Annotated in this window: 126 protein-coding genes, 1 tRNA gene and 1 other annotated feature (2 of these 128 cut by a window edge); of the genes, 85 read left to right on the top strand and 42 right to left on the bottom strand. The window is 38.2% G+C overall.

The features are described 5' to 3' along the window. Both fabF and EV282_RS11240 read left to right on the top strand, forming a co-directional pair. On the top strand, positions 1-1,198 hold the 3' portion of the coding sequence (gene fabF / locus EV282_RS11245) for a beta-ketoacyl-ACP synthase II (RefSeq protein WP_130295900.1). 41 nt of this gene lie to the left of the window's left edge; 1,198 of the gene's 1,239 nt are visible here — the last part of the coding sequence; its start codon lies beyond the left edge, outside the window; the stop codon is at positions 1,196-1,198. 137 nt (positions 1,199-1,335) lie between these two features. After that, complete coding sequence (locus EV282_RS11240; RefSeq protein ID WP_130295899.1) at positions 1,336-2,082, top strand: YjbA family protein; 747 nt, start codon at positions 1,336-1,338, stop codon at positions 2,080-2,082. Between the two features lie 270 nt (positions 2,083-2,352). Here the strand turns inward: EV282_RS11240 and trpS are convergent, their stop codons facing one another. Both trpS and EV282_RS11230 read right to left on the bottom strand, forming a co-directional pair. Continuing rightward, positions 2,353-3,342, bottom strand: a complete 990-nt coding sequence (gene trpS / locus EV282_RS11235) for a tryptophan--tRNA ligase (RefSeq protein ID WP_130295898.1) — start codon at positions 3,340-3,342, stop codon at positions 2,353-2,355. A gap of 58 nt (positions 3,343-3,400) precedes the next feature. After that, positions 3,401-3,647: a binding site (T-box leader), on the bottom strand. A gap of 27 nt (positions 3,648-3,674) precedes the next feature. Continuing rightward, positions 3,675-4,046, bottom strand: a complete 372-nt coding sequence (locus EV282_RS11230; RefSeq protein ID WP_130295897.1) for a DUF3899 domain-containing protein — start codon at positions 4,044-4,046, stop codon at positions 3,675-3,677. A gap of 429 nt (positions 4,047-4,475) precedes the next feature. On the opposite strand from EV282_RS11230, the gene EV282_RS11225 reads away from it, so the two are divergent. The 6 genes from EV282_RS11225 to EV282_RS11200 all read left to right on the top strand — a co-directional run bounded on the left by EV282_RS11225 (position 4,476) and on the right by EV282_RS11200 (position 11,365). Then, positions 4,476-6,155, top strand: coding sequence for a peptide ABC transporter substrate-binding protein (locus EV282_RS11225; protein WP_130295896.1), 1,680 nt, complete (start codon positions 4,476-4,478; stop codon positions 6,153-6,155). Positions 6,156-6,390: 235 nt separating this feature from the next. Then, on the top strand, positions 6,391-7,320 hold the full coding sequence (gene opp3b, locus EV282_RS11220) for an oligopeptide ABC transporter permease (protein ID WP_130295895.1): 930 nt from the start codon (positions 6,391-6,393) through the stop codon (positions 7,318-7,320). After that, positions 7,320-8,342, top strand: coding sequence for an oligopeptide ABC transporter permease (gene opp3C / locus EV282_RS11215; RefSeq protein WP_130295894.1), 1,023 nt, complete (start codon positions 7,320-7,322; stop codon positions 8,340-8,342). Before opp3b ends, opp3C begins: the two co-directional genes overlap by 1 nt. 21 nt (positions 8,343-8,363) lie before the next feature. Then, positions 8,364-9,383, top strand: coding sequence for an ABC transporter ATP-binding protein (locus EV282_RS11210; protein WP_130295893.1), 1,020 nt, complete (start codon positions 8,364-8,366; stop codon positions 9,381-9,383). Continuing rightward, positions 9,383-10,381 carry an ABC transporter ATP-binding protein gene (locus EV282_RS11205; protein ID WP_130295892.1) on the top strand — a complete coding sequence of 333 codons (999 nt, stop codon included), beginning with the start codon at positions 9,383-9,385 and terminating at the stop codon, positions 10,379-10,381. The genes EV282_RS11210 and EV282_RS11205 overlap by 1 nt, the downstream gene beginning before the upstream one ends. 132 nt (positions 10,382-10,513) lie before the next feature. Beyond that, positions 10,514-11,365, top strand: coding sequence for a DegV family protein (locus EV282_RS11200; RefSeq protein ID WP_130295891.1), 852 nt, complete (start codon positions 10,514-10,516; stop codon positions 11,363-11,365). 31 nt (positions 11,366-11,396) lie between these two features. On the opposite strand, the gene EV282_RS11195 is transcribed toward EV282_RS11200, so the two are convergent. From EV282_RS11195 to EV282_RS11185, 3 genes are all read right to left on the bottom strand, one after another. Then, positions 11,397-11,936, bottom strand: a complete 540-nt coding sequence (locus tag EV282_RS11195; RefSeq protein WP_130295890.1) for an HD domain-containing protein — start codon at positions 11,934-11,936, stop codon at positions 11,397-11,399. A 106-nt stretch (positions 11,937-12,042) separates the two neighbouring features. Next, complete coding sequence (locus EV282_RS11190) at positions 12,043-13,803, bottom strand: UbiD family decarboxylase (protein WP_130295889.1); 1,761 nt, start codon at positions 13,801-13,803, stop codon at positions 12,043-12,045. A gap of 94 nt (positions 13,804-13,897) precedes the next feature. Continuing rightward, on the bottom strand, positions 13,898-14,080 hold the full coding sequence (locus EV282_RS11185; protein WP_130295888.1) for a hypothetical protein: 183 nt from the start codon (positions 14,078-14,080) through the stop codon (positions 13,898-13,900). Positions 14,081-14,206: 126 nt separating this feature from the next. Here EV282_RS11185 and EV282_RS11180 point away from each other — a divergent pair, with 126 nt between their 5' ends. The 3 genes from EV282_RS11180 (at position 14,207) to spxA (ending at position 15,780) form a co-directional block, all read left to right on the top strand. Beyond that, positions 14,207-14,821, top strand: coding sequence for a GNAT family N-acetyltransferase (locus EV282_RS11180; RefSeq protein WP_130295887.1), 615 nt, complete (start codon positions 14,207-14,209; stop codon positions 14,819-14,821). A gap of 38 nt (positions 14,822-14,859) precedes the next feature. After that, positions 14,860-14,994 carry a hypothetical protein gene (locus EV282_RS20580; protein ID WP_264191081.1) on the top strand — a complete coding sequence of 45 codons (135 nt, stop codon included), beginning with the start codon at positions 14,860-14,862 and terminating at the stop codon, positions 14,992-14,994. Positions 14,995-15,381: 387 nt separating this feature from the next. Then, positions 15,382-15,780, top strand: a complete 399-nt coding sequence (spxA, locus tag EV282_RS11175) for a transcriptional regulator SpxA (RefSeq protein ID WP_066288819.1) — start codon at positions 15,382-15,384, stop codon at positions 15,778-15,780. A gap of 468 nt (positions 15,781-16,248) precedes the next feature. Here spxA and EV282_RS11170 read toward each other — a convergent pair whose 3' ends face one another. Continuing rightward, positions 16,249-16,914 carry a TerC family protein gene (locus EV282_RS11170; RefSeq protein ID WP_130295886.1) on the bottom strand — a complete coding sequence of 222 codons (666 nt, stop codon included), beginning with the start codon at positions 16,912-16,914 and terminating at the stop codon, positions 16,249-16,251. Between the two features lie 322 nt (positions 16,915-17,236). Here EV282_RS11170 and mecA point away from each other — a divergent pair, with 322 nt between their 5' ends. The 3 genes from mecA (at position 17,237) to pepF (ending at position 21,146) form a co-directional block, all read left to right on the top strand. Then, positions 17,237-17,908, top strand: a complete 672-nt coding sequence (gene mecA, locus EV282_RS11165; RefSeq protein ID WP_130295885.1) for an adaptor protein MecA — start codon at positions 17,237-17,239, stop codon at positions 17,906-17,908. A 165-nt stretch (positions 17,909-18,073) separates the two neighbouring features. Next, positions 18,074-19,252 carry a competence protein CoiA gene (locus EV282_RS11160; protein WP_242611917.1) on the top strand — a complete coding sequence of 393 codons (1,179 nt, stop codon included), beginning with the start codon at positions 18,074-18,076 and terminating at the stop codon, positions 19,250-19,252. 76 nt (positions 19,253-19,328) lie between these two features. After that, entirely contained in the window at positions 19,329-21,146 is a 1,818-nt protein-coding gene (pepF, locus tag EV282_RS11155; RefSeq protein ID WP_130295883.1) for an oligoendopeptidase F, read from the top strand. Positions 21,147-21,224: 78 nt separating this feature from the next. On the opposite strand, the gene EV282_RS20235 is transcribed toward pepF, so the two are convergent. The 5 genes from EV282_RS20235 to EV282_RS11135 all read right to left on the bottom strand — a co-directional run bounded on the left by EV282_RS20235 (position 21,225) and on the right by EV282_RS11135 (position 24,672). Further along, positions 21,225-21,401, bottom strand: coding sequence for a hypothetical protein (locus tag EV282_RS20235; RefSeq protein ID WP_165389426.1), 177 nt, complete (start codon positions 21,399-21,401; stop codon positions 21,225-21,227). A 94-nt stretch (positions 21,402-21,495) separates the two neighbouring features. Further along, positions 21,496-22,398, bottom strand: coding sequence for a ClpXP adapter SpxH family protein (locus EV282_RS11150; RefSeq protein WP_130295882.1), 903 nt, complete (start codon positions 22,396-22,398; stop codon positions 21,496-21,498). Next, on the bottom strand, positions 22,382-22,798 hold the full coding sequence (locus EV282_RS11145) for a globin (protein ID WP_130295881.1): 417 nt from the start codon (positions 22,796-22,798) through the stop codon (positions 22,382-22,384). The genes EV282_RS11150 and EV282_RS11145 overlap by 17 nt, the downstream gene beginning before the upstream one ends. Before the next feature lie 553 nt (positions 22,799-23,351). Then, positions 23,352-24,020 (bottom strand): lytic transglycosylase domain-containing protein, encoded by a 669-nt coding sequence (locus EV282_RS11140; protein ID WP_242611856.1) that lies wholly within the window; start codon positions 24,018-24,020, stop codon positions 23,352-23,354. Between the two features lie 70 nt (positions 24,021-24,090). Beyond that, positions 24,091-24,672: a CYTH domain-containing protein gene (locus EV282_RS11135; protein ID WP_130295880.1), complete on the bottom strand. Its 582-nt coding sequence runs from the start codon at positions 24,670-24,672 to the stop codon at positions 24,091-24,093. 123 nt (positions 24,673-24,795) lie between these two features. Between EV282_RS11135 and EV282_RS11130 the strand changes: the two genes are divergently transcribed. From EV282_RS11130 to EV282_RS11110, 5 genes are all read left to right on the top strand, one after another. Continuing rightward, entirely contained in the window at positions 24,796-25,197 is a 402-nt protein-coding gene (locus EV282_RS11130) for a hypothetical protein (protein ID WP_165389425.1), read from the top strand. Further along, entirely contained in the window at positions 25,194-25,841 is a 648-nt protein-coding gene (locus tag EV282_RS11125; protein ID WP_278043769.1) for a GTP pyrophosphokinase, read from the top strand. The genes EV282_RS11130 and EV282_RS11125 overlap by 4 nt, the downstream gene beginning before the upstream one ends. A gap of 14 nt (positions 25,842-25,855) precedes the next feature. Next, a complete protein-coding gene (locus tag EV282_RS11120) occupies positions 25,856-26,650 on the top strand; it encodes an NAD kinase (protein WP_130295878.1) in 795 nt (264 codons plus the stop codon). Between the two features lies 1 nt (position 26,651). Next, positions 26,652-27,557 (top strand): RluA family pseudouridine synthase, encoded by a 906-nt coding sequence (locus tag EV282_RS11115; protein ID WP_130296962.1) that lies wholly within the window; start codon positions 26,652-26,654, stop codon positions 27,555-27,557. 70 nt (positions 27,558-27,627) lie between these two features. Next, on the top strand, positions 27,628-28,410 hold the full coding sequence (locus EV282_RS11110; RefSeq protein ID WP_165389424.1) for a sulfotransferase family 2 domain-containing protein: 783 nt from the start codon (positions 27,628-27,630) through the stop codon (positions 28,408-28,410). 44 nt (positions 28,411-28,454) lie between these two features. On the opposite strand, the gene prpE is transcribed toward EV282_RS11110, so the two are convergent. Beyond that, on the bottom strand, positions 28,455-29,195 hold the full coding sequence (gene prpE / locus EV282_RS11105; RefSeq protein WP_130295876.1) for a bis(5'-nucleosyl)-tetraphosphatase PrpE: 741 nt from the start codon (positions 29,193-29,195) through the stop codon (positions 28,455-28,457). 65 nt (positions 29,196-29,260) lie between these two features. Continuing rightward, positions 29,261-30,418 carry an FtsW/RodA/SpoVE family cell cycle protein gene (locus EV282_RS11100; RefSeq protein ID WP_130295875.1) on the bottom strand — a complete coding sequence of 386 codons (1,158 nt, stop codon included), beginning with the start codon at positions 30,416-30,418 and terminating at the stop codon, positions 29,261-29,263. A gap of 152 nt (positions 30,419-30,570) precedes the next feature. Here EV282_RS11100 and EV282_RS11095 point away from each other — a divergent pair, with 152 nt between their 5' ends. The 3 genes from EV282_RS11095 to fabI all read left to right on the top strand — a co-directional run bounded on the left by EV282_RS11095 (position 30,571) and on the right by fabI (position 33,535). After that, positions 30,571-32,415, top strand: coding sequence for a monovalent cation:proton antiporter family protein (locus EV282_RS11095; RefSeq protein ID WP_130295874.1), 1,845 nt, complete (start codon positions 30,571-30,573; stop codon positions 32,413-32,415). 86 nt (positions 32,416-32,501) lie between these two features. Further along, a complete protein-coding gene (locus EV282_RS20230; protein WP_165389301.1) occupies positions 32,502-32,648 on the top strand; it encodes a hypothetical protein in 147 nt (48 codons plus the stop codon). A gap of 107 nt (positions 32,649-32,755) precedes the next feature. Further along, on the top strand, positions 32,756-33,535 hold the full coding sequence (gene fabI / locus EV282_RS11090; RefSeq protein ID WP_130295873.1) for an enoyl-ACP reductase FabI: 780 nt from the start codon (positions 32,756-32,758) through the stop codon (positions 33,533-33,535). Positions 33,536-33,651: 116 nt separating this feature from the next. Here the strand turns inward: fabI and EV282_RS11085 are convergent, their stop codons facing one another. Continuing rightward, the gene (locus tag EV282_RS11085; protein WP_130295872.1) at positions 33,652-33,945 is read right to left on the bottom strand and encodes a hypothetical protein; all 294 of its coding nucleotides are present in this window, start codon (positions 33,943-33,945) and stop codon (positions 33,652-33,654) included. Between the two features lie 332 nt (positions 33,946-34,277). Here EV282_RS11085 and EV282_RS11080 point away from each other — a divergent pair, with 332 nt between their 5' ends. From EV282_RS11080 to EV282_RS11070, 3 genes are read left to right on the top strand one after another with little or no spacing between them, the layout of a single operon-like run. After that, entirely contained in the window at positions 34,278-34,511 is a 234-nt protein-coding gene (locus EV282_RS11080) for a hypothetical protein (protein WP_130295871.1), read from the top strand. A gap of 56 nt (positions 34,512-34,567) precedes the next feature. Further along, positions 34,568-35,485: a glycosyltransferase gene (locus tag EV282_RS11075; RefSeq protein ID WP_130295870.1), complete on the top strand. Its 918-nt coding sequence runs from the start codon at positions 34,568-34,570 to the stop codon at positions 35,483-35,485. Between the two features lie 17 nt (positions 35,486-35,502). After that, on the top strand, positions 35,503-36,222 hold the full coding sequence (locus EV282_RS11070) for a glycosyltransferase family 2 protein (RefSeq protein ID WP_165389423.1): 720 nt from the start codon (positions 35,503-35,505) through the stop codon (positions 36,220-36,222). Between the two features lie 38 nt (positions 36,223-36,260). On the opposite strand, the gene EV282_RS11065 is transcribed toward EV282_RS11070, so the two are convergent. Continuing rightward, a complete protein-coding gene (locus EV282_RS11065) occupies positions 36,261-37,322 on the bottom strand; it encodes a glycosyltransferase family 4 protein (protein WP_130295868.1) in 1,062 nt (353 codons plus the stop codon). Between the two features lie 173 nt (positions 37,323-37,495). Here EV282_RS11065 and wecB point away from each other — a divergent pair, with 173 nt between their 5' ends. The 5 genes from wecB to EV282_RS11040 are packed head-to-tail and all read left to right on the top strand — an operon-like array spanning position 37,496 to position 41,712. Continuing rightward, positions 37,496-38,590 (top strand): non-hydrolyzing UDP-N-acetylglucosamine 2-epimerase, encoded by a 1,095-nt coding sequence (wecB, locus tag EV282_RS11060; RefSeq protein ID WP_130295867.1) that lies wholly within the window; start codon positions 37,496-37,498, stop codon positions 38,588-38,590. Next, a complete protein-coding gene (locus EV282_RS11055) occupies positions 38,580-39,566 on the top strand; it encodes a polysaccharide biosynthesis protein (RefSeq protein ID WP_264191083.1) in 987 nt (328 codons plus the stop codon). Before wecB ends, EV282_RS11055 begins: the two co-directional genes overlap by 11 nt. A 5-nt stretch (positions 39,567-39,571) precedes the next feature. Continuing rightward, on the top strand, positions 39,572-40,378 hold the full coding sequence (locus EV282_RS11050; RefSeq protein WP_319005289.1) for an SDR family oxidoreductase: 807 nt from the start codon (positions 39,572-39,574) through the stop codon (positions 40,376-40,378). After that, on the top strand, positions 40,375-41,244 hold the full coding sequence (locus EV282_RS11045) for an NAD-dependent epimerase/dehydratase family protein (RefSeq protein ID WP_130295864.1): 870 nt from the start codon (positions 40,375-40,377) through the stop codon (positions 41,242-41,244). Before EV282_RS11050 ends, EV282_RS11045 begins: the two co-directional genes overlap by 4 nt. 39 nt (positions 41,245-41,283) lie before the next feature. Then, positions 41,284-41,712 carry a hypothetical protein gene (locus EV282_RS11040; RefSeq protein ID WP_130295863.1) on the top strand — a complete coding sequence of 143 codons (429 nt, stop codon included), beginning with the start codon at positions 41,284-41,286 and terminating at the stop codon, positions 41,710-41,712. Between the two features lie 44 nt (positions 41,713-41,756). Here EV282_RS11040 and EV282_RS11035 read toward each other — a convergent pair whose 3' ends face one another. Continuing rightward, the gene (locus EV282_RS11035) at positions 41,757-43,082 is read right to left on the bottom strand and encodes a glycosyltransferase family 2 protein (protein WP_130295862.1); all 1,326 of its coding nucleotides are present in this window, start codon (positions 43,080-43,082) and stop codon (positions 41,757-41,759) included. Between the two features lie 221 nt (positions 43,083-43,303). Here EV282_RS11035 and sat point away from each other — a divergent pair, with 221 nt between their 5' ends. Beyond that, complete coding sequence (sat, locus tag EV282_RS11030; protein WP_130295861.1) at positions 43,304-44,431, top strand: sulfate adenylyltransferase; 1,128 nt, start codon at positions 43,304-43,306, stop codon at positions 44,429-44,431. A gap of 24 nt (positions 44,432-44,455) precedes the next feature. Continuing rightward, on the top strand, positions 44,456-45,061 hold the full coding sequence (gene cysC / locus EV282_RS11025) for an adenylyl-sulfate kinase (protein WP_130295860.1): 606 nt from the start codon (positions 44,456-44,458) through the stop codon (positions 45,059-45,061). A 41-nt stretch (positions 45,062-45,102) separates the two neighbouring features. On the opposite strand, the gene EV282_RS20225 is transcribed toward cysC, so the two are convergent. Both EV282_RS20225 and EV282_RS11020 read right to left on the bottom strand, forming a co-directional pair. Continuing rightward, a complete protein-coding gene (locus EV282_RS20225) occupies positions 45,103-45,252 on the bottom strand; it encodes a hypothetical protein (RefSeq protein WP_165389422.1) in 150 nt (49 codons plus the stop codon). Between the two features lie 70 nt (positions 45,253-45,322). Beyond that, entirely contained in the window at positions 45,323-46,276 is a 954-nt protein-coding gene (locus EV282_RS11020) for a hypothetical protein (RefSeq protein WP_130295859.1), read from the bottom strand. A gap of 120 nt (positions 46,277-46,396) precedes the next feature. Here EV282_RS11020 and EV282_RS11015 point away from each other — a divergent pair, with 120 nt between their 5' ends. From EV282_RS11015 to EV282_RS10995, 5 genes are all read left to right on the top strand, one after another. After that, positions 46,397-47,509, top strand: a complete 1,113-nt coding sequence (locus EV282_RS11015) for a hypothetical protein (protein ID WP_130295858.1) — start codon at positions 46,397-46,399, stop codon at positions 47,507-47,509. Between the two features lie 281 nt (positions 47,510-47,790). Further along, entirely contained in the window at positions 47,791-48,687 is an 897-nt protein-coding gene (locus tag EV282_RS11010) for a hypothetical protein (RefSeq protein ID WP_130295857.1), read from the top strand. 63 nt (positions 48,688-48,750) lie between these two features. Next, a complete protein-coding gene (locus tag EV282_RS11005; protein WP_130295856.1) occupies positions 48,751-48,996 on the top strand; it encodes a hypothetical protein in 246 nt (81 codons plus the stop codon). Positions 48,997-49,112: 116 nt separating this feature from the next. After that, the gene (locus EV282_RS11000) at positions 49,113-49,343 is read left to right on the top strand and encodes a hypothetical protein (protein WP_130295855.1); all 231 of its coding nucleotides are present in this window, start codon (positions 49,113-49,115) and stop codon (positions 49,341-49,343) included. Between the two features lie 311 nt (positions 49,344-49,654). Further along, a complete protein-coding gene (locus EV282_RS10995; RefSeq protein ID WP_165389421.1) occupies positions 49,655-50,572 on the top strand; it encodes an MBL fold metallo-hydrolase in 918 nt (305 codons plus the stop codon). Here the strand turns inward: EV282_RS10995 and EV282_RS10990 are convergent. The 4 genes from EV282_RS10990 to EV282_RS10975 form a co-directional block, all read right to left on the bottom strand. Next, positions 50,544-51,239 carry a DUF421 domain-containing protein gene (locus EV282_RS10990; RefSeq protein WP_130295853.1) on the bottom strand — a complete coding sequence of 232 codons (696 nt, stop codon included), beginning with the start codon at positions 51,237-51,239 and terminating at the stop codon, positions 50,544-50,546. The two genes, EV282_RS10995 and EV282_RS10990, sit on opposite strands and share 29 nt — an antisense overlap. Before the next feature lie 84 nt (positions 51,240-51,323). Beyond that, the gene (locus EV282_RS10985) at positions 51,324-51,764 is read right to left on the bottom strand and encodes a GNAT family N-acetyltransferase (protein WP_130295852.1); all 441 of its coding nucleotides are present in this window, start codon (positions 51,762-51,764) and stop codon (positions 51,324-51,326) included. Between the two features lie 5 nt (positions 51,765-51,769). Then, positions 51,770-52,285: a YjcG family protein gene (locus EV282_RS10980; RefSeq protein WP_130295851.1), complete on the bottom strand. Its 516-nt coding sequence runs from the start codon at positions 52,283-52,285 to the stop codon at positions 51,770-51,772. A 59-nt stretch (positions 52,286-52,344) separates the two neighbouring features. Continuing rightward, a complete protein-coding gene (locus EV282_RS10975; protein WP_130295850.1) occupies positions 52,345-53,076 on the bottom strand; it encodes an alpha/beta hydrolase in 732 nt (243 codons plus the stop codon). A gap of 139 nt (positions 53,077-53,215) precedes the next feature. Here EV282_RS10975 and EV282_RS10970 point away from each other — a divergent pair, with 139 nt between their 5' ends. From EV282_RS10970 to EV282_RS10930, 10 genes are all read left to right on the top strand, one after another. Then, the gene (locus EV282_RS10970; RefSeq protein ID WP_130295849.1) at positions 53,216-53,773 is read left to right on the top strand and encodes a phosphatidylglycerophosphatase A family protein; all 558 of its coding nucleotides are present in this window, start codon (positions 53,216-53,218) and stop codon (positions 53,771-53,773) included. 255 nt (positions 53,774-54,028) lie between these two features. Further along, positions 54,029-54,104: transfer RNA gene (locus EV282_RS10965), tRNA-Val, on the top strand. Positions 54,105-54,220: 116 nt separating this feature from the next. Beyond that, entirely contained in the window at positions 54,221-55,111 is an 891-nt protein-coding gene (locus EV282_RS10960; RefSeq protein WP_130295848.1) for a tyrosine-type recombinase/integrase, read from the top strand. Between the two features lie 61 nt (positions 55,112-55,172). Further along, positions 55,173-55,607, top strand: coding sequence for a hypothetical protein (locus EV282_RS10955; RefSeq protein WP_130295847.1), 435 nt, complete (start codon positions 55,173-55,175; stop codon positions 55,605-55,607). Further along, the gene (locus EV282_RS10950; RefSeq protein ID WP_130295846.1) at positions 55,608-56,417 is read left to right on the top strand and encodes a hypothetical protein; all 810 of its coding nucleotides are present in this window, start codon (positions 55,608-55,610) and stop codon (positions 56,415-56,417) included. A 213-nt stretch (positions 56,418-56,630) separates the two neighbouring features. Next, a complete protein-coding gene (locus EV282_RS10945; RefSeq protein ID WP_130295845.1) occupies positions 56,631-57,419 on the top strand; it encodes a hypothetical protein in 789 nt (262 codons plus the stop codon). A gap of 394 nt (positions 57,420-57,813) precedes the next feature. Then, positions 57,814-58,158 carry a hypothetical protein gene (locus EV282_RS10940; protein WP_130295844.1) on the top strand — a complete coding sequence of 115 codons (345 nt, stop codon included), beginning with the start codon at positions 57,814-57,816 and terminating at the stop codon, positions 58,156-58,158. Positions 58,159-59,010: 852 nt separating this feature from the next. Continuing rightward, a complete protein-coding gene (locus EV282_RS10935; protein WP_130295843.1) occupies positions 59,011-59,601 on the top strand; it encodes a recombinase family protein in 591 nt (196 codons plus the stop codon). A gap of 936 nt (positions 59,602-60,537) precedes the next feature. Then, entirely contained in the window at positions 60,538-60,678 is a 141-nt protein-coding gene (locus tag EV282_RS20220) for a hypothetical protein (RefSeq protein ID WP_165389420.1), read from the top strand. Positions 60,679-60,751: 73 nt separating this feature from the next. Further along, positions 60,752-61,048 carry a hypothetical protein gene (locus tag EV282_RS10930; protein WP_130295842.1) on the top strand — a complete coding sequence of 99 codons (297 nt, stop codon included), beginning with the start codon at positions 60,752-60,754 and terminating at the stop codon, positions 61,046-61,048. Positions 61,049-61,120: 72 nt separating this feature from the next. On the opposite strand, the gene EV282_RS10925 is transcribed toward EV282_RS10930, so the two are convergent. Both EV282_RS10925 and EV282_RS10920 read right to left on the bottom strand, forming a co-directional pair. Continuing rightward, complete coding sequence (locus EV282_RS10925; RefSeq protein WP_130295841.1) at positions 61,121-61,807, bottom strand: hypothetical protein; 687 nt, start codon at positions 61,805-61,807, stop codon at positions 61,121-61,123. Further along, on the bottom strand, positions 61,807-62,538 hold the full coding sequence (locus EV282_RS10920) for a hypothetical protein (protein ID WP_130295840.1): 732 nt from the start codon (positions 62,536-62,538) through the stop codon (positions 61,807-61,809). The genes EV282_RS10925 and EV282_RS10920 overlap by 1 nt, the downstream gene beginning before the upstream one ends. A gap of 147 nt (positions 62,539-62,685) precedes the next feature. Here EV282_RS10920 and EV282_RS10915 point away from each other — a divergent pair, with 147 nt between their 5' ends. Together EV282_RS10915 and EV282_RS10910 are read left to right on the top strand one after the other, a co-directional pair. Further along, entirely contained in the window at positions 62,686-63,294 is a 609-nt protein-coding gene (locus EV282_RS10915) for a hypothetical protein (RefSeq protein ID WP_165389419.1), read from the top strand. Positions 63,295-63,303: 9 nt separating this feature from the next. Then, on the top strand, positions 63,304-63,795 hold the full coding sequence (locus EV282_RS10910; RefSeq protein WP_130295838.1) for a hypothetical protein: 492 nt from the start codon (positions 63,304-63,306) through the stop codon (positions 63,793-63,795). 226 nt (positions 63,796-64,021) lie between these two features. Here the strand turns inward: EV282_RS10910 and EV282_RS10905 are convergent, their stop codons facing one another. Beyond that, a complete protein-coding gene (locus tag EV282_RS10905) occupies positions 64,022-65,515 on the bottom strand; it encodes an amidase family protein (protein ID WP_130295837.1) in 1,494 nt (497 codons plus the stop codon). A 220-nt stretch (positions 65,516-65,735) separates the two neighbouring features. Here EV282_RS10905 and EV282_RS10900 point away from each other — a divergent pair, with 220 nt between their 5' ends. The 3 genes from EV282_RS10900 (at position 65,736) to EV282_RS10890 (ending at position 68,010) form a co-directional block, all read left to right on the top strand. After that, positions 65,736-66,197: a CotD family spore coat protein gene (locus EV282_RS10900; RefSeq protein ID WP_242611855.1), complete on the top strand. Its 462-nt coding sequence runs from the start codon at positions 65,736-65,738 to the stop codon at positions 66,195-66,197. Between the two features lie 99 nt (positions 66,198-66,296). Next, entirely contained in the window at positions 66,297-67,043 is a 747-nt protein-coding gene (locus tag EV282_RS10895) for an SDR family NAD(P)-dependent oxidoreductase (RefSeq protein WP_130295836.1), read from the top strand. Positions 67,044-67,134: 91 nt separating this feature from the next. After that, a complete protein-coding gene (locus EV282_RS10890) occupies positions 67,135-68,010 on the top strand; it encodes a cation diffusion facilitator family transporter (protein WP_130295835.1) in 876 nt (291 codons plus the stop codon). 6 nt (positions 68,011-68,016) lie between these two features. Here EV282_RS10890 and EV282_RS10885 read toward each other — a convergent pair whose 3' ends face one another. Both EV282_RS10885 and EV282_RS10880 read right to left on the bottom strand, forming a co-directional pair. Next, positions 68,017-68,376: a VOC family protein gene (locus EV282_RS10885; RefSeq protein WP_130295834.1), complete on the bottom strand. Its 360-nt coding sequence runs from the start codon at positions 68,374-68,376 to the stop codon at positions 68,017-68,019. 5 nt (positions 68,377-68,381) lie between these two features. Further along, complete coding sequence (locus tag EV282_RS10880) at positions 68,382-69,113, bottom strand: sulfite exporter TauE/SafE family protein (protein WP_130295833.1); 732 nt, start codon at positions 69,111-69,113, stop codon at positions 68,382-68,384. Positions 69,114-69,234: 121 nt separating this feature from the next. Here EV282_RS10880 and EV282_RS10875 point away from each other — a divergent pair, with 121 nt between their 5' ends. The 5 genes from EV282_RS10875 (at position 69,235) to EV282_RS10855 (ending at position 74,017) form a co-directional block, all read left to right on the top strand. Further along, entirely contained in the window at positions 69,235-70,104 is an 870-nt protein-coding gene (locus EV282_RS10875) for a LysR family transcriptional regulator (RefSeq protein ID WP_130295832.1), read from the top strand. 69 nt (positions 70,105-70,173) lie between these two features. Next, positions 70,174-70,890 (top strand): 2,3,4,5-tetrahydropyridine-2,6-dicarboxylate N-acetyltransferase, encoded by a 717-nt coding sequence (gene dapD / locus EV282_RS10870; protein WP_130295831.1) that lies wholly within the window; start codon positions 70,174-70,176, stop codon positions 70,888-70,890. A 25-nt stretch (positions 70,891-70,915) separates the two neighbouring features. Beyond that, positions 70,916-72,040, top strand: coding sequence for an N-acetyldiaminopimelate deacetylase (locus EV282_RS10865; RefSeq protein WP_130295830.1), 1,125 nt, complete (start codon positions 70,916-70,918; stop codon positions 72,038-72,040). A 293-nt stretch (positions 72,041-72,333) separates the two neighbouring features. After that, positions 72,334-72,579, top strand: a complete 246-nt coding sequence (locus tag EV282_RS10860; RefSeq protein WP_130295829.1) for a YkuS family protein — start codon at positions 72,334-72,336, stop codon at positions 72,577-72,579. A 115-nt stretch (positions 72,580-72,694) separates the two neighbouring features. Further along, positions 72,695-74,017, top strand: coding sequence for a hemolysin family protein (locus tag EV282_RS10855; RefSeq protein ID WP_130295828.1), 1,323 nt, complete (start codon positions 72,695-72,697; stop codon positions 74,015-74,017). 6 nt (positions 74,018-74,023) lie between these two features. Here the strand turns inward: EV282_RS10855 and EV282_RS10850 are convergent, their stop codons facing one another. Continuing rightward, positions 74,024-74,227 carry a ChaB family protein gene (locus EV282_RS10850; RefSeq protein WP_130295827.1) on the bottom strand — a complete coding sequence of 68 codons (204 nt, stop codon included), beginning with the start codon at positions 74,225-74,227 and terminating at the stop codon, positions 74,024-74,026. 252 nt (positions 74,228-74,479) lie between these two features. Here EV282_RS10850 and EV282_RS10845 point away from each other — a divergent pair, with 252 nt between their 5' ends. Beyond that, a complete protein-coding gene (locus tag EV282_RS10845) occupies positions 74,480-75,028 on the top strand; it encodes a peroxiredoxin (protein ID WP_130295826.1) in 549 nt (182 codons plus the stop codon). Between the two features lie 195 nt (positions 75,029-75,223). Beyond that, positions 75,224-75,889 (top strand): potassium channel family protein, encoded by a 666-nt coding sequence (locus tag EV282_RS10840; RefSeq protein ID WP_130295825.1) that lies wholly within the window; start codon positions 75,224-75,226, stop codon positions 75,887-75,889. Between the two features lie 41 nt (positions 75,890-75,930). Here the strand turns inward: EV282_RS10840 and rnjA are convergent, their stop codons facing one another. Continuing rightward, positions 75,931-77,601 (bottom strand): ribonuclease J1, encoded by a 1,671-nt coding sequence (gene rnjA, locus EV282_RS10835; protein WP_130295824.1) that lies wholly within the window; start codon positions 77,599-77,601, stop codon positions 75,931-75,933. 3 nt (positions 77,602-77,604) lie between these two features. Further along, on the bottom strand, positions 77,605-77,814 hold the full coding sequence (locus tag EV282_RS10830) for a DNA-dependent RNA polymerase subunit epsilon (RefSeq protein ID WP_130295823.1): 210 nt from the start codon (positions 77,812-77,814) through the stop codon (positions 77,605-77,607). 522 nt (positions 77,815-78,336) lie between these two features. Here EV282_RS10830 and EV282_RS10825 point away from each other — a divergent pair. Both EV282_RS10825 and EV282_RS10820 read left to right on the top strand, forming a co-directional pair. Beyond that, positions 78,337-79,245 carry a DMT family transporter gene (locus EV282_RS10825; protein WP_130295822.1) on the top strand — a complete coding sequence of 303 codons (909 nt, stop codon included), beginning with the start codon at positions 78,337-78,339 and terminating at the stop codon, positions 79,243-79,245. A 95-nt stretch (positions 79,246-79,340) separates the two neighbouring features. Further along, positions 79,341-80,774, top strand: a complete 1,434-nt coding sequence (locus EV282_RS10820) for a carbon starvation CstA family protein (RefSeq protein WP_130295821.1) — start codon at positions 79,341-79,343, stop codon at positions 80,772-80,774. A gap of 274 nt (positions 80,775-81,048) precedes the next feature. Here the strand turns inward: EV282_RS10820 and def are convergent, their stop codons facing one another. Further along, positions 81,049-81,600 (bottom strand): peptide deformylase, encoded by a 552-nt coding sequence (gene def / locus EV282_RS10815; protein WP_130295820.1) that lies wholly within the window; start codon positions 81,598-81,600, stop codon positions 81,049-81,051. A 553-nt stretch (positions 81,601-82,153) separates the two neighbouring features. On the opposite strand from def, the gene pdhA reads away from it, so the two are divergent. The 5 genes from pdhA to EV282_RS10790 all read left to right on the top strand — a co-directional run bounded on the left by pdhA (position 82,154) and on the right by EV282_RS10790 (position 87,414). Beyond that, positions 82,154-83,236 carry a pyruvate dehydrogenase (acetyl-transferring) E1 component subunit alpha gene (gene pdhA, locus EV282_RS10810; protein WP_130295819.1) on the top strand — a complete coding sequence of 361 codons (1,083 nt, stop codon included), beginning with the start codon at positions 82,154-82,156 and terminating at the stop codon, positions 83,234-83,236. A 1-nt stretch (position 83,237) separates the two neighbouring features. Next, on the top strand, positions 83,238-84,215 hold the full coding sequence (locus EV282_RS10805; protein ID WP_077361570.1) for an alpha-ketoacid dehydrogenase subunit beta: 978 nt from the start codon (positions 83,238-83,240) through the stop codon (positions 84,213-84,215). Between the two features lie 104 nt (positions 84,216-84,319). Continuing rightward, a complete protein-coding gene (locus EV282_RS10800; protein WP_130295818.1) occupies positions 84,320-85,651 on the top strand; it encodes a dihydrolipoamide acetyltransferase family protein in 1,332 nt (443 codons plus the stop codon). 4 nt (positions 85,652-85,655) lie between these two features. Further along, entirely contained in the window at positions 85,656-87,068 is a 1,413-nt protein-coding gene (gene lpdA / locus EV282_RS10795; RefSeq protein ID WP_130295817.1) for a dihydrolipoyl dehydrogenase, read from the top strand. Between the two features lie 115 nt (positions 87,069-87,183). After that, on the top strand, positions 87,184-87,414 hold the full coding sequence (locus EV282_RS10790; RefSeq protein WP_130295816.1) for a hypothetical protein: 231 nt from the start codon (positions 87,184-87,186) through the stop codon (positions 87,412-87,414). Here EV282_RS10790 and EV282_RS10785 read toward each other — a convergent pair. Next, positions 87,409-88,902 (bottom strand): glycine betaine uptake BCCT transporter, encoded by a 1,494-nt coding sequence (locus EV282_RS10785; RefSeq protein WP_130295815.1) that lies wholly within the window; start codon positions 88,900-88,902, stop codon positions 87,409-87,411. The two genes, EV282_RS10790 and EV282_RS10785, sit on opposite strands and share 6 nt — an antisense overlap. Before the next feature lie 146 nt (positions 88,903-89,048). Beyond that, positions 89,049-89,489, bottom strand: coding sequence for a DUF1885 family protein (locus EV282_RS10780; protein WP_130295814.1), 441 nt, complete (start codon positions 89,487-89,489; stop codon positions 89,049-89,051). Between the two features lie 215 nt (positions 89,490-89,704). Here EV282_RS10780 and EV282_RS10775 point away from each other — a divergent pair, with 215 nt between their 5' ends. Together EV282_RS10775 and EV282_RS10770 are read left to right on the top strand one after the other, a co-directional pair. Then, positions 89,705-90,004: a DUF3055 domain-containing protein gene (locus tag EV282_RS10775; protein ID WP_130295813.1), complete on the top strand. Its 300-nt coding sequence runs from the start codon at positions 89,705-89,707 to the stop codon at positions 90,002-90,004. Positions 90,005-90,116: 112 nt separating this feature from the next. Then, a complete protein-coding gene (locus EV282_RS10770; protein ID WP_077361557.1) occupies positions 90,117-90,239 on the top strand; it encodes a GapA-binding peptide SR1P in 123 nt (40 codons plus the stop codon). 35 nt (positions 90,240-90,274) lie between these two features. Here the strand turns inward: EV282_RS10770 and EV282_RS10765 are convergent, their stop codons facing one another. After that, positions 90,275-91,750, bottom strand: a complete 1,476-nt coding sequence (locus tag EV282_RS10765; protein WP_130295812.1) for an aminotransferase class I/II-fold pyridoxal phosphate-dependent enzyme — start codon at positions 91,748-91,750, stop codon at positions 90,275-90,277. Positions 91,751-92,090: 340 nt separating this feature from the next. Between EV282_RS10765 and EV282_RS10760 the strand changes: the two genes are divergently transcribed. Next, entirely contained in the window at positions 92,091-93,053 is a 963-nt protein-coding gene (locus EV282_RS10760) for an NAD(P)H-dependent flavin oxidoreductase (protein WP_130295811.1), read from the top strand. Between the two features lie 102 nt (positions 93,054-93,155). Here the strand turns inward: EV282_RS10760 and EV282_RS10755 are convergent, their stop codons facing one another. Continuing rightward, positions 93,156-93,785, bottom strand: a complete 630-nt coding sequence (locus EV282_RS10755) for a YktB family protein (protein ID WP_130295810.1) — start codon at positions 93,783-93,785, stop codon at positions 93,156-93,158. 166 nt (positions 93,786-93,951) lie between these two features. Between EV282_RS10755 and EV282_RS10750 the strand changes: the two genes are divergently transcribed. Further along, a complete protein-coding gene (locus EV282_RS10750) occupies positions 93,952-94,140 on the top strand; it encodes a hypothetical protein (protein WP_066289027.1) in 189 nt (62 codons plus the stop codon). 110 nt (positions 94,141-94,250) lie between these two features. Beyond that, positions 94,251-95,045, top strand: coding sequence for an inositol monophosphatase family protein (locus tag EV282_RS10745; protein ID WP_130295809.1), 795 nt, complete (start codon positions 94,251-94,253; stop codon positions 95,043-95,045). A 156-nt stretch (positions 95,046-95,201) separates the two neighbouring features. On the opposite strand, the gene EV282_RS20215 is transcribed toward EV282_RS10745, so the two are convergent. Then, complete coding sequence (locus EV282_RS20215) at positions 95,202-95,372, bottom strand: DUF5325 family protein (RefSeq protein ID WP_165389418.1); 171 nt, start codon at positions 95,370-95,372, stop codon at positions 95,202-95,204. Between the two features lie 156 nt (positions 95,373-95,528). Here EV282_RS20215 and typA point away from each other — a divergent pair, with 156 nt between their 5' ends. From typA to EV282_RS10730, 3 genes are all read left to right on the top strand, one after another. Then, complete coding sequence (gene typA, locus EV282_RS10740; RefSeq protein ID WP_130295808.1) at positions 95,529-97,370, top strand: translational GTPase TypA; 1,842 nt, start codon at positions 95,529-95,531, stop codon at positions 97,368-97,370. A 79-nt stretch (positions 97,371-97,449) separates the two neighbouring features. Then, positions 97,450-97,728 carry a YlaH-like family protein gene (locus tag EV282_RS10735; RefSeq protein ID WP_226535081.1) on the top strand — a complete coding sequence of 93 codons (279 nt, stop codon included), beginning with the start codon at positions 97,450-97,452 and terminating at the stop codon, positions 97,726-97,728. Positions 97,729-97,743: 15 nt separating this feature from the next. Beyond that, positions 97,744-98,022: a hypothetical protein gene (locus tag EV282_RS10730; protein ID WP_130295807.1), complete on the top strand. Its 279-nt coding sequence runs from the start codon at positions 97,744-97,746 to the stop codon at positions 98,020-98,022. On the opposite strand, the gene EV282_RS10725 is transcribed toward EV282_RS10730, so the two are convergent. The 3 genes from EV282_RS10725 to EV282_RS10715 all read right to left on the bottom strand — a co-directional run bounded on the left by EV282_RS10725 (position 98,023) and on the right by EV282_RS10715 (position 99,628). Beyond that, positions 98,023-98,463: a hypothetical protein gene (locus EV282_RS10725; protein ID WP_130295806.1), complete on the bottom strand. Its 441-nt coding sequence runs from the start codon at positions 98,461-98,463 to the stop codon at positions 98,023-98,025. Beyond that, positions 98,453-98,653: a YlaI family protein gene (locus tag EV282_RS10720; RefSeq protein WP_130295805.1), complete on the bottom strand. Its 201-nt coding sequence runs from the start codon at positions 98,651-98,653 to the stop codon at positions 98,453-98,455. The genes EV282_RS10725 and EV282_RS10720 overlap by 11 nt, the downstream gene beginning before the upstream one ends. Before the next feature lie 342 nt (positions 98,654-98,995). Continuing rightward, positions 98,996-99,628, bottom strand: coding sequence for a YhcN/YlaJ family sporulation lipoprotein (locus EV282_RS10715; protein WP_242611854.1), 633 nt, complete (start codon positions 99,626-99,628; stop codon positions 98,996-98,998). Between the two features lie 138 nt (positions 99,629-99,766). On the opposite strand from EV282_RS10715, the gene EV282_RS10710 reads away from it, so the two are divergent. After that, positions 99,767-101,101: a PhoH family protein gene (locus EV282_RS10710; RefSeq protein WP_130295804.1), complete on the top strand. Its 1,335-nt coding sequence runs from the start codon at positions 99,767-99,769 to the stop codon at positions 101,099-101,101. Between the two features lie 52 nt (positions 101,102-101,153). On the opposite strand, the gene EV282_RS10705 is transcribed toward EV282_RS10710, so the two are convergent. Then, complete coding sequence (locus EV282_RS10705) at positions 101,154-101,657, bottom strand: peptidyl-prolyl cis-trans isomerase (protein ID WP_130295803.1); 504 nt, start codon at positions 101,655-101,657, stop codon at positions 101,154-101,156. Between the two features lie 142 nt (positions 101,658-101,799). Here EV282_RS10705 and EV282_RS10700 point away from each other — a divergent pair, with 142 nt between their 5' ends. From EV282_RS10700 to pyc, 3 genes are all read left to right on the top strand, one after another. Next, on the top strand, positions 101,800-102,069 hold the full coding sequence (locus tag EV282_RS10700) for a YlaN family protein (protein ID WP_413466112.1): 270 nt from the start codon (positions 101,800-101,802) through the stop codon (positions 102,067-102,069). Between the two features lie 199 nt (positions 102,070-102,268). Then, a complete protein-coding gene (ftsW, locus tag EV282_RS10695) occupies positions 102,269-103,429 on the top strand; it encodes a putative lipid II flippase FtsW (protein WP_130295802.1) in 1,161 nt (386 codons plus the stop codon). A 22-nt stretch (positions 103,430-103,451) separates the two neighbouring features. Next, positions 103,452-106,895 carry a pyruvate carboxylase gene (pyc, locus tag EV282_RS10690; protein WP_130295801.1) on the top strand — a complete coding sequence of 1,148 codons (3,444 nt, stop codon included), beginning with the start codon at positions 103,452-103,454 and terminating at the stop codon, positions 106,893-106,895. Between the two features lie 302 nt (positions 106,896-107,197). Here the strand turns inward: pyc and EV282_RS10685 are convergent, their stop codons facing one another. Further along, on the bottom strand, positions 107,198-108,082 hold the full coding sequence (locus EV282_RS10685) for a COX15/CtaA family protein (protein ID WP_242611853.1): 885 nt from the start codon (positions 108,080-108,082) through the stop codon (positions 107,198-107,200). 392 nt (positions 108,083-108,474) lie between these two features. On the opposite strand from EV282_RS10685, the gene cyoE reads away from it, so the two are divergent. The 7 genes from cyoE (at position 108,475) to EV282_RS10650 (ending at position 115,228) form a co-directional block, all read left to right on the top strand. After that, complete coding sequence (gene cyoE / locus EV282_RS10680) at positions 108,475-109,368, top strand: heme o synthase (protein WP_130296957.1); 894 nt, start codon at positions 108,475-108,477, stop codon at positions 109,366-109,368. Positions 109,369-109,542: 174 nt separating this feature from the next. Then, positions 109,543-110,562 (top strand): cytochrome c oxidase subunit II, encoded by a 1,020-nt coding sequence (gene coxB / locus EV282_RS10675; RefSeq protein ID WP_130295800.1) that lies wholly within the window; start codon positions 109,543-109,545, stop codon positions 110,560-110,562. A gap of 30 nt (positions 110,563-110,592) precedes the next feature. Beyond that, positions 110,593-112,437 carry a cytochrome c oxidase subunit I gene (ctaD, locus tag EV282_RS10670; protein WP_242611852.1) on the top strand — a complete coding sequence of 615 codons (1,845 nt, stop codon included), beginning with the start codon at positions 110,593-110,595 and terminating at the stop codon, positions 112,435-112,437. Further along, positions 112,437-113,057, top strand: a complete 621-nt coding sequence (locus tag EV282_RS10665) for a cytochrome c oxidase subunit 3 (protein WP_130295799.1) — start codon at positions 112,437-112,439, stop codon at positions 113,055-113,057. Before ctaD ends, EV282_RS10665 begins: the two co-directional genes overlap by 1 nt. 3 nt (positions 113,058-113,060) lie before the next feature. After that, positions 113,061-113,405: a cytochrome C oxidase subunit IV family protein gene (locus EV282_RS10660; RefSeq protein WP_130295798.1), complete on the top strand. Its 345-nt coding sequence runs from the start codon at positions 113,061-113,063 to the stop codon at positions 113,403-113,405. 134 nt (positions 113,406-113,539) lie between these two features. Further along, the gene (locus EV282_RS10655) at positions 113,540-114,409 is read left to right on the top strand and encodes a cytochrome c oxidase assembly protein (protein ID WP_130295797.1); all 870 of its coding nucleotides are present in this window, start codon (positions 113,540-113,542) and stop codon (positions 114,407-114,409) included. A gap of 96 nt (positions 114,410-114,505) precedes the next feature. After that, the gene (locus EV282_RS10650) at positions 114,506-115,228 is read left to right on the top strand and encodes a nucleotidyltransferase domain-containing protein (RefSeq protein ID WP_242611851.1); all 723 of its coding nucleotides are present in this window, start codon (positions 114,506-114,508) and stop codon (positions 115,226-115,228) included. Positions 115,229-115,263: 35 nt separating this feature from the next. Here the strand turns inward: EV282_RS10650 and EV282_RS10645 are convergent, their stop codons facing one another. Beyond that, a protein-coding gene (locus EV282_RS10645; RefSeq protein ID WP_077361520.1) for a YugN family protein crosses the window boundary here: on the bottom strand, positions 115,264-115,343 show its end. It continues 271 nt past the right edge of the window; only the last 80 of its 351 coding nucleotides appear in the window; its start codon lies off the right edge, out of view; the stop codon is at positions 115,264-115,266.

The raw sequence follows: 115,343 nt of genomic DNA, 5'->3' as shown, positions 1-115,343 counted from the left end.
TCCTCTTGGTAATAGTGTAGAAGAAACGTGGAAGAAGATTGTAGAAGGACAAAGCGGGGTAGGACCGCTAACAAGAAGAAACGCTGAAAAGTTTCCGGTAAAAGTTGCTGCAGAAGCTACTGACTTTGATCCAACTGAGTTTATGGATAAACGTGATGCTCGCAGAATGGACCGTTTTACACAATTTGCAGTAGCTGCATCATTGATGGCTGTTAAAGATGCAAACCTGGATATCACTGCAGACATCGCACCTCGCGTTGGCGTTTGGATTGGTTCAGGTATTGGCGGAATGGATACACATGAAGAACAGTTCAGGATTTTTGAAGAAAAAGGTGTTAGACGTGTTAGTCCTTTCTTTGTTCCAATGATGATACCTGATATGGCTTCAGGCCAGGTTTCAATAGCGATTGGTGCTCAAGGAATGAACTCTTGTACAGTTACAGCATGTGCTTCAGGTGCAAACTCTATCGGGGATGCATTCAAAGTCATTCAGCGCGGAGATGCTGATGTTATGGTAACTGGTGGAACAGAAGCACCTATTACAGATATGGCATTAGCAGGATTCTGTCAGGCAGGTGCTCTATCAACAAATCCAGATCCGAACACAGCTAGTCGTCCTTTCGATAAGAACCGCAGTGGTTTTATTATCGGAGAAGGTGCTGGCATTCTTATTCTTGAAGAATATGAATTTGCTAAAAAGCGCGGAGCTAAAATTTATGCCGAAATCGTTGGGTATGGAGCAACAGGTGATGCTTATCACATCACTCAGCCTGCTCCTGGCGGTGAAGGCGGTGCACGTGCAATGAAGCAGGCTGTTGAGGACAGCGGTCTTGCTTTAGAGGATATTTCTTATATTAACGCACATGGCACAAGTACTGATTTTAACGATAAATTTGAAACAGCAGCGATTAAAGCCGTCTTTAATGAGCAAGCATATAAGATTCCTGTAAGTTCAACTAAATCAATGACTGGACATCTGCTGGGTGCTGCTGGCGGTATCGAAGCTATTTTCTCTGTAAAAGCGATTCAAGAGAATATTCTGCCACCAACAATCAACTATGAAACACCTGATGAAGAATGCGATCTTGATTATGTACCAAACAAAGCAAGACAAGCTGAAGTGAAAGCAGTACTAAGCAATTCACTAGGTTTTGGCGGACATAATGCGTCACTTGTATTTAAAAAAATAGAAGAATAATGAATAAGAACCCCGTTTTCTTTAAGGAAACGGGGTTCAATATTTCAATTTGTGAATTGCCTTATTTTAGAATAAAAAGTACAACCTCTGACTATACTGATTTTAAATACAAATCGGCAAAAAAGTGAGGGGTACAAATGTTATACTTACGTGATGTTTGGGTCAACTGGTTTGAAGGAGAAGAGAATGGCTATAACGTTTGTGAGTTTCATGAATGGAGAAAAGATGACTATATTGAACTATTGGATCAAGTACCCATTATTAAGATTGAATCAACACTTTTTCATTACATCGAAAATGATTTAAACGATCTTCCAGATGCCTTATTAGAAGAAGTGCATCAAAAAGCGTATGTCAGAAAAAACAACCAGCGCGTACAGCTTGAACATTGCTTTATCATAACGGATGAGAAAAAATCGTTGATTGTAGATACAATGGGTTATAGAATACCAATTCGAAAGAGCAGACTCATTCCAAGGCAAGAACAGCTTGTTTTTGAAATGGCAGATCAGACCGAAACAAAAGTTTACACATTCAGCGCAAAGCAGATGAGCAAAGAGTATCATATTTTGTCACCGAACCCTGACAGCATGAGAGGCCTGACGAGAAAGGAAAGACAGTTAAAACAACTGCTCTTTATGGCCCTTGATCAATTGCATTCGACAAAAAATGTAGCTGAAATGAGGTATTGGTGTACAGAGTGGATGCCTGAACAATATGGAAAAATTCAAAGAATGGACTTTGACGAAGCATGGGATGCGCTTTATTGCGAATTAAAGAGCGGCTGGTCGAAGCAGCATTTAGATATGTGCGAAAGACTTGTTAAAGGACAGCCATACTTTGAAAAGATTTGGGAACTTGAAAATGGTACACACGTAAACTAAAAAAACCAGCGGATGATTGCTTCCGCTGGTTTTTTGTATTCGTTTTAGTTTTATAGAAGAAGAACGTCTCATTAGTCTGCTTGCTTTTTGAAGAAAAAGCTTTGTTACGGTACGTGTTCTTATATATATTACACGTTCGCGCAAAATACATGTACTTTCACGCATAGTATTGCAAGTTTCACGCAAGATAGTATGAGTTCCACGCTAAATCACACTGTGGCCACACAAAAACGAAGCAGTTTCACGCACAAGATAAAGCTTCAAGTAAACCTACACTCGTTTTCTGGCCAATCCCATAGCTCTTTCAGCCTTATTTAACGTTTTGTTAGCAACACGGTTTGCTTTTTCTGCACCTCTATCAAGGATAGCATCCAATTCATCTGATTCTAGATATCCTTTATAGCGTTCTTGAATTGGCTTTAATGTATTGATAATTGCTTCAGCCACACCTTGTTTGAAATCTCCATAACCTTTTCCCTCATACTTTTCGACCAATGACTTAATACTTTCTCCAGTTAGTTGAGAATAAATAGTCAGCAAGTTTGAGATACCTGGCTTCTTTTCTTTATCATAAGTTACAACTCCATCAGAATCTGTAGTTGCTCGCTTAATTTTCTTTAAGATAACAGATTCATCATCCAGCATAGAGATAAAAGAATTCTGGTTCGGATCTGATTTGCTCATCTTTTTCTCAGGATCAACGAGCGACATGATTCTAGCGCCTTCAGAAGCAATGCGCGGTTCTGGAATAACGAAGACTTCTCGATACTTCTTATTAAAACGCTCGGCAATATCACGTGTCAGTTCAATATGCTGCTTCTGGTCATCGCCAACTGGAACGATACTTGTGTTATATAAAAGAATATCAGCTGCCATCAGTGGGGGATAGGTTAATAAGCCAGCAGAAACAGCTTCTTTCCCAGAAGACTTATCTTTAAATTGTGTCATGCGCTCTAATTCACCGATGTAGGAAACGCATTGCATCATCCATCCCATTTTCGTGTGTGCAGGAACTTCTGATTGAATAAAAATCGTTGAAATCTCTGGATCAATTCCTGCTGCTAAATAAAGAGCAGCTAAATTTCGGCTGTTTCTCTTTAGCTCAACAGGATCTTGTGCTACGGTGATCGCATGCTGGTTAACTACGCAAAAATAACAATCATGTTCATGCTGAAGCTCAACAAAATGCCTCATAGCTCCAATGTAGTTGCCGATGGTTAAATTACCGCTCGGCTGTATGCCTGAAAAGATTACAGACATGATTCATCTCTCCTTTTTCTAATAAAATCAATATAAAAAGGCCCACTCGTCGCCTTATGCAAGGGACGAATGGACCGCGGTGCCACCCTTATAATTCTCACTAAAATGAAAATCACTCGAATACGTACAGGAAATACCGATACGCTGTCCATTTATATCGTGCGGACATCTACACGTCTGAGCCTACTAAAGGTTCGGTCAGAATGCTCCAAAGCCCATTCCATCATGATCCACTACCTGTTTTCACCAGCCACAGGCTCTCTGAGAGCTTCTCATCATGTACTCTTCTTCATCATCACATTAGTCATTTATTTTTTAGTAGTATACACAAATTACAATATATATGCAACGGCAATTGAAAGAAATGTTAAAAATAATCCGCTGTACAAAAAAGATTTCATATAAGAAACATTGACTCTTTCTGATAGGTGAAAGTTGGTTTTAAAAGATATTTCATCGTATTCGTCTGGTGTCCTCGTTAAAGCCTTCGCTACTTTTTTAAAACTATAAGAAAAAAAGTCGAAAAACCCGCCTTTTACTACATATAGAGCAATCCCGATCAATGCAATTGAAAGTGCAAAGTAAAAAAGAGTATTTACGTATTTTTCAAGGGTAAATGGTCCAGAAGATAAAAGAGCAATGATCAAAGCTATGATGACAGGGAATGCAGAAATAACAAGAATTCTTCTTATGTGTACGTTCATTGATTAGGCCTCCAAGTAGTAAAAATTACACCATATACATTTAAAAATGTACCACGAAATCAAAAATATACCGTCAGACTTTACTCCCATTGTAACAAATGAAATATAAAATTGACGAATTATAATTCAAAACAAGGGATTGTCTATCTGCACAGGAAATCGAGAATGTAATATTCATGCTAGTTTACATATAATTTTGGTAAAATTTGTAGAATAATCAGAAAATACTCGCTCACACATTATAGGTCTTTATACCTATTTTTTGTTAAGGAAAAGTAAATATCATGGGCTTTTTGTAAAACTCTTAAAAAAAATAATTCCACAATTGTTTGAAAACTTGTATAATCGAACTTGTAGATGAAATGTCTGATAATTCTTGAGACTTTCGTCTGCTAACAAATTAACAGGATAAAAAGGGGAGGTCGACTCATGAAGAAGTCAAAATGGTCATTGCTTCTTACGCTAGTTCTTGTTCTTAGCATGTTCTTAGCTGCTTGTAGTGGCGGAGACAAGAAAGAAACTAGCGACAAGAAAGGCGGCGACGAAGGTACAAAAACTGATAAGCCAGCTGAGCCGCAAGTACTTAACATCCTTGATGGAGAAGAAATTCCTTCAATGGACTCTTCACAAGCAACAGACTCTGTTTCATTCGAAGTAATGAACAACGTTATGGAAGGTTTATACCGTCTTGATAAAGACAACAAACCAACTCCAGGTGTTGCTGAAAAGCACGATCTAAGTGAAGATGGAACAGTTTATACTTTCCACCTAAATCCAAACGCTAAATGGAGCGATGGATCTAAAGTAACTGCTAATGATTTCGTATATGCTTGGAGAAAAGCATTACACCCAGATACTCTTTCTGAGTATGCTTACATTATGGGACCTGTAAAGAACGCTAACGCGATCCAAACTGATGGTGACCCATTATTCGGTAAAGTAGAAGAGCTAGGTGTTAAAGCAGTTGATGAATCAACTCTTGAAGTAACTCTTGAAGCTCCAGCTCCTTATTTCTTAGGACTAACTGGATTCGCAACTTTCTATCCGCAAAAAGAAGAGTTTGTTAAGCAACAAGGCGATAAGTACGCTTTAGAAGCTAACACTCTATTATACAACGGTCCTTTCGTACTTAACGAGTGGAAACACAACGAAGGATGGCAGTACAAGAAAAACGATAACTACTGGGATAAAGACAGCGTTAAGTTAGACGAAATTAACGTTAAAATCGTTAAAGACGTTGCTACAAGCGTAAACCTTTATGAAACTGGTCAAACAGATATCACTGGTCTAAGCATGGAATATGTTGACCAATACAAAGATCACGAAGATCTTTACACTCGTGGAGAAGCTACAGTATTCTTCTTACGTTTAAACCAAAAATCAGAAGCTCTTAAGAACGCTAACATCCGTAAAGCGATCGACATGGCTTATGACAAGCAATCTATGGTAGATGTACTTCTTAACAACGGATCTACTCCTGCTTACTACCTAGTACCAGGTGAGTTCACTCCAGGTCCAGACGGAGAAGACTTCCGTAAAACAAATGGCAACTTCGGTGGCTATGATTTAGAAAAAGCTAAAGAACTTTGGGCTGCTGGCCTTAAGGAAATCGGTAAAGAATCTGTAGAGCTTGAGCTATTGAACTACGATTCTGATGGCGCTAAGAAGATGGGTGAGTTCTTCAAGAACCAACTTGAAAAGAACCTTCCTGGAATCAAAGTTTCTATTAAAGCACAACCGTTTAAGCAAAAGCTTGAACTTGAATCTAAAGGTGAGTATGACTTCTCATATGCTGGTTGGGGTCCTGACTACCAAGATCCAATGACGTTCCTAGATATGTTCGTAACTGATGGAGCTCATAACCAAATGGCTTACTCAAACCCTGAGTATGACAAGTTAATCGAGGGTGCTAAGAAAGAAACAGATCAAGAGAAGCGTTGGGAAATGATGCTTGAAGCTGAGAAAGTTCTTTTCGAAGATCAAGCGATCTCTCCACTATACCAACGTGGTGTAACTGGCCTTCAAAAGCCATACGTAAAAGACTTAGCTCATCACTTATTCGGAGCTGATGTTTCTTACAAGTGGGCTTACATCGAAGGAAAGCAATAAGCTTTATTGAAAAATAGTAAATAGTTTTTCTCAGGAGAGTACATGTGTTCCTGACATGTACTCTCTTTTTTGCCTTGTAAACATGAATGGAATATATTGTGTGACGAAGAAAGAAATCAGAAAATGTCGAAAAAAAAATATTTTCTATTGATATAAAATATTTTGTCCCTTAAGATAGATATTACAGAAAGATTTCAGAACATTAAGTTTGAAACATTTGGGGGAGGTGTTTGTAATGTTGCGTTATATAACGAAGCGAGTGTTTGCGATGTTTTTAACACTGCTGATCATTGCAACGATTACATTCTTTTTAATGAAATTATTACCTGGTTCTCCTTTTAACAACCAAGAGAAGTTAACTGAGTCCCAGCGCTATGCACTTAATGAAAAATACGGGTTAAATGACCCGGTGCCTGTTCAATACATCAATTATCTAGGGAAATTGGCACAGGGTGATTTAGGATACACGTTCCAGTTTGATGGACGTACCGTTAATTCTATGATTGCTAACGGTATGGGCCCATCTGCAACAGTTGGGTTTGAAGCACTGCTGTTTGGAACATTGGTTGGCTTGATATTAGGGATCGCAGCAGCTTTAAAGCATAACTCGTTTATTGATTACGGAGCTATGGTCATGGCTGTATTTGGAATTGCAATACCGTCCTTCGTATTTGCAGGACTTTTGCAGTACTACGTAGGGGTTAAGCTTGGATGGCTGCCAGTAGCGTTCTGGAATGGTCCTGAGTATCACATCATGCCAGCATTCTCTCTATCCGTAGGAGTAATTGCTACTGTGGCACGTTTTATGCGTACAGAAATGCTTGAGATTTTAGGTACAGATTATATTCTTATGGCTCGATCTAAAGGGATCAGTAAACAAGCAGTTATTATTAAACACTGTGTACGAAACAGTATGATTCCGATTATTACGATCCTTGGACCCATGGCTATCGGCCTAATAACAGGTTCACTTGTAATCGAAAACATTTTCGCAATACCTGGTATTGGTGAACAGTTCGTAAAGAGTATCAACCTAAATGACTATCCAGTTATCATGGGTACTACTTTATTCTATAGTTTCTTAATTATCGTAATTATCTTAGTTGTCGATATCCTTTATGGAATCATTGATCCTCGTATTCGTGTTGCAGGAGGTAAATCATAATGAGTATGTCAGAAAGAAAACTAACACCTGATTTATTTCGCCCTGCAAATTTAGGTACAGGTAAAGGCGAAGAAATTACAAAACCAAGTTTAAGTTTTTGGCAGGATGCTTTTAGACGATTAAAAAAGAATAGAGCTGCTATGCTTGGACTTTTTGCAATCGTGTTCATTATCGTCTTTTCACTAATTGCACCATCGTTAAGTAAGTACGGCATGGACGATCAAGAGTTGATGCGTGCAAACTTACCTCCTAAAATTCCAGGATTAGAGAAGATTGGCTTCTTGGGAGTAGATGGAGTAGATATTCGTGGTGTAGATCAGTATGAAATGAAGAATGTGCCAACAGAAGATAAATTCTGGTTTGGTACTGATCCGCTTGGACGTGACCAATGGGTTCGTGTTTGGAAGGGTACACAGATTTCTCTTTATATCGCATTTTTAGCAGCAACCATTGATTTGATCGTAGGTGTTGCTTACGGTGGAGTTTCTGCCTTCTACGGCGGAAGAGTAGATGACGCGATGCAGCGTGTAGTAGAAATATTAGTAGGTATTCCGAATCTAGTTGTAATAATCTTGTTTATAATCATACTTGATCCTGGAATACTTTCAATCACACTAGCTCTCGTTATAACCGGTTGGATAGGAATGTCGCGTATCGTACGAGCGCAGATCCTATCATTAAAGAATCGTGAATTTGTTTTAGCATCGAAAACACTTGGCTCAACAAACGGCCGTTTAATTACAAAACACTTATTGCCAAACACACTTGGCGCAATCATTGTTACAAGTACGTTTACAATTCCAGGAGCTATTTTCTTCGAAGCATTCCTAAGTTTTATCGGTCTTGGTATTCAACCGCCGACTGCTTCACTAGGAGCTTTGATTGCAGACGGATTTAGATCGTTGCGTATCTACCCTCACTTAGCAATCTATCCTGCATCAATCATGTGTATCCTGATGATCAGCTTTAACTTGCTAGGGGACGGATTGCGAGATGCATTAGATCCGAAAATGAGAAAATAGTACAGGAAGGAGATTTTATAAATGGAAAAACTTTTAGAATTAGATAACCTTCATGTCTCCTTCCAGACGTATGGGGGAGAAGTTAAAGCAGTTCGAGGTGTAAGCCTTTCATTAGATAAAGGGGAATCACTTGCAATCGTTGGTGAATCCGGATCTGGTAAGTCTGTTACTTCAAAGGCAGTAATGAGATTATTGCCGAATAAAATTGGTTCGATTAAAGAAGGTGCTATTCGCTTCCAAGGTAAAGACCTTGCTAAAGCATCTGAGCGTGAGATGGAAAAAATTCGCGGTGCTGAAATCTCAATGATCTTCCAAGACCCGATGACATCTTTAAATCCAACGATGACAATCGGGAAGCAGATCATGGAAGGACTACGTAAGCACCAGAACATGAGCAAGAGCGAAGCAAAAGAGCGTTCGATCAATCTACTAAAATTAGTAGGTATTCCAAACCCTGAACTTCGTGTAGATGAATATCCTCACCAATTTTCAGGCGGAATGCGTCAGCGTGTAGTTATCGCGATTGCACTTGCATGTAATCCAAAAGTATTGATCGCAGATGAACCGACAACAGCACTTGATGTAACAATTCAAGCGCAGATCTTAGACTTGATGCGTGACCTTCAAGACAAGACTGGAACGGCAATCATCCTTATCACGCATGATTTAGGAGTAGTAGCAAACCTTGCTCAGCGTGTAGCTGTCATGTACGGTGGAATGATCGTTGAAACAGGTACGGTTGATGAGATCTTCTATAAACCGAAGCATCCATACACATGGGGACTATTAGCTTCCATGCCAAAATTAAACGCAGATTCAAAAGAATTATTAGCAATTCCAGGAACACCGCCTGACTTAATGAATCCTCCGAAAGGATGTCCGTTTGCTGCGCGTTGTCCATATGCGATGGAAGTATGTTTAGATCATATGCCTGAAGCGACTAACGTTTCTTCATCGCACAAAGCTGCTTGCTGGTTGTTAGATGAGCGAGCGCCAAAAGTTGAACCGCCTGAAGCGGCAGTAGTTGGAGGTGCTCGATAATGGCAGTTGTAGAGAGAGAAAAGTTACTTGAAGTTAAAAATCTTAAGAAGTATTTCCCAGCTGGAAAAAAGGGCGTTTTACAAGCAGTAGATGATGTATCTTTTGATATTTATAAAGGTGAAACACTTGGCCTTGTAGGAGAGTCTGGATGTGGTAAATCTACTACTGGACGTACTATTATCCGACTTTATGATGCAACTGATGGGGAAGTAATGTATGAAGGCGAAGACGTTCATGGAAGAAAATCCCGTTCAGAATTAAAGAAGTTCAATAGAAAGATGCAAATGATCTTCCAAGATCCATACGCATCGTTAAATCCTAGAATGACAGTTAAAGATATTATTGCTGAAGGTATCGATATCCACGGGTTGGCGAAAACAAAGAAGGATCGCGACAATCGTGTGTATGAACTTCTTGAAACAGTAGGATTGAACAAAGAACACGCTAACCGTTATCCGCATGAATTCTCAGGCGGTCAACGTCAGCGTATCGGAATCGCTCGTGCACTTGCAGTAGATCCAGACTTCATCATTGCCGATGAGCCTATCTCAGCACTTGACGTTTCCATTCAGGCACAGGTTGTAAATCTAATGATGGAACTACAAAAAGAACGCGGACTTACTTATCTATTCATTGCCCATGATCTATCTATGGTTAAACATATTTCTGATCGTGTAGGTGTAATGTATTTAGGTAATATCGTAGAACTTACAACAAGTGATGAGCTTTATGAAGAACCTCTTCATCCATATACACAAGCTCTTTTATCAGCGATTCCTGTTCCGGACCCTGAATTAGAAAGAAGCCGTGAACGAATCATCCTTGAAGGTGATGTTCCGAGCCCGATCAATCCTCCAAGCGGATGCCGTTTCCGTACACGCTGTCCACATGCTATGGATGTATGTGCAGCTGTTAAACCGAAATGGCAGGAAGCAAGAGAAGGACACTGGGTAGCTTGTCATCTATATGATGAAGAAGCTGTTAAACAAAATAATTAACACATTTAAAACGGTCTCCGTCATTTCAGGAGATCGTTTTTTATGTTAAACTAAATTGAGTGTGTAAAGCGTATACAAAATGATCATTACACATCCCTACTATTGATTGAGAAGCAGAAAAGGGGTAGATTCATGAAATTAAGTTTTATTGTTGATAGCGCTAGTGATTTAAAAATAGATGCTGAAATAACGGATATTCCATTAACGATCGTCCCTCTAAATGTACAGTTTGGAGAAGATCACTATTTGGATGGAGTCAATATAACAGAAGATGAGTTCTATAAAAGAATGTCTAGTGAACCGGAGCTGCCTAAAACTAGCCAGCCATCACCCCAATCATTCTTTGAGGCATTTCAAAAAGAATTGAACAAAGGAAATGCGGTCTTATATATTGGTATATCCTCTAATTTAAGCGGTACTGTTCAAAGCGCAACTATAGGCAAAAGTATGCTTACGGAAGAGGAACAGGAAAGAGTCACGATTATCGATTCTGGCATTGCTTCTGGCGGTGTACAGATCTTACTGAACGAAGCGATTGAAATGTCACAAAAGCAAGCTTCCTTAAATGAAATAGTTAGCCAGATTGAAAAAACCAAAGCGGGAATCAAAGCCTATGTATTGCTTGAAACTCTTGAGAACCTAAAAAAAGGCGGAAGAATTTCAGCTGTTCAAGGTGCTATTGCGGGCATGCTGAACATTAAACCAATGATCTCTATTATAGATGGGCTCGTTGAAACAATAGGAAAGTTCCGAGGCAGTAAAAAAGGGTTAACGAAAATGAAAGAGATCATTTTTGAGTGGAAATCGGAAAACCCTGAGAAAACACTTTATCTAATCCATAGCTTTTCTTCAACAGAAGAAGTAAAAAAAGAATTCGATGAACTGTTTGCACTAGATAGCTTCCCAAAAGTTATCTATACTAGGTTTGGAAGTACAATTGGAACGTATTCAAGTGAAAGAGCTATAGGTTTTGTAGCTTATTAATAGTAAAATGACAAAAACACTCTTTTCCTTCTTAGGAAACAGAGTGTTTTACTTTTTCTTCTTCATTATACTCATCTACCATTTCATCTAATTTTTTGATCATGGTTAATGCTTTTATGTCGCTGACTGTACGATAATGATGTGATCCACCTGGTTCTTCGTCTGCTTCATCAGCTAGAGCCACAACTTTCTGCAACGGATTTAAGTTTAATGAACCTGCCGGCAGATAAGAATCTGTGTGAAGTAAAATAGCCAAAGCAATCTCTTTTGCTTTTTTGCGGTCTTCTCCCAATGAGACTAAAATACGGTGTGCACGTTCGGCTCCTTTAATGGCATGAATATCATTTTCCTTATACATGTCATAGTCCCAGTGACCATTCTTGTACCATTTATAATGTCCGATATCATGAAGAAAAGCTGCCTTAGTTGCCATATCAGGGTCTACACCATGTTTTACTGCTAAACGATAAGCATGATAAGCGGTTGAAATGGCATGTACCATACCTGATCGTTTTACATATTTTTGTACGTGTGGGTGTTTATAGAGGTCCGTTAAAGTGATTTTTTTCATAAGCTAATTCTCCTTTCCCCAAAAATGTATATTGTTAAATACTTTACCACCCTTTGGACAATATATCAACTTCTAAAAAGCAAAAAGAAGCGTGAAAACGCTTCTTTTACTTAGGAAAATATTCATTCCATCTTTCAGTAACTTTTTGATCAATATCAGGACGAGTTTCAACAACATCCGGATAGAAGGGCTTCATTCTTGCATCAATGATAATCGTTCCTTCATACTTAATTCGGTTTCGGTCGATCTTACTCTTAGCATAGACATCATATGCCGGATCAAAACGTGTAAAGGTTGTCCATAAAAATTCTGCTTGAGTAGCTGCGATTGAAGCATCATCCACCAAAAAGACCAGCGGCCAATCCTTAAAGGAGTCTTGGCTGTTAGACAGCAGGTGTTCAGCAAAATCCGGAGCTTCATCAAAAGATGGTCCACTCACAGTTAACAAGCCGCCGCAGAAAACACCAATATCATTGATTCCTGATATCGTTCCGCCGTCATACGTTCTCTTTAATTCACGAACGGGTTCTCCAAGACCAGTCATGATGGCTTTTGAGCCTGTATTAAACTTTCGTCCTGTATAATCCAATGTATCCATGGAAGTATCATGAATAATTAGCAAATCTCGTTCAGGAAGGAATCTTTCCAGAACCCCTTCAGCTAATTCCGCGAAATTTTGAAGATTAACAGGTTTGTTCGTTACCATCAAAAACTTGGTTAACGTAAGCTGGCCCTCTCCCATAATTCGGAACGCATGTGCTAAGCCTTCTTTATAATAAGATTCACGAACGACTGCACCAGCTAATGCATGGAATCCAGTTTCTGCATACGTCCATAAATCACGGACGCCATTCATGACGACAGGGAATAAGGGACTCATCAACCGCTGCAGATATTCTCCGATATAATAGTCTTCTTGCTTTGGTTTTCCAACTACTGTAGCAGGATAGATCGCATCTTTTCGTTTCCACATCTTATCTACGTTGAAGACAGGAAAGTCATGCGCCCATGAGTAATATCCATAATGGTCTCCAAATGGCCCCTCAGGTTCACGAACATGAGGAGGAACCAGCCCGCCAAATGCAAATTCTGCTTCAGCGATTAACGGATGAGGATGACCATCAACATGAGCAAGACTTAGTTTTTCTCCCATCAACATAGATGAAAACATGAGTTCAGGCACTGCTTCTGGAAGAGGAGCGATCGCACTGATCATTAAAGAAGGTGGGCCTCCTAAGAATAACGTAACAGGCAATGCTTGATTTTTTTGTTCGGCTTCATAATGATGGAAACCGCCGCCTTTATGTATTTGCCAGTGAATTCCCGTCTTATTTCCTTCTTTGATTTCAATCCGGTACATTCCAAGGTTGTGTTCGTGTTTATCGGGATGTTCAGTATAGACGAGCGGCAAAGTAACAAAAGGGTTACTGTCAAGATGCCAACCAGTTAAAGCCGGAAGCTCCTTCATATTGACATTCGTCGTAAACGTTTCGAGAATAGGTGATTTATTCTTGCCGACTTTTTTTGTTCCTAAAGATAGAACGTCCTTGATCATACCTTTTTTCTTCCATAGAACAGAAGGGGAAGGAGGCATGAGTTCATCGATAGATGAGACAAGATCTTTAACTAATTGTTCAGGTTTGGGTCCAAAAGCCATATCTACTCGATTGATTGTTCCAAACAAATTTGTCACGACAGGTATGTTTTTACCCTTAACATTTGTAAAAAGCAAAGCTGGACCTTCTTCTGCAATGACACGTCTGTGAATTTCAGGGATCTCTAAATAGGGATCGACTTCTGCATGTATCTCAATAATTTCTTTTTCTTCTCTTAATTGACTAATAAAAGTTCTAAGGTTTCTATGCATTTGTACACCTCTATTATGTATGTTACCCTTGTATTATAAAGCAGTTCGGGTTAAAAATGTGAAAAAACAACCCGAAAGTCTGGGTTGTTTCCATTTAATTTCTTCTTTTTACTGGATTCCAGTTTTGCTGGAAAGACTTCGATTTATCCACAAAATGTGAAACTTTCTTACCACCGAACAATTTTACCGCGATGACTTGGGAAATCGTTCCCATCAATGCTGTAATACCAACCACACATAAAGCTAACAACGTTAAATCGGTAAAGAATGATAGCAAAGAGGATGCCTCCTTTTTTTACAACTCGTTCACCACGTATTTCTTTCTCTATTGTATCCCATGATAACAAAGGAAGAAAGAGGGAAAACTATATAATATAAAACTTAAGGAGCTGATGGGGAAACGATGAATTGGTATGAGAAGTTAAATCAATATTTTCCGATTGAAGAAATGAAATCAAAAGAACATATGGAACTTTTGCTGGATGAGAAGAGTGATATCTATCATAAAGATGAAGGTAAACATCACGTACTAATGTACGTTGAACTTCCAGACTTTGTTTTTATTGATTACTTATTTGTTTCTAAAGATGCTAGAGGTCAAGGACTCGGTCATAAGCTTATTGAGAAGTTGAAGGCAAAAGGCAAACCGATCATATTAGAAGTAGAGCCGGTTGACTATGAAGATACAGACACTGAGAAACGACTGCGCTTTTATACACGTGAAGGATTTGAACATGCCTCAAGTATCGGGTACAGAAGACGGTCATTAGCAACGAATGAAGTGAATGAAATGGAGATTTTATTCTGGTCACCTACAGAAGAATCTGAAGAAACTATTTATGAAAACATGAAAAAGACGTATAATGAAATACACACGTACAAAGATAATGAATTGTACGGAAAGTCTTATCAGCCAGCGAGTGAAGTGCTCACCTTGGATACAGAACCAGCGACTCCAAAGCCAGAAATGGTAAAAGATGAGTCTTCCGATACGCCAAGGGAAACCGCTTCCGAATAATGATTACTATTTTCCTTGTTAAAGGAGGAGCAGGCGTTATGAAACAAAAAGATAAGAAGAAAAAAACAAAGCGCGAATTATGGAAAGAGATGCTTAAGAAAAACCTAAAGAATCTTAAACCGAGTATTCCGCGTAAAGGTCCTGCATCACAAGTAAAGAAAACAATAGCTTAGGGCTGTCCCAAAAGTAAGTTATACTTACTTTTGGCAGCCCTAAATTTTTTTAAAACAAAAATAAAAAAATTGTCCAACACAACTATATTATCTTTTAAAAGTAGGCAGACTTCTTGGTTTTATATAATTTTAGTCAGCCTCTTTATTTTTTCATGTTTTGTGAAACTTATCTTCGGGTAATACGTCTATATATATGTAGAAAAATTATCGGAGAAGTTGTGTAAGACAAACTGTATATGTATTACATTTGTATGACAATTTCGTAAAAATGTACAAAAGTCTGTATAACCTCTACCGAAAATGTAAAATGTGTAGTATACTATGAATGATGATTTAATAACTTTTTTAAAGTACCTAAATCAGAGAGAGGGGAAGGAGAGTTCCAATATGGTCACACTATTTACTTCGCCGAGCTGTACATCATGCCGAAAAGCTAAAGCATGGTTAAAAGAAAATGAAATTCCTTATCAAGAAAGAAACATTTTTTCGGAACCTTTATCAATAGAAGAAGTTAAGCAAATCTTGAGAATGACAGAGGACGGTACTGACGAAATTATTTCTACTCGTTCAAAAACGTTCCAGGAACTTAACATTAATCTTGAATCCATGCCTTTACAAGATCTATATCAATTGATTGCAGATCACCCTGGATTATTGAGAAGACCCATTATCCTGGATGAAAAGCGTCTGCAAGTCGGCTATAACGAAGACGAAATTCGCCGTTTCTTGCCAAGAAGAGTTCGTACTTTTCAGCTTATGGAAGCACAGCGTCTTGTAAATGAATAAAAGAAAAACTTCCGCGTCCAAAAGTGCGGAAGTTTTTTATGTTTGATTACTAACTAATCATTATATGAATGTTGTTATTGTTTTTTTTATTTATCTTCATTGGAAGGTTGATTGGAGCGCAAGGTGTGAGACTCCTCGAAAATGGAAAATCACATTTTCTTCGTGCGATGTAAAGCTACCGAGGCCTTCCTTGTCCTACGGGACGAGCGTGCCAACTACATGAAAATTCTTCTCGCAAGGCATGCGACGAGGAATCTGAATTCGTTGAGAATAGCTTTTAGACGCAGGAGCACATGTGCTTCATCGAGACTCCTAATGGCGCAAAGCGGCAGGAGGCTCACCGCACTCCCCGTGGAAAGCGAACAACCTGGATTGGAAATCAACTACTATCAAAAGCATCAATGTATACGAAAACAACCAATCCATAAAAAGAATCCTGCCAGCATGTGTCGGCAGGATTCTTTTCCTTTACTTTGCTTTTCTCTTAATGGAATTCGTCAATATTCCTGCAAATAAGACACCGATGATCAAGAATACATATAATCCATATTCAAGCATAGTATTATCTGCGAAAACCGAATGAAGCATTTTTTCTTCGATGATCATACCTGCTGCAGTAAAAGCGAGTACGCCCGAACCAATATAAATTAAAACAGGAAATCGTTCCATGAAGTGCAATATTATTTTACTTCCCCATATAATGATTGGTACAGATACTAATAAGCCAATCACCACAAGAATAATGTTTCCGTGAGCAGCCCCTGCTATCGCTAGAACATTATCAAGACCCATAGCAATATCTGCGAATACGATGGTTTTAACCGCATCAGATAAATTTTTCCCTGCTTTTACATCTAGCTCTTCGTCTTCTTCAAGAATAAGCTTGTACGCTATGATTAAAAGCAAAATACCCCCTGCAAGGTATAAGAATGGAATATTTAATAAATAAACAGCTACAATGGTTAATACTACACGAACTACTATAGCTAGTCCGGTTCCTAAGAAAATGGCTTTATTCCTTTGTTTCTCAGGTAAATTTCGGCTGGCTAGTGCAATAACAATAGCGTTATCACCGCCGAGCAGGATATCAATCGCGATAATTTGCAAAAGGGATATCAGAAAATCTGTTTCCAAAAGTAAAACCCCCGTATGTAATGAAATTTCAAGTGAGTTATGGTACAATATGTTAACCTTAAAGACCATTGAATTATAGTCCAGCTTGACCATCTGCGTCAAGCAGCAGCCGTTTTTTTATAATAGATCTAGGCGCAAAAAAGGGCAGTAAATACGGGCCTTTTTTATTTCCAGATTAGCTGTTTTGTCATAGAATAAGGTACAAGAGGTTTAATTGTGATTGATGTATTTTCAGTTGGGGAATAAAAGGTAATAAGATTGCTTTTTTCTAGGGGTATTTATCCCTTCACGAACAAACCGGAGAGAAGGGAGAGAAGCAGAAATGGAAATTGAAAGAGTGAATGAGTTCACCATTAAATTTTTCATAACTTACAGAGATATTGAAGATCGCGGATTTGACCGTGAAGAAATATGGGCTGACCGTGAAAGAGGAGAAGAACTATTCTGGGAGATGATGGACGAAGCACACCAGCAAGAACAGTTTCCATTAGAAGGTCCTCTTTGGATTCAAGTGCAGGCTCTGGATAAAGGTCTTGAAATTATTGTTACACGTGCACAAATGTCTAAGGACGGTAAAAAGATTGAACTTCCAATAGGTGACGATAAGTTAGACTTGCCTGTTGATCAAAATATTGAAAAATTGCTGGATCAGCAATTTCAAACGGAAGAAGAAGAGTTCGATGAACTCGAAGAATCTGAAGATGATTATTTATCTTTCTTAATTTCTTTTGGAGATTTTGAAGATGTTATTCTTCTCAGTCATACCATTGATTCTTCCTCATTTGAGAATTCGCTGTTTCACTTTGAAGGCAAGTACTATCTGTTTGTGACATTTAACCCAGATGCACCTGACAGAGAACAGGACGATCTACTAGCTCAGCTTCTGGAATACGGTAATGACTCAGATTTATCAGTATACCGTATTCAGGAATATGGCAAAACCATCGTTTCTGAGGCTGCTCTGGAACATGTACAAAAATATTTTAAATTATAAGATTTAACCGATTTCAGGAACATTTGAAATCGGTTTTTATTTTTTTGCTTAAAGGCGTATTCTCAATTACCTTTATTAAAAAGAGTAATAGTAAGAGAAGCTTCAAATGCTTTTAATGCTTTCTTTCCACATTATTAGTGTAGATGGAGGGGAGTGGTGACAGGAATGCTGGTTGCTCTATATGAAAATCAATTTGTTGATATGACTGGAGACACTTCAAAAGAACAGTGGTACTCAAAAATGAAAACAGGATTGCTAATATGTCCCGTTTGTAAGAAGAAAGTGATTCCAAAGTGCGGTTCAAAAAATGTTTGGCATTTCGCGCATCAGTCGCAAGATACTTGTGCCGGTTTACATGAAGCGGAAACGAACTATCACTTGATCGGAAAAAAGAGTCTTTTTCATTGGCTTATGAAAAAAGAGAAAAACCTGTACTTGGAACATTATCTTCGCGATATAGCCCAAAGGCCGGATATTTATTTGAGTGAGGGTGAACAAGCCATTGAATATCAATGTGCCACTTTGAATGTCGATATGTTTATTAGCAGGATTAATGGCTATCAATCAATCGGGATTGAATCGGACTGGATTTTTGGCATGAAAAGAATTAATAAGAAAAGAGAGAATTTATATTCACTGCAGATGACGGACCTTACTGCTGCCAAAAGAGACAAAACAGGTAAACTTTCATTAAATTATTTTTGTCCATTACAGCAGCAGTTTCTTCTCCTAAGAAATATTCTTCCGATCTCTCAAAGAAAAGTATTAGCTGATGGATATACGTTTTCCGCAAAAAACCTGGATTTGAACATGATGTTTGGTACATTAGAAAATAAAAATTATGAGTATCGAAACCTATTATGGAACAATCAAAAAAAGACATGGAGGATGACCGCTTATAAAAATGTTTCTCCTTCTATTATGTATGTAAAAAAAGTTATGTATTTTAATCACAGGTCTATAACCTTATTTTCGCCCCTAGCAGGAATGCCTTCTTATAATTATTATTTCTTTGAAACTTCACCTTTTATTTGGCAATCGTATCTATTATTCTTTATTGAAAAATTATCTTCTACCTTTACTCTGAATCAGATTGAAAATGAATGTAAAAGATTAATGGGAAAACGGATCTTCCTAGAAAGGAAACTTCCTTATATAAACGGGAGTTATCAATGTGCTATAAAAGGATATTTAAACTTTCTGGAATCTGAACAAATTATTGAGCAAATGAATGACAATCATTATAGAAAGAGAAGACCTGTACCTTATCCCAGAACGCTTGATGAGGCTTTTGGACAAGACAAAATTTTCAGTAAAAAAGCCGTAATTTTTGACTTTGTATAAGCATTTTCTGGTAATATGTAGATATACATAAGGAGAATGTTTTACATTTTCTTTAATTTCATATGGAGGTGTTTGTATGTCTCAAACAAAAACGAAATCATTGCCTAAACGTAATGAAGTGGCCGTTGAAGATACGTGGGATTTAGAAGCAATTTACGCTTCGAATGACGTTTGGGAAAAAGAATTTGAGGAAACGAAGCAGATGCTTCCTGAACTTAAATCCTTTCAAGGAAGATTAGGTGAATCAGCCGAAACACTTTATACTTATCTGCAAAAACAAGATGAAGTAACGAAAAAGCTTGGTAAGCTTTATACATATGCTCATATGAGATATGACCAGGACACTACTGATTCCTTCTACCAAGGATTAAACGATCGTGCTTCCAACCTTGCCACACAAGTAAGCAGCACAGTTTCTTTTGCAGTTCCTGAAATTTTATCTCTATCTGAAGAAGCACTTACTCAGTTCCTTCAAAGTTATGAGCCTCTTGCGCTCTACAAACATGCATTAGACGAGATCAACCGTCAGCGTCCTCATGTGCTTTCTAAGGAAGAAGAAGCACTTTTAGCAGATGTCAGAGAAGTAGCTAATACTTCAAGCAATACTTTTGGTATGCTGAATAACGCTGATTTGAAGTTTCCTGTTATCAAAGACGAGAATGGGGAAGAGATTGAAGTTACGCATGGCCGCTACATCCGTTTTCTTGAAAGCTCTGACCGCCGAGTAAGAGAAGATGCATTTAAAGCGGTTTACGGAACGTATGATTCCTACAAGAACACATTTGCAAGCACACTTGCGGGAACGGTAAAACGCGATAATTTCTTTGCGAAAACTCGTCATTTTGAGTCAGCTCGCCAAGCAGCTCTAAATAACAATAATATCCCTGAAGCGGTATATGATAACCTAGTAAAAACGGTTAATGATAATCTTCACCTGCTTCACCGTTATGTACGCCTTCGTAAGAAAGCTCTAGGTCTTGATGAGCTCCATATGTACGATCTGTACACGCCGCTAGTTAAAGATGCAAAGATGGAAGTTAGCTTTAAGGAAGCACAGCAGCTAGTATTGGACAGCTTGGATCCTATGGGTGAAGAGTACAAAACAATCGTTAAAGAAGGTTATGAAAAGCGCTGGATTGATGTTCATGAGAATGCTGGAAAGCGAAGTGGAGCATATTCTTCAGGTGCTTATGGTACGATGCCGTACATCTTGATGAACTGGCAAGACAATGTGAATAACTTGTTCACTCTTACGCATGAGATCGGTCACTCTGTGCATAGCTACTATACACGTGAAAATCAGCCATATCCTTATGCTGATTACTCGATCTTTGTTGCAGAAGTGGCATCGACATGTAATGAAGCCCTTCTAAACCATTACATGCTGCAAAAAACGACGGATAAGAAAGAAAAGCTATATCTTCTAAATCACCACTTAGAAGGATTTAGAGGTACTGTTTTCCGTCAGACGATGTTTGCTGAGTTCGAACAGGAAATCCATGTTCGTGCGGCAAAAGGTGAGCCTTTAACTCCAGAACTATTAACAAAGATCTATTATGATCTGAACGTTAAATATTTCGGTGAAGATCTTGCGATTGATAAAGAAATTGGATTAGAATGGGCAAGAATTCCTCATTTCTATTACAACTTCTATGTATATCAATATGCTACAGGATTCTCTGCAGCTGCTTCTTTATCCAAACAGATCTTAGATGAAGGAAAACCTGCAGTAGATCGTTATCTGGAATTCTTGAAAGCAGGAAGCTCAGATTATCCGATCGAAGTATTGAAAAAAGCTGGTGTTGATATGACAACTCCAGAACCAATCGAGGATGCTCTTAAAGTATTTGAATCTATTTTAGACGAGATGGAAGAGCTGTTATTTGAGAAGTAAAATGAAGGCTCTCCTGAAACAACATTTTTAGACAGATAATAAAATCCTGTCCGATATATCGGACAGGATTTTCTAATGCTATAAAATTCTTTTAAGTTTTGAACGGTAATTGTAGCACAGCATCGTTATCAATATGGCGACAAACAGACCAGGAACCGCAACAATCTTGGGGGCCATATTTAATAGGGAGAGTACAAAATAATAGAAACTCCCAGCTAACGAAATCAGACTGACAATGATCAGTAGTAAAAACATTCAATCTCCCTCCTTGGTACATGTTTATTCTGTATTGAAGGAGGATATGCAAGCACGTCCTAAAAGAAAACTGAACAAAAAAACCCGCTGATGATCAGCGGGTTTGAATATATCTCCAGAACGTTCCGTATTTTACGGGGACACGTTCAACTTTTTGCTGTAAAACAAGTCTTTTTAATTGTTTTTCAGCTTCTTCACAGCTGATTTGGTAAACAACAGAGACTTCTTTTGTAGCGACAAACGCGTATTTAGCAAGAAATTCTTCTAAGGCAGGAAGCGGTGCAGGCTCAATCGTCACACCAGACATTTCCCTTAAGATTTCAACATAAACATCATAAGAATAACAGCCGGAAATTTTAATTCCGTCATCATCTGTTTTATCATTGAAAACAATGAGAGTAGGGATTTGAGTTACATCCATTTCTTGTGAAAACTTCAAATCGCAACGCAGCGCCTTTATAGCAGCTTCTGAAGATAAATCATTTAAGAATTCTTCTTCATCAAGACCGACAGAACGGGCAATCTCCAATAAAACTTCTTCGTTGCCAATGTTTTGTTTGTTTAAGAAAAGGTTTTCCCTTAGTTTTCTAAGAAACTTGATCCCTTGCTGTTTGCCTTGTAGTTCGGCTGCCTTAATAGCTAATGTAGCTTTATGCGGTGATGAGATCGGGTTCTCCAGCCATACGTCACCATCACAGCTCATTCCTGATAATGATGCTGTTTTTTCCCATTTCTCAGCAATCTGTTCAGCAGTTTTTAATCCTTTTCTTTTCGGTATATAGGTATTTAAAGACTCAAGACTGCCACTTACAAAATGGCGAAGTCTGAAGTAGTGTCCATATTCTACTTGCAGTTTTTTAAGAACAGGTTCCAATGACCAGCATTCTGGACAAAGCGGATCGATGACAGAATAGATTTCCAATGGCTTTTGACATGCTTGACTTTTATTGTTCTCTTGATCGTCATAAAAGGAATTGGAATTATACAGTGTCAGCATTCTCGCCCCTTTCTGTATCTTCGTTTGTATTTACCATATGATAAGCAGTCATTTTTAGGCGGCTTATTAAAAACTCTTGAAGTTCTGGTTGCAATTTTTCAATAGTCATCGCACGCTCCATACAGTTTATCCAAGCTTTTGCATGAGTGTTAGTTATCGGGAACGGCATGTGACGAGCTCTAAGCATAGGATGTCCGAATTCCTCTGTATATAACGGCGGTCCGCCAAAGAACTGACTTAAAAAACGGGTCTGTTTATAAGCAGTTTCGGTTAAATCATCTGGAAACAGAGGTGACAGCATAGGATCTTTACTTACCAAACTATAAAAAGTGGTTACAAGCTTTTCGATTCCTTGCTTTTCTCCTAAAAGATAATATGGTGATTTCGTTTCATCAAACATGGTGCAAAAGCTCCTTGCGTTAATTTGTAAGTTTATTGTAGCAAGGTTCATGAATTGTAAGCAAACAATATGAACATTAACAAAGATATCTCATCAGTTACCATGTTTATTATTGTTCTTTCTTTTGCAGTTAAGACATGACTATTTGTTAAAAAAATGCTGTTCTCGTAACTGTTTTACAGCCTAACTGGCAAAATCCCTTAAGTGCTATACGCTGAGGAGACTCTTCGCACGACGCGTGGAAAGCAAGCATCCTGAGTGAACATCAACTCATTTCAATTTTGATTGAGTACGAAAGTTCTTTTGTAAAAGATTGTTGCTTTTGCTTCATTTCTTTCATTCGCTTCATTGTAAAGTTGATTGGAGCGCAAGGTGCGAGACTCCTACGGGACGAGCGGTCAGGTGGAGACTCCTAATGGCGCAAAGCGGCAGGAGGCTCACCGCACGCCCCGTGGAAAGCGAGCAACCTGGAGCGGAAATCAACCACTTTCAAGACCAACAAAGTTTACGAAAAAGCCTTAAACTTAAAAGAAAAACCCTCCTTAATGGAGGGTTAAGCAAACGTCTTGTATGTATTCATTACCTTTTTTACATAAGCAATGGTTTCTTTAAAAGGTGGGATGCCATTATATTTATCTACATTTCCCGGCCCTGCGTTGTAAGCAGCAAGTGCGAGCTGTTCGCTGCCGTTATATTTGTCTAGCATCATCTTTAAATACTTTGTTCCGGCTTCAACGTTTTGAACAGGATCAAAGGAGTTGGTGACTCCAAGGCTTTTAGCGGTAGCAGGCATCAACTGCATGAGCCCTTGTGCACCTGCATGGCTTTGGGCTGTACTTTTGAAATTTGACTCGTGCTTAATAACAGAACGGATTAGATTTGGGTTAACACCATATTTCTCTGCTGTGCGTTCAATCAAATCATCAAGACTTTTTGAAGGTATGTTCATCTTACCCAAGCCTTGTAAAACAGGGTCCACTGTCAATCTATTCGATAAATCAGGAGTAAAAGACATTTGCACAGAAAGGGGACTGCTCATCGCCTCAAACTGATTCATATCCAACGTTGAATTTGAGCTTACACCCGCTTTTGAATAAGCTTCATTAAGCAAAGCGGCAAACGGGCTTGATCCTGAACCGCTGTTAGTAGAAGAAACAGAATTTATATTGAGTTGCTGTAAAGCTTGGATTTCCATAAGTGCTTTAAAAGATTGGATATTCAAGAGGTTTCCTCCTAATAGGAATACTGATAAGAAACTCATAGATTCTATATATTTTTTAATTTCACAAATGTTATTTTAATGATGCCTTTTCTGCAAAGAAACGATGAATCTTGCTTTTTGTTTCACGTTCAGGGATGTTTTTTGATTTTAAGAGCTTCAGAAAAATTTGCTGTCCCTTCTTATAATCGGCAGATTCGTATTCTAATTCATAGTCGATTTTACCTAAATAATGATTTTCATCTAGAACGAGTAGACCTTCTTGGTAAGGAAGTTCGACCCTATTCGTAGTTAATTCTCCTAAAAATTTGATTTCATCATTATCAATTTTTAGTTTACGGAGGACCTCTGTCACTTCACCATGAGGTAACGGTATTCCATTGAGCATGTTGGGAAATATATCTTTATCAATGGTCTGATGGGTTTCAAGTATGTGTTCTTCAAACTGCTGTTTTAAAGTTAGAGTGTAAGTATCCTTTTTAAAACGGATCCTTAGTGCGCTTTTATGATTCTTTAATTGAAAATCTTCTGTATCAAAATAATAGTTTGTCTGCTCAATAAAATCAGATTTTCGGACCTCAAATGCATCTATGAGCTGTAAAAATTCTTCATATGTTAATAAGTTTTTAAACTCGATCTCTATTTCTTGTGACACCGCGCGATTCCTCCTGTTGCAAAATTAAGTTAAACACATTATCTCATAGCAAAACCCGCTTCTCAATTTCTTAATAAATTCTATTTTGTGTTACACTATTAGTGAAGAAACAGGAGGTTTTTTATGATGATGCCACTACGAATGAATGTGCAGTCAACTGCATGGGAACAAAACAAACTATATTTAAATGTATCTGATGAAATGAGCCAGAAGCTTTCCGAATGGAAAGACAGCGAGAGAATGCTCGTAGACTCTGATGGATTAGCATTTATTTATGTACTCGAGAACAATGAAGGGTTTATCCATATCTCATTAGGCAGCAGCCATTGGGTCGATGTAAAAAAAGCATTGTTGGAAAAAGCTGCTGTAGTCGTTCAAAATGAAAAAGGAGAAGAGCTTGAATTAACTGCTTTCTCTAGCGAAATGGAATATTTGACTGAGAATATTCAAGGTAACGCAAACTATGGTCAGCAAATGGAAGAAGAAGTGATTAAGATTTTTGGTACTGAGGAAAAAGCACAATGAGTATGGACTGGGAAGCTCTATTAATTCCGTATAAGCAAGCTGTTGACGAGCTTAAAATCAAGTTTCGCGGGATCCGCGAACAATTTGAAAGATCAAATCAGCATTGTCCTATTGAATTTGTAACAGGAAGAGTAAAGCCCGTTAAATCAATTGTTAACAAAGCGTACCAAAAGAATATTCCAGATAACAGTTTGGAGCAGGAGATACAGGATCTAGCTGGTTTAAGAATCATGTGTCAATTCACTGACGATATTACGACCGTAATCAATCTGCTCAGACAGCGAAACGATTTTAAGATTGTTGAAGAGAGAGATTATATTACACATAAAAAGCCAAGCGGCTACAGATCTTACCATCTTGTTATTGAGTATCCTGTACAAGTTTTGGACGGTGAGAAAAAGATATTAGTAGAAGTTCAAGTAAGAACACTTGCGATGAATTTCTGGGCAACGATCGAACACTCGATGAACTATAAGTATCATGGACAGATCCCGGAAGACATCCGCCAGCGTCTGCAAAGAGCGGCAGAAGCGGCAAACCGTCTCGATGAGGAGATGTCTCAGATCAAAGGTGAGATTCAAGATGCACAGCTAGTGTTCCTGGAACGCAACGATAAATCCAGTGAAACCAATCTAGGATCATAAAGGATGGAGAGAGAATGAAGTTTGCCATCATTTCAAAAGGTGATAACAAATCGAATATCTTAACGGAAAAAATTCGTTCGTATTTAGAAGAATTCGAATTAGTTTATGAAGAAAAGGAACCTGAAATCGTGATTACAGTCGGCGGTGACGGGACATTACTTCATGCTTTTCATCATTATGTACATCGTATTGATAAGACAGCGTTTGTCGGTGTTCATACTGGTCATCTTGGATTCTTTGCTGACTGGCTGCCTGAAGAGGTGGAGAAGCTCGTTATACATATCGCAAAAACACCTTTTCAGATCGTGGAATATCCTCTATTGGAAGTGACCGTTCGGTACATTGATGGGATTGACGAGAAAAGGTATTTAGCCGTTAATGAATGTACTGTCAAAAGTGTGGAAGGTTCACTCGTTGTGGATGTTGAGATCAAAGGTGAAAAGTTCGAGACCTTCCGAGGTGACGGCTTATGTATCTCTACACCTTCTGGTAGTACGGCTTACAATAAAGCACTTGGGGGTGCGATTATCCATCCTTCTCTTGCGTCAATCCAGCTATCAGAGATGGCATCGATCAACAATCGTGTGTTTCGTACAATAGGTTCGCCGCTTGTTCTGCCTCAGCACCATACATGTATCTTAAAGCCTGTAAACGATGTTGATTTTCATATTACGATCGACCACTTATTTTTAGTGCAGAAAAAAGTAAAGTCGATTCAATATCGAGTTGCTGAAGAAAAAATAAGGTTTGCTCGATTCCGTCCGTTTCCGTTCTGGAAGAGGGTCAAAGAATCGTTTGTCAGTGAATAACATGAATAATTTCTTTGAAATTTCATGGGTTGTAACTGAAGCTGAGGCACCTGTCTTATTGAGAGAGTTTTTGAAGACTAAACAAATATCTAAAGCAGCGCTGACCGATATTAAGTTTCACGGCGGCGCTCTTTTTGTGAACGAAAAAGAAGTGACGGTAAGGACCTCTCTGTCAAAAGGAGATATCGTGAAAGTTCACTTCCCGCCCGAGAAACAAAGTGAATCGATGGAAGCTGAAAATATAACACTTGATATCGTGTATGAAGATGAGCATTTTCTTGCAGTAAATAAGCCACCTGCAATGCATACTATTCCATCACTATATCAGCCGAAAGGGTCGCTTGCAGCAGGGGTTTTGTTTTATTATCAGCAACATGCTATTCCTGGAACTTTTCATGCTGTTAACAGGCTGGACAAAGATACATCGGGGATCGTGCTAGTTGCTAAACACCGGTTTGCCCATTCATTAATGTCCAAACAGCAGAGAGAGAAGACAATCCAACGGGAATATATTGCATTCGTTCACGGGAAATTGAAGCAAAATTTTGGGACGATAACCAGTCCGATCGGAAGAAATCCAGATAGTATTATTGAGCGTATGGTGAGAGAAGATGGGCAGCCATCCATTACTCATTTTGAAAAAATAAATGATCTTTCTGATCTTGATATTTCAGTCGTCCGACTGAAGCTTGAAACAGGAAGAACACATCAGATCAGAGTGCATATGGCCTCCATTGGTCACCCGTTAATTGGGGACGACCTATATGGGGGGAGCCGAGACATCATTAAACGGCAAGCGCTTCATAGCGAGACCGCAAGATTCATTCATCCATTCAGTGATGAAGAGGTAATAATAAAAGTTGATTTGCCTGAGGATATGAAGAAGATAGCTAATCGCATAAATTAATTTTTTGCTCAAAGATACAAGCAAAACAAGCCCTCATTTCATTTACTAATAGTGAATGGGGGTGAAAACCATGTCTGATTTACAAAAGAAAAAAGAAGAGACCATCACAGGTCTGATTGCTATACCACTTCCATTGTTTAATAAGGAGTTTCCGATCATATTTTTTTGGAACCCAAAGTGTGGATGTACAACTTTGGTGAAATGGTTTTACTTTCAAATCGGAATCTTAGAGCAAGCCAATCAATATTCGGAATGGATTCATACTTTTAGAGAGAAGGTCTATGAACAGCAGCCGAATCTCAAGCTCAATCTAAAAAATGAATTACTGAATCTAAAAAAAGATACTTATAAAGTAATTAGAAATCCATATAAAAGGGCTGTGAGTTCATATATTGCAGCACTAGCAATGCCTGAAGTGATGATACAGATTGCACCAGATGTTAAAGAAGGTTTTTCCTTTAGGCAATTCTTATACAGGCTCGTAGAGATTGGTGTGAAACGGGAAGTCGTCAATTCTCATGTTGCTCAGCAGTATGTAGATGGAGAAGAGCTTTTTGTTCAAAACTATATCAACCTCGAAAACCTCAATTCGGAGTTGAGAAAGATTGAAAGGAAATATAAGCTATTGCAGTCCCCGTTAGATGTTCTGACTCAATCACAGCACCATGTTGCTCAAAAAATGAATACTACTGTAAAAGAATCGGTTACTGATGTGAATTTATATTCATTCATTCGAAACAGTACACTGCCGCCTTATCAAAATTTCTATGATGCTGAAACAAAAAGGATAGTGTTCGAACTATATGAACAAGATTTTATCATGCTAGGCTTTGATCCTGATCAGTTACTATAAATAAAAGGAGTGTAGTTTCATTAAAACTGGCACTCCTTTTATTTTTAATCATCAAATGAACGAAATTTTTCAGGAATAAAAGGCATGGTGGAAGGTACACTGACCGCTTCCATCTCGGGGTATTTTAGCGCGCTCAGCTTTCCACCAAATACACATCCCGTATCGATGTTCCATGTGTTCTTAATATGGCGTACGTTTTCAACAGGAGTATGACCATAAACAATGGTCAGATCACCATGGTGTTCCTTCGCCCAATCTCTCCTCACGGGTGTTCCATCTGGATTGGTTTCACCCGTAATATCTCCATACAAGACAAATGTTTTTACTTTTTTGCTCGTCTGTCCTACATAATCAGCACGAATACCAGCATGAGCCACGACCAAATTACCCTCATCAAGCTCTAAATAAAGAGGAGCATTTTCGTAAAGGGTGCAAAAACGATCACTGACTTTTTTACGCTTCTCCTCATCAAGAGCTTCTAGTTCAGCAACAGTGGTTTCTAAACCATGCTTTACCTGTACATTCCTTCCTATTAAATATCGGTATAGTTTATTGCAATGATTGCCTGGTGTGTAAAGTGCTAAATTTTGATCTACTAAGTCAAAGACATGTTCCATCACAATTATGGATTCAGGACCCCTGTCAGTTAGATCTCCCAAGAAAACGAGTTTTCTGTTCTCTTTGTGTTTAGGCAATCCATCAGTCCAGTCATAGCCTAGTGCTTCTGTAAGCTCCCGGTATTCAGTAAAACAGCCATGGATGTCGCCGATAATATCGCATTTCATTTTTTCACCTCATTCTATCTTAGGATACTTCAATGACATAAGAAAAACACCTGAAGAATCAGGTGTTATTCAAACATATATTTGGTTGTTCTCGATCTTACGTTTAATACCAGTCCAAAAGCGATCATATACGCTAGTATCGAGCTGCCTCCATAACTGATGAATGGAAGCGGAATACCAGTGATCGGCATAACTTGTATGTTCATACCGATGTTTTGGAACACTTGGAATGTAAGCATTCCAATTACTCCAGCACATAGATAGCTGCCGAAAGCTTCGTTGCTCTCAAGTGCTGTGTTAATCATTCTGTATACCATTAGGAAGAATAATGAGATCACGATACTCGTTCCTAAAAATCCAAATTCCTCACCAATAATCGAGAAAATAAAATCAGTCTGTGCTTCAGGGAGATAAACAGAACCTTCCGTAAAGCCTTTTCCGAAAAGCATACCGCTGCCAATTGCTAGAAGTGCGTTACGAGTATGGTATCCAGCATCTTTATGTTCATAAGGCTCCAGCCAAGCATAAAAGCGGTTCAGCTGATATTGATCAAGGATATGATCCACGAAAAACTGTGGGAAGGTAAAATATATCCAAACTAGGATTGATATGAACAGAATAAAGGAAAGAATAAGGAATAGAATAATTCTCCATCTCACACCCGATACAAGTAATAGGCTGCCTGTAATCGCCATAAAGACGAGACTTGTGCCTAGGTCGGGCTGCATGAGAACCAAAAGGGTAGGTAAGCCGGCAATTAGGGCTATTTTCCCAAGTAATAAAAGGTCTTCATGCATGGTACGGATAATATACTTTTCATTATGTGTAGCTATTGTATTTGCAATAGCAATAACAAGTGAAACTTTTACAAGTTCTGACGGCTGCAAGGCAAAAGGTCCAAATCTGTACCAGCTCTGTGCACCGTTAATGTTAGGAACAATGCTTTCAGGTGCTGCAAGTATACCTAAGAGCAAAAGAATTCCAAGACCGTATAAGTACCAAGATAGCTTTCTGAACTGATCGAAATCTAATACCATTACTCCTACAACAGCGATACCGCCAATGAAGTACCAAACGAGCTGTTTAATAACAAAGTTACTACCGTATTGATCCATCATCTGAGCACTGTAGATGGCAATACAGCTTGTAATGACCATGAGGAACAAAATGAACAAAAGATTGTAATCAAGCTGCTGCCATGGAGATTTATGGTTATTCTGCATGTGGAATCGACTCCTTAAAGTAAAACAATAACATGTATTATCTTACCTAAAAACACAAGCTTTGCAAATCATTTTGAGCACAATCGTTTGACTTTTCTTTTTGAGGTTTAATATAGTAAACCAATAATAATTATGGAATATACGGAGGTCCTATGGAAGAACATGCTTCTTTTACTTCATTAGTATTAGTTATTCTTACTGCATTTTTTATTCCAATCTTGCTCAGCAAATTCAAATTGCGCGTTATTCCTGTTGTGGTAGCGGAAATCATTGCAGGAATCATCCTTGGTAAAAGCGGCTTTGATATCGTCCATCCTGACGCTTGGCTCGAGATTCTATCAGTCCTTGGCTTTATCTTTTTAATGTTTTTAAGCGGTCTTGAGATTGATTTTAGTATATTTGCTGGCGGTAATAACCAAAAGAAAAATAAAGAAGAGAGAAAAGAACCAAATCGTATTTTTGTTTCATCGGTAATCTTTTTGTTTATTCTTATCCTTTCGTACGGATTATCCCTATTGTTTGTCTGGGGAGGATTTGCGGAAAGTGCATTCTTTATGACTCTTGTTATTTCTACCATCTCCTTAGGTGTTGTGGTACCAACTCTAAAAGAAGAAAAACTGTCTAAAACGACGATCGGACAGATCATCTTATTAGTCGCTGTTATTGCGGATCTTGTTACAATGATTTTGCTCGCTCTGTTTGTTTCCATGCAATCTGGAGATCCAAGCAGAATGTGGCTGTTGCTCATTCTATTTGCAGCAGGTATTATTTTATACTTTGTCGGAAAACAGATGAGGCATCGATCATTTCTTGAGACGATGTCTAAAGGAACTATCCAGCTTGATACAAGGGCAGTATTTACTCTGATTATCGTATTAGTTGGATTGTCCGAAACAGTAGGCGCAGAGAATATCCTAGGCGCGTTCTTAGCCGGGGTACTTGTTTCTCTTCTATCACCTAATAAGCATCTTGTGCACAAGCTAGATTCATTTGGTTATGGTTTCTTAATTCCTATCTTTTTCGTAATGGTAGGAGTAGAGCTAGATATCCGTTCTATTTTTTCAGATCCCAAGGCACTGGCATTAATACCTTTACTGCTTGTTGCTTTATTAATTTCTAAGTTCCTACCGATTCTGTACTTGAGAAAATGGTATGACTGGAAAACAGTAACAGCAGCCGGGTTTTTATTGACATCTACGTTGTCACTCGTTATCGCAGCAGCAAAAATTGGTGAACGTATTAAGATTATAGATGCGAGAACATCATCTGCACTTATCCTAACGGCAGTAATTAGTGCAATTATCACACCGATATTCTTTAAAAAGTTCTTCCCTAGAAAAGAAGAAGGAGAAACAGTCAAAGAACAGCTTGTTATTGTTGGAGCTAATCAATTTACTCTACCTATAACGTCAGAGCTCGACACAACAAGATTTGAACAAAGAATCTATCACATAAAACAAGAAGAAAAAGACCAAAAGCAATTAGAAAGTTTCAATATAAAAGAACTTGAAAATTATGAAGGTAATACACTAAAGGAAGCAGATGTATTTAACACAGACGTTATCATTTGTGCAACAGGTCAGGATGAAACGAATGAAAAGCTTTCTTTATTAGCAAAAGAAGAAGGAGTAAAAAGAATTATTGCTCGAATAGAAGATCCATCAAAACGTGATGGGCTTAAAGACAAAGGAATAGAAGTTTACTCTGTTTATTTCTCTTCTCAAGTTTTATTAAAAGCTTTGATCGAGAATCCTGCTGTAGTGGATATTCTCACGACTCAAGATAACAGCTTGAATCAAATTATCGTGAGAAACAGTTCGTACCACCGAACAGCGTTAAGAAATTTTCCATTCTTGGGTGACAGTATTATCGTGAGGATCTATAGAGGAAAAGAATCCATCAATCCTCACGGTGACACAGAAATCATGCTGGGAGATAAGATGGTTGTTACAGGAAGCAAAGAACAAGTTCAACAGATGAGAGAGATTCTTTCCTAAAAAAAGTGCTGGTTGAAGCCAGCGCTTTTTATTTTTTGTAAAAATGGAGCATGCTAGTAATAAAACAATAGAAAGGTGAAATGATTATGATTCCAATAGTTTATTGCCCGAATTGTGAGGCGCAGCATAATCTTAATGATGAAATCCTCATTGCCCAATCAAACCAGAATGTCATTTACCGCTGTCATGCGTGCGGTTTTGAAGTGAAAAATATTGAGACAAGCAAAGGTTAACTAGTGAATTATCCTTTTTTATCTGTTATACTAATTAGGACTTGGTACTAATAACAAATACTAATTATAATTTTATGAAAAAATAGACCATGGGGAGGAGATTTTTTATGTATCAACTATCATTACAAGATAAAACATTTGTGGTTATGGGTGTTGCAAACAAAAGAAGCATTGCCTGGGGAATCGCACAATCTCTATCAAAAGCGGGAGCTCGACTTGTATTTACATACGCTGGTGAAAGACTTGAAAAGAACGTACGGGATCTTGCGGAATCACTTGAAAGAAACGATTCAATCGTTTTACCATGCGACATCACAAATGATGAAGAAATTAAAAAGACTTTCGCTGCATTAAAAGAAGAAGTTGGAGTAATTCACGGATTAGCTCACTGTATTGCATTTGCAAATACTGAAGAACTAAAAGGCGAATACCTAAACACTACGCGTGAAGGGTTCCTTCTGGCTCATAATATCTCTTCTTACTCACTGACTGCAGTTGTTAAAGAAGCTCGTCCATTAATGACGGAAGGCGGAAGCGTCGTAACACTTACTTACCTTGGTGGTGAAAGAGTCGTATCCAACTACAATGTGATGGGTGTTGCGAAAGCTTCTCTTGATGCTAGCGTAAAATATCTGGCTTCAGATGTAGGTAAAGATGGAATTCGAGTGAACGCGATCTCGGCAGGTCCAATCAGAACATTAGCTGCAAAAGGAATCGGTGACTTCAACTCTGTATTAAAAGAGATCGAAGAAAGATCACCGCTTCGAAAAGCGAACACACAAGAAGAAGTAGGCGATGCTGCACTATTCTTGATGAGCGACTTGGCTCGAGGAATCACAGGCGAGATTCTTCACGTAGACAGCGGATATAATACGATTGCACGCTAGTAAAAATAAATAGACTAAACCCCGAATACTCTCAATGGGATTCGGGGTTTTTTCGTGTCTCGGACTGTATCCTTTTCTCATCAGTCCTGTTTTTTATTGAGGCAGTACCTTACTTATTAGTCAAGTACAGAAGTAGGTGCAGAGCCTCCGCCATTTTGCGGAATACAGATAATTCCGCATAGGCAACGGCAGTCAATAACCATTGTGCGCGTTTCGCTTCCACTTCTGAAGCTGAACACAGCGCAACAAGTTTCTGGGTCAAAACTTACTAATGTGAAATCTGTTCCAGGGCCTCCGCCACCAGTTACACGCAATGTTTCACTAGACCCTTTAGGTACTAATTGAACCACTTGTTGCTGACCCATTGTACAGAAGTTTCCGTTCATTCTAGCATTAGCAAGCTGATTCAATAGTTCACAAACACAGCCACCGCACTTAGATTTAGTTGTGCCAGCTGTATTGCCATTGCCACAACATGAGTTATTATTTAATAAACCCAATGTATTTCCTCCTTTGAAATAGATACATGTACCTGATTTCTCTCAGTTATCAGGTTAATATACTATATGGATGTTTGTACGAATTGGAAATAGGATAATAAACCATTTTTGTCTTAAATGGGCCGATGTTGGTATAGTACATTTTTAAAAAGTAAGACGTTTGTCCAAACCAATACAACTGAACGGAATATATTAAAGTAGGGCTTATCCATTGCCCAATGTTTTAAGGGAGTGTTTTATTTATGTCAGTGAATTTCGGTCCATTCCGTGATTTGTTTGTAAATTGCTTTAGAGAACAAACTGTTATTGCAGAAGTATTTCTACAGAACTCTAACCAACCAGCTGGTACACCAGATTTAACAGGTGTCAGAGTATATGAAGTTGGTGGAGACTTTGTAGTATTTTCTCAGGCTGGGTCCGCCGGCTCTGGTCTATATGTCGTAAATCTAGACAGAATTTTATTAGTAGAACTTTAAAAAGATGGATAACTCCATGCGTAAGCATGGAGTTATTTAAATAGAAGGAGAGAGAAATGAAAAGAATTAATCTTCTCTTTATTACAAAAGATCGATCACAGCAGTTGGAAAGAAGCAGCTATTACCTTGAAAGAGAGCTTGCTAAACTTACAAATCTAGTGATTTGGAACAGGGATGGTTACATTTTGGATATTATAAATCAATTGCCTGTTAACCCTGATTTCATTCTGTTAAACGACTATAAACCAGAATACAGACCGTATATTAGAGGTTTACAAGATCTGCAAATACCACATGGCACATTAATGCATGACTTGCATTATAAACTATCAAAAAGAAACCACTTAATTCATTTAGAAAAACCAGCTTTAATTTTTTGCCACTATCGAGAAGCATTTAAAAAGTGGCTACCTGATCATATTCATCGGTTCGTTTGGTTTCCTCACCATGTCCCAACTGATATATTTTTTAACTTTCAAACTCCTAAGGATATTCCTCTTTTAATGATCGGAGCGACATATCCCCACATTTATCCTTTTAGACATAAGATAGCACAGCATTATACTAGAGATCATCGTTTTGTCCAAAGATCGCATCCTGGATATGGAGTGGTAAAGAAAGGACTTACTGGTGAAAGGTATGCAAAAGAAATCAGCAGAGCTAAGATTTTTCTAACATGTGATTCTGTTCATCATTTTCCGTTACTTAAATATTTTGAAGTACTTGCTTGCGGAACGCTTCTTGCAGCTTCAGGCTCACAAGAGTTAATTGATTTAGGATTTGTTGATGGTAAAACGTTTGTAGTCATAGATGATATGAATTTCCCAGAAAAAGTGGAGTATTATTTACAGAATGAAGAACTGCGAAACCAGATTGTATCCAATGGGTTAACGTTGATCCAACAAAGACATACAACTGAAGTAAGAGCCATAGAAATGGTAAACACAATTCAAAGATTCTTGCAGAGTCATTAGTAAGGAGGTTTTTTCCATTGGAAAAGGTTTCAATTATCATTCCTTTTTTTAATTGTTCCTATATTGGGCTTGCTATTGAAAGTGCTTTGAATCAAACCTATCAAAATATTGAAGTGATCGTAGTTGATGATGGTTCAACTTTATACAACGAAAAAGTAACACCTTATTTATCAAGAATAAAGTACATTAGAAAAAGTAATGGAGGAACAGCGTCAGCTTTAAATTTTGGTATTGAAAATGCAACAGGGGACTATTTTGCATGGTTAAGTTCAGATGATCTATTCCACCCTTTTAAAATTGAAAAACAGCTACACTATATGAAAACTGTAAATGCTCAAGCTAGTTATTCTAATTTCTATCTCATCAATGAACACGGTAAAATTGTTTCCTCACCACAAGGTATGGAGTTTCCGAACCAAGTTCAATTTCTAAAAAGGATGAGGAGAGGCTGTGTGATCAATGGGTGTACGGTCATGCTCAGTATGAACCTTTGTAAGGAGATAGGTTTGTTTGATGAAACATTGCTATTTACGCAAGACTATGATTATTGGTTAAGAATTCTTCCGAAATTCAGATTTTATTATTATTCAGAGCCACTTGTACAATACAGGGTTCATAGTAAGATGGGAACTAAGCAGCATAGGCTGCAGGCTCGGAAGGAATTACTATCAACCACTCAGCGGCACACCCACATAATGAATGAACTAATAAAACGTACTATTCAAAAGGGAATATAAGTGCAAAGAAAAAGCCTCTTAATGAAAAGTGGCTTTTTTTACTTTAATAATTTCATAAATTCAAGTGCATACGTATCTAATTCAAATAATGTAAGGTGGTTTGATGCATTTTGGATAATTGAGTTTCGCAGTACAGTATGATCTGTCAGTTCAATTGCTTGTTTAACAGCAGAACCAATATTCCCGTTTTCATAAAATTTTCCTGTTATATTATGCCGTATAAATGCTTTTACTCCGTCGGAATCAGAAGTGAGCACAGGACATCTGCAACTCATCGCTTCTATGACAGCATACCCAAAACCTTCGACTTTTGAAGTAGAAAGCAGGAACCCTCCGCTGTCTCCTATCATTGAGAAATATTCTGCCATTTTTTTATGGGGGATGTTAGCATGGACTACGATAGAATCTGATAATTTATAGCGCTTCAATAAGTTCTGAAATCGTATCTTTTCATTTTGATTGCCAAGTGTGTCATCAATGAACATCCAAAATTTTGTGTTTGGCTTTGCTTTAATATACCGTATGGCAAATAAAAGAAAGTCGTCCCAATTTTTATTTAGTTCTAATCTTCCAACCCAGCCAATTACGGGGTATGGCACCTTTTGTGTTAATCGATAGCTAAATTCATTCGTATCAAAGCAGTTATGAAAGCAGAATTTTGGATGCGTAGGATAATGAGCTTCGATCAAACTAATTAAATGAGGTGTTTGGGGATAAAGAATACCATTTGCATAATTCATTACAAAGGGTTTTGCCTGTGTCAGAATTTTTTCAGCGGACTTATAACTACCCAAGCCTTGTACTTCAAAGAACAATTTGCCCTTGTAACCTAAATTCCGTATTCTTTGAAGCATCTGCATATCAGAACTGACAAAAATGGCATCAAAATGGTGATCTTTTAATACTTTCTTAATTTCACTATTATTATTCGTGATATAAGTAGGAATTTGTGAAATGTTCTGCAGTCCAGTTCCGTCCTGCATATATAAAAGGTGGCACTCTATACCATGCTTTGCGAGTGCTTTGCAGCGCTGACGGTTTAGTGTTTCCATGCCTCCGCTAGGCAAATAAAAAACAAATAGAATCTTGGCTTTAGACATACGATAGCTCCTTTAAAACACTTATAAGCTATAGTATGAAGCTTGTTCAAAAAAGTTCGGGATTTCATTTCCCGCCTTTTTTTTTATGAACAGGGTAGGGGTCTAGTCCACTTTAGGTTAAAATTCATAGTTTAATATAAAGTCTTAATGTTTATTAAGAAAGGAGAGTTTCATTGAAAATAGTAACGATCCTTGGAACAAGACCAGAAATTATCAGGTTAAGCTTAATTATAAAAAAACTTGATCGACTAGCTGACAAACATATTTTGGTTCATACTGGCCAGAATTTTACCCATTCATTAAATGATGTGTTCTTCCAAGAATTCAATCTTAGACAGCCTGACTATATTTTAATGAGACAGGAATTTTCTTTCGGAAATCAGATCGCTCATTTGTTTTCAGAACTTGAAAAGATACTGATTCATGAGAAGCCGGATAAGGTTCTTGTCTTAGGTGACACCAATAGTGCGTTATCCTCGATTGTTGCTGAACGTCTAAATATACCTGTCGTTCACATGGAAGCAGGAAATCGATGCTATGATCTTTCTGTCCCAGAAGAAAAGAACAGAAAAGTCATCGATGCTATATCGACATTTAACCTGCCGTACACGAAATACAGTCGCGAGAATTTAATAAAAGAAGGCGTTCCTGTAAATAGAATCATGGTATCTGGTAATCCAATTTATGAAGTTTTAACTCAATTCAAAGAATCAATCGAAAATAGTGACATTTTAAAAAAACTTAAAGTATCAGCACGAAAATACATGCTTGTTACTGCACATCGTGCGGAGAATGTAGACAATCCTAAACACTTAAAAGAAATTTTAACAGGACTGAATCTAGTCGCTGAATTTTTCCAAATGCCTGTAATATGTTCCATTCATCCAAGAACAAAATCAAAAATATTAGAAACGAACAAGCTGGAGATGCATCCATTCGTGCAGTTTCATGAACCGTTTGGATTTTTCGACTTCGTTAATCTTGAAAAGAATGCTTATTGTGTACTTACTGATAGCGGGACAGTTCAAGAAGAATGCTGTTTGTTTCAAGTACCAACTGTTACCATGCGCAATAGTACCGAGCGACCGGAAACTGTTGAATGTGGTAGCAACTGCGTATCTGGTGTTTCAGCACAGCAGATCTTATCTTCAGTTAAAGTGATGACCTGTGAAGACAAGCATTGGTCAATTCCTGAGGGATATGGTGATCTGGATGTTTCAGATCGCGTAGTAAAGTTTATTTTAGGAGGAAATAGTATTGTTAAATAAAAGAATATTAATTACGGGAGGCACAGGCTCTTGGGGTCATGAACTCGTAAAGCAGCTGCTGCCAAAGGGACCAAAAGAAATTATCATTTTATCCCGTAATGAAGCTAGCCAGGTTGCCATGCAGAGACAATTTGATTACAATCCAAAACTGACATTTATGATCGGAGATATTAGAGACAAAGATTCTCTTATGAGAGCTAGTGAAGGGGTGGATTACATTTACCACCTTGCTGCTTTAAAGCATGTTCCAATCTGTGAATTGCAGCCATATGAAGCTTTGAAGAGCAATATTCAAGGTACTCAGAACGTTATAGAAACGGCAATCCATCATAAAGTAACAAAAGTAATTTATATATCAACAGACAAAGCTGCTAACCCTTCTAATCTATACGGAATGACAAAAGCGATCGGTGAGAAATTAATCATCCACGCAAATCTTCTTAGCAAACATACACGGTTTGTTTGTGTAAGGGGAGGTAATGTATTAGGAACCAACGGCAGTGTTATACACGTATTCAAAAGCCAGATTGAAAAGAAAGGACAAGTTGGTATTACGGATTTTGAAATGACAAGATTCTTTTTAACACTTGAAGAAGCGATTAGTTTATTATTTAAAGCTACTTTTGAAAGTGTTGGAGGCGAGATTTTCGTCATGAAGATGCCAACATGCAAGATTACCGATCTGGCGCAGGTTCTAATCGATGCTTCTGGGAAAAAAGGCATAACAATGGTGGAACTTGGGAAACGTCCGGGCGAGAAGCTTCACGAGATCCTTCTCTCCGAATATGAGAGTGCTACAACGGTGTACTATGATAATGAATACTTTGTTATTTTGCCCACAATTGATATAGAAGGGCTGAACCAGCATTATTCCGCTTACGAAAAAGTAGAATTAGAGAGTTATAGCTCTGAAAAAGACCTAATGACAAAAGAAGAAATCTATACAATGTTAACTGAAGGCGGTTTTCTGTCTTGAAGATCATGATTACAGGGGCAAATGGAATGGCGGGGCATATGATTGCCTCCTATTTCAAAAAAAATTCAGCATATGAACTGATATTAACATCTAGAGATGGAACGGCTGGCCACATTATGCTGGATGCAACGGATTTAGATCAAATTAGGGAAGTGGTTCAAAACCACAAACCTAATATCATTATCAATTGTATAGGACTCTTAAATGAATATGCAGCGATTCATCAACGTGAAGCCATTCTTGTAAATAGCCTTCTTCCTCATGAATTAGCTAAACATTTAAACGAATACGGAGGAAAATTGATTCATATTAGTACGGATTGTGTCTTTAGCGGACATGAAGGAAATTATAATGAAGAATCTATTCCAGATGGTTTGTCGATGTATGCCAAAACAAAACAGCTTGGTGAAATGAAAAAGGATCCACATTTGACAATAAGAACTTCTATTATTGGTCCAGAATTAAAGGACGGTATCGGATTGTTTCATTGGTTCATCAACCAAAAAGGGATTTTAAAAGGCTTTACCCATGTGAAATGGAATGGAGTAACTACATTAGAGCTCGCTAAATTTATTCATCATGCTATTGAAAATCCGCTCACTGGCTTGTACCACTTAACGGCTCCTGAAATTGTCTCCAAATATGAACTGCTCACCCTGATCAAACGCATTTTTCAAAAAGATAATGTTGATATTATTCCTCATACAGAGCCTCGAATAGACCGTACTCTTTTTAACTCCAGGCAAGACTATCTCTACAAAGTTTCTCCTTATGAAAAACAGCTTCAAGAATTAAAAGACTGGTTGTCATGAAAACGATCCTCATTACAGGTGCAGCAGGTTTTACAGGTTTGCATGCTTGTCATTATTTTTCTGAAGCAGGATATCGGGTTATAGGTATTTCAAGAAATACGGCTAAGCATTTGAAATGGGAATTGGAGACATGTGATCTCTTAAATAAATTTCAAATTTTAAATGTTATGAAGAAATATAAACCTGATTATTGTTTGCATTTGGCAGGAGTAAATTCAGTCGCCCAATCATGGGATGATCCGTTAAATACTATTGAGATTAATGTAATAGGAACACTATACCTTCTTGAAGCTATCCGCGTGGTAAAGCCAGATTGCAAAACGCTAATAGCCGGTTCTGCACTTTCGGGAATAAATCATCCTTACGCAGTAAGTAAACAAATTCAGCAAAACCTTTCTTTAAATTGGTGCTATTTGTTTAAACTTCCTGTAATAGTAGTCAAACCATGTAACTTAATAGGACCAGGTCCTTCATCTGGATTCGTATCTGTGTTAGCAAAACGAATTGCATTGATGGAAAAAGAAAAAAAGACAGAATCTATCGCGATTAGTCACTTTGATAATGCAAGGGAATTTTTAGATGTTCGGGATGCCGTTTCTGCTTATGAGATTTTATTAAATAAAGGATCAGTTAACACTACCTACGAAATTGGATCGGGGCAATGGAGTTTATTATCCGATATCACAGCAATTTTTCAATCTTTGACTCAATTAGATCTAACTTTTACGTCGACAAACTCTTTCCCAGATAATCCGCCAGATTTAATGAATAATGAAAAGATTAAGGAATTAGATTGGCAGAACTTTTTTTCTTTGAAGGAATCAATTGCTCACACCCTTACCTATTACAGAACATTAAAAGATTAAAAAAAGTGCGCTTTTAATCTTTTGAAGGGAGGTGAGAAGATGGCAAAGTTTTTAGATTTAAGAACAAGTCAAAATGCAAGTTATGCTAACTCTATTTCTGTACCTATTCTTGTAATCAATGAACCTCAGCTTATTGGCCGTATTGGATTAGCTACCCAAAATGCAGGGAGTAATATTCGTGTGGAATTGCAAGGGACAGTTTCTCTGCAGTTGCCTTTATTACCAGTCGCTACCACTGTAAATATCACAATTGTTAGAGGAACAAGCCCTAATTCACCAATGATCTATTCTGCAATTCAATCTATGAATATAAGCGTTGTTGGCCCTCAAGTATTTACAATAAATGCATTGGATTTTAATCCAGCAGCTGCTGTACAACTCACATATTCAATGTATGTATCTGTAACTGCTCTTGGTGTTACTCGGGTAGGACCAGAAAGTTTTTCAGGTATAGCAGTATGCGATTAAAAAAGAAAAGAGCGTCTCCGGAGTGGGGGACGCTCTTTTTTATATTATATACGTTTATGATACAGAGCCATGTTCATCCAATGTGTGTTGTTATTTTTTCGATTTAATTGAAAAAAATGATTTTCTACTAAAGAATCAACAGCGTTGCTGAGATCCTTCTTTAAAGAAGATATTCGATATAGGACAGCATATGGCAGATTTGATTCATTTGATGTCGATGAGGTATAAGACTGACCGGTTATGATGGGTCCAGGAACAAGTCTGCCACGGCGATTATACCAAATCTTATGATTGGACAATAACAATTCTGTATTTAAAGGTAAGGAGTTCATTTTTTGAACCATTAAACGAAGCGCTTCTGGGTCCAGCCAATCCTCGCCTGTCATAAACAGAACATATTCTCCTGTACAGTATTGAAGTGCGATTTCTAAGGATTTTGTTTTCCCTCGATGTTGAAGGAGAAGGGGAACCAATCGGGAGTCATGTGTGGAATGAATAGCATCTGGTGAATGGTCTGTTGACCCGTCATCTATCACGATGAGCTGGAAATCACGATAGGTTTGCTGCTGTAAAGTCTGAATAGCATATTTAATCGTATTTACATGATTGTGGGAATACAAAATAACACTTACTTTTGGCAGGTTTCCAATCTGCTTTCTAACATCGATACTGCTTGCCATACTTTCCATTGTCAGTTGTTCTGGTGGAATATTCGTTGTAAGTGCATACTTGCCGTTAAATCGATATTCCATAATGTACTCTCGCAATAAGAAAAAATCACCGTGTTGCAGCAAGCGAATCCAAAAGTCGTGGTCTTGTACGTTCGGAAACTTATCACGATAGCCTCCAGCTTTGTTGAATGCTTCTCTTTTAAAGAGAAACGAACAGCCGATGAAACAGTTTTGAAAGATTTCCTCTTTTGGTCTCGTCATAAAATATTCTACATATTCATACCAGGCTTTCGTATAGGTGATCGGCTTCCCGTTTTCATCGATACGTCTATAAAAGGAATAGACTAATACCGTTTCTGGTGTTGTTTGATCCATCGTTGCAACAAGTCGCTCCAAGAAGTTTGGATCATGTCTGTTATCACTCGATATCCATGTTAAATATGGACAGTCATGCAAAAGCTTAAACCCTTCATTTAATGTTGGTGAAATACCTCTATTTTCTTTACGGTCAATAATTTGATAGGGAATCGTTAATCGTTTACTTGCTTCTTTTATCGCACTTACAGTTTCATCATTCGGACCATCAAGTACGATCACAAGTTTATAGTCACGAAAAGTTTGTTTTTCCATTGATTCGATACATTCAAAAATATACTCCCTTTCCTGGTGATACACAGGGAGAACAACGCCTACTTTCACTAAGTTTCCTCCTAATTTGAACTGCTCTATGAATACTCATAGCGCGTTACAAACATTTTATTCGTACAACAATTAAATGGACATGGTTATTCTGGTAATTAATTTCGATGAAGAGGAGAGGAGTCTATTATTCAGAAATATGCTCACGGTTTCTAGTAGGAGAACATAAAATAGTTAATAGTTAGCATAAAGCTAACTCACAAATTTTCGAGGTGGTAACTATGACCATACTTCCTCATGGCGGAAGTCTAGTAAACAGGTATATTCCTCTGGAAAATTACCAGTTTAACGCACGGATTGATTTGGATCCTGTTTCGTTATCTGACCTGGAATGTTTGGCGATCGGGGCATTTAGTCCTCTTGATTCTTTTATGGATCAAGCCGATTATTTATCAGTCCTTCACCATATGCGTTTAAGCAATGGCCTGCCTTGGTCTCTGCCTATTACTTTGCCAGTTTCAGACGAAATAGCGAAAAAGCTAAAGAACAGTCAAGAAGCTGCTCTTTGTTATCATGAAAAACTATATGGAAAAATTGAAATAAAAGAAATATATAAACCAGACCTTGCGTTGGAAGCCAAACTGGTTTATAGAACAGAAGATGATTCGCATCCTGGAGTAAAGAGGTTAAAAGAGAGAGGGAGCTGGTATGTAGCAGGACGCATTACAATGTTCGAGCTGCCTGACAGAACAGTGGATTCTCAATACTATTTAAGTCCTGAGATGACAAGACAATTTTTTCGATTGAAAAGATGGGACAAGGTCGTTGCTTTTCAGACACGAAATCCTATTCACAGAGCTCATGAATATCTTCAGAAAACAGCATTAGAAAATGTGGACGGTCTCTTTTTGCAACCGCTTGTTGGCCAAACAAAACAGGATGATATTCCTGCTATCGTGAGAATGAAATCTTATGAGGTTTTATTGGATAAATATTACCCAAAAGACCGCGTTGTTTTAGGAGTATTTCCAGGATCGATGAGATATGCAGGTCCGCGTGAAGCGATCTTTCACGCGCTGGTCAGGAAAAATTATGGCTGTACCCACATTATTATCGGTCGTGATCATGCAGGTGTGGGCAATTACTATGGGCCGTACGATGCTCATGAAATTTTTAGTCATTTTGAAGAAAATGAGATTGGGATTATACCGTTATTTTTTGAGAATAGCTTTTATTGCTCTAAATGTGGTTCAATGGCAACAGTGAAAACATGTCCTCACGATGAAAAAGACAGGCTTATCTTATCAGGAACAAAAGTCAGGGAGAAGCTGCGCAATCATGATCCCATTCCAGGTAATTTCAGCAGACCTGAAGTTATTTCTGTGTTACGGGATTATTTTGCAGATTAGCTAAGGATAGGAAGTAACGAAATTATGAATCAGCAACAGAAGAATATAAAATGGCACGGAACACGTGTAACAAAAGACATGAAGAAAAATCTTCATGGACATAAAAGTTTTGTCCTTTGGTTCACTGGATTATCCGGATCTGGCAAATCTACTATAGCCTCTGAAGTTGAACATATTTTATTTCAAAGAGGTTTGTCTACGGTTTTACTTGATGGCGATAATGTAAGACATGGCTTGAATCGAGATCTTATGTTTTCAGAAGAGGGCCGCAAAGAAAATATAAGAAGATTGGGAGAAGTAGCCAAGCTTTTTGTGGATAATGGGGTAATTGTTCTAGTAGCAGCCATATCTCCAATTGAAGAAGACCGTCAGGCGGTAAGAAAGATGCTGGGCAAGGATGAATTTATAGAGATCTATGTAGACTGCAGTCTTAATGTATGTGAGAACAGAGACCCAAAAGGGCTATACAAGAAAGTTAGAAATGGACTGATCTCAAATTTCACAGGCATATCGAATCCTTATGAAATACCAAGAAATTCGGAGATTGTTCTCAGTACTGAAATGAAAAATATTGAAGAATGCACAAATGATGTTATCGAATATTTAACTTCAAATCAATATATCTATTAATATAGAAAGCTGCCACCAGATAAATTTGGTGACAGCTTCTTTTATTTTGCTTTATTCGGTTTCCAAGTTACCTTGCCGCAAGAACCGCAGCCCTTTTTAACAGGGGGCTGAATAAGATTATTCTTTCCGGCATTTTTTGCTTTGTTTGCTTTGATTTCAGAATATAACTTCTGAAGATCATCCTTATTCACTTTCCATCTCTCCTCTGTCTAAATATCCTGGATGCTTTGTTATTATATTCTCTTTTACGGTTGCGGTGTTTTATTTTGGCTTAAATGGACGTATGACGTTTTTTCCTTTTTCACTATTATTGTGGGGTTTAAATGGTTGTATAGGATGTTCTTTTTTTGCAACGGATTTAAAAGGATTAATGGGCTGTGCGTTTCTTGAAGTGAGCTGTCCGTGATCATAGGTTTTTGGCACTTGTCTTGTAATGAGAGATCCTGAAGAAGAAAATGGACGGATCGGGGGAACCGTAATTTTGGGTCTGTCTAGACTTTTTACAGCAGGCAATGTATTAGATTCTGCATAAAAATGTTCATCTTTAGCTTTTTTGCTCTGCTGTGTATCCTGCTTTTCGACTATCTTCTCTGAAAGATCAGGAGTTAGTTTTTTAATATTGTGAGGCATTTGTACAGCTGCAAAACTGGGATTTATATGACTCAATACTTTATCCGCACACGATAAGAATGTTGATTCTGATATGGAGGTTAACGATTCAAAAGAAAAACGCAAGAAGGATTGTATGACTAAATAGCTGATCCATTCTGTAACTTTTTCCTCGAAAGCGGGCTGTACTGCTAAGAATAGTGGGCCATCTTTGCGTTTTAGAGTAATCCCTTTATGGATGCCTGATTGTACCGGTAAACAGAAAGAAGTAGCAGGATTTAAGTAATAGAGCTGTTTATCTGGTGTATTTAAAGCTAACGGCATAGGGTGGGCGGCATGGTAATCCACATATAAACGCTGATCGCATTTTACATAATCCTCTGTTGTAATACTTATCCCCGTATGCATTAAAAGTTGAACCAGCTCTTTAACTTTTTGCTGTGATAGACCTTGAATTCCTAACATAAAAGTGGAGAGAGCACCTGTTATTGTTTCTTCGTCATCAGAGATCTGAAGTCCCCAATAAGGTAATAAAAGGCAAAGAGATTCGTATTCTATTGCTGTCAGATCACATACTTTATTATTGTTATACCAAACCGATCTCATAAATGATCCTCCTTGAATTCTTTACTATAAAAATAGGCTTTCGTTCTTGTGTCATAACCCACTCTATTCCCATAGTATGTATGGAATCTTCAGATCATGATGAGGAAAGGAAGGGAAACAATGGGAAACAATCATAAACACTTGCAGGATGAGTGTATCCGCGTTCAAAAAGTTTACGACTGGGTGACCGATACACTAAACGTAAGAAAAACTGTTTCTTTTACTCCTGAACAAATTGCTGCAATAGAAGAAGCGTTGGATGATCCTTCTAAGCGTCCCCTAAGGATCGTAACCAAAGTACCTAAAACTTCACAAGCTACTGAAAACACTGAAGCTTGCGCTGAACATTTCTTATGCGAACAAGTAGGAGATAAAAGAGAATGTACCGTTGCGCTTAATGGAGGTTTTACAACTGCGCAATTAGTTGAACTTCTGTTTACAACGGATATTAAAGTTCAGGTAGTAGACAGAAGCGGTGAAATTGTAACAGAATTAATGGTTAATGCTTCTGTATTTGAATCATTTGTACTATGCTATCCAGACGGAACAGATCTTTACTGCCGTATCACAAAAATATTTGCTCGCGTTCCATCGGGCACAGTTCTGTTGAATAGCCCGACACCGACTTCTTTTGCAATAGATATTACATTCTGCGTAGACATTCAAGTTGAAGCAGAAGTAAAACTAGAGGTACTCGCTAAATTCTGTTCTCCTCGTGAGAATGATTTAATCTGCGAAGGAAGCGAAGGTGAAATGTGTCCGGAGGCATCGTTCCCGCAACAATGTCCAGACATATATCCCAGGCCAGGCTGCATGTGTAGAGCCACAGGAAGCGCAAGCGGATTAACTGGTGATGAAGCAACAGAAGCAGGGCGTGTAGCTGTATTAGTTGACATTTGTCCTAATTATCATCTGTCAGGCAGCTCATTCCGTCTAAATTACACTGGTTCAGAAGATCAGGGAGCTTTTCAATACACAGCTACCGAATTTACTCAAGACTCACTCTGCTGTGACGAATATTCCGACGGATGGAAAATGATAATTTCCGGAAGAGGAACTGATGATTCAACTGGTGAAAATTATAATTTCAACTTAGCTATCGTACAAACAAGTGAAGGCAATCAATTTGAGGCTGAACTGATTAATTCAAAAGGCGATAGAGAATTTACAACAGGTGTTGTAACAACTGACACTGGAGAAATCACAGTCGGAAATTGTCTACAGCACAGCTAAGGATTGATCTGAAGAAGAAGACCGCTGGTAATTAACCAGTGGTCTTTTTAATGCAATTTAATGTAGAAAAAAAAGGTTAAAGAATCAGCGTCTGTGTAATAAATATAAGATCACATACCCTAAAATTAGAATGCGAGCAACATGTAGCGGAAACTACTTCTTTCAAGAGCAACAATTTATGCGAAAACAACCTTGAAAAAGAGCCCTTAAAAAAAAGTGAACGAATGGATTTGGTTTACATAGAATAAGGAAAGAGCCTAATTTTACAAGGGGGAAGATACATGGGTACAAAAGACAAACTAAGCTATGACCGGCTCATTTCCAGGATTGAGTATTACAAAGAAAAAGCCCTTGACCTAGAAAAGAAGCTTCTATTCTCAGAAGAGAAGATCGAGAATCTAGAAAATGAAATTAACAACAATAATTCAATTCATCTTATTGAGGAAAAAGAAAATGAACTTGCAAAGCTTCGAGATCAAGTCGAAAATTTATCCAAAAAGCTTAGCAGATTACAAGATCATGAGATGGAAAAAAGAATAAATGGCTACGAAGAACTTCTTAAGAATATACAAGATGAATTAAATGAAAAAGATCAACAGATTGATTTGTACCAGCAACGGATTAAGAGTATGGAAAAAAGAATAAATATTAACCGCTCACCTGAACCTTTTGTTGATGAGAATAAAAACGAACATGAAGCAAAATCTGCTCCGTCTGAAAAAAAAGAAGAAAAAAGCTGCTTAAGTTACTTTGATTACTCTGTTATTTTTACAAAAGAAAAGACAGGATTTGTCAGAGGGAACTTTTATCTTGAAAACATGGGGACAGAAACTTTAGATAATCCATATATCTGCTTTCGCTTTCAGCCAGCAGAAGCTTCTTCATTAAAAGGGAAGATTATTTCATTGCTTACTTCACCTTCTCAGGAAGAAATGTCACAATCCGTATGGATGTTTATGGATAATGAATGGGCATTAGAAGCAAAAGAAAGAGGAGAAATCTGGATCTGCCCATTGAGAGAAACCAAGATTAAGAGCGGTGACAAGTTAACACTTGACGATTTTCAAATACCTATTAGAAGCAAAATTGATGAAAATATTACAGTAGAAGCTTTTGTATATTTTCATAAGCAAAATTATCGAGCTAAGGCAGTAAACCATATTGCAATCAACTTTTAGTGAGAAAGCCTATAACCAACTCGTTAGACATGCATAAAATGTACTAAACGAGGAGGTTGAAACATGGAAGAAAGGAAGAATAAGAAGAAGTACAAAAAAATTTATGCAGATAAAGTAATCATTAAAGCAGGTAAAATCATTATCCATGAAGATGAACATCATTGGGAATCTTCTAGCTCAAGCTCTTACAAGCATGAATCCAGCCACAAAAAGCATGAATCATCTTCATCTTCTAAACATGGATCTAATCATAATAAATCTGAATCTTCTAGCTCCAGTTCAGGTGAATACTATGATCCATGGGAATAACTCATTCACATGTTTTTAAGAGTGCCGCTTAAAGGTGCTCTTTCTTTATTTTATAGGCTTAACTTAGAAGGAAAAGGGAAAACAAAAAGGAATAGATAATAAAGGAGATGTTGCAGATGGGTTATATATTACCGTATATACCAATCCAAAGAATGCAATATGCTAGTCGTATGGAAAAAGGTGAACCTGGCCTTCCTGTTGTTCCTAGTGTTCCTCCCATTCATAATGACACGGTTCATACATCTTCACATCCAAAAAGTAGTTATACAGTTGAAGAAAAAAAGAGATTTCACCAAGTATTAAGTGAAATAGAAGGAAAAGGATTAATAATTAACGAAACCATTTAATAGGTTTCTTTTTTTTGTCTCCAACTCCACAATGTTTACTCTCGATAGGGCTTTAACTTTAGATTTTGTCTAATAATAATCTTCGTGAAAAGAACAATGAACTAGGGATTTAATTTAAATGTCGGTTAACCGAACAAAAGTCAAGATTAACCGAACAAAAAAATGGATCTACCGAACAATTATCCTGCATAACCGAACATAAATTACTCCATCATAAAATAATGTCCATCTGGAAAAGACTTTGCTTTCTAGAGCGATGGGGCTTTTTTAGAGAATTGAAAAACTATAAACTAGCATCTGAGGTGAACCAAATGGAATTTATTGAAATTAAAGAGGGTTGTTATTACTTTAAAAGTGCTGTCAATATAGGTTACATCGTAAGCGAGGATAGAAGCAAAGGCATGCTGATCGACGCAGGTCTTGAATCATCTGCGGCAAAAAAAGCGATTAAAAAGCTGCAGGACAACAAATTTCCAATCACTCATCTATTTATCACGCACGCACATGCTGACCATTTTGGAGGCGCACAATATATCCAAAAAAACTATGAGGTTCATACAATAGCTCCTGCGCTTGAAGAAGCGATTATGAGATATCCCGTTCTTGAGCCCATGTACTTATTTCATGGCAACTTTCCATTAAAGGAGATGCGGAACAAATTTTTAGAAGCGCCTTCCGTACATATTGATGAAATCTGTCAGCCTGGGATCTGGAGAGCTGATTCATTAGAAGTAGAATTCATTCATCTCCCTGGTCATAGTCATAATCAATTCGGTCTCATTTACAATGATATCTTTTTTGCGTCAGATTCTTATCTTGGCAAAGAAACACTAGAAAAACATAAGATTCCTTTTATCGTTGACTCCTCTTCAAACTTCTCAACGCTAGACTATTTACTTCATATCAAAGTTGGAGGGATGCTTCCTGGACATGGAGCCTTTTCCGATGAATATGAGGATACGATTCAAGCAAATATTGAAGTACACCAAAGACTTCTGATCCAGATGAACAATTTTTTAATCGCTTGTGGCGATCGCGGTCTTTCGCTGGAAGACCTCATTGCCAAAATGCTTTTGAAACATGAAATTGACCCCGCTAACCTTGGAATGTACTCCTTATTTAGAACTGCAATTACAGCATATTTGATTCAGCTCATCGAAGAGCGGAAAGCGGTTTATACGATAAAAGAGGGTCGACCGGTTATTTTTTCGGGTCAGCCATCGGCATGATTAACAGTTTGCCTTCTGACATTTCTGCATAAAGCACATCTTTAACCGTTTTATAACCATGCTCATGAATCTGATTTAATAGTTTCTTTTTTGATATTCCAGCGGTAGATAGATTATCCATATTAATTTCTCCATCTAGAATTAAAGTAACGGGCAGTTCAGGCTGTTGGTCGGTATGCATGTTCATATCTTGTCTGTTTGGTGATCCATATTGATATTTTGGCAATATGCTAAGTGTGCCGTTCGTTTCTAAGATGGCATATTCGACTTCACGAAGACTGAAATATCCTTTTTGCCGGACTAAGTTTTGAAGCTGATTGATATCAAGTTTGCTCTTTTTAAGCTGATCACGATCTAAAAGCCCTTTGCGGATAACAATAGTCGGCGCACCCTCTAACATTTTACGAGTACCTTTAAATTTTTGTGAGATGATCTCTATCATATATACAAGAGAGCCCCATATTAAAATAGCGTACAAAATGACAAAAATAGAGGTCTCATCATCATACATGGCATTACCCACTAATTCACCTAAAAAGATGGACGAAATAAAATCAAACGGAGTGATCTGTGAAATTTGAGTTTTCCCTAATATTTTTGTAAGGATAAAAAGAGCTAAAAAGCCCACAATCAATTCTGTAGTTAGTTGTCCCACATGTATGTCCATCAACCGTATCTCCTCATAATAAACGTATTACTTTTCAGTTTTGACGAGATAAGACGTTTATAAACTAAAAAAGTATTGATTCCGTCACTCGGACGAATTCAATACTTTTTTCATGGCTACATGCGGTATGTTGGCATCTAAAAACGGTTCTGAAGATGTTGTATGATACCCCAATTTTTTATAAAAGTCTTCTGCCTGGATTTGTGCATATAATATAAGGCTCGGAAAAGATCGATCTTTAGCCGTCTGTTCCATAGCTCTCATCAACTCTTCACCTAATCCTTTTTTTCGGTGTGAAGAAAGCACGCAAACCCGTTCAACTTTTCCTTCACCCTTTACTTCGCGAAGTCTGGACGCTCCAACAGGCTTGCTGTTTTCATCGTACAGCACAAAATGAACAGCTGAATCTTCAAACTCATCGATCTCTTCACTTTCGTCGATTTGCTGTTCGCGTACGAATACATCTCTTCGAACTTCTAATGCATCTCTATAGCCTTGGTCATCAGATGTATACTTTTTAATCAAACTTATTAAACACCCTTTCCAAGACGAAACGTTTCATATACTGTCCAATATCCATTCTCAAGCTGGTAGAGGAGCTGGAAGCGATCAATACGTTCTTCGTGTTCAATATCAATCATGCGAAGGCGTTCCAAAACATCTGAATGCTCTTCGTCTGAAAGCTTTTGCCCCAATGTTAAATGAGGAACAAAATTATAAGGCTGCTGATGTTCAAGCGGACCTGAATACAGCTGATCGTGCAGTGACTTTAATTCTTCAGCTTCGTTTACTTTTAAGTAGATTGCATTATTAACAGGATGGAAGGAGCCCACCTTGTTAATCATTATGGAAAAAGGATTAATATTCTGAGCAACAGAAGAGATATAAGAAATCTGATCTTGAAGCTCTTCTTCGGTCGCCTCAAAAGGTTCTTTTAATGTAATATGAGGCGCGATAAGGGCATAGTGTGGATCGTACCTTTTTCGGTAGGAATTTACTTTATCTTGTAGATTTTTTGATGGAAAAATAGCAATACCATATTTCATAATTCTTCCTCCCTCATCTTTTGAAATAGTATACCAAATATTCTTTTTATTTCCCACAGTTAGCGATTATTGTAAAGAAACGTTAATGCTGGAACCAAATCTTTTTGCCAGTTTACCCAAAGGTGATTACCTTGAAACTCTGAGTATTCATAATCCAGCGCAAAATTGTTTAGCAGCTTGTTCATTCTGCGGTTTGGTTCAAGAAAATCTTTTGTTATTCCTTCAGGGTTTGTGAAACTATGTTCTTCATCGCCAATGGAATGATAGATCGTCAATGTTTGCATCTGTTCGATAGATTCAACAGTTTGCAGCAGTTCCTCTGGGATATAAGGCGATTGAACAATCACTTTTCCAAAGGTATTCGGATACAAGAGACCAAGTTTCATAGCGACATATCCGCCAAGTGAATCTCCTATTAATCCCATTCCTGCACCGAGCTGTAAAGTGTTGAATTTCTCATTTAGATAGGCTGTCAATTCATAGGCCATAAACCTAATATAATTCTCGTGTTTTTCACCTGTTGGATCATATTTTGCTTTTCTGTCTTTAATTCCTTTATGATTCACACCAATAATAATACAATCTTCTATCTGGCCATCTTCCATCAAGCGGTCAGCCGTTTTTGCCAGCTTTCCTAGTTGAAAGTAATCCCTGCCATCCTGTGCGATTAGTATTGGATATTTCACTAATGGAGTGAAACGGGAGGGAAGATAGATAAGTAATTCTATCGTTTCATCTAAATATTTGCTTTGAATGTTATCGTCTGTAATGGAACCTTTAAGAATGGCCATAAACGGACCTCCTTTTGCTGACAGTATAATAAGTAAAAGCGTTTTCATTCGACTCGTATAATTGTAACATATAATGCTATAATGAAAGAATCAATACGAATGACGATTAATAGTGAACATAAAAATGAGGTGAAGTCTGTTGAAAAATAGAGTGCACAGTAGGGAAGTTGAGGCGGCTGCTAGAAGGCTGCTGATTGAAAGAGGCGTCACCATTCCTGAGATCGCAGAAATCGTTTATGAAATGCAGATTCCATTTTCACCAGGACTGACTAAAGAAGAATGTATTGAGAGCGTCGATGCAGTCTTAATGAAGCGAGAAATTCAACACGCTATTTTAGTAGGTGTAGAACTTGATATATTGGCTGAGCAAAAAAAGCTGTCAGAACCTTTGCAGAGTATCGTAGAACAGGATGAAGGATTGTTCGGAGTGGATGAAACGATCGCCCTCGGTGCTGTATTTGGATACGGAAGCATCGCTGTTACGACGTTTGGTCACTTAGATAAATTTAAGATGGGCATTATTCAAAAGCTCGATACGAAGATAGCTAACGGAAAAGTTCATACTTTCCTAGATGACCTGGTTGCAAGTATCGCAGCCAACGCCTCAAGCCGGCTTGCACACAGACTTCGCGATAAGCAGGAGTGGCTGACAGCAGAGGAAATCGCACAACATGAAAATGAAGAAAAAATAGGCTGATAGAGGAACCTCCGCGCTTGCGGAGGTTTTTATATTCATATGGGCAGGGTGTGTATGTCGAAAATTCTATAAATAAATTTGAAGGACCATAAAAAAATTTGAAGGCTCATAAAATCTTTTGAAAGACCATAAATGTTTTTGAAGGCTCATAAATTTAGATGAAGGCTCATAAATGTTTTTGAGGCTGAAAAAGTCAAATTTTTATTGACAGACAAACCGCTCTGTCGTATATTTTTAATTGTTCCGCAAAATAGAGATCCGATAGCTCAGCTGGGAGAGCGCTACCTTGACAGGGTAGAGGTCGGGGGTTCGAACCCCTCTCGGGTCACCATACTTGATATAACTGACATTGAGTTACGAACCAATGAAATTTTGGGTAGTGCTCATATATGGGACACATTTTAAACCTTCTTGAACTCTACACGAGTTTTCAAGGAGGTTTTTTTTATGTTAGTTGAAACATTACAAAAAGAGTTTTTGATTGAAAGGAAGTTTGAGGGATTAAGGGAATCAACGTTGACCGTATACAAAGATTTCTTTAAGTCTTGGAATGAATGGTTGAACACTCAAAGCATTGAACAAGTTGAAGACATATCACCGCTTGTAATCAAACAATATTTGAGACGTTGTGCCGACAATGGAAACAAACCAAAAACCATTAATACAAAATTGAAGTTACTCCGTGCATTCTCAAGGTGGTTAGTTGAGGAAAGTCTTGTAGATCAACAATTCACCAAAGGAGTTAAAGCGGTAAGAGAAGACTCGGTTCCCAAGATCGTTAGACAAGAAGATATTCAACTTGTACTTTCACATTTAAGACGTGTAAAAAGGTCACGGAGGAATTACGTTCTTGTTTTATTTATGATTGGAACTGGTTGTCGTTTGAGTGAGATTGAGCGATTAAATTGGACGGACATTGACTTTACAAACTCCCTTATTACAATCCTTGAAAGCAAAACTCGAAAACACCAAAGTGTTCCATTGTCCGATACATTGGCAAGAGAGCTCTTAGATTGGAAATTATTCGTTGATAAAAAGTTTAATAAACCTCCTCAACCATTGTTTACCACAAGGAATGGAACAAGGATTACTAAAAATGGAATACAAAACTTCTTCAAGCGTTTAAAGAAAACACTTGAGATACAAGGTGATTTCTCTACACATTGTATGAGGAACTTTTATATCAAGGGATTGTTGAAGAATGGAGCCAACTTACGAGAAGTTCAATTGTTAGCAAGACATTCAAAGATACAAGTTACACAAGGATATATTGGGTATTTTGCACATGAGTTAAAAGAAACAATTGACCAAAGTAATCCATTAAATGACCTTATTTGAAATTGTCCAAATTTTAACAAAGTATGTTATATTTAACCTATCAGATGGGGGTGTGCATATCATGGATTTTAAAATAAGTATACCAACAGATAGTATGGGATTTTACACACTTGAGTGCCCACATTGTAAGGGACGTTTTAAAGCACAAGCTGGAGATATTGAAGCTGAAGATACATTAGAACTATTTTGCCCCTCATGTGGATTGGTGGGAGAGAGTTCAAGATATTTACCAAGTGACCTAATTGAACACGCACAAACAATTGCACTTAATTACATGCAACAAGAAATGTTTAATTCATTAAAAAAGACTAGCCGAAAAATGAAAGGTTCACCAATATCATTTCGAGTGGAAAAGCCAAAAGAAGAAGCACCAAAGTTGTTAACTGAAGACGAAGATTTAGAGCAAGTTGAATTACATTGTTGTAACAAGACAATAAAAATAAACATGGATCAAAAATTCTCTAATGTTTATTGTCCGTATTGTGGGGTGAATTAATTGAATCAAGAGATTAAACTTTCAGAAAATGAATATAGGAAAATTTCTTTAAATTTTAGAAAAGTAGCAAGTAGGTATTTGAACTCTGATTTTAAACACGCTAAAGATAACTTGGATAGATTTTTAATATTTATAGAAGAATGTTCTGTTATAAATCAATTTATTATTGAAAATAATCGTGTGGATTTTGATATCGAAGAAATTTTAAGTAAAAGAGGTTACTTCGATCAAATAAAATTACCTATACGTTCTTCTGAAGAAATTGCTTTTATTTTTCAATTGTTAATTTATATCTCAAATAATAATATAAGTTATGAAGGATTGATAATGGGTTACGGAAAGAAGTTTCAAGACTCGTGTGATAATTTTCATAATCAAGTAGTTAAGCCACTAGTTGACCATATAGTTTCATATTTGGGGGAGATGGCAATAGATATGGGATTAGATAAAAAGACAAATAATCAATTTAATTTTAATGAGTTTAGAGGACAATTCAATCATGCAGAGGGACAAGGTTCTATAAATGCAAATCAAACTTATAATGAAGCCAATATTAAAGAATTAAAAGAAATTGGTCAAAAGTTTGTTCAAGCTCTTTTGGAAAATGAAAATATCTCACCAACAGATAAAGAAGAAACTGTTGAGTTTTTAGAAGCTGCTATTCAAGAAGCTGAATCTGAAAAACCAAAAAAAGTTATTATAAAATCTGCAATTGAAAAGGTTAAAGATGTTAAGGAAGTTGTGACAACAGGAACCGCATTGTATACATTAGGAGATCAACTTCTAACATTATTCCAAAATTTCATGTAGTAATTTTACCGTCTATATTAGGCGGTTTTTTTTATTGTTTAATCAACTCAACAAAAGAAAAAATGACAAAAATTGCAGGGATTTATCAAAATCTCTCGAATATTAAAATGGTTAGATATGTAAAAATGGTGGTGATTTAATGGCACAACCTAGACCGTGGTTAAGTAAGGAAAAATTAAAAGAATTATTGTTAGAAAATAGGAGGAGTAGAACATGATCAGAAATAAATTTTTATCTTCAATAACAGAAAGATTGAACGATAATTCTTTTTCATATAATGACTTCGACATAGAAATAAACGAGGTATATTCTGGATTACAGATTAACATTAAAATTACATATAGGTACATTGAAGAATACACATTTTCATTCAGCCTTTCAAAAACACCTGATACTGAATTAACTATTGAGCGAACCCCAGGAAAGGTCATAATGAATGAAAAAATCACAATCAAAAATCAAAATAGTATCCCAGCAGAAATAACTGTTTGGGTGAACGCAATAAAGGAAGAAATGACATACATGCCTTTTGCAAGAGAATTTGAGGAAACCAAATCTAAAATTCTAGAAATGGAAGAAAAATTCAATGAAGTACCAGAAAAATATTTTACTAAAGAAGAAAGCGAACTACTCAAACAACGGTTAGAAACACTTGAGGTTGAGTTTGAGGAAAAATTAAGAAAAGAATTAGACGACAAATTTAATCTTGAATATGAAGTACGGTCAATGAAAGATGAAATGGAACAATTGAAAATCCAAGTTGAAATATTAAATAAAAGAAATTGGATTAAGTCATTTGGTACAAAGCTGCATGGTTGGGGAACAAAGTATCCTAAAACAACTGCTGCGTTAGCTACTATTGGTATTGGTTTTTTACCAGAAGAAGTTAAAGATTTAATTCCACACGAAGAACTTATCAATGTATTCTTACCTGAAGCAGCAAACGAAACACCTAAATTGGTTGAGTCTACCGAGAAGGAAGAAAAAGTATCAAACCAATAGTATTTCCAACTTTCATACAAAGCTAAACAAGAATTTGAGAGCCAATCGTAAAAGATTGGTTCTTTTTGTGTATACGAAAATTACAATGTGGGTAGTATGAAGGTAGTCACCAAACATTCAAGAAACCCTTATTCAATAAGGCTTTGTTTGTATACGAAATGCATACTTTTAAAACATAAAAAAGATACTTTTGAAATGAGAAAAAGAGTTAGTATAAATTTATCAGAAAAAGTAATTATGAAGATAAGAACCTTACACCCTTTCAAACTTGTGGAACAGTGGAGGGAAATATATTTTTTTTAATGGAAGCAGGAAGTCGAAAAAATAATTTAAAACAATGAAGGAGGGAAGCGGAAAACCATACTTCCTAACAAAATAATGAGGTGAAATATAAATGAGCACATTGGGAAGCATTTATAATGCAGAGAGATTCATAGAAACACTTGAGAAAATGATTTTGTTATTACAACAAAAGATTAACGAAGCGACAAATGGTAAAAGGTACAATATGAGCGTTCTAAAAGACTTGGATTCTAAACTTCAAATAATGAAAAGAAAAGCATACCTGTATTACGAATACCTAAAGAACAACATTTCTCTTTATAAACTTCTAAGTGTCCAACTAAGACACCATGTACAAAAATTAGTTGAAATGCTCTTAGATTCTGATTCAGACACGCTTTTTATCTTCAGCCCACAAATTATTAGTTTAAAAGCAATTGTCGGCACACTAGAATAAATTATTCAAGAGCTGTCTCCATTAGGAGGTGGCTTTTATTATATTCAAATGTATTCCTCAACCTTAAAATTTTGTTTGTATTTTTTGGTAGCTTCAATAAAAAAATTCCCTCCCGTAATTCAAATTGAATCACAAGGAGAGTGTAAAGGGGAATGAACGCTTGGGGATTTCTCCCCGTGTACGGAGTCTCCTATTCTCATACAATGAGAAATCCTAAGAGTAATATTTAGTTGTTATTTTTGATCTCAATGTTTTACCATTGAGTCGCTTGTTCCCTCACAAGGGGAGAAAGTTCGAGGTTCGATCACAAATAACGAAAGGGTTCATGAATAAATGAAAAACCGTAGGAAGCATATCACTTCCACATACATATAGTGTTGCCAACTTAGTCTTAATACAATGTGATACCAAAGTATAAAAATTTTGTATGTGAATTTTGAGTCCACAATGTAATACCGAGCCTAAAAATTTTGTGTGTATTTTTGATAGCTTGTTATGGAGATATACACGGGGTGCTCGGGGGTTGGTGGGGGGTCTTTTAATTATCTCTATTTTTTTTGTGTTTTGAAATACTCCTTGTGAACGACTTGTGTCCTCTATTTGAGCCATTCATATTCAGTTCCTAAAGTACTGTACAATGATCTCTAATACAATTCCTATTAGACACAAAATGTCTCACAATAGCTTAAATAACAGGCCTGAATAAGTAAGTCACATAAGAACTCACAAGGTGTTACTCATAATATAGAGTCTCATATGACTTTACTCTATTGACACAATATTTGAGTGTTGATACTGTCTGGTTTAGAAGGTCTCATATGAATGTCTCATAAATAAATAGGAGGAATCAAAATGAAATACGGGTATGCAAGGGTAAGTTCAAGCGGTCAAGATTTAACCGCACAATTAAAGGTTCTTGAGGAGCATGGTTGCAGCAAGATATACAAAGAGAAGGTTAGTGGTAAGAACAAGGAGGATCGCACGGAGTTTCTTTCCTTGTTGAGCACGGTAAGAGAGGGAGACTCTATTGTTGTCTCAAAACTAGACCGCTATGCACGTTCCACAAAGGACGCTCTTACGATCATTGAAGAACTTGAAGATAAAGGAGTTTCACTTGTTGTTTTAAACATGGGGGGAGATAAATTAGACACTTCAACTTCAATGGGGAAACTTATGGTTACAATGTTGAGCGGGATTGCGGAATTTGAACTCTCATTGATTAAGGAAAGACAAAGAGAAGGAATTGCTCTTGCAAAGCAACGAGGAGTTTACAAGGGAAGACCTCCAAAGTATACCGAGAGGAATAAAGGTCTCCAACATGCTTTTGAATTGTATGACAATAGAAACAACAATGGAAAGACCGTAAAAGAGATTTGTACAATAACGGGAATAAGTAAAGCCACGTTTCACCGCAAGTTGAGGGATAGGTCACATGTTCAATGAAAATTGAACTCAATGATCCTCCTTTTTTTTTATTTTCAAATTAAAATCAAGTTTCTAAATGTAATTCAAATATTTTTACCTTCACTCTAAAATGTCCATTTGGCGACTTGTTGAGGGTTAGTTGTAAACCTTGTCTGCGATTCCGTCACCTAAGTTTTGTGAAATAATGTAATACCATACCCAATACCAAAATAGGGTCATACCGAAATTGGTATATGAAACTACTCATTGAATGTAATACCCAATACCAAAAAAGGTACAAAAAACAGCCTCTCATGTACCAAAAAAGGGACACATTTTTGCCCTTCATGTACCAAATTAGGGCCATAAAATCAGCCAAATTTGGTAAGGAGATAAACAAGTAATAGATAAACAAGTAATAGATAATAAAAATTACTGGACTAACGTCCAGAAAAATTACAATAAAAGAAATTAATATTTAAAAGAAATACAATAACTAAATTAAATAAATACTGGTATTAAAGAAACTGGTATAAAGATAACGAGAGGAGAAGAACCAATGGAACTTATTATTTATCACCATTTGTTTCACACGGAAAATAAGAACAGACTTACAACGCAAGAATTGTTTTTGTACGCTCAATTGAGAAAAAGAAATATGTCGAACGGTATTCTTGAGACCTCGGTGGACATTCTTTCAAAGAGAGTGATTTTGTATAAAAAATCGAGACAAAACAAGGAAATTATTAAACAACTTCTTGAGGTTTTCATGAAAAGAAAGTGATTAAATTCACCGAGGAGAACGGTGTCCTTGACATTGAATTATACTATTGTGAGGAACCATTTATAAAACTTCCTTCACAATGGCTTGATCTTATTGAGAGTCCCAAAGAATTATATCTTGTCGCTTTTATAATGAGTGCAAAACATAAGAAGAGACAAATGCCTTTTGCCTTTATTGGTGAGGTTCTCAATGTGAGTAAAAACACCGCACAAAAGGTTGTGGAAGGATTGGTTGACTGTGGATTGCTTCATAAGAAGACTGGAGAGAAGATTTTCAACCATGAACGTGAAGCAAACACATACACACTCCCAAGTATCTCACAAGAGTTATGAGAGACCTCAAGAGACGATTGAATCCCCGCAAGGCACAAAACCTTCAAAGGAATATAAACCCGCTAAAAGAGACTTGATTCAAAAGAAAGAAACAAAAACCCCAAAAGACTTCTTCCTTGAACAACAAGTACAAACACCCACTCCAATTGAGAAAAAAGAAACTTCAAAGAGATCAGCTTCTGAAATTCTAGCGGAGCAAGAGAAACCTAAAAATTACATTGTGGAGAAGACAAAAAAAGAACCAAGGAAAATCTCCAATAGTGCAATAGAGAAAAATCCTTGGTTAATGAGGTACCAAAAGAAAGCAGAACAAAAAGAGGTTGTTGAAAAGAGAGAAGAAACAATTGAACCCGTGGAAAGGGTTTTTTAATTTGCCTTCATTAAATATAACAACAAATATCTATAAACGTGACAAAGAGGAACCACAATGGCTCCTCTCTTTTTATTCACTAGATTTTTCGTAATACCCAATAGTTAATTCTGAATGCATAACTTTATGTAATTCCTCACGTAAAACACGGAGTCTTTCTTTATGGGTTTCAATCTTTTTTCTAACTTCCTTCTTTTCATTTGGTTCTATGTCATTATATAAATCAAAATCTAATATGAGTTCCACATGTTTTTGTGTTATCTCTTCACAAATTTTTGCTACTTCTTTAGATTGATAAATTAGTGATTGTGAATAATTTTGGTAAGCAATTAACCTCAATCTATCTGCTTCTGCACGTTTATTCCATTCTATAATTTTATGTATCTCTGATTGCATTGCCCATTTGTCTGTTTCCCATAATGATTTTATTCTTAATTTGTGTGATTGAATAAGGTTGTGTTGCTCTAAATAATTATCTAATTCGTTTTCTGTGTAACCTTGAAAAGAAGGATATTCTTTAAACCAACTTGTGAAATTTAATAATTCGTCCGTTGCCACATGTAATGTACTATACAAATCTGCATATTCCTCATGTTTCTTTGCAGCAAATAATTGAAAATCGTGAACCTTTCGTTGTAGGTCAAACAATAAAGTGTTTTTGTAACTTTCAATGTTTCTACTTAAAAAATGTCGATATAAGCCTAAAACAATCCCGCTTGTAATTCCACTTGTCAAGATTGCAATTAAAATTGTCTTCATTAATTTCTCACCTCAATCCACAATGGATCAAAACTATATTTCTCAAATGGGTTAATTTCATTTTGAATTAAGTAAGGTTCGATATTTGAAATTGCTTTATCAACTAAGTAGTTAAAGAATTGTAATGGGTATAATTTTTGCCAATATCTTTTTTTAATTACTTTACCGTCGGAGTCTCTATCTAGTTGCGTGTAATGAATATAATGTGGCACAACTACTTCGTCAAACAAATCTTGTGCTCCAATTCCTCTTGCTTCATGGACTAAAGTGTTTCTGAACTTCCACAACAAACCCATGTGAGACAAAAAATCTACTCTCACGTCATTAATTTTGTTGTTATCCTCGGACAAAAAAGGTTTTATTTCTTCAAGTGTTGGATCATATTTAAATGGAACAGGTGATGAAATGGGGTATCTTGATAATTTATCTCTTACATAATATTTCAAAGTCTCATAATCTTGTTCTTCTGTTTTCTCCAAAAGTAGGTTCAATTGTTGAACACTTATTCTTTTACCGTCTTCCCACTCACAAAACTCATTAATGAACTTTTCAAACCTTGTGTAATTATTACGAGTATCCCCGTAAACTCCTTTAGACATTGTTTCTAGTAAGCTAAATAGTAAAGTTTTCTTGTGATTACTTAGGAATCTATCACCTTGAAGCTCATTGATTGAATTACGGATATCACGCATAACTCCAATATAATTTTCAATTCGTTGATTTATCTCCAATACTTTGTCCTCCTAGCTATTGTATATAAAAAAATTGTATCTTATTATCCATTTTAATCCAATGAATTTACATATTTTGATATAATGGTAGAAAAAAAGAAAAGGGTTAAATGTATGGAATTATTTCTCAAATATTTTGCAGGTCCCTTGATTGCTGCTTTAATAACGACCGTAATACTTTGGTATAAAGAAAACAAAACCGAAAGGAAAAAACACCTTAGTAATGTAACTTTCGAGCAACTTACAAAAGTGTACAACCAACTTTTTATCTTGTATTACAAATATAATTCTTCATTGGTAATTGAGTATAAAGAAGAAGTTTACGGTTTAGACGAAGAAGGAGAAGAACAAACAGTTGAACTCCCATATATCGAGGATACTGATACTTGGGATAAAGTGATTGAGGAGGTAAAGAAAATTGTTTATCCGAATATTCATTTGTTAATGCGAAAAGACGTTGATTTGTGGAATGAGTTTCTTGAATACGAGTTAATAGACGAACCAACTTCATCACTTGATATTTTCCTTTGTTATGAAAAGTTCAAGAAATTCTTTGGCGACATTTCATTGAGTTATATAAAACTTTACAACCAATACCACATGGAGACCTCAAGTGTTAAAAAGAAGCGGAGAAAAGAATTTAAGACAAAAGTAAAAAAAGTAAAGAGCAATCCATTCTATTCAAAAAAGGAAAAACGCAATAAGATTAAAAAACTAAAGCAAAAAGAACAAGAGACGGTAAGTAAAATACTTTAGAGGTGAGCAATGGTAAAAGAAACCTTAACGTGGATAAATTCAAATGGTTGGATCGTATCAATTTTTACATTAGTTCTAGGAGCATATTTAAGTACGTTTCTTACTAAAAACAAAGAAGTTCTCATGAAAATTGCAGATAAAAAAGGACAATATTATGCGGATTACATAAATGCTTTGCTTCAATTTAATAAACCGATACATGTAAGAATGAGAGAGAATTCTCAAGGGGATATAGATAGGAACTACTTTTATTTAAAGAACCTTGTAATTTTATATGGATCAAATGAGGTAATTGAACGACTTGCTATTTGTGAGAGAGACGGTATTCATTTCGAAACGAAAGAAGGAAGAGAACGTTATCTTTATTTAATTGAAGCAATGAAAAAAGACATTGAAAACCCTAAAATTATTAAATCATGGTGGATAAGAAAATTAGCAATGAACAAACGTAATGAACATATTGCTAATATCCTCTTTGATTATAATGGTTCAGATGAATAAGTTACGACTTGCAAATTTTCATTGGACACTATACTGTAAAACTTGTACTAAATTACCGTATAGAGTTCAATTAGGATTAAACATTGATAGTCCGCATGTTTGTTGTATCAAGTGTTAAACAACACCTTGACAGGGTAGAGGTCGGGGTTTCGAACCCCTCTCGGGTCACCATAAGCAGATAATCCAGACCCCTTGAATATTCAAGGGGTTTTTAATATGTCCACGTTTAATACATAGGATTTCTTCGCACATCTACCCAAAGGTCAGACTGTTCTACTTCGCCAGCCAACTGCAGCAGTAAATCTTCCCGTCCTCTTGCAGCCATGACCTGTACGCCAACTGGAAGTCCATTCGATGTAAGGTGGAGGGGCATGGACATAGCTGGCTGACCCGTTAGGTTAGCAAGCTGTGTAAAAGGTGTTCGCGCCAGGTTTTGATGGGCGATCTGTTCGACGATTCCAATCTTCTTTAATAGTCCCCCTAGCTTCATTTTACCTGCAGCTGAAATGAGGAGTTTTTCCGATGCAGATGGCTGCAGTTCGCCGATTTGAGCAGGAGGATAAGCGGTCGCAGGCGTGATGTAAAAGTCATACGTTTCATGGAAGGTCTCCATCTGCAAGGCTGCTTTGTCCCATTCTCGTAAACTCAGAACAAATTCTTCAGCAGAAGTTGCTTTTCCAAGTAACCCAAGGAGCCATGTGGTTGGTTCTACATCTGAATACGTAGCTTTGCGTCCTAGAACTCCCTCAAGCGTTGCCAATTGTGCAGCGGTTTCTCCAAAGTACATGGTTAAGTAACTCTTGGCAATTTTATAGCCATCAACAGGTGCATCTGCTTCTTCAACCTTATGTCCCATAGACTCCAATAAGGAAGCGGTTTTTAAGACCGCTTCACGGCAATCGGGATGAACATCCGTTCCAATTGGTGACTTTACGGAAAAAGCAATTCTTACATTTCTCTCTAGTGGGGTACTTGCAGCGTTTAAATAACTTTCTCTAAATGGAGGCGCGTGGAATGCACCTGCTTTTTCATGACCGTGAAGCTGATCGAGCATCGCTGCGCTATCCCGGACTGACCGGGTTAACACGTGTTCAGAAGAAGCACCTTGCCAGGACCTTCCATAATTGGGGCCAACCGGCGTCCTTCCTCTAGTAGGCTTTAAACCAAACAAGCCACAATATGCTGCTGGAATCCGGATCGATCCACCGCCATCATTGGCTCCTGCGATCGACACCATTCCGGAAGCTACTGCAGCAGCTGATCCTCCACTTGAACCTCCAGGAATATGCTGTATGTTCCACGGATTTCGGGTGGGTCCGTAATGGACAGGTTCAGTGAAAGCCACCAATGCAAATTCAGGGACATTTGTTTGGCCAAGGATCAGGGCTCCAGTTTTACGTAACCTTCGGACATATTCAGAATCCATTTTTGCGCGGTATGACAAAAAAGCTTTTGATCCAGCTGTTATAGGTTCTCCTTCTATCTCCTGTGAAATATCTTTTAACAGCATAGGAACACCGGCGAAAGCACCGGTAAGAGCAGTGTTTGCTGTCATACGTGCCTTGTCATACAGTTTATTAATAACAGCATTTATTTTAGGATTAATAGAATCTATGATCTTAATAGACTCTTCGACCAGCTCCTTAGGCTGGACTTCTTTATTTTTAATCAGCTCGGCAAGCCCCAAACCATCATAGGCTTTGTAGTTGAATCCTTTCATCCACTTCACTCCCGCACTTTATTAAATCAAACTTTTCTATATGAATATCTCATTTCCCTCCTTTTAAAGACTTGATGAAAATGCATTGGTAAATCTTCATTTCCGTTCCATAGAGGTCGAATCATAAATAAAATGGTTAATATTTGGACGAACTTTTTAAGTCGTCCTACATAAAATAGAGAGAAATGTGATTTATGATTTTTGAAAGGAGAAGTCTTTTTTGTTTAAACGCCCTCGAATTTTCCCTAAAAAGGGAATGGGAATGCCTGCCGCAGCTGCCGGCGCTATGGGAATGGGTCCTACAATGGGTGCTATGGGAATGGGACCAGTAATGGGAGCTATGTCACAAATGCCACAAATGGGTGGTTGTGGCTATCCGCCAGTATCTCCGTCTCAATATTACCCTCCACAAGTGTTGCCTGCACAATACAGTCCTACTAACCAACAGATGCAATACAATCAACAGGATGTATATGTTCCAATGATTCATCCGACACAAACCACACAGGTAAATCAGACAAACTATAAATACGTTCACTATTTCCCTCAAAGCACAAATGTTGTAAACCAGGCAACTCAGCAAAACCTTTGCGGAACAACTGGACCTGTCATGGCAAATCCTTGTCCGCCCCCTTGTGTACCTTGTCCTCCGCGTCCGCCATGCGGCTGGAGAAAGAAGTAAATGAGAAGCTGCCTGCACATCGGCAGCTTTCTTTTTTTGATTCTGTGGAAGTAAATTAGGGAAAGAATAGTAGTGAAAAAAATGAGCGGAGGGTTAATCATGAATTCTACAAAAAGGATTGTACTTATTACTGGAGCAGCTCAAGGAATCGGAAAACAATTAGCTATTGATTTTGCAAAAGCGGGATGGATCCCTTCCCTGATCGATTTTGATCAGCAAGAGCTGGAAAAAACATTATCCGAAATCCGTGAAATCGAACCTAATAGTATTTCCATTACTTGCGATGTGAAAAATCCAGAAGAGATTATAAAAGCTGTATCTGAAACAAATGATAAATTAGGCGGAATACATTGTGTTGTTAATAATGCAGGAATCTCAAAGTGGAAATCTCCATATGAATTATCAGTAGATGAATGGGATGAGGTCATTCAGACCAATTTAAGAAGCGTATTCCTATTTTCTAGAGAAGCAGCAAGATATATGACAAAAACAGGCGGCGGGGCAATTATTAACATGGCATCAACGCGTGCCTTCATGTCAGAACCCCATTCTGAAGCATATGCAGCAACAAAAGGCGGTATCGTTGCACTCACACATGCGCTTGCAGCTTCTTTTTCAGAAGACCATATTACCGTAAATTCAATCAGTCCCGGCTGGATCCATACGGGAGATTATTCTGAGCTAAGACAAATCGACCATGAGCAGCATTTTTCAAAAAGAGTAGGGAAACCATCGGATATTTCCAGGGCGTGCTTGTTTCTTGCAGACTCAAGAAATAATTTTATCACCGGTGAAAATTTAACAATCGATGGCGGAATGACGAGGAAAATGATTTACGAACACTAAATGTTTCCTATAGGGAAAAAGATTGCTCTAGACCCACCCGGAAACCATTCTTTATGATTAAAAAGGTATTACATATGAAGGAGAAAAGAGAATGCAAGCTGATCAGCAAAAAAGAGTGGAACGCGGTGTTTACTACAGTTTAGGAGCATATATTTTTCTATCAATCGTTAAGCTTGTATCAGGATTCGTTTATAGTTCTGATGCGCTTATTGCAGATGGATTGAATAACGCAACTGATATTATCGCATCTATCGCGGTATTAATCGGCTTAAAAATTTCAAGAAAGCCAGCAGACGAAGATCATCCTTATGGACATCTTCGGGCAGAAACGATTGCCTCAATGGTAGCGTCATTCATTATGGTTGTTATCGGAATTGAAGTATTGATTTCTTCCATTAAAAAAATGTTTAAGGGTGTTGAAACAGAGCCATCTTTAACAGCAGCAATCATCGCCTTATTTGGTGCAGCTGTTATGCTCGCCGTTTACTTTTACAATATGAAGGTTGCTAAAGAAACGGATAGCCAAGGATTAAAGGCGGCGGCACTCGATAACCGTTCTGACGCATTTGTAAGTATAGGAGCTGCAGTAGGTATTCTAGGTGCGCAGATCGGGATGGCTTGGCTTGATCCTGCCGCAGCTGTTTTAGTAGGCTTGATTATTATAAAAACAGGGTGGGAAATTTTTACCGAAACTTCTCATAACCTTTCCGATGGATTTGATTACGAAGAAGGTAAAGAGATGGAGCACAAGATTTTAGATGTCGATGGTGTTGAAAATGTAGGTGATCTAAAGGCGAGAAAGCATGGTAACCGTGCAATCATCGATGTAACCATTAAAGTCGATCCTTCTCTGAATGTAGTGGAAAGCCACGAGATTACTGAGAAAATAGAAGATACGATTAAAGAAGCTTATAATGTCGAAAGTATACAAGTCCATGTTGAACCCGAAGACGGGAAAAATAAATGAACAACTTTATTCTGGTTCAATAAATTCGATCCTGTTGCCAAAAGGATCACGAATTGAAAAGCGGTTATAGCCCGGGATGGGCAGCTCTTTTTGAATCGTGATTTCTTGAGCTGATAAATGATCTTTTAATTCGTTCAGACCTATCACGAAAAGGGCCGGATGATGTTTACCTTTAAACACTTGATCTTCTACACCGATATGAAGTTCTTGACTTCCGACCTGAAACCACATACCTCCGTTTTTAAGGAGGGCTTCCGGCTTAGGAATTTCTTTTAATCCAAGGACATCTTTATAGAATTTTTTTGCTTCTGATTCTTTGTCAGCAGGAATACATAGCTGCACATGATGAATACCTGTTATTTTCATTGAAATTACCCCCATTGAATAATTAATTGAAGAATGAGCATAACGGTTACAGTCCTCATCAGGATTGTAACTTGTTTTGTCTTTAGCTTAGGTGCAAGTTTGACGGCAACTTGTGCACCGCATATACTTCCGATTGTAAGAGGTATTGCGACATTCCACATATAATGACCCGCGAAAAAGTAAGTTACAACTGCACCCGTACAGCTTAAGAACGTATTGAATCTCGTAAATGAGACGGTGCGGATGTAAGAAAAGCCATTTCTCAAGAAAAGCTGCATCTGCATAGTGCCCTGCCCTGGTCCGAACAAGCCGTCGTACGCTCCGATTCCAAAGAGAAAAGGGTATTTTCGTGCAGGAAGCTGTTTTACTTCGTTCTCAGGATTGCTGTCTCTTTTTGTTTTAATAAAAGTTAGGAATAATGCTCCGCTTAATAAAATTAAGGCGATAATCGTTAAGTTTTCTCTCGAGATCGCTGATGCGATTAAGCCTCCGCATATTCCTCCAATTAAACTTACTCCACCTGATAAAAAATAAGGTTTAAGTTTCGCGTCATTTCTTCTTAACAGCACAAAAAAACTTGAAAACGAACTGAACATATTGGCAAACTTATTAGCAGCTATAGCAGAATGAACAGGAATTCCTAATAATAGCATGATAGGAAAGTTGATCATTCCTCCGCTTCCAGAGAGTGTACCGATAAAAGTCGCAAAAAAACCGACTACGATTAGGATATACATGGTCACACATCCTTTCTTTTGTGTTTACATATATATCCTATGTTACGGTATACTTAAATAAAATTACATAAATCGGACTGAGGTCTATAAGGAAAACTTATTGATTGAAAGAAGGATTAACATGCAACTATCCGAGTTTCGAATTTTACACGTACTGGCAGAAGAACTAAATATGAGAAAAGCATCAGAAAGGCTTTATGTATCTCAGCCTGCTTTAAGTCAGCGGCTTCAATCCATCGAAAACAATTGGGGCACCATTATTTTTATCAGATCGCAAAAAGGATTGACGCTGACGCCAGCAGGTGAAAAGATCATCTCATTTGTGAATGAGGTACTGCAGAAAGAGGAAACGGTTAAAGAAGAACTGCAATCACTTTCTGAGCACGTCCATGGCACACTTAAATTAGCAGTAGCTTCAATCATCGGCCAGTATTGGCTGCCGCATGTTTTGAAGGAATATGTGAACCTTTATCCCCACGTTAATATCTCTCTTATTACCGGTTGGAGTTCTGAGATCATCAAGCATCTGTATGAAGACAAAATTCACTTAGGAATTGTCCGCGGGAATCCTGAGTGGCGCGGCAGTAAAGAGCATATTTTATCAGATCATCTATACTTGGTTGATACGTCGATTTCATCTATTGAAGAGTTATCAGAAACATCTAAGCCTTTTATACAATTTAAAAGCCACTCTACTTATTATCAAGAGATTCAGGATTGGTGGCACAGTCACTTTAAGACCACTCCTCAAAAGACGATCGTAGTGGATCAGATTGAAACATGCAAACAGATGGCATTGAACGGAATCGGCTATGCCATTTTGCCATCGATCAGCCTCAGACCTGAGGATGAGGTATTTAAGATCCCCCTTACTGATAAAAGAGGAAATGTTCTAAAAAGAGATACATGGCTCATTCATCATGGTATGGGTTCTGAACTGAAACAGGTAAACGTGTTTATGGAATTGATTCAGAAATTAACAAAAGAATAACGTTTGAATGTTTCTATATTTAGTGGTTTAATACAATACAGAATGACTTTTAAGGAGGACATAACAATTATGAAAATGATGGATGCAAACGAGATTATTTCATTTATTCAAAACAGCACAAAATCTACACCTGTAAAAGTTTATGTAAAAGGAAATCTTGACAATATAGATTTCGGAAGCGAAACAAAAGTATTTCCTTCAGGCAATACAGCTGTATTGTTCGGTGAGTGGAAAGACATCGAAGCTGCGATTCGCGCCAACGAAAGCAGCATCGAAGACTATGTAGTAGAAAATGACCGTCGCAACTCAGCGATTCCTTTATTGGATATGAAGAACATTAAAGCGCGTATCGAACCAGGTGCGATCATCCGTGATCAAGTTGAGATCGGTGACAACGCAGTTATCATGATGGGTGCTTCCATTAACATCGGTTCAGTAATCGGTGAAGGCACAATGATTGATATGAATGTTGTACTAGGCGGACGTGCAACAGTAGGAAAGAACTGCCACATCGGTGCCGGTACTGTTTTAGCGGGAGTTATTGAGCCTCCATCAGCTAAACCGGTTGTTGTTGAAGACGACGTAGTAATCGGAGCAAATGCAGTTGTACTTGAAGGTGTTACAGTTGGAAAAGGTGCAGTTGTTGCTGCAGGTGCTATTGTTATTGAAGATGTTGAACCTTACACAGTTGTTGGCGGTACACCAGCACGCGTTCTTAAGAAGATCGATGAAAAAACAAAATCAAAAACAGAAATCAGACAAGAACTTCGTCAATTAAACGACTAATAAAAACTTTAGGGGATGAGTGAAGATGAAACCATTGATTGAGATCAGAAAAGACCTGCACCGGATACCGGAGCTTGGCTTTCAGGAATTTAAGACTCAAAGGTATCTGCTTGATCTCATCTCCACTTTTAAACAGGATAATCTGGAAGTGCATACGTGGGAAACGGGTATCTTTGTAAAAGTGAAAGGTACAAATCCCGAAAAAACGATTGCTTATCGTACAGACATGGATGGACTTCCGATCTTTGAAGAAACTGGATATGAATTTTCTTCCACGCACGATGGATTGATGCATGCTTGCGGACACGATCTTCACATGACGGTCGCCCTTGGTCTTTTATCCCGTTTTGCAGAAGAGCCACTCGATGATCATCTGCTGTTTATATTTCAGCCAGCAGAAGAAGGACCGGGTGGAGCATTGCCGATGCGTGAGAGTGAGCTGTTTCAACAGCTTAAGCCAGATCAGATAACAGCGCTTCATATCGCCCCGGAGTATCCGGTTGGAACCATCGCCGTAAAAGAAGGATTGCTGTTTGCCAATACGTCAGAACTTTTTATAGATCTAACGGGAAAAGGCGGCCATGCTGCTTATCCACATTTAAGCAATGACATGGTAGTCGCAGCAAGCCATCTTGTTACACAGATGCAGTCGATCGTTTCGCGTAATATTGATCCGTTGGATTCAGCTGTTGTTACGATCGGTAAGATTACTGGTGGAACAAAGCAAAATATCATCGCTGAAAAAGCAAGACTCGAAGGTACAATCCGAACGTTGTCTCCTGAAGCGATGGAGAAGGTTAAAAAGCGCATTGAAGCTCTCGTTGAAGGTATTTCTCATGGTTTTAACTGTGAGACGGTGATCGATTATGGTTCGAATTATCGTCAAGTAGATAATGAACCGGGATTGACTAAAGAATTCATGGAATTCGTAAGACAGCAAGGAACTGTGAATGTTATTGAATGTAAAGAAGCTATGACAGGGGAAGACTATGGATATTTTTTAGAAAAAATTCCAGGATTCATGTTCTGGCTTGGAGTGGATACACCATTTGGTCTTCATCATTCAAAATTAAAGCCGCAAGAAGAAGCCATTCAACATGCGGTAGACCTTTTAATTCAATATTTCACCTTTAAAGGGAATAGAAATTAGGAAAACGGCCGCTGCGGCCGTTTTTTTGTTACACCTCAAAGAGCAAAATAGCTCAGACCTACTCATTTGAGCTGCTAATCCAAAAGTTTTTGCGGCCAATCCAAAAGTTTCAGCCCTCAATCCAAAAATTTGATGCCTCAACCCAAAAGTTTTAGCGGTTTATCCACGAGTCGACACACCTGCCTATAATTCGACATTAATGGCCGCCCACATCATGAAGCGATTCCATGAACCGTTCATTACATATTCCCTCTCTGAGTTGGAAACATTAACAAAAGTAAGGAGGTGGGAATATGGCTAGAATTGGTGTTGAACAATCATTAACGAATGTTTCTGATGCTCTAAGAGCTGCAGGACATGAAGTTGTGGAACTTCGTCAGGAACAAGATGCAAACGGCTGTGATTGCTGTGTAATTTCCGGACAGGACGAGAATGTTATGGGCATGCAAAACGCGGTGACTCAAGGGTCCGTTTTGAACGCTCATGGTATGTCAGCAGATGAAGTGTGTCAGGCTGTTGAAAGCAGATTACAACAATAGCATTCCCGGGGACAGCCATGCTGCCCCTTTATTTCTGTTTAGTGTAAGTTTGAAAAGGGAAATAGTTGAGCAATCTTAATAAAATCTTGTGTGAATAAAAGATGGGGAGGATCTTATGCCAATCTTAAATGTACTCATGATCATTTTACTCATCATTCTAACCGCGTTTTTCGTTGTCACCGAATTTGCAATCGTAAAAGTCCGAAAGACGCGGATTGACCATTTAGCATCAGAAGGAAACAGTAAAGCCTTAGCCTCTCAGAAAGTGCTGGGAAACCTGGATGGATATCTTTCAGCCTGCCAGCTTGGCATAACGATTACTGCATTAGGTCTAGGTTGGCTTGGGGAGCCGACTGTTGAAATATTTCTAAGACCGCTTTTTGAAAATGCCGGCTTAACTGAAGCGTTAACCCACACGTTATCATTTTCAATTGCCTTTTTTCTTATTACATTCCTTCATGTTGTTTTAGGTGAACTCGCACCAAAAACGGTGGCGATTCAAAAGGCTGAAGCCATAAGCCTTGCTACAGCTAAACCGATTATTATGTTTTACAAAATCATGTACCCGTTTATTTTCTTGCTGAATGGATCCGCGAACTTGCTTACGCGTTTATTTGGAATCAGTCCAGCAAGTGAGCATGAGGTTGTACATACAGAAGAAGAACTAAGGCTAATCCTTTCTGAAAGCCTTCAAGGCGGAGAGATCAATCAGTCTGAATATCGGTATGTGAATCGGATCTTTGAGTTTGATGATCGAATAGCAAAAGAAATTATGATACCCAGAACAGAGATGGTCTGTTTGTTTTTAGAAAATACGTGTGAAGAGAACTTAGCCATCATGCGCGAAGAAAAATTCACAAGGTACCCTGTAGGAAAAGAAGACAAAGATCACATTGTAGGCCTTGTTAATATTAAAGAATTTTTTAATGAACATTTTAGTAATCAGCAGTTTGAACTGAATGATTATATTCGTCCTATCATCACAGTTCATGAAACGATACCTATTCAAAAATTACTCGTAAAAATGCAAAAAGATCAGACGCATATGGCTGTTTTAGTTGATGAATACGGCGGTACTGCGGGTATCGTTACGGTAGAAGATATCTTAGAAGAAATTGTAGGGGAAATCAGAGATGAATTTGATGTTGACGAAGAACCTGAAATTCAGCAGATTTCAAAAGACAAAACAGTTGTAGATGGAAAAGTACTGCTTTCACAAATTAACGATATGTTTGCACTGGATATCGATAACAGGGAAATCGATACAATTGGTGGGTGGGTTTTAACCAGATCCATCGATTTAGAAAAAGAGCACTCATTTAATTATGAGAGCTACCGGTTCACGATTTTAGATTTAGAAGGCAGACAGATAAAGAAAATAGGTATCGAAAAATTACCTGATTCAGAACTTGATGAACTCAAAGATAAAGACTCCTGAGATGAATCAGGAGTCTTTGCTTTTCCATTTGCCATTATCGTCTTTTTTATATTTGTTCTTAACGGCACTCCATGCGACTTTATGCGCTGTTTCTTCTTCTTTATATTCTTCGAGTGCAGAGTTGAATGCTTCTTTATAGATTTCCTGACCGTGATGAGGGAGGTTATCCCTGACTCTTTCGGGTAGATCTTTCAATGAATCATACGGCATAAAAAATACACCTCCTTAATGTATGATTTCCCAAGCAATCCTCAATTTAAACACTGTTATTGAGAATGTAAACATGTAATTTTGAGCGGATGATTTCACATTTTACGTTTAACTTGCTATGATTAAGGAGAAATTAAAAAGTGGGGACAAGAACCTTATTTAAATTAATTATTATTTAATATTGACTAAAAATAAGGCTTGTACTATAATTACACATGTAAAAAAATTAGTTTTTTGGAGGGATTTTTACCTATGGCAGAACGTATGGTAGCAAAACAAGCACCTCGATTTGAAATGGATGCAGTATTACCAAATAAAGAATTTGGAAAAGTAAGTCTTGAAGAGAACATGAAGAATGACAAGTGGACTGTTCTTTATTTCTATCCAATGGACTTCACTTTTGTATGCCCTACAGAAATTACATCTTTAAGCGATCGTTTTGATGAATTCGAAGATCTTGATGCTGAGGTTATCGGTGTTTCTACTGATACAATTCACACACACAAAGCATGGATCAACACTCCACGTGATATGAACGGTCTTGGAGAGTTGAAATATGCATTGGCAGCAGATACTAACCACACAGTAGCACGTGACTACGGTGTTCTTATTGAAGAAGAAGGTATCGCGCTTCGTGGTCTTTTCATCATTTCTCCAGAAGGTGAATTGATGTACTCTGTTGTTAACCACAACAACATCGGACGTGACGTTGAAGAAACATTGCGTGTACTTCAAGCACTTCAAACAGGCGGACTTTGCCCAGCAAACTGGAAGCCAGGACAAAAAACTCTAGAAGTTTAATAATTAGATCTATTCGAATAACCCAGGACAATGTTCTTGGGTTATTTTTCTATAGTTAAATTTTCAAGCAGGTTTTTAGAAAATGTTTATAGAAGTTTCCTTTATAAATGAAATACATATGATGCTTTTAAGCTGTGTTTTGAAATGAATAATATATGGTAAAATAAGGCTAGAACGGGAAATGGAGTGAATTCATTGAAAAAACAATTTGCTGTAATTGGTCTGGGACGTTTCGGGGGAAGCATGTGCAAAGCTTTGTCAGATCAAGGCATGGAAGTCTTAGCAATTGATATTGATGAGGACCGTGTAAACGAATTTTCTAATATCGTTACACATGCAGTTATTGCAGATTCGACAGATGAAGGTGTATTAAAAAGTCTAGGGATACGCAATTTTCAGCATGTTGTTGTTGCAATAGGTGATAATCTTCAATCCAGTATACTGACTACACTGATTTTGAAAGAGATTGGTGTTGAAAAAATCACAGTAAAAGCCCAAAACGATTATCACGAAAAAGTTTTGCGGAAAATTGGAGCAGATAAGATTATTCATCCGGAGAGAGACATGGGTGTCCGTATTGCTCATCAGATTGTTTCTAATAATGTGTTGGATTATTTGGAGTTATCAGATGAACATAGTATCGTAGAGCTGGTAGCAACTCAAAAAATGGACGGAAAAACTTTAATTGACCTAGATATACGTGCAAGGTTTGGATGTAACGTTGTAGCTGTGAAAAGGGGAAAGGATATCTATGTCTCCCCGCAAGCTGATCAGTCTATAAGACAAGGCGATGTTTTAATCGTGATCGGTGGAGATAAAGATATTAACCGTTTAGAAAAACAAATGGCAAATGAAGAATAAAAAACCGTTTCCCTCTAAAAAGGGATAACGGTTTTTGTTTATTAGATTTCCATAATGATCGGCAGGATCATAGGACGTCTTTTTGTTTTTTCGTATAAGAACGGTGCTAATGTGTCTGTAATTTCATTCTTAATTTCAGACCATTGAGTCGTGCGTTTTTCGCTCATGATGTTCTGTAGATGCTTGCTTAACAAACTTTGAGCATCATGGATAAGATCACCCGATTCACGCATATATACAAATCCACGAGATATAATGTCTGGACCTGCTTCTATTGTGAATTCCTTCATATCCATACTTACAACGACAACAACAAGCCCTTCTTCTGAAAGAATCTTGCGGTCGCGGAGTACGATGTTTCCGATATCGCCAATCCCGCTTCCGTCTACATATACAGAGCCAGAAGGTATTTTTCCAGCAATCATAGCATCGTTTTGAGAAAGAGCTAATACTTCGCCGTTATCCATAATAAAGGAATTTTGCGGCGGTACATCACAATCAGCAGCAAGTTTAGTATGCATTTTCAGCATTCTGTACTCACCATGGATCGGAAGGAAGTATTTAGGCTTCATTAAACGAAGCATTAATTTTTGTTCTTGCTGTCCGCCGTGACCTGAGGTGTGAATATCATTAAGTGAACCATGAATAACTTCAGCACCGGCGCGATATAATTGATTGATTGTCTTACTTACGCTGAGAGCGTTGCCAGGAATAGGTGAAGAAGAGAATACAACCGTATCTCCTGGAATGATTTGAATCTGGCGATGAGTTCCGTTAGCGATTCTTGAAAGTGCCGCCATTGGCTCTCCTTGGCTTCCGGTACAAAGAATGGTTACCTGATTATCTGGAAGGCGGTTGATTTGATTCGCGTCAACGAATGTGTTCTTAGGTGCTTTTATGAATCCAAGTTCTTGCCCAACTGTGATGGCTGAATCCATGCTTCGTCCAAATACAGCGATTTTACGGTTGTTGGCTACAGAAGCTTCTACAACCTGCTGCAATCTATGAATATTGGAAGCGAATGTAGCGAAAATAACTCGTCCTTCCATTTTTCTGAAGATATCCTGGATGCTCTCGCCAACACGTCTTTCAGATAATGTAAAACCAGGAACTTCACTATTGGTGCTGTCGGAAAGCAAGCAAAGTACACCTTCTTTACCGATCTCAGCCATTTTCGTAATGTTCGCAGGTTCTCCTACCGGCGTAAAATCGAATTTAAAGTCACCAGTATGAACGATATTTCCTGGTGGTGTCTTCACTACGATTCCGTAAGCGTCAGGAATACTGTGAGTTGTTCTGAAGAAACTGACAGACGTTTTTCTGAACTTAATCACATCGTCTTCGGTGATTTCGTGCAGCTGGGTACTGCGGAGCAAACCATGCTCTTCTAATTTGTTTTTAATAAGTGCAAGTGCGAGTTTACCGCCATAGATTGGAATATTTACTTGCCGAAGCAGGTAAGGGATTCCACCGATATGATCTTCATGTCCATGAGTGATGAAGAGTCCTTTAATTTTTTCCTCGTTTTTAACTAGGTAGGTGTAATCAGGGATTACGTAATCAATTCCAAGCAGTTCATCTTCAGGAAATTTAATTCCTGCATCGATAAGGATAATTTCATCCTGAAATTGAACGGCATACGTATTTTTGCCTATTTCCCCTAAACCACCGAGGGCGAAAACGGCGGCTTGATGATTTTTTACAAATTTCATATGTTACACATTCTCCAATTCCAATGAGTTCGTTTCTTTTTCATACTCAAGAAATTTACCGTTAATTTCTTGTATGTATTCAATATTGTACTTGCGATCAGCTAGTTTTTTACGAACATCATTTATAGTTTCTGCTTCTACGTAAACCGTTTGTGTATGTTCACGAATAGGTACCTCAGTTAAGCTTGTTTGAAAAAATACTTTGAAAATCATGTTTCATGTCTCCTTACCGGTCTATAGTATTTGAGTATCTTCGTTCTATTATAAAGGAAAGTGACATGTTTTTCATGTGTTTTTCATTACTCTTCGTTTTTGATAATGAAAAGAGAAAAATAATTACTGTTCGGAATGAGACTTTTACCCTTATAATGACATTAAAAATGGTTTATTAGCTAAGTATGAGTTTTCCGTTATTGTTTTGTAGTTTTACCCACTTTTTAAATTTCTTTAATAAACGTAATTTCTTTTTCATTTATTGCCCTCCGTTCCATTTTTTATTACTTAGTATGTGTAAAATAGAACATATTCAGAGAGGGAAATTGTGTTAATTAAATGGTTCGTTACTAAAAGATTGTTGCTTTTGTATGCTTCTTCGTCTATTTGATTGTAGAGGAAGGTTCCAACGGGATTACCGCGTGCCCCGCGGAAAGCGATCTTCCTGGAACGGAAATCAACACCTTAAATGAGAGCCATTTTTACGAAAGCAGCATTTATTTTTATCCGCAGGAGGATTACATGAAACTTTACTCAGCCCTTTTTGTTTTAAGTTTGATATGGGGAATGTCTTTTCTATTTATTAAAGTACTGCTGGATGTATTTGATCCATGGCAGATCGTATTCATAAGATGCGTACTCGGCATTATTACGATTATCCCGCTTTTTCTCATCAGTAAACAGAAAGTCAATTGGAGAAAGCTGCCCCTTAAGTCATTAATCCTTGTAGGTTTGTTAAACGCTGGTCTTCCATGGGGATTGATCGCTTGGAGTGAAACTTTTTTAGACAGCGGCTATACCGCGATATTAAATGCAACAACTCCAATATGGACATCGATGATGGGGGTATTATTCTTTTCTGTTAAAATGCAGTGGAAACAATGGATTGGAGTCATTGTCGGTTTTATAGGGATTATATTCTTGATGGATGCCGATGCACCAGGCTTAACTCAAGAACAGCTCCTTCTTGGAATCGTTCTTATGCTCAGTGCTACTTGCTGTTATGGATACAGTTCACAATATGCAAAAAAACATCTTCAAGAAACGACAGTATGGATTACAGCTTCAACTACACTTTTGACCGGTTCGATTTTAAGCGGAATAATCATGAGTTTGACAGGAGGATGGCACCTGCCGGAAAATGCTTTAGAAGGAAATGTGATTCTGTCTCTGATCGGCCTCGGGGTGTTTGGTTCAGGGTTAGCGTACTTATTGTATTATTATATGATTTCTGCAGGCTCAGCCGAATTTGCTACTCTCGTAACTTATCTAGTGCCTGTTTCAGCAGTTGTATGGGGGAGTGTTCTCTTAAATGAAAAGATCCCGCCGATTGCTTTTTTTGGATTATTTTTAATCTTTTTTGGTGTTTATCTTACAGGAAGAAAGAAGCGTAATACAATAATCAAAATAGAACAAAACCGGACAGCGTAAACACTCAGTTTAAAATTGAGTGTTTTTTTCTTTGTGTGCTATAATGAAAACGCATACAAAAATGCATCTTTGTTTGAAACAGAGGAGGGAAAAGGTTGGTTACATTTTTAATTTCTATAGTTTTATTAGTGGTTGGATATTTTACGTATGGGAAATATGTTGAAAAAGTTTTTGGGGTAAAACAAGAAAGAAAGACGCCGGCATATGCACAGGAAGACGGTATTGATTATGTTCCGATGGGAACTAAATCAAATTCGCTCATTCAGTTATTGAATATAGCAGGTGTCGGCCCGATCTTTGGACCGATTATGGGAGCTTTATACGGGCCAGTTGCATTCCTTTGGATAGTATTAGGTGCAATTTTCGCAGGTGCCGTTCATGATTATTTGACTGGTATGATTTCGATTCGAAACCGGGGTGCGCACTTGCCTCAATTAGCAGGAAAATTCTTAGGTAATGCTATGAAACATGTAGTAAACGGTTTTACTCTATTATTGCTTCTCTTGGTTGGTACAGTTTTTGTAAGTGCTCCTGCTGCACTCATTCATAATTTAACCGGTAATTGGATGAGTTTAAGTATTATCGTAGGACTTATATTTGTATATTACATTTTGGCCACTCTATTGCCGATTGATAAAATTATTGGACGAGTCTACCCGATTTTCGGTGCGCTCCTAGTAATAAGTGCGATTGGAATTGGTGGAGGTCTTGTGATTACAGGGGCACCGATTCCAGAATTAACACTTGAAAATATGCACCCAGACAATGTTCCGATCTTTCCGTTATTATTCTTGACGATCTCTTGTGGTGCTCTATCTGGTTTTCATGCTACACAGTCACCAATCATCTCAAGAACAACAAAAAATGAAAGAGCTGGAAGAAAAATCTTTTACGGCATGATGATTGCTGAGGCGATTATTGCTATGATCTGGGCTGCTGCGGCAATGAGCTTGTTTGATGGAAAATCTTTATCAGCGATAATTGCTAATGGAGGACCGGCTGCTGTAGTAAGTGAAGTTTCAGTAACGATGCTTGGAGCTGTGGGAGGAACACTTGCCGTGATAGGGGTAATCATTTTGCCGATCACATCAGGAGATACTTCGTTTAGAAGTGCGAGAATGATTTTAGCGGATTACTTTAATATTGGGCAGAAAAAGTTCTCTTCAAGACTTTGGATTGCAATTCCTATGTTTGTCCTTTCATTCTTATTAACAAAAATTGATTTCACTTTATTATGGCGTTACTTCTCGTGGGCTAACCAGTCTACAGCCATGCTGGCATTATGGGTAGGGGCAATGTATCTCAAGCGTTCAAGAAAAAATCATTGGATCGCTACAATCCCTGCAATCTTCATGACTGTCGTAACAACAACTTATATTTGCAATGCTCCAATTGGATTAGGGTTGTCGATGAATGTTTCTTATCTTATTGCTGGGATCGTAACTGTAATCGTAACCGTCCTATTCTTTAGAAGTAAATTCGATGAAAAAGAAGCCTTAACAGTCGACGACGATCGAGAGGTTGCTTAACTAAAAGGCTTTTCGTAATTCTTGTGGGTAATGGAAGTGGTTGATTTCCGCTCCAGGCACTCGCTTTCCGCGGGGCGTGCGGTGAGCCTCCTCTGCGCTTTGCGCCGTTAGGAGTCTCACCTGTCCCGCTCGTCCCGCAGGAGTCTCGCACCTTGCGCTCCAATCAACTTAACAAGGAAGAGTTAACAAAATAAATCATAAAGCAACATTCTCGTAGAGGGATTAAAAAAAGCCGATTACTGCATTTCACATGCAGTAATCGGCTTTTTTAATTTTATCTAAAAGTTACTGAATTTGAAGGAGGCTCAAAGGGCTGCTTTTCATTGATTCGATCATAGAACATAATTCCATCAAGGTGATCTAGCTCATGTTGGAAGCAAATCCCTGGGAGACCTTTTAATTTCATCTCAACAAGTGAACCATCTGGAGTATAGCCTTTTACAGTTACCTTTGCATAACGAGGAACTAATCCTGGCACATCTCTGTCTACGGACAGACAGCCTTCGCCACCATCTAAATAAGTCATTTGTACTGAGTGACTGATTATTTTGGGGTTTATTAGTGCGTAGCTGTACAGCTGTCCTTGTTCATCTGTCAAATGCATCGCAAATATTCGTTTCGACACTCCGATCTGCGGAGCAGCGAGACCAATGCCTGGCCTCAAATTATATTTTCCGGCAACCTCATGATCCTGACTGTTCTTAACAAACTCCAAGAGTTTATTGGCTGTTTCAATATCTTCCTCTGAGAATGGAAAGGATACCTCTGCAGCTTTTTGCCTAAGAACCGGATTTCCTTCCCTAACAATATCCTTCATCGTTAACACAAGCAAAACCTCCGTGCCTAAAAAATTCGTGAATTCGTTTTAATAGTATTTTCCTCTTATCATAACATAGAGAAATTTTATAGAAAAAGAACTGAAATTAAATTATTGGGTTATTTTTTGGAATATATAATGCTAATCATTGAGAATATTATCCGTTTCAACTTGCGACTGATACAGATTGTTTTAATAGATGAAACAGTTATGTTTTACAATGATTACAGGAATAGTAAGCTAGAGCTTTGAAGGAACTGCAAACTACAATTATTCTATAGATTGACGGCGTTTAACAGGTGGTGTAAACTAATTTACGTGAAAAGGGTTGTTGTGTTACTATAAATACATATTTAAGTAATACAGTTAGGATGCCGTATGATGGTTTAGCTCCTGAATACAAGGGAAAACTTGAATGGGACACAAAGGTACGCCTAATGGCCTTTTAAAAAATATAATCCTGTCTTAAAAATGTGGCACTTTGGGCAACCTGTTATGTATGTGTGTGTTTTTAAGATAAGGGTAAATTGACAGGGTAAAAGAAAGGAAGAGGTGACTTTTCATGACGAAAACAATTGATGCTGTTCAAGATCAATTTGAAACGTTTCAGATTCTTTCTGAAGATGGAGAAGTAGTTAATGAATCAGCAATGCCTAAGTTGTCTGATGAACAGCTCCAAGAATTAATGCGCCGTATGGTTTATACACGAATTTGGGATCAGCGTGCAATCTCTCTAAACAGACAAGGACGTCTTGGTTTCTATGCTCCAGTAGCTGGACAAGAAGCTTCAATGCTAGGGAGTCACTTTGCATTAGATAAAGAAGACTGGATTTTACCAGGATACCGTGATATTCCTCAGATCGTATTTCATGGTTTCCCATTATATCAAGCATTCTTATGGTCCCGTGGACACTTCCAAGGCGGACAGATTCCTGAAGGTGTAAACGTATTAATGCCGCAAATTATCATCGGTGCTCAAATTATTCAAGCTGCCGGTGTAGGATTTGGTCTAAAGAAACAAGGCAAGAAAAACGTTTGTATCACTTATACAGGTGATGGCGGAGCATCTCAAGGTGACTTCTATGAAGGTTTAAACTTTGCCGGTGCATATGCTGCTAACGCAATTTTTGTGGTTCAAAACAACCGATTCGCGATTTCAGTTCCAGTTGAAAAGCAATCTGCTGCTAAAACAATTGCCCAAAAGGCAGTTGCAGCCGGTATTGAAGGAATCCAAGTAGATGGTATGGATGTACTTGCTGTTTACGCTGCAACACAACAAGCTCGTGAGCGTGCGATTGCAGGTGAAGGTCCTACATTAATCGAGACACTTACTTATCGTTATGGTCCTCATACGATGGCAGGGGACGATCCTACACGCTACCGTACAAAAGATCTAGACAGTGAATGGGAGAAGAAAGATCCTCTAGTTCGTTTCCGAAAGTTCTTAGAAAAGAAGAACCTTTGGTCTGAAGAGCAAGAAAATAAAGTAGTTGAAGAAGCGAAGGAAGATATTAAAGCTTCAATTAAGAAAGCTGATGGAGCGCCTAAGCAAAAGGTTACCGACCTTATCAACTTTATGTTCGAAGAGCTTCCGTACAACCTTCGCGAGCAATTAGAACAATATACAGCAAAGGAGTCGAAATAATATGGCTCAAATGACTATGATTCAAGCAATTACAGACGCAATGCGCAATGAATTAAAAAACAATGAAAACGTACTTGTTTTCGGTGAAGACGTAGGTCAAAACGGTGGTGTATTCCGTGCCACTGAAGGTCTTCAGAAAGAATTCGGAGAAGATCGTGTATTTGATACTCCGCTTGCCGAGTCTGGAATTGGGGGACTTGCGATAGGTCTAGGGCTTACAGGTTTCCGTCCAGTTATGGAGATCCAATTCTTTGGATTCGTATTTGAAGTATTTGATTCGATCGCCGCTCAAATGGCTCGTATGCGTTATCGTTCTGGAGGAGTTTATAACTCCCCTGTAACAATCCGTTCTCCATTCGGTGGAGGAGTTAAAACACCTGAACTTCACGCAGACAGCTTAGAAGGATTAATGTACCAAACTCCAGGGATTAAAGTAGTTATTCCTGCAACTCCATATGACGCAAAAGGACTATTGATTTCTGCGATCCGTGACAACGATCCTGTTGTTTACTTAGAGCATATGAAATTGTACCGTTCGTTCCGTGGCGAAGTTCCTGAAGAAGAATACACGATCGAACTAGGTAAAGCGGATGTGAAACGTGAAGGGAAAGACGTTTCCATCATTACTTACGGTGCGATGGTCCACGCTTCATTAAAAGCTGCTGATGAGCTTGAGAAGGATGGTATTTCTGCTGAAGTTATCGACCTTCGTACGATCAGCCCGCTTGATATTGACACAATTATTGCATCTGTTGAAAAAACAGGGCGTGCAATTGTTGTTCAAGAAGCTCAAAAACAAGCAGGGATCGGTGCGTTTGTTGTAGCTGAAATTAACGATCGTGCTATTTTAAACCTGGAAGCTCCTGTATTGCGTGTAACAGCGCCTGATACAGTATTCCCATATGCATCTGCCGAGGATGTTTGGATTCCAGATCATCGTGATATTGTGGACAAAGCAAAGAAAGTCTACAATTTCTAAAAATATAATTGAATGTCAGCTGGAAGAGTAGTTCATTAAAGACTGCTTCTTTCAGCCTTTTCACATAAACGAGTAAAATAGATTGAAAAATGGAGGCGTTAACCGTGGCATATGAATTTAAGCTTCCCGATATTGGTGAAGGAATTCACGAAGGCGAAATTGTAAAGTGGTTTGTTAAAGCAGGGGACACTATTAAAGAAGATGACATCCTGCTTGAAGTCCAAAATGACAAAGCCGTTGTTGAAATCCCTTCTCCTGTAGACGGTAAAATCTTAGAACTAAAAGTAGATGAAGGTACTGTATCCGTTGTAGGTGATGTTCTTTTAACGATCGAGGCAGAGGGTGAAATTCCTGCAGATGCACATGGCGGAAGCGATGAAGCACCTGAGCAGCCGAAAGCTGAAGAAGAAAAAGAAGTTACAGCTGATCAAGCAAAAGAAAACGAAAAACCTGAAGCTAAAACAGATAAGACGGAAGACACAGCTAAAGAAGAGCCTGCGGATGATACAAAACGTGTAATCGCTATGCCTTCTGTTCGTAAATACGCTCGTGAGAAGGAAGTAGATATCCGTAAAGTACAAGGCTCTGGAGACAATGGACGTGTACTTAAAGAAGATATCGATAAGTTTGTAAGCGGCGGTGGTGAAGCTGCAACAGAAGCACCAGCGGCTGATAAAGAAGCACCTAAAGCTGATGCTGCTAAGAAAGAAGCGCCTAAAGCAATTCCTGCTGGAGAAATGGAAACACGCGAGAAGATCAAAGGCATCAGAAAAGCGATCTCTAAAGCGATGGTTAACTCCAAACATACAGCTCCACATGTTACACTTATGGATGAAGTGGACGTTACTGATCTTGTTGCACACCGTAAGAAGTTCAAGCAAGTAGCGATGGATAAAGGCATTAAGCTTACTTATCTTCCATATGTGGTAAAAGCATTAACATCTGCACTTCGTGAGTTCCCTGTGCTTAATGCGTCAATCGATGATGCTAACGAAGAAATCGTGTACAAGCACTATTACAACATCGGAATCGCTGCAGATACAGATAACGGATTAATGGTTCCAGTTGTTAAAGAAGCAGATCGCAAGTCTATCTTCAAGATCTCTTCTGAAATCAATGAATTAGCTACAAAAGCACGTGATGGAAAGCTTTCTGGAGAAGAAATGAAAGGCGGATCTTGCACGATTACAAACATCGGATCTGCTGGTGGACAATGGTTCACTCCAGTAATTAATCACCCTGAAGTAGCTATCCTTGGTATCGGCCGTATCGCTGAAAAAGCAGTAGTTAAAGATGGAGAAGTTGTGGTGGCCCCAGTATTGGCACTTTCTCTCAGCTTTGACCACCGTCTGATCGATGGTGCAACTGCACAAAATGCATTGAATCACATTAAGCGTTTGTTGAACGATCCACAACTATTAGTAATGGAGGCGTAATTCGATGGTAGTAGGAGATTTTCCAATTGAGTTAGACACACTTGTCATTGGTTCAGGTCCTGGGGGATACGTAGCGGCAATTCGCGCTGCACAATTAGGACAAAAAGTGGCTATTGCGGAAAAGACAGAAATGGGAGGCGTTTGCTTAAACGTGGGTTGTATTCCATCTAAAGCACTTATTAATGCAGGTCACCGTGTTGAACATGCTAATCACTCAGAAGATATGGGGATTACTGTTGAAAACGTAAAAGTTGATTTCAGCAAAGTTCAAGAATGGAAAGCTGGGATCGTGAAGAAGCTTACTGGCGGAGTTGAAGGGCTTTTAAAAGGAAACAAAGTTGAAATCATCCGTGGTGAAGCTTATTTCGTAAATGAAAACACAGTTCGTATCATGGACGAGAAGAACTCTCAGACATATACGTTTAAAAACGCGATTATCGCTACAGGATCACGTCCAATTGAAATCCCTGGTTTCAAATGGAGTGACCGTGTAATTTCTTCCACTGGTGCACTGGCTCTTAAGGAAGTTCCTAAGAAGCTTGTGGTTATCGGCGGCGGATATATTGGAATGGAGCTTGGAACGGCTTATGCTAACTTTGGTACTGAAGTAACCATCCTTGAAGGCGGAAAACAAATCCTTCCAGGTTTCGAAAAGCAAATGAGCCAAGTAGTTTCTAAGCGTTTGAAGAAAAAAGGCAATGTGGAAGTCTTTACTGAAGCAATGGCTAAAGGCGTAGAAGAAACAAAAGATGGTGTTACTGTAACAGCTGAAATCAAAGGTGAGTCAAAAACATTTGAAGCTGATTATGTACTTGTAACAGTTGGACGCCGTCCAAACACTGAAGAACTTGGTCTTGAGCAAGTTGGTGTTGAAATGACTGAGCGTGGTCTTATCAAGATCAACAAGAAAGCTCAAACAAGTGTTAGCGGCATCTATGCAATCGGTGATGTAGTTGAAGGTCCTGCTCTTGCACATAAGGCTTCTTATGAAGGTAAAGTTGCAGCTGAAGTAATCAGCGGACATGCGGCTGAAATTGATTATTTAGCAATTCCAGCTGTAGTATTCACAGACCCAGAACTAGCTTCTGTAGGTTATGATGAAAAGTCAGCAAAAGAAGCAGGATATGAAGTAAAAGCTTCTAAATTCCCATTTGCAGCTAATGGACGAGCTTTATCTATGAACGAGACGGATGGCTTCATGAAGCTTATCACTCGTAAAGAAGATGGACTTGTTTTAGGGGCTCAAATCGCAGGCGGAAACGCATCTGATATGATCGCAGAACTTGGATTAGCTATTGAAGCAGGAATGACTGCAGAAGATATTGCTATGACAATTCATGCGCATCCAACTTTCGGAGAGATTTCAATGGAAGCTGCAGAAGTTGCGATCGGACTTCCAGTTCACATCGTAAAATAAACCATTAAAAACCCCTTGTAAGCCGCTTTCGCGGATACAAGGGGTTTCTTTGATTTCTACATATTAAACAAATCTCTTCATAACATTAAGTATAAAGATATACGTGGAGGATGTTATGAATGTATTGTTGTGTAGTATCATTCAAATTGTGGTATGGTGCGGATATTCGCTAGTTCTCTACCTGTCGCATCATGATCATTCATTTTACGAAACGGTTCTCTTAGTCATGTTTTCGTACTTTAATTTTCTTATTGCTGTAAGATTTATTTCAAATAGAACAACTGGAATAAATATAACCATTCTATTCACAATCATCTATGTTGCAGGAAGAATTGTATTTTTATGATTTTCTTTTTTCTTCTGACAGAGCTTTTTGCAGAGAAACCATCATGAATATCATTACGAATGCAAATGGGAAAGCTGCGATTATCGAAGCTGTTTGCAATGCTTCAAGTCCCCCGGAATAAAGTAATATAGCTGCCGCTGCTGCTATAACCATACCCCAGACAAACTTTGTCTTTGAAGAAGGATCCAATCTTCCATGTCGTGTTTGCATCCCTAGAACAAAGGTTGCTGAATCTGCAGATGTAATGAAAAATGTACTGATTAAGAAAATAGCAAGCAGCGACATGATCATCCCGAATGGAAGATTTTCAAATAAGGCAAACAACGCAACTTCAGTACCTTTGTCTGTAATGATTTTATTAAGACCCACATTGTTGAAGATTTCAAGATGAAGTGCTGCACCACCGAAGATGGAGAACCAAAGTGCTCCAAATAGAGTAGGGACAAGCAATACGCCTAAAATAAATTCTCTGATGGTTCTTCCTTTTGATACACGTGCTATAAAAGTACCTACAAAAGGTGCCCAAGCAATCCACCAGGCCCAATAGAATACGGTCCAGCCTTGAATCCAGCCAGCTTCACTCGGCCGGAAAGGACTTAGTTTTAAACTCATGCTAGGTAAATATTGAAGGTAGTTCCCTAAAGATTGTACAAAAACATCCATGATGAAATTAGTAGATGAAGCGAACAACAAGAACAGCATCAATATAACTGCAAGAATGATATTAAGGTTACTCAAATACTTGATTCCTTTATTAAGTCCAGTCTGGGCTGAAAGAGTAAATAAGACGGTAACTACAGCAATGATTATAAGCTGCGTAGTGAAATTATTAGCGACATCCGTCACATAAGAAAGACCGCCGCTTATCTGAACGGCGCCAAGTCCAAGAGACGTGGCAACACCGAAGATCGTTGCAAATACGGCAACGATATCGATTGTCTTTCCTATCGGTCCATTTACTTTATCTCCAATTAATGGAGTGAAGATTGCACTGATAAGACCCGGCGCACCTTTTCTGAATTTAAAATAGGCTAAGGACAATCCGATCAAGGTATAAATTCCCCAAGGGTGCAAACCCCAGTGGAAAAAGCTGTAGCGCAATGCTGCTTGTGCTGAGGCTGCGTTCCCACCCTCACCGCTAGGAGGAGTATAAAAGTGGCTTATAGGCTCTGCTACGCCCCAAAAGACGAGGCCAATACCCATGCCGGCACTAAATAACATCGCAAACCATGTAATCGTGCTGTATTCTGGTTTGTCATCCGGCTCACCTAGCTTAATTTTTCCAAATTTGCTGAATGCCAGATAAAGAACGAAAATCAAAAAACTAGTAGCCGAAAGTAGATAGAACCAACCAAACTTCTCTTGAAGAAAATTTTGGACCGTCGTTGCTCTAGCCTGAAATTCCTCTGGAAACAAAAACCCTATGACAATAAAAACAATTGAAATGAGTAATGAAACGATAAATACTGTATTCGTTTGCTTTTTCATTCCTTCACCAACCTTTCTGAGTATGTATCTTTTTTATTTTTCCCTAAGGGGACGAAAGTTTACATTTTAGTTGAAATAAAATAGGAAGTCCAATGATATGATTGGGCTTCCTAAAGGAATGTGCAGCTAAAATCGATAAGATTTACCTATTTTTTAGGATAATAATACATAACCCTGCCGTTAAAAAGATGAAGTTCCCCTTTTAATTTTGCCGCTAAAAACTTACAAAATTCATTCGCTTTTCCTTTGTCTCCGTGCGTTGAGATGTCTGTAAGAGAAACCTGTATGTAGCATTGCTGATTTTCTGTAGAGTCTTCTAAAACTTCCTTTTGTTCAAAGTCGACTCCAACGAGAATGTATCTGTTTTTTCTTGAATCAATTCCTTTTAAATAGAACCATTTGTTATTTGCTTCTTCTTTTTCCTCAATTGTATAGGGAAAAGCTGCCTCGGAGTATCCCCAAGAGAGCTGTTCCCCTGTTTTACTCGTGATTGATTTGTAATAATGGAACATGTCTTTAATATCTTCTATTGTTACCACTTGTTTTTCAGATGCGGGAACAAGCTTTATGTATGCACTTTGGGACATTCGGACTCACTCCAGTTAGTCATTTTTAACAAGATTTGTTCATACAATAGTTTATCATATTTCAAGAAGATTTTGACAATATAAGTTTTAAATTCATTGCAAAAGGGAATTACTCTTACATCAATTTTGAACTTAACAGGATAGCCAGTCATGAAACAGCTAGGTTCGAACAACCCGATCGATGAACAATGTTCTATCATACGAGGAGGGATAACATGGAATGGTTTGAAAAATTGTATGACGAGAGTGAGTCCGTTAAGGTTAGGTTTGTAGGTTTCACAACAGATACGGTGAGATATGATTTTGGTATCGTGTATACAAATATGTTTTTCGGAAAACCACTGGTCGTGTGTATGCAGACTGGCAGATCAGCGCTGCTTGACTCGAATGATATGCGAAACCTTGAATATATCAAACAGGTATTTCATATAAAGAGCTTGAAAGAAGCTGAAGATTTAACGCTCTTCTTTGAGGAAGCTGTTCCTCATCTCCCTGTAATCGAACAATATGATTAATGAGCACATTTTTTTAATGTGTTATACTAAAAGTGTTGACAAACGAATTGTGACATAATATTATACAGATATAAACGTAAGCGCTTTCAAAATGCGAAGGGAGATGGAACGGATGGGAGTAATCATTTGCCAAACGTGTGAAACAACAATTGAACATTTTGAAGAGGAAAAGGTAACAACATTGTATTCTAAAACATGTCCGCATTGCCAAGAGCAAGCTAAATTAAACAAATAAAAAGAAGACCTTCTGAGGTCTTCTTTTTTTGTGTTCTATCGTATCGCCACTTGTTCTTGAATTACTTTAAGATAATTTAAATGGGCATCTTCTGGACCTTGAACAGGCAACCCTGCCTCAAGGTTTTCTTTTATATATGCGAGGTTTTCTTTTGTGATGATTTCTCCAGGAATGAAGATTGGAATTCCCGGCGGATATACCATAACAAATTCTGCAATTATTCTTCCGGCTGATTCTTCGAAAGGTACACTTTCTGTATTTGCATAAAAAGCATCACGCGGAGAGAGAGCGAGAACCGGAATATCAGGAACATGTACCGGCAAGGATTTAATTTCTTCCGTTTTAGAGGAGCTTTTTTCGTTTGATAGCTTGGTTAATGCTTCAACCAGAATCATCGTGTCTTTTTCATGATCGGCAGTAGTGATCAAACACAATATGTTATATAGATCCGACAATTCTACCTCGATGTTGTATTGATCACGAAGCCAAGTTTCAGCTTCATAACCTGTAATACCAAGATCTTTTACTGATATAAGCAATTTAGACGGGTCGTAATCGAAGGTAGCGGAAGTACCAAGCTTCTCTTCACCTACGCAATAAAGGTTTGGTATTTCGTTTATTTTTTCTCTCGTTTGGTTTGCCAGTCTAATTGTTTTTTCAATTAATGTATACCCTTCTGTTGCTAACCGTCTGCGTGCAGCATCCAAAGACGCTAACAGGATATAGGAAGTAGATGTTGTTGTCATCATACTTAATATGGTTTGAACACGTTCTGGCGAGACAAGTCCTTCTTTAACATTTAAAATAGAACTGCCGGTAAGTGAACCCCCAAGTTTATGCACACTTGTTGCAGCCATATCGGCACCAGCCTGCATGGCTGACAGTGGCATATGGTCATGGAAATGAATAAGGACGCCATGTGCTTCATCTACAAGAACAGGTACATTAAAACGGTGAGCAACATTAACAATCCCTTTTAAATCTGCTGCAAACCCAAAATAAGTCGGGTTAATGACAAGAACTGCTTTTGTGTCAGGATGCTGGTTCAACGCCTTCTCAACGCTGTCAGGTGTAATCCCATGTGAAATCCCCAGTTCAGGATCGATTTCCGGGTGGATAAAAATAGGTGTTGCACCAGAAAATACGATGGCCGTCATAATAGATTTATGCACATTTCTCGGTACAAGAATTTTATCTCCAGGAGAAACGACAGACATGATCATCGTCATAATCGCACCGCTAGTACCTTGAACCGAAAAGAAGGTATGATCTGCACCAAACGCTTGAGCTGCAAGATCTTGAGCTTTTTTTATCATACCTTTCGGGTGATGAAGGTCATCGAGTGGAGTGATATTTATAAGATCGATCGAAAGAGCATTAGGTCCGATGAAATTTTTGAACTCTTCATCCATTCCTTGGCCTTTTTTATGACCTGGAATATGGAATTGCAATGGATTTTTGTTTGCATGTTCACGCAAGCCAGTAAATAAAGGAGTTTCATGTTGAGACAATTTATACTACACCTCATCTATAGTTAACTTAATTTTCATTTATTTAGGCTCTTTTTCAAAGAATGTTGCTATTGGTAATTTATTTTCTTCAATGAAAAGTTGATTGTAGTGCAAGGTGCGAGACTCCTACGTGATCAGCGGGACAGGCTCCTATCTGTGCAAAGCGTATAGGAGGCTCACCGCTCGCCCCGTGGAAAGCGAGCATCCTGGAACGGAAATCAACAACTTCCAAAAGCATCAAAGTTTGCTATCTCAGCCTTTATTTATAAAACAAAAGAAGTATAACAGAAAATGCATGAAGATGTAAGTAAATGATTTAATTTTCAGGAGGAGAAATCTTATGTTCAAAACACGTGTAACCACATTGTTAGATATTGATTTACCAATCATTCAAGGAGGTCTGGCATACTTAGCATATTCAGATCTTGCTGCCGCCGTTTCTAATGCAGGAGGACTTGGACAGATTACAGCTATGTCTCTTCCAAATAGTGATGCGCTGAGAACTGAAATTAAGAAAACAAAACAGATGACATCACGGACCTTTGGAGTGAATTTTGCAATTGGCCAGCATGGCAGAACATATGAGGAACAATTGGAAACAGCTATTGAAGAAGGTGTAAAGGTTATTAGTATCACGGGCGGTAATCCTGCACCTGTTTTAAAAAGATTAGAAAATACAGGCATAAAAACGCTTGTTCTTGTCTCTAGTAAACGCCAAGCGATAAAAGCTGAACAGCTTGGGGCTGATGCCGTAATGGCTGTTGGACAGGAAGGCGGAGGTCATATCGGAAAAGAGGATACAGGTACGTTCGTACTGATTCCGGAAATAGCTGAGTCCTTATCGATACCTGTCATCGGTTCCGGTGGGATCGTCGATGGAAAAGGAATGATGGCTGCACTGGCTCTTGGTGCTGAAGGGATAGAAATGGGAACGAGGTTCATTGCAGTAAAAGAATGCGTGCATGCTCATCCAGCCTACAAAAGATGGATTCTCGAAAGTTCCGAAAACGATACGGTTGTAATCAAAAGAAAATTAGGTATGCCAGGCAGGACACTTAATACATCTTTTGCATTAAAAATTGTTGAAGAAGAAAATAAAAACGGAACGTATGAGCACCTAAAAGATTTTATCAGTGGGGAAGCGAATCAGAAATTTATTTATGAAGGTAAGAGTAGCGAAGGATTTGGATGGGCTGGTCAAGGAGCTGGGAGGATTAATGAAGTCTTATCTGTCAGTGAATTGTTCCAGCAAATAAAAGAAGAAGCAAAAGCTGTCCATCAAAAATGGAACAGCCTTTTCTAACACTTTTCTTACAATAGTGATACATACCCATACATTTAAGCAGTACGGCAATATACTAGTGGTAAGAAGCAGTTGAACTTTTGCTTCCTGCCACTTTTTTTATTACAGTTGTTTTTTTAAGTTGTAAAGAGGTAAAAGGGTTTTAAATGTCTCGGATATCCGTGTAAACCATTCGTCTTCTGTCATTGCAACAGCTTCATCTTTTGAGATATGGACACCGCAAAGCAATTCAGCTTTTTTAACAGTACTTAAACGTTCAGCCATTTCTTTTAATTTATCCTTTTTTACTTCGCTATGTTTATAGCTATCTGGCTTTGTATGATCGTCAGACCAAACAAAGGAATCGGGAATTTCCTTTTTTATCTTACTAAGCTTCTTTAGAAAGGTTTTGCCATACGAATCCTTTATGGGTGACTCATAGATAAGAGCAAACCAGATAAAAACATGTGTTTCAAATAATCCAACCTGAAAATGTGGCAGCATTTTGTATCCCCTTTTATTCGGGGCAAAGGCTACCCATGTATCTTTTGGCGGATTTACAGTACGTCTTGCGTGTTTAGCAACATGATAGAACATTTCCTCTCCTGTTAAACTTGTAAGTTCATCAGCATATTTATCGCCAAGTGCCTCGAGTTTAGGTCGTATATGGGTAATGATCTGAACCATGCGCTGCTCAAGACCATCTGTATGAAAAACATTAAAATCTTGTTCTTTAAATCCATTGAATGTCATGAATGGTTCCTCCTGATTAGTAAACGATACAAAAAAGTTTATCACAGAAGCTAATTTTTAAAAAAATGTTTGCATTAGATTCCGCAAAGTGCCGTTTCAATATACCTCAGTCATTCATAAAATATAGAAAACATGAAAACGAAAAAAGAAAGGATGTGCCGGCGATATGAAACAAGTAATGAATACATTAAAAAGAACGGATGCAGAAAGAAGAATTCCAGTTTTAAAACTTGAGATTGACTATGAATTAGCTACTTTGTTTGATGCCTTAAAATCAAAAGATCAGAAACAAATCAATGATTCTAAGCGAAAGCTCGAAAGATTAAGGCTGGAGCTCGTGAGACTTGAGGCATGATCCAAAGAAATAGCGGGTAGCAAAAACGAATCCATCATGAACGGATGGTTCGTTTTTTTGTGAACAAACACGAATTGGCATATACTATAGGAAAGGCAAGGGGTGAGACGATGGATAAAGAAAAGTGCAGAAAGATAGAAGAGGCTGCAAAGACTTGGACGCTTGAAGCAGCAGATCTGCTGCAAAAGTCATTTGAAAATACATTAACGATTACATATAAATCACATATTGCTGACCTCGTCACAAATATGGATAAGAATATCGAAAAGTTTTTTATCGATAAAATACAAAGAACATTCCCTGATCACAAAGTTCTAGGTGAAGAAGGGTATGGTGATGATGTTCAAGATAAGTCGGGTATCATTTGGATTATTGACCCGATCGATGGAACGACAAATTTTATTCATCAACAATCAAATTTTGCTATTTCTATCGGTATTTATGAAAACGGTTTGGGAATAATGGGTTTAATATATGATGTAGGAAGCAAAAATCTTTATTTTGCAAAAGATGGAGAAGGTGCTTTTTTAAATGATTTTAAACTTCCTAGATTAGATAAGACGTCTCTTACTGAAGCGGTAATTGGAGTGAACGCTACATGGGTTGGTCCAAACAAGAGAATTAATCACGAGAATGTACAGGAAGTTGTAAGAAAATCCAGAGGGACTCGTTCGTACGGTTCGGCTGCAATCGAACTAGCTTATGTAGCATCCGGCAAACTAGATGCTTATATGACAATGAGGTTGTCTCCGTGGGATTTCGCAGCTGGTCTGATTCTTCTGAATGAGGTTGGAGGGCTTGTAACAAACACGGAAGGGCAACCGATAAAGCTTCTTGAACAAAACAGCATCCTAGCTGCTAAGCCAGGATTGCATGAAGAAATATTAAACCATTTAACGAATTAAAAGTTGTTCTCGGAGGTTTCTTGAAGTTGTTGATTTCCGTTCCAGATGCTCGCTTTCCGCGGTTGTTTTTAAAGTTCATCGTTGAATAGTTGATTGGAGTGCAAGGTTAAAGCAACAATTTTTTATATAACAGCCAAAAAAAAGAGAGAGCCTTCTTTATGAACGCTCTCTTTGCTTTTTCTTTAATGAAAATCCAAACCCCATCAAAATGAAAACGGAAACGATGGATATGATAAAAATAAGTAAACTTTTTTCGCCGATAGCCACACCCACTCCGCATATTGCAAGAGCTGTTAGAAAGGCAATAATAAAGAAAACTGCGTTCATGTTGACCTCCAAATGTAAATGAATCAATCGATGCTGCATAATAAGTGTAACGAATTTACATAAAAAGAAAAAGCCTTTAAATAAATTTGTGATATAATAGTCAAGTTGAACAAAAAAAGATAAGAAAAAGAGATAGGATATAAGGAGAGAATAATTTTGAATACAAGAGATGATTTACGCAATATAGCGATTATCGCCCACGTTGACCACGGAAAAACAACACTGGTTGACAAACTGCTTCATCAATCAGGAACATTCCGTGATAATGAGCAAGTACATGAACGTGCAATGGACTCAAATGATTTAGAACGTGAACGCGGTATTACAATCTTGGCGAAGAACACTGCCATTAATTATAACAGCAAACGCATTAATATCATGGATACTCCAGGACACGCTGACTTCGGTGGAGAAGTAGAACGTATCATGAAAATGGTTGATGGTGTTCTACTTGTTGTCGATGCATATGAAGGGTGTATGCCTCAAACTCGTTTCGTACTGAAAAAAGCGTTAGAGCAAAAATTAACACCAATCGTAGTTGTTAACAAAATCGACCGTGATTTTGCACGTCCAGAAGAAGTAGTAGACGAAGTAATCGATTTATTTATCGACCTTGGAGCAGAAGAAGAGCAGCTTGAATTCCCGGTTGTTTATGCGTCGGCATTAAAAGGTACAGCTTCCATGGACCCAGATCCAAACAAGCAAGATGAAGATATGACAGCATTGCTTGATACAATTATTGAAACGATTCCTGCACCTGTGGATAACAGTGCTGATCCGCTTCAATTCCAGATTACAATGCTTGATTATAACGACTATCTTGGCCGTATCGGTATCGGACGTGTATTCCGCGGTACGATCAAAGTTGGACAAGCTGTATCACTTATGAAACTTGATGGTTCTGTTAAAAAGTTCCGTGTAACTAAACTTTTCGGTTTCTTAGGGCTAAAGCGTATTGAAATTGAAGAAGCAAAAGCAGGAGATCTTATCGCTGTTTCTGGAATGGAAGAGATCAACGTTGGAGAAACAGTATGTCCGGAAGGTCAAGAAGAAGCGCTTCCAGTACTTCGTATTGATGAGCCGACACTTAAGATGACTTTCTTGGTAAACAACTCTCCATTCGCTGGCCGTGAAGGTAAATGGGTTACTAGCCGTAAGATCGAAGAACGATTAATGGCTGAATTAGAAACGGACGTAAGTTTACGTGTTGAGAATACAGATTCACCGGATGTTTGGACAGTATCAGGACGCGGTGAGCTTCACCTTTCAATCTTAATCGAAAACCTTCGACGTGAAGGATTCGAGCTTCAAGTATCAAAGCCTGAAGTAATCATCCGTGAAATTGACGGTGTGAAATGTGAGCCTGTAGAACGTGTTCAAATCGATATTCCTGAAGAATATACAGGTGCGATCATGGAATCTCTTGGAGATCGTAAAGGTGAAATGTTAAATATGATCAACAATGGATCAGGCCAAGTTCGTTTAGAGTTCATGGTTCCTGCACGTGGATTGATCGGCTACACAACTGAATTCTTAACACAAACTCGTGGATACGGAATTCTTAACCATACATTCGACAGCTATAAGCCAATGGTTGCTGGAAATGTTGGCGGACGCCGTCAGGGTGTTCTTGTTTCAATGGAAAACGGAAAAGCATCTCAATACGGAATCATGGGTGTTGAGGATCGCGGAACCATTTTCGTAGAGCCTGGTACAGAAGTCTACATGGGAATGATCGTTGGGGAACATACTCGTGAGAACGATATTACAGTAAACATTGTAAAAGTGAAGCAGATGACTAACATGCGTTCAGCGAATAAAGACCAGACGGTAACAATGAAAAAACCTCGTGTAATGACACTTGAAGAAGCGTTAGAGTACTTGAACGATGATGAGTATTGCGAAGTAACACCAGAGAGCATTCGTCTTCGTAAGAAGATTCTAGATAAGAACGAGCGTGAAAGAGTAGAGAAGAAAAAGAAACTTGCTCAAGGCTAAGCTTAAGTTTTAAGAAGCGGGAGTGGGAATCGTGAAAGAACAAGAAATTATGAAAGCGACAGGTGAGGATTCGTCCTCAATGGCTTTGCTGCTGGGGATTGAACACGACCCTGTCAGAGCTTTCTTGCTATTGTATTTAATCATTACAGTGCTTAGCATTATTGTTTTTAAGTTAGGTTTCGCCAAAAAACTGCCACCTTTAAAATCGGCATTGATCTATCTGTTTTTGATCATAGGTTGTATGCCTTTAGCATTCTTTGGAATCGGACTTCCCGTAGCTGAAGGATTGATCGTGGCTGCGCTTATCCTGATTATTTATAAGGTAAGATTATATCAAAGCAAAAAAGAAAACGGCTAAAACAGGAGGTTCAACATGAAACTCACAGATGCTCTTTCCAACTGGCTAAGCATTAAAAAAGTACATGAGGAACGTCCCAATGATCTAGCTGCAGAAGATACTTTTGAATTTTTTAGTGAGATATTAAGAGAAGACCACCGAGTAAACGTACAATCTGTCTCGGTTCAAGGACCATTTTACATCGTATTATTCGAGGTAGACGGAGTGGAAAAAACAGAACGATTCTTTGTTGACGCGGTGGATGCTTTATACGAAGGAATTCAAAATGAACCAAGGTTTAACGAGGAGTGCTGATTAATCAGCACTCCTTTTTTTATGCAGAAATGAAACAAAGTATCCGATTAAGACAGCAAATAAAAGGTGTCCGATAAACCATAATGTAAATGGAAGGAGAAATGGAGGATGAAAAGGCTTTGTCAAAGCGAAATGATAAAGAGGAAAAAAAGTAAAGGACATAACAGCGTTTATGATTACAGAAAAAAGGTGCGGATGATTAAATCTTGCAGATAAAATATCAACAAGAGCAATCAATATCACGGAGATCACAATATGAGATACGAACTGGATCAGGAAAGAATAAATAATAAAATCAGGTAATGGCAAGAAGTCAATATTCACTAAGAAAGTGTAGAGGTTGATTCCGAATCCTTGTTCAATGACATAAAAAAAACAAGCCAGCAAGGTGCCAGCAATTGTACCATAAAAAGTCCACGCTAATAAACGATTACCAGTCATTGTTCGTATCTGGACTTCTGTATAAAGTAAAATTACCTGTAGCTTCCCGCTGGGCAGTTTTTCTAGTGATTCGCTCTTTGCATGGTTCGCACATAAAGGTGTGTATCGGTCTATTTCGCAATTTCTTTGCAAGTGAACATTCATTTTCAATAACTTCAATATTATCGCATAATACGCATTTTACACGCATCGTATTTCACCTCTTTCAAACAGTATACCATAAAGAAAATAGTAAATTAAGTAAAGGAATTGAAGCACTTTAGTGGAACTTGATGTTCGCTGTGTTTTCCAAGAGGACTCTAATAAAGGATGTACGTCTTAAAAAAACAAACTATTTTGAATTAGAAGTACTTTTTATTAATCTCACGTTATTTAAATTAATCGCACATTAATTAAATTTTTTCCACGTTATTTTGGGAAATCCCACGTTAAATAATAAATACACGATTTTCGACATAACCCACAACTAGATATCATAAAAAAGACTGAAAAGGGAAGTTGTTGAAATCATCCCTCATCAGTCTCATTATTCTCAGCTTTCATTTAACCGCTGCGGCTGGTTTTTATCTGCTTTTTCTTGCTTTTGCTGGTCATTTTTCAGCTGTCGTTCCTCTTTTTCAGAAAGCTGGCTGTTATTTGTTTCTGTTGGAGAAGGTTTTTCCGTTTGAAGGCTGTGTGGAACTTGAGGCATTAAGCGGCCTACGATTCCAGCTAATTCATTCGCGATTCCGCCGATCGGATGTCCTTGGCGGATCTGTCTACCCATTTGACGGAGTCTCTCAACAACATCTGGATCGGCAGTTACAACTGCATTCTTGCCATTGGGATCATTTTTAAGAGCTTCTGCAACAGAATATTTGATCGAACCAACTCTTGAATTATCAAGCTTACGGTCTACATCAATACCTACAACTGCATACGGACCTAAGACAACAGCTGTAGCATCTTCAACACCAGGAATTCCAGTAGCCAGTCCTACGAGATGCCGGGATATTTCCTGAGAGCCTTTTGGCTGATTTGGCTTCTTGCTTTCTGCAGTTTGATTTACCTTAGTAAGGCGTGGTGTATTTTTATCAGCCTGTTGTGCATTATCATCATTTTCGTTCATGCAGCCAAAAAGAACAAAGATTGCGCTTAAGACTGCAGCTATTCGTAAAGTTTTCAATGAATATCAGTCCTTCCAAGTCATTTCCGTTATTTTTTGTTCATTCTTCTAACTTTATTCCTTCACACATACATTTTTAATAGGCAGTCCATAAAAATGCACTTAATAGATGGGATTACATTTAAGTCAGGAGGCTGAATGTTGAATAAACGATACGTCCTAGATACAAACGTGCTTTTGCAGGATCCTTATTCCATACAATCCTTTGGAGACAGTGAAGTGATCATACCTGCTGTAGTTTTAGAAGAAGTGGATTCCAAGAAACGTTATATGGACGAAATTGGGAGAAATGCAAGAGAAGTTTCCCGTTTAATTGACCGTGTTAGACAGAATGGAAAACTGCATCAAGGTGTTCCACTTGAAAATGGGGGCAAACTTCGAGTAGAGCTCAATCATAAATCATTTCAAAGGCTTCAGGAAACGTTTGTAGAACCGACAAACGATAATCGGATATTAGCTGTTACATTGAATTTAAAACAAGAGGAAGAGGCTAAAAAGAGCGGTGTGAAAGTGATATTGGTTTCAAAAGATGTATTGGTTCGTGTAAAAGCAGATGCTCTCGGGATAGAAGCAGAAGATTTTTTAAGTGACAGGGTTATCGATAAGAATGACCAGACCTATACAGGCTATAAAGAAATTTATTTACAAGGTGAACTTCTGAGTAAATTTTATGAGAAAAATGAACTGCAGCTGATCGAATTAACAGGGCACTCCTTTTATCCCCATCAGTTTGTCATCTTGAAAGATGTTTTCAGGTCATCTGTTTCGGCTCTTGGGAAAGTAGACGAGTTTGGTAAAACGTTAAAACCTCTCCGTTATGATTCAGAGCAGATATGGGGTATACGGGCTAGGAATGTACAGCAGAAAATGGCATTTGAACTTTTACTGCGAAAAGACCTGCCTCTTGTTACATTGATTGGAAAAGCGGGCACAGGAAAGACGCTGATAACACTTGCTGCAGCATTGCTTCAGACTGAAGACTTGAAGGATTATATCAAATTATTTATCGCTCGCCCGATCGTACCCGTTGGTAAAGATATCGGCTATTTGCCAGGGGAAAAAGAAGAAAAGCTTAAACCTTGGATGCAGCCTGTTTATGATAATCTCGAATACCTGTTCAATACAAAAAAGCAGGGAGAGCTGGAAAAAATATTGGCTGGTATTGGCTCTATACACGTTGAAGCACTCACATACATCAGAGGAAGGAGTCTGCCAGATCAGTTTATCATTATTGATGAAGCTCAAAACCTGACTAAGCATGAAGTGAAAACCATTCTTACAAGGGTAGGGGAAGGAAGTAAAATTGTATTGCTCGGTGATCCTCAGCAAATTGATCATCCTTATTTGGATGAATTTACAAACGGTTTGACATATGTGGTGGAAAAATTTAAAGACCAGGCAGTCAGCGGGCACGTGAGGCTGGAAAAAGGGGAACGATCTTCATTGGCTCAAATTGCAGCAGATCTGCTGTAATTGTAAAAGACAGCTCCAGAAAGAGCTGCCCTTCGTTTTTCCTGTAATTTTTTTAAAGAAGCGTGATACCAGTAATGCGTTTGATTGGATTTTCTTTGTTTCGTCCATCACCAAAATAAAAGTGAACAGGTCCATCTGATTTTAAGGGTTTACCGTTTTCAGAAAACGCCAAGTACCCATCTTGGGCTTCTTTAATTGTGATTTCAACATTTCCGTCCCCTGATTCAATGAGTACTCTTTCTGCGTCAGGGTGCGGTTGTGCATTATAGATAAAATAAGATAATGATATGGCGAAGGAACTTGTAAGAAGAGTTTCTTTTAAAGTTGTTTTAGGTTTTTGCTTATCTTTTTCAGATGGAGGGACAGCACCTTCCTGCAATTCTCTGTCCCAGTGAGCTGAAACGTCCTTTAAATATTTTTCTTGCTCGCTTTCTTTGTCTCCTTTCGTATCGAACAATGTGTCCAGATTTTCTTTTCTATCATCAAAAATCCAAACGCCAGGATCTAAAGTAAGCGGGTAGTTTACCTTCCCGTTAAGTGCAACTATGAATTCCATATGTACCTCCTTGATTTGAAAACGCTATTAAAAGCATAGCATGATTATGTGAATACTGTAATATGTTGATTTTTTTTAGACAAACCTTTATATTTAAAGGTAGAAATTCGTGCGAACGGAGGGATGATCATTGTCAGCTGAGATGGCAACTGGACATCGGGAAAGGGCATTTGAACTCTTAAAAGCAGATGCAGATAAAATCCTGAAATTAATTGAAGTTCAAATGGAAAACTTAACAATGCCACAATGTCCCCTCTATGAGGAAGTATTGGATACGCAAATGTTTGGTTTATCCCGTGAAATAGATTTTGCAGTCCGCTTAAATCTGGTAGAAGAAGAAGCGGGGAAACAATTATTAGAGTCGCTCGAAAAGCAGCTTACTGCATTGCATGATGCATCAATGAAAAAATGATACACAGCCAGTCCGAAAAAACATTTGGACTGGATTTTTTTATATTTATTAAGAAATCTTTATTTTTAATCAAAAACTGATACAATGTTACGAAATAATATGTTTAAGAGAATGTCGCCGGGCTGAATCAATAAGAAAAAGGTTTTATATGTTACAATATCTAATAATTATGAATTTAGAGAGGAGAAAGGTGGAAAACGTGAAAAAAGCAGTAAGACCCTATGACTATTCTCTTTTAGTGGCCGTACTTTTGTTGTGCAGTTCTGGTCTAGTCATGATCTACAGTGCAAGTATAGGGGTAACGATTAATAAATACGATTATAGCAGCAGTTTTTTCTTCACAAGACAGCTCATCTTTTTAATTGCAGGGCTGCTATTCATGTACTTTACAATGAGATTCAACGTACAGATCTATAAAAAAATGATGCTTCCGATCGTACTGGTGTCCATTGGAGTGCTAGTTGCTGTTTTAGTTTTTGGACGTGAAGTAAATAATGCAAAAAGCTGGTTATACATAGGACCTGTCGGAATTCAGCCTGCAGAGTTCATTAAATTAACGCTTGCCATCTATTTGGCTGCGATCTATTCAAAAAAACAAGGTAAAATGCATGACTTTAAAAAAGGGGTAATACCTCCTCTTAGTATCTTTGCCATCATGTTTATTTTAATCATTTTACAGCCGGATCTAGGGACCGCCCTGATTGTAGCAGGTGTAGCAGGAATTATCCTTTTCTGCTCAGGGATTAAATTTAAACATATCTTTTCAATGGCAGCATTAGCCGGAATCGTGGGACTCGGGATTTATTTTCAGCTGAGCGAGGAACAACTTTCACGTTTTGATGCCGCGTATGCACCATTTAAAAATCCAGCAGGAGATGGATATCAGCTTGTTAACGGCTATATTTCTATCGCAGCTGGCGGTTTAACTGGAAGCGGTCTAGGACAAAGCATTCAAAAGTACGGATTCTTGCCTGAACCTCATACTGATTTCATTATTGCGATCATCGCAGAGGAATTAGGTTTCATAGGAGTGTTTTTAATTATTGCTCTTTTGGGGTATATCGTATTGAGGGGATTCTGGATCGGTATGCAGAGTGACGATACTTATACGAGTCTGCTAGCTTTCGGGATTTCTGGGATGATTGGCATCCAAACAGTTGTGAACCTGGGAGCGGCAGTAGGTTTGTTGCCTATTACTGGTGTCCCGCTGCCTTTTATATCTTATGGTGGATCTTCCCTTCTGTTGTTCCTGACATCGATGGGAATTCTAATAAACATTTCTGCAAAAGTAAAACTGAATAAGAAAGTGCCTGACAAACAACCGAGTGTAAAGAACAAAAGCTTAAAAGCAATCTTGTAACGGTAAAAGGAGAGGAACTTGTATGAGCAGAAAAATTAGCAAAGTTTTAGTAGCAAACCGAGGAGAAATTGCAATCCGAATTTTCAGAGCATGTACAGAACTGGACATTCGAACCGTAGCAATATATTCAAAGGAAGATACTGGTTCCTACCATCGTTATAAAGCAGATGAAGCTTACCTGGTCGGAGAAGGAAAAAAGCCGATAGATGCTTATCTGGATATCGAAGGAATTATCGAGATAGCAAAAGCAAACGGAGTAGATGGAATTCACCCAGGCTATGGCTTCTTGTCTGAAAATAAAGAGTTTGCACAGCGATGCCGTGAAGAGGGAATTATCTTTATCGGACCTGAGGAAAAACACCTCGATGTGTTTGGGGACAAAGTAAAAGCGAGACAAGCAGCGATCGATGCCAACATTCCGGTTATCCCAGGAAGCGATGGTCCTGTGAACTCTTTAGATGAGGTAAGGTCTTTCGCAGAAGAACATGGTTTCCCGATCATCATTAAAGCATCCATGGGTGGCGGTGGCCGTGGCATGAGAATTGTCAGAAGCGAAAATTCATTGGCAGAGAGCTATGAAAGAGCTAAGTCTGAAGCAAAGGCCGCTTTTGGTAAAGACGAAGTTTATGTTGAAAAATTCTTAGATAAACCAAAACATATCGAAGTACAGATCCTTGGAGACTATGAAGGAAATCTCGTGCATTTATATGAGCGTGACTGTTCCGTTCAGAGAAGGCATCAAAAAGTAGTCGAGGTAGCACCAAGCGTTTCATTGACCGAGGAACTTCGCCACGAAATCTGTGAATCTGCAGTTTCCTTAATGGAGCATGTTGGCTACGTGAATGCAGGTACTGTAGAGTATCTTGTTACTCCATCCGGTGAGTTTTATTTCATAGAAGTAAACCCACGGGTCCAGGTAGAGCATACGATTACAGAGATGGTAACCGGCATTGACATTGTGCAATCACAAATTCTTATTGCTCAAGGCTTCTCACTGCATAGTAAACAATTGGGAATCCCGCAACAATCAGAGATTTATTGTCATGGGTATGCTATCCAATCCCGTGTTACGACAGAAGATCCAGCTAACCAATTCATGCCAGATACAGGGAAAATTATGGCGTACCGTTCGGGCGGAGGATTCGGAGTGAGGCTGGACGCCGGTAATGGTTATCAAGGTGCAGTCATCACGCCATTCTATGATTCATTGCTTGTGAAAGTTTCAACATGGGCGTTGTCCTATGAACAAGCTGCATCTAAAATGTTAAGAAATTTAAAAGAATTCCGTATTCGCGGGATCAAGACCAACATAGCTTTCCTTGAGAACGTGGTAACTCACGAAAAGTTCTTATCGGGAGACTATGATACTTCCTTTATTGATACGAGCAGTGAACTGTTTGTGTTCCCTAAACGCAAGGATAGAGGAACTAAGATGCTTTCATACATTGGAGCGACAACGATTAATGGATTTCCCGGTCTTCAAAAACAAGAGAAACCATCGTTTGATAAACCTCGCATTCCTAAAGTGAAACATTCTGAGCCGATTCCTAATGGCACAAAACAATTGCTGGACACTGAAGGACCGGAAGCAGTAGCGCAATGGGTTAAAGATCAAAAGAAATTGCTTCTTACAGATACAACTTTCCGAGATGGTCATCAGTCACTTCTTGCAACGCGTGTCAGAACGAATGATCTTCTTCATATCGCTGAGCCGACCGCAAGACTTTGGCCAGATATGTTCTCCATGGAAATGTGGGGTGGAGCAACATTTGATGTAGCTTATCGCTTCTTAAATGAAGATCCGTGGGACAGGCTTTTAAAGCTTAGAGAAAAAGCTCCAAATGTATTGTTTCAAATGCTTTTAAGAGCATCGAATGCAGTCGGCTATAAAAATTATCCTGACAACGTCATCGAAGAATTTGTTAAAAAATCTGCAATGGCTGGAATCGATGTCTTTAGAATCTTTGATAGTTTAAACTGGGTTGAAGGTATGAAAGTGGCTATTCATGCAGTTCGCGAAACAGGGAAAATTGCTGAAGCAGCCATTTGCTATACAGGTGATATTCTAGACCCTAGCCGCACAAAGTACGATTTAAACTATTATGTTAATCTTGCAAAGGAACTTGAACAAGAAGGTGCCCATATCCTTGCCATTAAAGATATGGCAGGCCTATTAAAGCCACAGGCTGCTTATGATCTTGTTTCGGCCCTTAAGGATGCAATTGACATTCCAATTCATCTGCATACGCATGATACGAGCGGAAATGGTATTTACACCTATGCGAAAGCTGCTGAAGCGGGTGTAGATATTGTGGATGTAGCAGTAAGTTCAATGTCAGGACAAACATCTCAGCCAAGTGCTAACTCTTTATATTATGCCTTGACCGGTAACGAAAGACAGCCTGACTTAAACATTCAAGATGCAAATCAGCTGTCCGCTTATTGGGAAGATATTAGAAAGTATTACTCTGGCTTTGAAAATGGCATGAATGCACCGGATCCTGAGGTATATGAACATGAAATGCCAGGCGGTCAGTTCAGTAATCTCCAGCAGCAAGCGAAAGCTGTCGGTCTGGGAGAACGCTGGGATGAAGTGAAGCAGATGTACAGAAGAGTCAATGACATGTTCGGAGATGTTGTTAAAGTTACACCGTCTTCTAAAGTAGTGGGGGACATGGCACTTTATATGGTTCAGAACAATCTAACCGAGGATGAAGTATATGAAAGAGGAGAATCACTGGACTTCCCAGATTCAGTAGTAGAATTCTTCCAAGGTCACCTCGGGCAGCCTTATCAAGGTTTCCCACGTGAACTTCAGCAGATCATCTTAAAAGGCAGAGAGCCACTAACGGTAAGACCTGGTGAAACGCTCGAAGCAGCTGATTTTAATGACATTAAAGAAACGTTATTCCATAAAATCAACCGTCAAGTTACAAGCTTTGATGTGCTCGCCTATGCTTTGTATCCGAAGGTGTTCTTAGACCGTGAGAAAATGTATGCTCAATTTGGAGATATATCTGTTCTTGATACACCTACATTCTTCTACGGCATGACACTAGGAGAAGAAATTGAAGTGGAAATCGAACAAGGAAAAACGCTTATCGTAAAACTAGTTTCGATCGGGGAAGCTCAAAATGATGGATCAAGAGTTCTCTATTTTGAGCTTAACGGACAATCACGTGAGATTGTAGTAATCGACGAAAGTGCTAAAGTAACGGTTACAGCAAAACAAAAGATAGATCCTTCAAACCCTTCACAAATTGGTGCGAGTATGCCAGGAACAGTAATTAAGGTACTGGTGGAGCAAGGCGAAAAAGTGAAGAAAGGCGATCATTTGATGATTACGGAAGCCATGAAGATGGAAACAACCGTTCAAGCACCATTTGACGGCCGCGTTAAGTCTATTTCTGTTCAAAACGGAGAAGGCATCAGTGCCGGAGACCTATTGATCGAACTGGAAAAATAAGCACTAAAAAAGGCGTCTCATCAAGAGACGTCTTTTTGTTTTATGAGTGATTTTTAGTAGGAGGATATTGCTGTGAAGTGTTCCGGTTTATCAATATATCTTGTTCAAAGGCGAAATTAAATGGTTCGAAGGTGAAATTATGGCCATAATTGGTGAATATATTTACGTATTTCTTCAAATTAAGTCACTGAAACGAAAATCGAACACTCTCAAGAGCAACAAAACTTAAGATAACAGCCATTCTATAAAAAAAGCTGACAGATAAGTTCCATTAAAGAACCTCTGTCAGCCTTTTAAGAGCATTATTTTCGATAAACGATTAACATTACGAAACTAAGTGCTCCGAATAAGAAAGAAATAATTAAACCATGCGCTAATGCTACAAATAAGTTTAAGTTTGATAAAACAATCATTGCGCCAGATATACCTTGAAGTAGAACAAATAGTGCAGCAAACTTTAAGCCTTTGTTTAAAGCTGTTTGATCTCTATAATGCTTTCTAGCGTGGTACCAGGAATATACGATCCATATGAACAAAACAATTGCTGCAATCCGATGGAGAAGGTGTATGTTCGCTTGAGAACCTATTTCAGTTATAGTACCGCTGCATGACGGGAACTCTGGCCCGCACCCCATGCTTGAACCAGTATGCCTTACAAGCGCCCCTGTATAAACAACTGCATACAGGTATGCGAAGAGCCAATAGAGATTCTTTTTAAATGCTGTAGAAACCCTTGCCATAAAGGGGTCTTCACGGTTCTCAAAAGATAGCAATGCAAGAAGTAGAACGCTCGCAAATGATACAAGTGAGAAACCAAAATGAGAGGCAAGTACAGCTGATGACTGACTCCATATAACAGCAGCGGCACCTAAAAGACCTTGAAGAACAATGAAGAACACAGCAGATCCTGCCAGTATCTTAACTTCTTTTCGATGTGGATCTCTTTTCCACGCCCAGACCGCTAAAATGATAACTAAAATACCTAGCCATGCCGATACATAGCGGTGACTGACTTCAATGATCGTTTCAAGCTTAGGCTGAGTCGGCAGCAATTCTCCATAGCAAAGTGGCCAAGAATTACCGCAGCCGTCGCCAGAGTCTGTTTTTGTAACAACTGCTCCCATAAGTAGTACGAGCAGCATGCCGAAGGATGTAATAATAGAAAAAATTTGATAAGCTCTTTTCAACTTTCTTCACCTGCTTTATAGTTCTATAAACTTCACAAAATTGTAAAAAAATTTGCTAGTATTCATGTTGGGCTGATAGTACAAATAATATAAGGTACTGTCAGTATTAGTCGAAGTATACAAAGTACATGTTTTGTTTTATAATGTTAAAGGACATTTTCTTTACTTTCTTTGTATAATCTTATCCTATCATATGGGGAAATCAATCTACTTTACATATTGTGAACAGATAAAGACAATTTTTAACCGTTGATTTTACTTACAAGCCCATATAGAATGAATGAGGGCTTATCTTACACTTGAAGAAAGAATTGGAACTGAATTTTCACTTAGAAGGAGGTGTATCTGTGTTGAGCAAAACACCAACTGCATATGAAGCCGCTAACAAGGTTATGGAACCAGGACCTCTTTCAGAAGCAAATCCAACAGGTACTTGGAAAGACTTTTTAACCATCGCAAAACTCGGTATAGTCATGAGCAATCTGATTACGACTTTTGCAGGATTCTTTTTAGCCATAAAGTATAACGGTTATTTGTTTACTGATAATATCCTTACATTAGTATTGTGTATACTCGGTGCTGCATTAGTTATTGCTGGAGGATGCTGTTTAAATAACTATATTGACAGAGATATCGATCAGCTTATGGAAAGAACGATTGAAAGACCAACTGTTACCGGCCGTATTTCAGCCAGTCAAGTCCTTTGGGTGGGAATTATTCTATCAGCTATTGGAACTGTTATGCTAGCGATGACTACTGCTACAGCAGCAGTGATAGGATTAATCGGCCTCTTTGTATATGTTTTCGTATATACGATGTGGCTTAAGCGCACTCATTCAATTAACACGGTTGTTGGGGGAATATCTGGAGCAGTACCTCCGCTAATCGGCTGGGCTGCAGTAGATGCTAACCTTCATTGGGTAGCATGGATCCTGTTCCTTATCATGTTCTTATGGCAGCCGCCGCATTTTTTGGCACTTGCCATGAAACGTTGTGAAGATTATCGAAAAGCAGGCATACCGATGCTTCCGGTAGTATCCGGGTTCGGTATTACAAAACGCCAGATGATCTGGTATGTAGCTGCATTGCTCCCAGTATCTCTTTACTTGTTTGATTTTGGGATGTTATATCTAATTTTGGCTGCTGTATTAGGTACAGGATGGCTGATCTTAGCTCTTTCAGGATTAAAAACGAAAGATGATATGAAATGGGCGCGTATGATGTTTGTTTATTCATTGAATTACATGACAATCATGTTTGTCGCTATGATTCTAGTTAACATATAAGTTTATTGTTTACTCTATGGAACAGCGTAATTTGCGCTGTTCCTGTAATTGCCTTTACATAAAAGGGCTTACAAAAGCTATTTAGCTATTTCCATTCAAATATTATTATTTGAATTGAATAGAAAGAAGATCAGTCAAGACAGACTACAACGAGAAAGTGGGGTATATGTAGTGATGAAAAAATGGCTACAAAAAGGACGTCTGGTTTCCTTATTTGCCATGTTGGCACTCTTATTGATGGGGTGCGGAGATCCGACTCTATCGGCTTTAATTCCGCAAGGTGAAGTTGCTGACAAACAGTTCCAGCTAATGCTGATTTCAATTAGTATTATGATTCTGGTTCTAGTGGTAGTTTTCGTTCTTTATGCATTTGTATTATTAAAGTTTAGAAAGAAAAAAGGTGACACTTCTACACCTAAGCAAGTGGAAGGTAACCACATGCTAGAGTTATTATGGACTGTTATCCCGATTCTTTTGCTGATCATTTTAGCGGTGCCAACTGTAATGAGAACGTTTGAATTCTCTGCAGATGCGAAACCAGCTTCAAAAAATGAACTAAGCATTAAAGTAACAGGTCACCAATACTGGTGGGAATTTGAGTATCCAAAAGAAGAAGTGATTACTTCACAGGAATTAGTACTCCCTGCGGATACAAAAGTTCACGTTGAATTATCTTCAGCTGATGTTATCCACTCATTCTGGATTCCTTCACTAGCAGGTAAAACAGATACAAACCCTGGGGATAAGAACAAGAACTATATGTGGTTTGACACTGGAAGCAAAACAGATGTTGTTTACAAAGGTAAGTGTGCCGAGCTTTGTGGTGCATCACATGCCTTAATGGACTTCAAAGTAAGAGTTGTTTCTAAAGAAGACTATAAGAACTGGGTTGCAAGCTTCAAGGCTGCAGACGGTAAATCTTCTGCTAATGCTAATGGACAACAAGTCTTTGAAAAGAACTGTTTATCTTGTCACGCTGTTGGACAAGAAGGCGGTAACACAGGACCAAGCTTAACTGGTTTTGGAGATAAAGACCGTGTAGCAGGTATCTTAGAACATAACAAAGAAAATCTGAAAGAATGGATTAAAGATCCTCAAGAAGTCAAACCAGGCAACAACATGCCTAAAGTGAATCTTTCTGATGAGGAAATTGATGCTGTTTCAGATTACTTGTTAGGCCTTAAATTGAAATAGTCTTAAGCTTTGAAAAAAGGAGGTTACACCGTGGCAACTCACGAAAGTCACAAAAAGAGAAGTGGGCTAATGGATTGGCTCACTACCGTTGACCATAAAAAAATCGGTATTTTGTATCTTTTGGCTGGCGGATTCTTCTTCCTAATCGGAGGACTTGAAGCCATCTTAATGCGTATCCAATTAATGGAGCCAGACAGTAAAATCTTTACTGGCGAGCTTTACAACCAATTATTAACAATGCACGGTACAACGATGATCTTCTTGGCAGCTATGCCGATCATCTTTGGATTTATGAATGCGATCCTTCCACTGCAGATCGGGGCGCGTGACGTAGCATTCCCTTACGTAAACGCTGTAGGTTTTTGGTTATTCTTCTTCGGTGGATTACTTTTAAACCTTAGCTGGTTCTTAGGTGGAGCACCTGAAGCAGGGTGGACTGCTTATGCACCGCTATCTACAGTTGCTGAAGATACTGGGGTTGATTTCTACGTCCTTGGTCTTCAAATTGCTGGGGCAGGTACATTAGCTGGAGGTATTAACTTCCTGGTAACTGTCATTAATATGCGTGCGCCTGGTATGACATTTATGCGTATGCCTCTATTTACTTGGGCTTCATTTGTAACATCTGGACTTATCTTATTTGCATTCCCTGCACTTACAGTAGGATTCTTCCTTCTAATGTTTGAACGTGTATTCGATGCTAATTTCTTTAATCCAGATATGGGTGGTAACGTATTGATCTGGGAACACATTTTCTGGATTTTTGGTCACCCGGAAGTTTACATATTGATCTTGCCTGCATTTGGTATTATCTCTGAAGTAGTTTCTACTTTCTCTAGTAAACGTTTGTTCGGATACAGCGCAATGGTATTCGCAACAGTTCTTATCGGATTTTTAGGATTCATGGTTTGGGTTCACCACATGTTCACTGTAGGTCTTGGACCAGTTGCAAACTCCATCTTTGCAGTTGCAACAATGGCGATTGCCATTCCAACGGGTGTTAAGATCTTTAACTGGATCTTTACGATGTGGGGCGGACAAATCCGTTTTACAACAGCTATGCTTTTTGCTGTAGGATTCATTCCTACATTCGTAATGGGTGGTGTTACAGGAGTTATGCTTTCTGTTCCTGCTGCTGACTATCAGTATCATGACAGCTACTTTGTAGTTGCTCACTTCCACTATGTAATCGTTGGTGGATTGATTTTAGGATTGTTCTCAGGGTTATACTACTGGTATCCAAGAATGTTTAACCGAGTGTTGAACGAAACACTTGGAAAATGGAACTTCTGGTTGTTCTTTATCGGATTCCACTTAACTTTCTTCCCGCAGCATTGGTTAGGACTGATGGGAATGCCTAGACGTGTATATACTTATATGTCTGGACAACAGCTTGATGGCGCAAACTTTGTAAGTACGATTGGTGCGATCTTGATGGGTCTTGGAACAATCGTATTGTTAATCAATATCATTATTTCTGCTTCATCGAAGCATGCAGCTTCAAAAGATCCTTGGGATGGCCGTACGCTTGAATGGGCAATGCCAGTTCCGACTCCTGAATACAACTTTGCTCAAACACCGCTTGTTCGTGGTCTTGATGCATTGTATGTCGAAAAGGCTGCTGGAAATGGTGAGATGACACCAGCTGAACCTGTAGGAGAAATTCATATGCCGAATGGTTCAATCCTTCCATTCTTCTTATCTTTAGGTATGTTTGTTGCTGGTTTTGGATTTATATATTCAAACTGGATCGTTGCTATTGTGGGTCTTGGCGGAGTATTAGTAACAATGTTCCTTCGCTCTGTAATTGACGATCACGGATATCATATTCATAAAGAAGAAGTAGAAGCAGACATTAAAGGGGGTAGAGCTTAATGAATGCTGGAGAACGTTTAACAGATGCTAATTTTCCTGCTCATCCGGAAAAAGCTACCCTTGAAGGTAAAAATAAGTTTTTAGGATTCTGGCTTTTCCTTGGTGGAGAAACTGTCCTATTCGCAACTCTATTTGGGACATACTTAGGCTTAAGAAATATGCATCTTGATGGTCCATCTGGGGAAGAATTATTCTCACTCCCATTAGTATTTTTGGCAACAATGCTTTTATTAACAAGTTCTCTTACGAGTGTGTATGCAGTACTTTCATTAAAACAAAATAAAGTACGTTCTTTACAGGGATGGTTTATCGTAACTTTATTACTGGGTCTTGGATTCCTTGGCTTGGAAATTTATGAGTTCATACACTATGTTCACGAAGGACATACATTTACTAGTTCTGCATTCGGATCTGCTTTCTATTCATTAGTTGGCTTCCATGGAGCTCACGTATTATTCGGGACTCTTTGGATCACAACATTGCTGGTCAGAAACTGGAACAGAGGTATTACATTAGCTAACGCACCTAAGTATTATTTGTTTGCTCTTTATTGGCACTTTGTCGATGTTGTATGGGTATTCATTTTTACAGTTGTTTATCTAATGGGAAAGGTGGGTTAATCAATGGCTGATCACCATAATACTACTGAACCAACCGTGCATCGTCATGAGGAAATTCAGCGTAAACTTGCCTTAAAAGAGGAACGGAAGCACCATAATGTTTCCTTTGTTATGATGATTCTTCTTACGATCGTTGCGTTTTTCGCGATTTGGAGTGACAAGATCAGTGATTCTTTCGCTGTTATCTTTATCCTTACATTGGCTGTAGTTCAAGTGTTTTTCCAGCTTTATATCTGGATGCACTTAAGCCACAAAGGACATGATTTCCCAATCTGGGGAATGGCTAGCGGTGTATTAATTGCAGCTATTACTGTAGCATCCTTAATGGGAATGATCTGGACATCATAATAATGTGAAGGGCTGCATTTAATGCAGCCCTTTTTATATGTTACAAAATTAAGAATTGTCCTGTTTTTCGATTACAAGGTCTCGAAAGACTGTTATAGTTAAGATGAGCAGTACCCTAAAGGAGATGACAAAAATTGCATCACAATCATCATATGCCTTCAAGTTTAAGTGAGTTTAGCTGGAGTGAGCTATATCCGCCATCCGTTTATATCATTTCAATCCTGCTTGCCATCATTTATTTTCGATGGATCATAAAAGGGAAAGACGGCACTAATATCGCAACCAAATGGAATATAGCGGCAATGATCTCATCCATTATTCTATATATCGCGATTAAAGGAACACCTATTCAGATATTAGGACACCATTATCTTTTTAGTGTTCATATGGCGCAAATGGCTGTATTGTACTTGATGATAGCACCATTAGTCGTATTGGCTATTCCAGAGCAGAAATGGAAAAGCTTTCTCGATAAAAGCCCTTTCATCTCAAGTATTTTTAAAGCACTCACAAAACCTTTAATCGCATTACTAGTATTCAATACTCTTTTTTCTTTTTATCATATACCAGTAGTATTTGATGCTGCTGTTTCAAATGTATTTATCCATTACACATATCATTTTATTCTTATCGTGACTGCCTTCACGATGTGGTGGCCTGTTCTTTGTCCAGTAAAGGAACTTGATACATTATCGGATATTAAGAAAGTAGGATATGTATTCGCTAATGGCGTTCTGATGACACCAGCCTGTGCATTGATCATGTTCGCAGATTATCAGCTATATGAGACATATCGGAATGTCCCTCAGCTATATGCTGCAATGACTCCATCAGAGGATCAGCACGTTGGCGGTGTTACGATGAAAATCTTCCAAGAAGTCATATATGCATTTGTATTAGGCTTAATATTCTTCAGATGGGTGAAAAAAGAACGTGCGCGTGATAAAGCCGATTTAGAAATGATAAAAAGCCAAAATAACAGACTTAATCCAGAGATGAAATAACCAGTCTATTGCTGGTTATTTTTTTGTATAAAAAAAGAAATTGCATACTTCGTGTAGAATTTATTATAGAAGCCGATTGTGAAGGAGAAGAAACTTATGAAAATCAGCGCAAGACAAGCAGCAAGTAAATTTATTGAATCATATTTTCCAAACTGTGAAGTGGCTTACTTGGCTGGAAGTGTAGTTAGAGGAGAAGAAACGGAAAGCTCCGACTTGGATATCATCGTTATCGACAGCACAGTGGGAGAGTCGTATCGTCAATCACTAACTGAATTTGGTTGGCCAATAGAAGTATTCGTCCATAATATGTTTACTTACAAAAACTTTTTCAAAGAAAATGTTGATAGAGCGAGACCATCACTGCCGCAAATGTGTGCAGAAGGCATAATTCTGCGTGATACCGGACATGCTTCGCGGATAAAAAATGAGGCACTCCAGCTTTTAAAAGCTGGACCAACACCATGGAGATCTAATGAAATTGAAAAAGCCAGATATCATATAACTGACCTGTTAAATGATTTAGAAGGATCGACTAATGAGATTGAAGATTTATTTATCGTATCAAAGTTAGCTGACGTAACACATGAATTTGTGCTAAGAGTCAACGGTCATTGGATCGGAGAAGGAAAGTGGATCATAAGGGCACTAAAGGAATTCGATGAATCATTTGCAGATGACTTTGCCGAAGTGTTTAACCTTTACTATAGCAGCCGTGAAAAAGCAGGTGTGATTCATTTTGTTGATGAAACGATCGCTCCATACGGCGGCAGGCTCTTTGAAGGTTATTCCTCACATGCACCAGAAAGCGCAGTTGAATAGAAAAAAATCCCTCATGATCTGAGGGATTTTTTGTTTTAAACGTGAAGTTCGTTATGAAGTGCTTCAATCAGTTTGTTGCATTGGTTAACCACATGTTTTGGAAACTCTTCATCAT

Source organism: Fictibacillus sp. BK138, from assembly GCF_004216955.1.
Taxonomy (GTDB): Bacteria; Bacillota; Bacilli; order Bacillales; family Fictibacillaceae; genus Fictibacillus.
Note: the sequence above shows the minus strand (reverse complement) of the source record. Positions and strands in the feature narration are given on the sequence as shown.

What these genes read in the sequence shown, in the direction of transcription:
- EV282_RS11240 (WP_130295899.1), top strand. Translation starts at nt 1,336, where the DNA reads ATGTTATACTTACGTGATGTTTGGGTCAACTGGTTTGAAGGAGAAGAG.
- trpS (WP_130295898.1), bottom strand. Translation starts at nt 3,342, where the DNA reads ATGTCTGTAATCTTTTCAGGCATACAGCCGAGCGGTAATTTAACCATC.
- EV282_RS11230 (WP_130295897.1), bottom strand. Translation starts at nt 4,046, where the DNA reads ATGAACGTACACATAAGAAGAATTCTTGTTATTTCTGCATTCCCTGTC.
- EV282_RS11225 (WP_130295896.1), top strand. Translation starts at nt 4,476, where the DNA reads ATGAAGAAGTCAAAATGGTCATTGCTTCTTACGCTAGTTCTTGTTCTT.
- opp3b (WP_130295895.1), top strand. Translation starts at nt 6,391, where the DNA reads ATGTTGCGTTATATAACGAAGCGAGTGTTTGCGATGTTTTTAACACTG.
- opp3C (WP_130295894.1), top strand. Translation starts at nt 7,320, where the DNA reads ATGAGTATGTCAGAAAGAAAACTAACACCTGATTTATTTCGCCCTGCA.
- EV282_RS11210 (WP_130295893.1), top strand. Translation starts at nt 8,364, where the DNA reads ATGGAAAAACTTTTAGAATTAGATAACCTTCATGTCTCCTTCCAGACG.
- EV282_RS11205 (WP_130295892.1), top strand. Translation starts at nt 9,383, where the DNA reads ATGGCAGTTGTAGAGAGAGAAAAGTTACTTGAAGTTAAAAATCTTAAG.
- EV282_RS11200 (WP_130295891.1), top strand. Translation starts at nt 10,514, where the DNA reads ATGAAATTAAGTTTTATTGTTGATAGCGCTAGTGATTTAAAAATAGAT.
- EV282_RS11195 (WP_130295890.1), bottom strand. Translation starts at nt 11,936, where the DNA reads ATGAAAAAAATCACTTTAACGGACCTCTATAAACACCCACACGTACAA.
- EV282_RS11190 (WP_130295889.1), bottom strand. Translation starts at nt 13,803, where the DNA reads ATGCATAGAAACCTTAGAACTTTTATTAGTCAATTAAGAGAAGAAAAA.
- EV282_RS11180 (WP_130295887.1), top strand. Translation starts at nt 14,207, where the DNA reads ATGAATTGGTATGAGAAGTTAAATCAATATTTTCCGATTGAAGAAATG.
- EV282_RS20580 (WP_264191081.1), top strand. Translation starts at nt 14,860, where the DNA reads ATGAAACAAAAAGATAAGAAGAAAAAAACAAAGCGCGAATTATGGAAA.
- spxA (WP_066288819.1), top strand. Translation starts at nt 15,382, where the DNA reads ATGGTCACACTATTTACTTCGCCGAGCTGTACATCATGCCGAAAAGCT.
- mecA (WP_130295885.1), top strand. Translation starts at nt 17,237, where the DNA reads ATGGAAATTGAAAGAGTGAATGAGTTCACCATTAAATTTTTCATAACT.
- EV282_RS11160 (WP_242611917.1), top strand. Translation starts at nt 18,074, where the DNA reads ATGCTGGTTGCTCTATATGAAAATCAATTTGTTGATATGACTGGAGAC.
- pepF (WP_130295883.1), top strand. Translation starts at nt 19,329, where the DNA reads ATGTCTCAAACAAAAACGAAATCATTGCCTAAACGTAATGAAGTGGCC.
- EV282_RS20235 (WP_165389426.1), bottom strand. Translation starts at nt 21,401, where the DNA reads ATGTTTTTACTACTGATCATTGTCAGTCTGATTTCGTTAGCTGGGAGT.
- EV282_RS11150 (WP_130295882.1), bottom strand. Translation starts at nt 22,398, where the DNA reads ATGCTGACACTGTATAATTCCAATTCCTTTTATGACGATCAAGAGAAC.
- EV282_RS11145 (WP_130295881.1), bottom strand. Translation starts at nt 22,798, where the DNA reads ATGTTTGATGAAACGAAATCACCATATTATCTTTTAGGAGAAAAGCAA.
- EV282_RS11130 (WP_165389425.1), top strand. Translation starts at nt 24,796, where the DNA reads ATGATGATGCCACTACGAATGAATGTGCAGTCAACTGCATGGGAACAA.
- EV282_RS11125 (WP_278043769.1), top strand. Translation starts at nt 25,194, where the DNA reads ATGAGTATGGACTGGGAAGCTCTATTAATTCCGTATAAGCAAGCTGTT.
- EV282_RS11120 (WP_130295878.1), top strand. Translation starts at nt 25,856, where the DNA reads ATGAAGTTTGCCATCATTTCAAAAGGTGATAACAAATCGAATATCTTA.
- EV282_RS11115 (WP_130296962.1), top strand. Translation starts at nt 26,652, where the DNA reads ATGAATAATTTCTTTGAAATTTCATGGGTTGTAACTGAAGCTGAGGCA.
- EV282_RS11110 (WP_165389424.1), top strand. Translation starts at nt 27,628, where the DNA reads ATGTCTGATTTACAAAAGAAAAAAGAAGAGACCATCACAGGTCTGATT.
- prpE (WP_130295876.1), bottom strand. Translation starts at nt 29,195, where the DNA reads ATGAAATGCGATATTATCGGCGACATCCATGGCTGTTTTACTGAATAC.
- EV282_RS11100 (WP_130295875.1), bottom strand. Translation starts at nt 30,418, where the DNA reads ATGCAGAATAACCATAAATCTCCATGGCAGCAGCTTGATTACAATCTT.
- EV282_RS11095 (WP_130295874.1), top strand. Translation starts at nt 30,571, where the DNA reads ATGGAAGAACATGCTTCTTTTACTTCATTAGTATTAGTTATTCTTACT.
- EV282_RS20230 (WP_165389301.1), top strand. Translation starts at nt 32,502, where the DNA reads ATGATTCCAATAGTTTATTGCCCGAATTGTGAGGCGCAGCATAATCTT.
- fabI (WP_130295873.1), top strand. Translation starts at nt 32,756, where the DNA reads ATGTATCAACTATCATTACAAGATAAAACATTTGTGGTTATGGGTGTT.
- EV282_RS11080 (WP_130295871.1), top strand. Translation starts at nt 34,278, where the DNA reads ATGTCAGTGAATTTCGGTCCATTCCGTGATTTGTTTGTAAATTGCTTT.
- EV282_RS11075 (WP_130295870.1), top strand. Translation starts at nt 34,568, where the DNA reads ATGAAAAGAATTAATCTTCTCTTTATTACAAAAGATCGATCACAGCAG.
- EV282_RS11065 (WP_130295868.1), bottom strand. Translation starts at nt 37,322, where the DNA reads ATGTCTAAAGCCAAGATTCTATTTGTTTTTTATTTGCCTAGCGGAGGC.
- EV282_RS11050 (WP_319005289.1), top strand. Translation starts at nt 39,572, where the DNA reads ATGATTACAGGGGCAAATGGAATGGCGGGGCATATGATTGCCTCCTAT.
- EV282_RS11045 (WP_130295864.1), top strand. Translation starts at nt 40,375, where the DNA reads ATGAAAACGATCCTCATTACAGGTGCAGCAGGTTTTACAGGTTTGCAT.
- EV282_RS11040 (WP_130295863.1), top strand. Translation starts at nt 41,284, where the DNA reads ATGGCAAAGTTTTTAGATTTAAGAACAAGTCAAAATGCAAGTTATGCT.
- sat (WP_130295861.1), top strand. Translation starts at nt 43,304, where the DNA reads ATGACCATACTTCCTCATGGCGGAAGTCTAGTAAACAGGTATATTCCT.
- cysC (WP_130295860.1), top strand. Translation starts at nt 44,456, where the DNA reads ATGAATCAGCAACAGAAGAATATAAAATGGCACGGAACACGTGTAACA.
- EV282_RS11020 (WP_130295859.1), bottom strand. Translation starts at nt 46,276, where the DNA reads ATGAGATCGGTTTGGTATAACAATAATAAAGTATGTGATCTGACAGCA.
- EV282_RS11015 (WP_130295858.1), top strand. Translation starts at nt 46,397, where the DNA reads ATGGGAAACAATCATAAACACTTGCAGGATGAGTGTATCCGCGTTCAA.
- EV282_RS11010 (WP_130295857.1), top strand. Translation starts at nt 47,791, where the DNA reads ATGGGTACAAAAGACAAACTAAGCTATGACCGGCTCATTTCCAGGATT.
- EV282_RS11005 (WP_130295856.1), top strand. Translation starts at nt 48,751, where the DNA reads ATGGAAGAAAGGAAGAATAAGAAGAAGTACAAAAAAATTTATGCAGAT.
- EV282_RS11000 (WP_130295855.1), top strand. Translation starts at nt 49,113, where the DNA reads ATGGGTTATATATTACCGTATATACCAATCCAAAGAATGCAATATGCT.
- EV282_RS10995 (WP_165389421.1), top strand. Translation starts at nt 49,655, where the DNA reads ATGGAATTTATTGAAATTAAAGAGGGTTGTTATTACTTTAAAAGTGCT.
- EV282_RS10990 (WP_130295853.1), bottom strand. Translation starts at nt 51,239, where the DNA reads ATGGACATACATGTGGGACAACTAACTACAGAATTGATTGTGGGCTTT.
- EV282_RS10980 (WP_130295851.1), bottom strand. Translation starts at nt 52,285, where the DNA reads ATGAAATATGGTATTGCTATTTTTCCATCAAAAAATCTACAAGATAAA.
- EV282_RS10975 (WP_130295850.1), bottom strand. Translation starts at nt 53,076, where the DNA reads ATGGCCATTCTTAAAGGTTCCATTACAGACGATAACATTCAAAGCAAA.
- EV282_RS10960 (WP_130295848.1), top strand. Translation starts at nt 54,221, where the DNA reads ATGTTAGTTGAAACATTACAAAAAGAGTTTTTGATTGAAAGGAAGTTT.
- EV282_RS10955 (WP_130295847.1), top strand. Translation starts at nt 55,173, where the DNA reads ATGGATTTTAAAATAAGTATACCAACAGATAGTATGGGATTTTACACA.
- EV282_RS10945 (WP_130295845.1), top strand. Translation starts at nt 56,631, where the DNA reads ATGATCAGAAATAAATTTTTATCTTCAATAACAGAAAGATTGAACGAT.
- EV282_RS10940 (WP_130295844.1), top strand. Translation starts at nt 57,814, where the DNA reads ATGAGCACATTGGGAAGCATTTATAATGCAGAGAGATTCATAGAAACA.
- EV282_RS10935 (WP_130295843.1), top strand. Translation starts at nt 59,011, where the DNA reads ATGAAATACGGGTATGCAAGGGTAAGTTCAAGCGGTCAAGATTTAACC.
- EV282_RS10925 (WP_130295841.1), bottom strand. Translation starts at nt 61,807, where the DNA reads ATGAAGACAATTTTAATTGCAATCTTGACAAGTGGAATTACAAGCGGG.
- EV282_RS10910 (WP_130295838.1), top strand. Translation starts at nt 63,304, where the DNA reads ATGGTAAAAGAAACCTTAACGTGGATAAATTCAAATGGTTGGATCGTA.
- EV282_RS10905 (WP_130295837.1), bottom strand. Translation starts at nt 65,515, where the DNA reads ATGAAAGGATTCAACTACAAAGCCTATGATGGTTTGGGGCTTGCCGAG.
- EV282_RS10895 (WP_130295836.1), top strand. Translation starts at nt 66,297, where the DNA reads ATGAATTCTACAAAAAGGATTGTACTTATTACTGGAGCAGCTCAAGGA.
- EV282_RS10890 (WP_130295835.1), top strand. Translation starts at nt 67,135, where the DNA reads ATGCAAGCTGATCAGCAAAAAAGAGTGGAACGCGGTGTTTACTACAGT.
- EV282_RS10885 (WP_130295834.1), bottom strand. Translation starts at nt 68,376, where the DNA reads ATGAAAATAACAGGTATTCATCATGTGCAGCTATGTATTCCTGCTGAC.
- EV282_RS10880 (WP_130295833.1), bottom strand. Translation starts at nt 69,113, where the DNA reads ATGTATATCCTAATCGTAGTCGGTTTTTTTGCGACTTTTATCGGTACA.
- EV282_RS10875 (WP_130295832.1), top strand. Translation starts at nt 69,235, where the DNA reads ATGCAACTATCCGAGTTTCGAATTTTACACGTACTGGCAGAAGAACTA.
- dapD (WP_130295831.1), top strand. Translation starts at nt 70,174, where the DNA reads ATGAAAATGATGGATGCAAACGAGATTATTTCATTTATTCAAAACAGC.
- EV282_RS10865 (WP_130295830.1), top strand. Translation starts at nt 70,916, where the DNA reads ATGAAACCATTGATTGAGATCAGAAAAGACCTGCACCGGATACCGGAG.
- EV282_RS10860 (WP_130295829.1), top strand. Translation starts at nt 72,334, where the DNA reads ATGGCTAGAATTGGTGTTGAACAATCATTAACGAATGTTTCTGATGCT.
- EV282_RS10855 (WP_130295828.1), top strand. Translation starts at nt 72,695, where the DNA reads ATGCCAATCTTAAATGTACTCATGATCATTTTACTCATCATTCTAACC.
- EV282_RS10850 (WP_130295827.1), bottom strand. Translation starts at nt 74,227, where the DNA reads ATGCCGTATGATTCATTGAAAGATCTACCCGAAAGAGTCAGGGATAAC.
- EV282_RS10845 (WP_130295826.1), top strand. Translation starts at nt 74,480, where the DNA reads ATGGCAGAACGTATGGTAGCAAAACAAGCACCTCGATTTGAAATGGAT.
- rnjA (WP_130295824.1), bottom strand. Translation starts at nt 77,601, where the DNA reads ATGAAATTTGTAAAAAATCATCAAGCCGCCGTTTTCGCCCTCGGTGGT.
- EV282_RS10830 (WP_130295823.1), bottom strand. Translation starts at nt 77,814, where the DNA reads ATGATTTTCAAAGTATTTTTTCAAACAAGCTTAACTGAGGTACCTATT.
- EV282_RS10825 (WP_130295822.1), top strand. Translation starts at nt 78,337, where the DNA reads ATGAAACTTTACTCAGCCCTTTTTGTTTTAAGTTTGATATGGGGAATG.
- pdhA (WP_130295819.1), top strand. Translation starts at nt 82,154, where the DNA reads ATGACGAAAACAATTGATGCTGTTCAAGATCAATTTGAAACGTTTCAG.
- EV282_RS10805 (WP_077361570.1), top strand. Translation starts at nt 83,238, where the DNA reads ATGGCTCAAATGACTATGATTCAAGCAATTACAGACGCAATGCGCAAT.
- lpdA (WP_130295817.1), top strand. Translation starts at nt 85,656, where the DNA reads ATGGTAGTAGGAGATTTTCCAATTGAGTTAGACACACTTGTCATTGGT.
- EV282_RS10790 (WP_130295816.1), top strand. Translation starts at nt 87,184, where the DNA reads ATGAATGTATTGTTGTGTAGTATCATTCAAATTGTGGTATGGTGCGGA.
- EV282_RS10785 (WP_130295815.1), bottom strand. Translation starts at nt 88,902, where the DNA reads ATGAAAAAGCAAACGAATACAGTATTTATCGTTTCATTACTCATTTCA.
- EV282_RS10780 (WP_130295814.1), bottom strand. Translation starts at nt 89,489, where the DNA reads ATGTCCCAAAGTGCATACATAAAGCTTGTTCCCGCATCTGAAAAACAA.
- EV282_RS10775 (WP_130295813.1), top strand. Translation starts at nt 89,705, where the DNA reads ATGGAATGGTTTGAAAAATTGTATGACGAGAGTGAGTCCGTTAAGGTT.
- EV282_RS10770 (WP_077361557.1), top strand. Translation starts at nt 90,117, where the DNA reads ATGGGAGTAATCATTTGCCAAACGTGTGAAACAACAATTGAACATTTT.
- EV282_RS10760 (WP_130295811.1), top strand. Translation starts at nt 92,091, where the DNA reads ATGTTCAAAACACGTGTAACCACATTGTTAGATATTGATTTACCAATC.
- EV282_RS10755 (WP_130295810.1), bottom strand. Translation starts at nt 93,785, where the DNA reads ATGACATTCAATGGATTTAAAGAACAAGATTTTAATGTTTTTCATACA.
- EV282_RS10750 (WP_066289027.1), top strand. Translation starts at nt 93,952, where the DNA reads ATGAAACAAGTAATGAATACATTAAAAAGAACGGATGCAGAAAGAAGA.
- EV282_RS10745 (WP_130295809.1), top strand. Translation starts at nt 94,251, where the DNA reads ATGGATAAAGAAAAGTGCAGAAAGATAGAAGAGGCTGCAAAGACTTGG.
- EV282_RS20215 (WP_165389418.1), bottom strand. Translation starts at nt 95,372, where the DNA reads ATGAACGCAGTTTTCTTTATTATTGCCTTTCTAACAGCTCTTGCAATA.
- EV282_RS10735 (WP_226535081.1), top strand. Translation starts at nt 97,450, where the DNA reads ATGGCTTTGCTGCTGGGGATTGAACACGACCCTGTCAGAGCTTTCTTG.
- EV282_RS10730 (WP_130295807.1), top strand. Translation starts at nt 97,744, where the DNA reads ATGAAACTCACAGATGCTCTTTCCAACTGGCTAAGCATTAAAAAAGTA.
- EV282_RS10725 (WP_130295806.1), bottom strand. Translation starts at nt 98,463, where the DNA reads ATGACTGGTAATCGTTTATTAGCGTGGACTTTTTATGGTACAATTGCT.
- EV282_RS10720 (WP_130295805.1), bottom strand. Translation starts at nt 98,653, where the DNA reads ATGCGTGTAAAATGCGTATTATGCGATAATATTGAAGTTATTGAAAAT.
- EV282_RS10710 (WP_130295804.1), top strand. Translation starts at nt 99,767, where the DNA reads ATGTTGAATAAACGATACGTCCTAGATACAAACGTGCTTTTGCAGGAT.
- EV282_RS10705 (WP_130295803.1), bottom strand. Translation starts at nt 101,657, where the DNA reads ATGGAATTCATAGTTGCACTTAACGGGAAGGTAAACTACCCGCTTACT.
- EV282_RS10700 (WP_413466112.1), top strand. Translation starts at nt 101,800, where the DNA reads ATGGCAACTGGACATCGGGAAAGGGCATTTGAACTCTTAAAAGCAGAT.
- pyc (WP_130295801.1), top strand. Translation starts at nt 103,452, where the DNA reads ATGAGCAGAAAAATTAGCAAAGTTTTAGTAGCAAACCGAGGAGAAATT.
- cyoE (WP_130296957.1), top strand. Translation starts at nt 108,475, where the DNA reads ATGGAACCAGGACCTCTTTCAGAAGCAAATCCAACAGGTACTTGGAAA.
- coxB (WP_130295800.1), top strand. Translation starts at nt 109,543, where the DNA reads ATGAAAAAATGGCTACAAAAAGGACGTCTGGTTTCCTTATTTGCCATG.
- EV282_RS10665 (WP_130295799.1), top strand. Translation starts at nt 112,437, where the DNA reads ATGAATGCTGGAGAACGTTTAACAGATGCTAATTTTCCTGCTCATCCG.
- EV282_RS10660 (WP_130295798.1), top strand. Translation starts at nt 113,061, where the DNA reads ATGGCTGATCACCATAATACTACTGAACCAACCGTGCATCGTCATGAG.
- EV282_RS10650 (WP_242611851.1), top strand. Translation starts at nt 114,506, where the DNA reads ATGAAAATCAGCGCAAGACAAGCAGCAAGTAAATTTATTGAATCATAT.